The sequence below is a fragment of the Providencia sp. wls1914 genome (assembly GCF_009706645.1).
Classification (GTDB): domain Bacteria; phylum Pseudomonadota; class Gammaproteobacteria; order Enterobacterales; family Enterobacteriaceae; genus Providencia; species Providencia zhijiangensis.
In genome coordinates this window covers 922,744-1,038,086 of sequence record NZ_WLUN01000016.1, presented here as the reverse complement: position 1 = coordinate 1,038,086, position 115,343 = coordinate 922,744, and the positions used below count along the sequence as shown (strand labels likewise).

Annotated in this window: 75 protein-coding genes, 1 tRNA gene and 15 pseudogenes (2 of these 91 only partly in view); 54 read left to right on the top strand and 37 right to left on the bottom strand. The window is 40.7% G+C overall.

Features of this window, described 5'->3' with window-relative positions:
* The 3 genes from pflB to ycaO form a co-directional block, all read right to left on the bottom strand.
* Positions 1–1,711, bottom strand: the 5' portion of a protein-coding gene (pflB, locus tag GKR74_RS15600) for a formate C-acetyltransferase (protein ID WP_154604263.1). The gene continues 572 nt to the left of window position 1, outside the view; 1,711 of the gene's 2,283 nt are visible here — the first part of the coding sequence; it begins with the start codon at positions 1,709–1,711; its stop codon lies off the left edge, out of view.
* An 88-nt stretch (positions 1,712–1,799) separates the two neighbouring features.
* Positions 1,800–2,657 (bottom strand): formate transporter FocA, encoded by an 858-nt coding sequence (gene focA, locus GKR74_RS15595; RefSeq protein ID WP_154604262.1) that lies wholly within the window; start codon positions 2,655–2,657, stop codon positions 1,800–1,802.
* 374 nt (positions 2,658–3,031) lie between these two features.
* The gene (gene ycaO / locus GKR74_RS15590; protein WP_154604261.1) at positions 3,032–4,786 is read right to left on the bottom strand and encodes a 30S ribosomal protein S12 methylthiotransferase accessory factor YcaO; all 1,755 of its coding nucleotides are present in this window, start codon (positions 4,784–4,786) and stop codon (positions 3,032–3,034) included.
* A gap of 235 nt (positions 4,787–5,021) precedes the next feature.
* Here ycaO and ansB point away from each other — a divergent pair, with 235 nt between their 5' ends.
* A complete protein-coding gene (ansB, locus tag GKR74_RS15585) occupies positions 5,022–6,065 on the top strand; it encodes an L-asparaginase 2 (protein WP_154604260.1) in 1,044 nt (347 codons plus the stop codon).
* Positions 6,066–6,241: 176 nt separating this feature from the next.
* On the opposite strand, the gene GKR74_RS15580 is transcribed toward ansB, so the two are convergent.
* The 8 genes and pseudogenes from GKR74_RS15580 to GKR74_RS15545 form a co-directional block, all read right to left on the bottom strand.
* Positions 6,242–6,763, bottom strand: a complete 522-nt coding sequence (locus tag GKR74_RS15580) for a bactofilin family protein (RefSeq protein ID WP_230089171.1) — start codon at positions 6,761–6,763, stop codon at positions 6,242–6,244.
* A gap of 432 nt (positions 6,764–7,195) precedes the next feature.
* A complete protein-coding gene (fur, locus tag GKR74_RS15575) occupies positions 7,196–7,642 on the bottom strand; it encodes a ferric iron uptake transcriptional regulator (RefSeq protein WP_154604258.1) in 447 nt (148 codons plus the stop codon).
* A 229-nt stretch (positions 7,643–7,871) separates the two neighbouring features.
* Positions 7,872–8,399: a flavodoxin FldA gene (fldA, locus tag GKR74_RS15570; RefSeq protein WP_036951795.1), complete on the bottom strand. Its 528-nt coding sequence runs from the start codon at positions 8,397–8,399 to the stop codon at positions 7,872–7,874.
* 155 nt (positions 8,400–8,554) lie between these two features.
* A complete protein-coding gene (gene ybfE, locus GKR74_RS15565) occupies positions 8,555–8,848 on the bottom strand; it encodes a LexA regulated protein (protein ID WP_036951793.1) in 294 nt (97 codons plus the stop codon).
* Positions 8,849–9,021: 173 nt separating this feature from the next.
* Complete coding sequence (locus tag GKR74_RS15560) at positions 9,022–11,112, bottom strand: type I secretion system permease/ATPase (protein ID WP_154604257.1); 2,091 nt, start codon at positions 11,110–11,112, stop codon at positions 9,022–9,024.
* A gap of 3 nt (positions 11,113–11,115) precedes the next feature.
* Positions 11,116–12,444, bottom strand: a complete 1,329-nt coding sequence (locus tag GKR74_RS15555) for an HlyD family type I secretion periplasmic adaptor subunit (RefSeq protein WP_154604256.1) — start codon at positions 12,442–12,444, stop codon at positions 11,116–11,118.
* A 17-nt stretch (positions 12,445–12,461) separates the two neighbouring features.
* Complete coding sequence (locus GKR74_RS15550; protein ID WP_154604255.1) at positions 12,462–14,549, bottom strand: peptidase domain-containing ABC transporter; 2,088 nt, start codon at positions 14,547–14,549, stop codon at positions 12,462–12,464.
* A gap of 224 nt (positions 14,550–14,773) precedes the next feature.
* Positions 14,774–15,547, bottom strand: a pseudogene (locus tag GKR74_RS15545) (alpha/beta fold hydrolase); the annotation flags it as partial.
* A gap of 222 nt (positions 15,548–15,769) precedes the next feature.
* On the opposite strand from GKR74_RS15545, the gene seqA reads away from it, so the two are divergent.
* From seqA to kdsB, 13 genes and pseudogenes are all read left to right on the top strand, one after another.
* Positions 15,770–16,318, top strand: a complete 549-nt coding sequence (seqA, locus tag GKR74_RS15540; protein WP_154604253.1) for a replication initiation negative regulator SeqA — start codon at positions 15,770–15,772, stop codon at positions 16,316–16,318.
* A 112-nt stretch (positions 16,319–16,430) separates the two neighbouring features.
* Positions 16,431–18,065: a phosphoglucomutase (alpha-D-glucose-1,6-bisphosphate-dependent) gene (gene pgm / locus GKR74_RS15535; RefSeq protein WP_181478285.1), complete on the top strand. Its 1,635-nt coding sequence runs from the start codon at positions 16,431–16,433 to the stop codon at positions 18,063–18,065.
* Between the two features lie 292 nt (positions 18,066–18,357).
* Complete coding sequence (gene serC / locus GKR74_RS15530) at positions 18,358–19,446, top strand: 3-phosphoserine/phosphohydroxythreonine transaminase (protein WP_154604252.1); 1,089 nt, start codon at positions 18,358–18,360, stop codon at positions 19,444–19,446.
* A gap of 108 nt (positions 19,447–19,554) precedes the next feature.
* Complete coding sequence (aroA, locus tag GKR74_RS15525; protein ID WP_154604251.1) at positions 19,555–20,832, top strand: 3-phosphoshikimate 1-carboxyvinyltransferase; 1,278 nt, start codon at positions 19,555–19,557, stop codon at positions 20,830–20,832.
* A gap of 190 nt (positions 20,833–21,022) precedes the next feature.
* Positions 21,023–21,709: pseudogene (cmk, locus tag GKR74_RS15520) on the top strand ((d)CMP kinase).
* Between the two features lie 170 nt (positions 21,710–21,879).
* On the top strand, positions 21,880–23,553 hold the full coding sequence (gene rpsA / locus GKR74_RS15515) for a 30S ribosomal protein S1 (protein WP_006662163.1): 1,674 nt from the start codon (positions 21,880–21,882) through the stop codon (positions 23,551–23,553).
* Positions 23,554–23,607: 54 nt separating this feature from the next.
* Positions 23,608–23,895 (top strand): integration host factor subunit beta, encoded by a 288-nt coding sequence (gene ihfB, locus GKR74_RS15510; RefSeq protein ID WP_006657810.1) that lies wholly within the window; start codon positions 23,608–23,610, stop codon positions 23,893–23,895.
* A gap of 295 nt (positions 23,896–24,190) precedes the next feature.
* Positions 24,191–26,503 (top strand): DNA internalization-related competence protein ComEC/Rec2, encoded by a 2,313-nt coding sequence (locus GKR74_RS15505; protein WP_154604250.1) that lies wholly within the window; start codon positions 24,191–24,193, stop codon positions 26,501–26,503.
* Between the two features lie 35 nt (positions 26,504–26,538).
* Positions 26,539–28,305: pseudogene (msbA, locus tag GKR74_RS15500) on the top strand (lipid A ABC transporter ATP-binding protein/permease MsbA).
* Positions 28,280–29,275, top strand: a pseudogene (lpxK, locus tag GKR74_RS15495) (tetraacyldisaccharide 4'-kinase). The pseudogenes msbA and lpxK overlap by 26 nt, the downstream one beginning before the upstream one ends.
* 435 nt (positions 29,276–29,710) lie before the next feature.
* Positions 29,711–29,926, top strand: a complete 216-nt coding sequence (locus GKR74_RS15490) for a cold-shock protein (RefSeq protein ID WP_036951758.1) — start codon at positions 29,711–29,713, stop codon at positions 29,924–29,926.
* A 142-nt stretch (positions 29,927–30,068) separates the two neighbouring features.
* Positions 30,069–30,248 (top strand): Trm112 family protein, encoded by a 180-nt coding sequence (locus GKR74_RS15485; protein WP_036951756.1) that lies wholly within the window; start codon positions 30,069–30,071, stop codon positions 30,246–30,248.
* A 4-nt stretch (positions 30,249–30,252) separates the two neighbouring features.
* On the top strand, positions 30,253–30,999 hold the full coding sequence (gene kdsB / locus GKR74_RS15480; RefSeq protein ID WP_154604247.1) for a 3-deoxy-manno-octulosonate cytidylyltransferase: 747 nt from the start codon (positions 30,253–30,255) through the stop codon (positions 30,997–30,999).
* Positions 31,000–31,078: 79 nt separating this feature from the next.
* Here the strand turns inward: kdsB and elyC are convergent, their stop codons facing one another.
* Complete coding sequence (gene elyC / locus GKR74_RS15475) at positions 31,079–31,885, bottom strand: envelope biogenesis factor ElyC (RefSeq protein WP_154604246.1); 807 nt, start codon at positions 31,883–31,885, stop codon at positions 31,079–31,081.
* Positions 31,886–32,068: 183 nt separating this feature from the next.
* On the opposite strand from elyC, the pseudogene cmoM reads away from it, so the two are divergent.
* The 11 genes and pseudogenes from cmoM to GKR74_RS15420 form a co-directional block, all read left to right on the top strand.
* Positions 32,069–32,854: pseudogene (gene cmoM, locus GKR74_RS15470) on the top strand (tRNA uridine 5-oxyacetic acid(34) methyltransferase CmoM); the annotation flags it as partial.
* A pseudogene (gene mukF, locus GKR74_RS15465) lies at positions 32,854–34,197 on the top strand (chromosome partition protein MukF). The pseudogenes cmoM and mukF, both read left to right, overlap by 1 nt.
* Positions 34,160–34,885: pseudogene (gene mukE / locus GKR74_RS15460) on the top strand (chromosome partition protein MukE); the annotation flags it as partial. The pseudogenes mukF and mukE, both read left to right, overlap by 38 nt.
* Positions 34,885–39,315 (top strand): annotated as a pseudogene (mukB, locus tag GKR74_RS15455) (chromosome partition protein MukB); the annotation flags it as partial. The pseudogenes mukE and mukB, both read left to right, overlap by 1 nt.
* Positions 39,316–39,474: 159 nt before the next feature.
* Entirely contained in the window at positions 39,475–39,714 is a 240-nt protein-coding gene (locus GKR74_RS15450; RefSeq protein ID WP_154604243.1) for a hypothetical protein, read from the top strand.
* 492 nt (positions 39,715–40,206) lie between these two features.
* Positions 40,207–40,488: a hypothetical protein gene (locus tag GKR74_RS15445; RefSeq protein WP_154604242.1), complete on the top strand. Its 282-nt coding sequence runs from the start codon at positions 40,207–40,209 to the stop codon at positions 40,486–40,488.
* Between the two features lie 331 nt (positions 40,489–40,819).
* The gene (aphA, locus tag GKR74_RS15440; RefSeq protein ID WP_154604241.1) at positions 40,820–41,533 is read left to right on the top strand and encodes an acid phosphatase AphA; all 714 of its coding nucleotides are present in this window, start codon (positions 40,820–40,822) and stop codon (positions 41,531–41,533) included.
* Positions 41,534–41,899: 366 nt separating this feature from the next.
* Complete coding sequence (gene ldtD / locus GKR74_RS15435; protein WP_154604240.1) at positions 41,900–43,627, top strand: L,D-transpeptidase; 1,728 nt, start codon at positions 41,900–41,902, stop codon at positions 43,625–43,627.
* A 314-nt stretch (positions 43,628–43,941) separates the two neighbouring features.
* Complete coding sequence (locus GKR74_RS15430; RefSeq protein ID WP_154604239.1) at positions 43,942–44,490, top strand: YcbK family protein; 549 nt, start codon at positions 43,942–43,944, stop codon at positions 44,488–44,490.
* Positions 44,491–44,529: 39 nt separating this feature from the next.
* A pseudogene (locus GKR74_RS15425) lies at positions 44,530–45,225 on the top strand (MBL fold metallo-hydrolase).
* Between the two features lie 175 nt (positions 45,226–45,400).
* Complete coding sequence (locus GKR74_RS15420) at positions 45,401–55,624, top strand: anthrax toxin-like adenylyl cyclase domain-containing protein (protein WP_154604237.1); 10,224 nt, start codon at positions 45,401–45,403, stop codon at positions 55,622–55,624.
* Positions 55,625–55,691: 67 nt separating this feature from the next.
* Here the strand turns inward: GKR74_RS15420 and GKR74_RS15415 are convergent, their stop codons facing one another.
* The 4 genes from GKR74_RS15415 to pncB form a co-directional block, all read right to left on the bottom strand.
* Entirely contained in the window at positions 55,692–56,882 is a 1,191-nt protein-coding gene (locus tag GKR74_RS15415; RefSeq protein WP_154604236.1) for an amino acid aminotransferase, read from the bottom strand.
* Positions 56,883–57,207: 325 nt separating this feature from the next.
* Entirely contained in the window at positions 57,208–58,326 is a 1,119-nt protein-coding gene (locus tag GKR74_RS15410) for a porin (protein WP_304654038.1), read from the bottom strand.
* A 555-nt stretch (positions 58,327–58,881) separates the two neighbouring features.
* The gene (gene asnS / locus GKR74_RS15405; protein ID WP_036951723.1) at positions 58,882–60,282 is read right to left on the bottom strand and encodes an asparagine--tRNA ligase; all 1,401 of its coding nucleotides are present in this window, start codon (positions 60,280–60,282) and stop codon (positions 58,882–58,884) included.
* A gap of 234 nt (positions 60,283–60,516) precedes the next feature.
* Positions 60,517–61,731, bottom strand: coding sequence for a nicotinate phosphoribosyltransferase (pncB, locus tag GKR74_RS15400; RefSeq protein WP_154604235.1), 1,215 nt, complete (start codon positions 61,729–61,731; stop codon positions 60,517–60,519).
* A gap of 456 nt (positions 61,732–62,187) precedes the next feature.
* Between pncB and pepN the strand changes: the two genes are divergently transcribed.
* From pepN to GKR74_RS15385, 3 genes are all read left to right on the top strand, one after another.
* Positions 62,188–64,806: an aminopeptidase N gene (pepN, locus tag GKR74_RS15395; protein WP_154604234.1), complete on the top strand. Its 2,619-nt coding sequence runs from the start codon at positions 62,188–62,190 to the stop codon at positions 64,804–64,806.
* A gap of 305 nt (positions 64,807–65,111) precedes the next feature.
* Positions 65,112–66,122, top strand: a complete 1,011-nt coding sequence (pyrD, locus tag GKR74_RS15390; protein WP_154604233.1) for a quinone-dependent dihydroorotate dehydrogenase — start codon at positions 65,112–65,114, stop codon at positions 66,120–66,122.
* Between the two features lie 301 nt (positions 66,123–66,423).
* On the top strand, positions 66,424–66,969 hold the full coding sequence (locus tag GKR74_RS15385) for a cell division protein ZapC (RefSeq protein WP_154604232.1): 546 nt from the start codon (positions 66,424–66,426) through the stop codon (positions 66,967–66,969).
* 196 nt (positions 66,970–67,165) lie between these two features.
* Here the strand turns inward: GKR74_RS15385 and GKR74_RS15380 are convergent, their stop codons facing one another.
* Complete coding sequence (locus tag GKR74_RS15380; protein ID WP_154604231.1) at positions 67,166–68,287, bottom strand: YcbX family protein; 1,122 nt, start codon at positions 68,285–68,287, stop codon at positions 67,166–67,168.
* A 98-nt stretch (positions 68,288–68,385) separates the two neighbouring features.
* Here GKR74_RS15380 and rlmKL point away from each other — a divergent pair, with 98 nt between their 5' ends.
* The 6 genes and pseudogenes from rlmKL to rmf all read left to right on the top strand — a co-directional run bounded on the left by rlmKL (position 68,386) and on the right by rmf (position 76,404).
* Positions 68,386–70,494 carry a bifunctional 23S rRNA (guanine(2069)-N(7))-methyltransferase RlmK/23S rRNA (guanine(2445)-N(2))-methyltransferase RlmL gene (gene rlmKL / locus GKR74_RS15375; RefSeq protein ID WP_154604230.1) on the top strand — a complete coding sequence of 703 codons (2,109 nt, stop codon included), beginning with the start codon at positions 68,386–68,388 and terminating at the stop codon, positions 70,492–70,494.
* 12 nt (positions 70,495–70,506) lie between these two features.
* Positions 70,507–72,411: pseudogene (locus GKR74_RS15370) on the top strand (ABC transporter ATP-binding protein); the annotation flags it as partial.
* 37 nt (positions 72,412–72,448) lie between these two features.
* Positions 72,449–73,684: pseudogene (pqiA, locus tag GKR74_RS15365) on the top strand (membrane integrity-associated transporter subunit PqiA); the annotation flags it as partial.
* A gap of 35 nt (positions 73,685–73,719) precedes the next feature.
* Positions 73,720–75,369 (top strand): intermembrane transport protein PqiB, encoded by a 1,650-nt coding sequence (gene pqiB, locus GKR74_RS15360; RefSeq protein ID WP_336431353.1) that lies wholly within the window; start codon positions 73,720–73,722, stop codon positions 75,367–75,369.
* Positions 75,369–75,923 carry a membrane integrity-associated transporter subunit PqiC gene (gene pqiC / locus GKR74_RS15355; RefSeq protein WP_154604227.1) on the top strand — a complete coding sequence of 185 codons (555 nt, stop codon included), beginning with the start codon at positions 75,369–75,371 and terminating at the stop codon, positions 75,921–75,923. The genes pqiB and pqiC overlap by 1 nt, the downstream gene beginning before the upstream one ends.
* Before the next feature lie 310 nt (positions 75,924–76,233).
* Positions 76,234–76,404: a ribosome modulation factor gene (gene rmf / locus GKR74_RS15350; protein ID WP_036951696.1), complete on the top strand. Its 171-nt coding sequence runs from the start codon at positions 76,234–76,236 to the stop codon at positions 76,402–76,404.
* Between the two features lie 123 nt (positions 76,405–76,527).
* Here the strand turns inward: rmf and fabA are convergent, their stop codons facing one another.
* The 3 genes and pseudogenes from fabA to GKR74_RS15335 all read right to left on the bottom strand — a co-directional run bounded on the left by fabA (position 76,528) and on the right by GKR74_RS15335 (position 79,253).
* The gene (gene fabA / locus GKR74_RS15345) at positions 76,528–77,046 is read right to left on the bottom strand and encodes a bifunctional 3-hydroxydecanoyl-ACP dehydratase/trans-2-decenoyl-ACP isomerase (protein ID WP_036951692.1); all 519 of its coding nucleotides are present in this window, start codon (positions 77,044–77,046) and stop codon (positions 76,528–76,530) included.
* A 96-nt stretch (positions 77,047–77,142) separates the two neighbouring features.
* A complete protein-coding gene (locus GKR74_RS15340) occupies positions 77,143–78,879 on the bottom strand; it encodes a Lon protease family protein (protein ID WP_336431343.1) in 1,737 nt (578 codons plus the stop codon).
* A gap of 149 nt (positions 78,880–79,028) precedes the next feature.
* Positions 79,029–79,253, bottom strand: a pseudogene (locus GKR74_RS15335) (GhoT/OrtT family toxin).
* Between the two features lie 172 nt (positions 79,254–79,425).
* Between GKR74_RS15335 and matP the strand changes: the two are divergent.
* Positions 79,426–79,887 carry a macrodomain Ter protein MatP gene (gene matP, locus GKR74_RS15330; RefSeq protein WP_154604226.1) on the top strand — a complete coding sequence of 154 codons (462 nt, stop codon included), beginning with the start codon at positions 79,426–79,428 and terminating at the stop codon, positions 79,885–79,887.
* A 117-nt stretch (positions 79,888–80,004) separates the two neighbouring features.
* On the opposite strand, the gene ompA is transcribed toward matP, so the two are convergent.
* Both ompA and sulA read right to left on the bottom strand, forming a co-directional pair.
* Positions 80,005–81,066, bottom strand: a complete 1,062-nt coding sequence (gene ompA / locus GKR74_RS15325; RefSeq protein WP_154604225.1) for a porin OmpA — start codon at positions 81,064–81,066, stop codon at positions 80,005–80,007.
* Positions 81,067–81,421: 355 nt separating this feature from the next.
* Entirely contained in the window at positions 81,422–81,988 is a 567-nt protein-coding gene (gene sulA, locus GKR74_RS15320; RefSeq protein ID WP_154604224.1) for an SOS-induced cell division inhibitor SulA, read from the bottom strand.
* Between the two features lie 251 nt (positions 81,989–82,239).
* Between sulA and GKR74_RS15315 the strand changes: the two genes are divergently transcribed.
* Positions 82,240–82,842, top strand: a complete 603-nt coding sequence (locus tag GKR74_RS15315) for a TfoX/Sxy family DNA transformation protein (protein WP_181478311.1) — start codon at positions 82,240–82,242, stop codon at positions 82,840–82,842.
* 67 nt (positions 82,843–82,909) lie between these two features.
* Here GKR74_RS15315 and yccS read toward each other — a convergent pair whose 3' ends face one another.
* Positions 82,910–85,060 (bottom strand): YccS family putative transporter, encoded by a 2,151-nt coding sequence (gene yccS / locus GKR74_RS15310; protein WP_286272645.1) that lies wholly within the window; start codon positions 85,058–85,060, stop codon positions 82,910–82,912.
* 123 nt (positions 85,061–85,183) lie between these two features.
* Between yccS and helD the strand changes: the two genes are divergently transcribed.
* Positions 85,184–87,238 carry a DNA helicase IV gene (gene helD / locus GKR74_RS15305; RefSeq protein WP_154604223.1) on the top strand — a complete coding sequence of 685 codons (2,055 nt, stop codon included), beginning with the start codon at positions 85,184–85,186 and terminating at the stop codon, positions 87,236–87,238.
* A 103-nt stretch (positions 87,239–87,341) separates the two neighbouring features.
* Here helD and GKR74_RS15300 read toward each other — a convergent pair whose 3' ends face one another.
* Entirely contained in the window at positions 87,342–87,800 is a 459-nt protein-coding gene (locus GKR74_RS15300; RefSeq protein WP_132494534.1) for a methylglyoxal synthase, read from the bottom strand.
* A 130-nt stretch (positions 87,801–87,930) separates the two neighbouring features.
* On the opposite strand from GKR74_RS15300, the gene GKR74_RS15295 reads away from it, so the two are divergent.
* Complete coding sequence (locus GKR74_RS15295) at positions 87,931–88,344, top strand: CoA-binding protein (protein WP_154604222.1); 414 nt, start codon at positions 87,931–87,933, stop codon at positions 88,342–88,344.
* A 78-nt stretch (positions 88,345–88,422) separates the two neighbouring features.
* On the opposite strand, the pseudogene hspQ reads toward GKR74_RS15295, so the two are convergent.
* Positions 88,423–88,740, bottom strand: a pseudogene (hspQ, locus tag GKR74_RS15290) (heat shock protein HspQ); the annotation flags it as partial.
* Positions 88,741–88,957: 217 nt separating this feature from the next.
* On the opposite strand from hspQ, the gene GKR74_RS15285 reads away from it, so the two are divergent.
* Positions 88,958–89,236, top strand: a complete 279-nt coding sequence (locus GKR74_RS15285) for an acylphosphatase (RefSeq protein WP_230086713.1) — start codon at positions 88,958–88,960, stop codon at positions 89,234–89,236.
* A gap of 7 nt (positions 89,237–89,243) precedes the next feature.
* Here GKR74_RS15285 and GKR74_RS15280 read toward each other — a convergent pair whose 3' ends face one another.
* Positions 89,244–89,573 carry a TusE/DsrC/DsvC family sulfur relay protein gene (locus tag GKR74_RS15280; RefSeq protein WP_036951672.1) on the bottom strand — a complete coding sequence of 110 codons (330 nt, stop codon included), beginning with the start codon at positions 89,571–89,573 and terminating at the stop codon, positions 89,244–89,246.
* Positions 89,574–89,767: 194 nt separating this feature from the next.
* Between GKR74_RS15280 and GKR74_RS15275 the strand changes: the two genes are divergently transcribed.
* The 4 genes from GKR74_RS15275 (at position 89,768) to GKR74_RS15260 (ending at position 93,228) form a co-directional block, all read left to right on the top strand.
* Positions 89,768–89,855 (top strand) — tRNA-Ser (locus GKR74_RS15275).
* Positions 89,856–90,212: 357 nt separating this feature from the next.
* A complete protein-coding gene (locus GKR74_RS15270; RefSeq protein WP_154604220.1) occupies positions 90,213–90,758 on the top strand; it encodes a GNAT family N-acetyltransferase in 546 nt (181 codons plus the stop codon).
* Between the two features lie 58 nt (positions 90,759–90,816).
* Positions 90,817–91,281, top strand: coding sequence for a GNAT family N-acetyltransferase (locus tag GKR74_RS15265; RefSeq protein WP_154604219.1), 465 nt, complete (start codon positions 90,817–90,819; stop codon positions 91,279–91,281).
* A gap of 531 nt (positions 91,282–91,812) precedes the next feature.
* The gene (locus tag GKR74_RS15260; protein ID WP_036951608.1) at positions 91,813–93,228 is read left to right on the top strand and encodes an NAD(P)/FAD-dependent oxidoreductase; all 1,416 of its coding nucleotides are present in this window, start codon (positions 91,813–91,815) and stop codon (positions 93,226–93,228) included.
* Positions 93,229–93,358: 130 nt separating this feature from the next.
* On the opposite strand, the gene GKR74_RS15255 is transcribed toward GKR74_RS15260, so the two are convergent.
* Positions 93,359–93,856, bottom strand: a complete 498-nt coding sequence (locus GKR74_RS15255) for a hypothetical protein (protein WP_154604218.1) — start codon at positions 93,854–93,856, stop codon at positions 93,359–93,361.
* Positions 93,857–94,057: 201 nt separating this feature from the next.
* Between GKR74_RS15255 and GKR74_RS15250 the strand changes: the two genes are divergently transcribed.
* Both GKR74_RS15250 and can read left to right on the top strand, forming a co-directional pair.
* Positions 94,058–94,384 (top strand): hypothetical protein, encoded by a 327-nt coding sequence (locus GKR74_RS15250; RefSeq protein ID WP_154604217.1) that lies wholly within the window; start codon positions 94,058–94,060, stop codon positions 94,382–94,384.
* Between the two features lie 176 nt (positions 94,385–94,560).
* Positions 94,561–95,244 (top strand): carbonate dehydratase, encoded by a 684-nt coding sequence (gene can, locus GKR74_RS15245; RefSeq protein ID WP_154604216.1) that lies wholly within the window; start codon positions 94,561–94,563, stop codon positions 95,242–95,244.
* Positions 95,245–95,348: 104 nt separating this feature from the next.
* Here the strand turns inward: can and GKR74_RS15240 are convergent, their stop codons facing one another.
* Positions 95,349–96,611 carry a YadA-like family protein gene (locus GKR74_RS15240; protein WP_154604215.1) on the bottom strand — a complete coding sequence of 421 codons (1,263 nt, stop codon included), beginning with the start codon at positions 96,609–96,611 and terminating at the stop codon, positions 95,349–95,351.
* Between the two features lie 425 nt (positions 96,612–97,036).
* On the opposite strand from GKR74_RS15240, the gene GKR74_RS15235 reads away from it, so the two are divergent.
* The gene (locus GKR74_RS15235) at positions 97,037–97,465 is read left to right on the top strand and encodes a TOBE domain-containing protein (protein ID WP_154604214.1); all 429 of its coding nucleotides are present in this window, start codon (positions 97,037–97,039) and stop codon (positions 97,463–97,465) included.
* 41 nt (positions 97,466–97,506) lie between these two features.
* Here the strand turns inward: GKR74_RS15235 and GKR74_RS15230 are convergent, their stop codons facing one another.
* Positions 97,507–98,106: a TetR/AcrR family transcriptional regulator gene (locus tag GKR74_RS15230; protein ID WP_154604213.1), complete on the bottom strand. Its 600-nt coding sequence runs from the start codon at positions 98,104–98,106 to the stop codon at positions 97,507–97,509.
* Positions 98,107–98,108: 2 nt separating this feature from the next.
* On the bottom strand, positions 98,109–98,663 hold the full coding sequence (locus GKR74_RS15225) for a dihydrofolate reductase family protein (protein WP_336431342.1): 555 nt from the start codon (positions 98,661–98,663) through the stop codon (positions 98,109–98,111).
* Positions 98,664–98,934: 271 nt separating this feature from the next.
* On the opposite strand from GKR74_RS15225, the gene GKR74_RS15220 reads away from it, so the two are divergent.
* From GKR74_RS15220 to GKR74_RS15195, 6 genes are all read left to right on the top strand, one after another.
* A complete protein-coding gene (locus tag GKR74_RS15220; RefSeq protein WP_154604212.1) occupies positions 98,935–99,201 on the top strand; it encodes a DUF2798 domain-containing protein in 267 nt (88 codons plus the stop codon).
* A gap of 62 nt (positions 99,202–99,263) precedes the next feature.
* Entirely contained in the window at positions 99,264–99,587 is a 324-nt protein-coding gene (locus GKR74_RS15215; protein ID WP_154604211.1) for a YnfA family protein, read from the top strand.
* Between the two features lie 351 nt (positions 99,588–99,938).
* Positions 99,939–102,986 carry a formate dehydrogenase-N subunit alpha gene (gene fdnG / locus GKR74_RS15210; protein ID WP_154604210.1) on the top strand — a complete coding sequence of 1,016 codons (3,048 nt, stop codon included), beginning with the start codon at positions 99,939–99,941 and terminating at the stop codon, positions 102,984–102,986.
* A gap of 11 nt (positions 102,987–102,997) precedes the next feature.
* Positions 102,998–103,885 (top strand): formate dehydrogenase subunit beta, encoded by an 888-nt coding sequence (fdxH, locus tag GKR74_RS15205; protein ID WP_181478355.1) that lies wholly within the window; start codon positions 102,998–103,000, stop codon positions 103,883–103,885.
* Positions 103,878–104,534 carry a formate dehydrogenase-N subunit gamma gene (fdnI, locus tag GKR74_RS15200; RefSeq protein WP_154604209.1) on the top strand — a complete coding sequence of 219 codons (657 nt, stop codon included), beginning with the start codon at positions 103,878–103,880 and terminating at the stop codon, positions 104,532–104,534. The genes fdxH and fdnI overlap by 8 nt, the downstream gene beginning before the upstream one ends.
* A gap of 133 nt (positions 104,535–104,667) precedes the next feature.
* The gene (locus GKR74_RS15195; RefSeq protein ID WP_154604208.1) at positions 104,668–105,201 is read left to right on the top strand and encodes a GNAT family N-acetyltransferase; all 534 of its coding nucleotides are present in this window, start codon (positions 104,668–104,670) and stop codon (positions 105,199–105,201) included.
* 10 nt (positions 105,202–105,211) lie between these two features.
* Here the strand turns inward: GKR74_RS15195 and GKR74_RS15190 are convergent, their stop codons facing one another.
* Entirely contained in the window at positions 105,212–105,649 is a 438-nt protein-coding gene (locus GKR74_RS15190; protein WP_154604207.1) for a GNAT family N-acetyltransferase, read from the bottom strand.
* A gap of 237 nt (positions 105,650–105,886) precedes the next feature.
* Here GKR74_RS15190 and agp point away from each other — a divergent pair.
* Positions 105,887–107,137 (top strand): annotated as a pseudogene (gene agp, locus GKR74_RS15185) (bifunctional glucose-1-phosphatase/inositol phosphatase); the annotation flags it as partial.
* Between the two features lie 227 nt (positions 107,138–107,364).
* On the opposite strand, the gene GKR74_RS15180 reads toward agp, so the two are convergent.
* Both GKR74_RS15180 and GKR74_RS15175 read right to left on the bottom strand, forming a co-directional pair.
* The gene (locus tag GKR74_RS15180; protein ID WP_036951577.1) at positions 107,365–107,802 is read right to left on the bottom strand and encodes a universal stress protein; all 438 of its coding nucleotides are present in this window, start codon (positions 107,800–107,802) and stop codon (positions 107,365–107,367) included.
* Between the two features lie 211 nt (positions 107,803–108,013).
* Positions 108,014–108,616 carry a tetratricopeptide repeat protein gene (locus tag GKR74_RS15175; protein ID WP_154604205.1) on the bottom strand — a complete coding sequence of 201 codons (603 nt, stop codon included), beginning with the start codon at positions 108,614–108,616 and terminating at the stop codon, positions 108,014–108,016.
* Positions 108,617–109,348: 732 nt separating this feature from the next.
* Between GKR74_RS15175 and GKR74_RS15170 the strand changes: the two genes are divergently transcribed.
* Entirely contained in the window at positions 109,349–110,677 is a 1,329-nt protein-coding gene (locus GKR74_RS15170) for an amino acid permease (RefSeq protein ID WP_154604204.1), read from the top strand.
* 108 nt (positions 110,678–110,785) lie between these two features.
* On the opposite strand, the gene GKR74_RS15165 is transcribed toward GKR74_RS15170, so the two are convergent.
* The 4 genes and pseudogenes from GKR74_RS15165 to mdtG form a co-directional block, all read right to left on the bottom strand.
* Positions 110,786–111,193, bottom strand: a complete 408-nt coding sequence (locus GKR74_RS15165; protein WP_154604203.1) for an acyl-CoA thioesterase — start codon at positions 111,191–111,193, stop codon at positions 110,786–110,788.
* Positions 111,194–111,339: 146 nt separating this feature from the next.
* Positions 111,340–112,140 (bottom strand): annotated as a pseudogene (locus tag GKR74_RS15160) (PhzF family phenazine biosynthesis protein); the annotation flags it as partial.
* 145 nt (positions 112,141–112,285) lie between these two features.
* Positions 112,286–113,818, bottom strand: a complete 1,533-nt coding sequence (locus tag GKR74_RS15155) for a peptide MFS transporter (RefSeq protein ID WP_036951563.1) — start codon at positions 113,816–113,818, stop codon at positions 112,286–112,288.
* A 378-nt stretch (positions 113,819–114,196) separates the two neighbouring features.
* On the bottom strand, positions 114,197–115,343 hold the 3' portion of the coding sequence (gene mdtG / locus GKR74_RS15150) for a multidrug efflux MFS transporter MdtG (RefSeq protein ID WP_154604201.1). The gene runs 77 nt beyond the window's last position; 1,147 of the gene's 1,224 nt are visible here — the last part of the coding sequence; its start codon lies off the right edge, out of view; the stop codon is at positions 114,197–114,199.

Sequence of the window (115,343 nt, the reverse complement as noted above, 5' to 3'; positions counted from 1 at the left end):
CGTTGTTACCGAATTGTGGGTATTCACCTTCGATTTCGAAGTCGATAGCAATACCATCTTCGTCACGAATTGGTTTAACTTTGGCGTATTTGATTGCAGACAGTGAGTCAGCTGCAACAGACAGACCTGCAATACCACATGCCATTGTACGGTAAACATCACGGTCATGAAGTGCCATCAGTGCTGCTTCATAGCTGTATTTATCGTGCATGAAGTGGATGCAGTTCAGCGCAGTGACATACTGAGTTGCTAACCAATCCATGAAGTGGTCCATTTTGTCCATCACGGTATCGAAATCAAGAACTTCGTCCATGATTGGAGCATGTTTAGGACCGACTTGCATTTTCAGTTTTTCGTCCACACCACCGTTGATGGTGTACAGCATAGTTTTCGCTAAGTTTGCACGAGCACCGAAGAACTGCATTTGTTTACCAACAATCATTGGGCTCACGCAACATGCGATTGCGTAGTCATCATTGTTGAAGTCAGGGCGCATTAAGTCATCGTTTTCATATTGTACAGATGAAGTATCGATAGACACTTTTGCTGCGAACTTTTTGAAGTTCATTGGCAGTTTTTCTGACCACAGGATAGTCATGTTAGGCTCTGGAGATGGGCCCATGGTATACAGTGTGTTCAGGAAACGGAAGGTGTTTTTAGTCACCATAGTACGGCCATCAAGACCCATACCAGCCAGTGATTCTGTTGCCCAGATTGGGTCACCAGAGAACAGCTCATCGTATTCAGGAGTACGTAAGAAACGAACCATACGCAGTTTCATGACTAAGTGGTCAATCAGTTCTTGCGCTTGTTCTTCTGTGATTTTACCTGCTTCTAAGTCACGTTGGATGTACACGTCTAAGAACGTAGATACACGACCAAATGACATTGCTGCACCGTTTTGAGATTTAACAGCGGCTAAGTAACCGAAGTAAGTCCATTGAACTGCTTCTTGTGCGTTAGTTGCAGGACCAGAGATGTCGTAGCCATATTTAGCAGCCATCTCTTTGATTTGACCCAGTGCACGGTGCTGTTCAGCAATTTCTTCGCGCAGTTGGATAGTCATTTGCAGGTCTTCACCTTTCTCTAATCTTTCTTGCAGAGAGGTGAATTGGTTGAACTTGTCTTTCATCAGGAAATCAATACCGTACAGCGCAACGCGACGGTAGTCACCGATGATACGACCACGACCATAAGCATCTGGTAAACCAGTTAAGATACCTGATTTACGGCATTTTAAGATGTCTGGAGTATAAACATCGAAAACACCTTGGTTATGGGTTTTACGATAGTCAGTGAAGATTTTTTTCAGGCTAGGATCTAAAGTACGATCGTAAGCTTTACATGAACCTTCAACCATTTTGATACCACCGAACGGGATAAGACCACGTTTCAGAGGTGCGTCAGTTTGTAAACCAACGACAGTTTCTAAGTCTTTGCTAATGTAACCAGCATCATGGGAAGTGATTGTTGAAGCAACGTCTGTATCAAAATCAACTGGCGCGTGAGTGCGGTTTTCGATTTTGATCCCTTCCATGACTTTTTCCCACAGCTTATCAGTCGCTGGAGTAGAGCCTGCTAAGAAAGATTCATCACCTTCATACGGAGTATAGTTTTTCTGAATAAAGTCACGGACGTTGACGTTATTCTGCCAGTCACCTTGGCTAAAACCTTGCCATGCTAAAGCGAATTTTTCATTTAATTCGGACATGATACTTTTACCTTTTAACAATGGATCTTTGAGGGATCTTAATAAATCTTTGTGTACTTGTAATAACGATCGTATTAGCCAATTTCGATTAATGTTTTTCGCTATTACGTAGATGCATTAACCAGTAAATCAGGCCGACTAACACCGCGCCGCCAATAATATTTCCGATAGTTACTGGTATTAAATTTTCGGTAATAAAGTTTCCAACGGTTAAGTTAGAAAATTGTTCTGGTGCCATGTTGATATTTGACCAAAATTCAACAGGGGCAAATTCTTTAATCATGATAGCGAGAGGGATCATAAACATATTTGCAATACTATGCTCAAAGCCACTTGCGACAAACATTGCGATTGGTAGAACTAATACTACCAGTTTGTCAGTTAGGCTACGACCGGCATAGCTCATCCAAACTGCTAAACAAACCATTAAGTTAGCTAAAATACCTAAAAAGACGGCTTCAACAAAAGTATGGTGTAATTTGTAGTTAGCTGTTTGGAGAACGTTTAATCCCCATTGTCCATTCGCCGCAGCATATTGGCCTGCAAACCAAATAATAGCGACAAAAAACAGTGCGCCAATTAAGTTGCCAATATAAACGTTGAACCAATTGAGGAACATTTTTCCCCAAGTAATTTTGCCTGTTGCTTTAGATACGATGGTCAGAACAGTGGATGTAAATAAATCAGCACCGCATACAACAACTAACATGAGTCCAAGGGAGAAGCAGATACCGCCAATCAGTTTAGTAAAACCGTAAGGAGCACTTGCTGCACCTGTTGTTGCAGTAATATAGAAAACGAAAGCGATAGAGATAAAGATACCAGCAGTGAATGCTGACAAGTAGGTAATAGCTGGGTGTTTGTTCGTTTTATAAACACCTACATCATCAGCAACTTGCGCCATGACAGCAGGGGATAATAAATTAAAAGGGTTGTCAGCTTTCATACTAACACTCTCTTACAAAGTTGATTAATTATAGCACGCAATTATAGTAACAAACGGGTGTGACGATAAATTTGATGTGGATCATGAAGTGTTGAGAGAACGGGGTTAAAATAGCGCAAAAAACGTCAAAACTCAACATAACAGTTTGATTTTAATGTAAAAAATATTTTTTAAATTTTATAAAAAAATTTTATAAAACGACTCAAAACGGTCTCGATAAGTAAAATGTTACAGATGATTGTTAATGAATCTCGATAATTATTATGTGATTGAAATTAAATATTGCTTAAGTAAAGATAAAAGCCCAGAGGCTTTTATCTCAAATCACCTTAAACCCCCACCAAACCTATGGATTTAGTGGCGGGCTTTCTTAATTAAGCATTAGCACGCTTCGCTTTTTGCAGCTTTTCGTAAGCAGCTAAAAGCCCTTGATGAGCTGGTAATGCTTTGAGCTCTTCATCAATTGACCATAATCCGTAGAAGCTTGATTCGCCAGCAATTGCAGCCGACGCTGCATCTACTGCCTCTTGCCCATACATACGAACAAATGCTTGATAATACTGAGCAGGCTCTCTCTCTTCTTCTTGGGAAAGCAGCAGTAGAGTGTGCAAGCAGCGGTAGTAGTTAGCGCGTTCTGGCGTGAAGACAGAACTGTTGAAGTCTTGTGTCCATTCAACCCAAGCCAGTGCTTGTTCAAGATCGCCACCCGCTAAGGCTAACATTGATTTCAATTCGCCAATGCGCAGATTGCTCCAGCCGTTATCTTTACCAACAGCCAAACCTAACAGCTCGCGCACACGGGTAAAGTCATCTAATCCGTCGTCATCTAACTGTTCAATGAGAGCAAGATAATCTTCTTTTTCCCACTGACTATCAGGGAGGGACATAATGGTATCTCGCAGGTAAGCGCCCATCGCATTGTTGGCAATATGCAAATCTTCCACAGGATAGATATCTGACATACCTGGCACTAAGATACGGCAAGCATACACACCTAAATGGCTGTAATCTGCGATATAGACTTCTGCGTCAAGTTTGTTGAAGATTGCCATTAACGTTGCAAATTCTTCTGTCGTGGTGCCTTTAAAGCTCCAATCCGCAAATGGATAATCCGCATCGTCTTTAAACATATCCCAGCTGATTAAACCGCTCGAATCGATAAAGTGGGTTTCTAAGTTTGTGTGCTCACCGACTTCTTCATCGTCAAAAGTTGGGGCGTTAAACACGTCCAAATCTTTCAGTCCACGACCTTGCAGTAATTCAGTGACTGTACGCTCTAAGGCAACACCAAAATCAGGGTGCGCGCCGAAAGAAGCAAAACACGTTCCGTTCTGTGGGTTAAACAGCACAACACAGATAACTGGGAATTGACCACCCAAAGAGGCGTCGTAACAGAAGATAGGGAAGCCTTCGTTTTCCAGTGTTTCAATCGCGGCGACTACACCAGGATAGCGAGCCATCACATTGGCAGGGATCGTTGGTAAACTAATGCTTTCGGCAATAATTTTGTTTTTTACAAAGCGTTCGAATACTTCGGATAATCCTTGCACACGGGCTTCGTTTGCCGTGTTTCCGGCTGACATCCCATTAGACACATATAAGTTACCGACGATATTCATTGGAATATAGACGGTGCTGTTATCAGATTGACGTGTAAATGGCAGGGCACAAATACCGCGCTCTTCATTACCTGATTGCAGGTCAATCAGTTGGCTGCCTGCGAGTGCATTGTCGGGATCATAAAAAGCAATCAAACGCTCATCTAGCAAACCGGCTGGCAGGCTATCATCTTCAGTTAACGGGAACCATTTCTCATTAGGGTAATGAACGAAATCCCCTTCAGCGATGGATTTACCTAAATAGAAATCCGCGAAGAAATAGTTGGTGGATAAACGCTCAAAATATTCACCGAGAGCAGAGGCTAAAGCCGCTTTTTTACTTGCGCCTTTACCGTTGGTAAAGCACAGCGGGCACTCTTTGTCACGAATATGAACGGACCAAACATTTGGAACCGGATTCAGCCAAGAGGCTTCTTCGATATCGAATCCTAAATTTTTCAGTTTGGTTTGGAATGCATCAATGGAGTCTTCGAGTGCGGCATCTTTGCCGGGAATAAATGTTTGGCTCATTGTCAGTCACTTGTAAATGGCTTGTTTCAGATAGCGGCTATGATACGGACTTTTTGCCTAGGGCTCACGCTTTTTATGTTGAGCTCACGCTTTTTATTCAAGACAGAAAAATAGCGAAAAATTAAAATTTACTAAAATGACAAAGTCGATCACAAAACTCTCAGATTAAATCCACATAATAACGTGAGTTTATTTTTAATAATATGCTCGTTAATTTTAGTTAAAGGAAAATAGGATGAAAAACCGAAATAAAGCGCTGTTAGCCACACTGGTTTCACTGTTTGCCGCATCAGCGTTCGCACAACCGAATATTACGGTGTTGGCAACGGGCGGAACCATTGCGGGCGGTGGAGAATCAGCAACAGGTTCAAGCTACCAAGCAGGGAAAGTAGGAATTGACTCTTTACTTAATGCAGTACCAGAGACTAAAAAAATTGCTAACCTGAGTGGTGAGCAGTTGGTGAATATCGGTTCTCAAGATATGAATGACCAAGTTTGGTTAACTCTCGCCAAAAAAATCAATCAAGATTGTAATAAAACCGATGGTTTTGTGATCACTCATGGTACTGACACCATGGAGGAAACAGCCTTTTTCCTTGATTTAACCACGGCCTGTAAAAAGCCAATTGTGATGGTGGGGGCAATGCGTCCTTCCACGGCTTTGGGCGCTGATGGACCATTGAACTTATATAATGCCGTTGTATTAGCATCTGATAAATCTGCAGGAGAGCGTGGCGTGCTGATGGCTATGAATGACAAAGTGATCCAAGGTCGCAATGTTATGAAAATGAGCACAACAGAAGTTCAAGCCTTTGATGCCGTGAATGCGGGGGCAGAAGGTTATATTCATGATGGTAAAGTGACTTACTATAAAGCACCGGAGCCTCGTGGTGATAAACCTGTTTTTGATGTCAGTAAGTTAGATAAATTACCAGAAGTGGGTATTGTCTATAACTATGCGAATGCATCTTCAGCACCAGTGAAAGCACTGCGCGAAGAAGGCGTTAAAGGTATTGTGAGTGCCGGTGTTGGTAACGGGAATATGTATAAAACTATTTTTGATGCATTAGCTAATGCAGCGAAAGAGGATGTTGTCGTGGTACGTTCCAGCCGCGTACCGACAGGCTATACAACGCGAAATGCGGAAGTGAATGATAATGAATATGGGTTTGTAGCATCTGAAAGATTGAACCCACAAAAATCTCGTGTATTACTGCAATTAGCATTGACACAAACGAAAGACCCGAAAAAAATCCAAGAGATGTTTGAACAATATTAATATTTAATAATAGGCGACAGAAATGTCGCCTTTATTCTATTTTTATTACGTATAAAACGTGTTCTTTTGGTGATAAGCGAATTTATATAATCAAAATTACTTGACAATAAACACCTATAAATAAGGTAATAAAGTTATTATCGAGCAATTCAATATCATTTATTTAACAAATTTAATTACAGAGCACCCGCTTCAGATGTGTGTGGTTCTGAATTTTCTTGTTTGGTTTTTTCTTTAAATACCGCTACGTTTCCCGTCGATTTCGTTGCAGATTTAACCTCAGCATGACCAGAAAATATTCCGCCTTTTTTAATGGATAAACTGGAATAGCGGATGATGCCATAAATTTCACCATTGGTATCAATGCTAATAGTTTCGGTGATGCATTCACCTTCCACTTTGCCATTTACCCATAGCTCATTACTGGTTATATTGCCGGTAACATGTCCATTTTGCATGATTTTGACGGTGTTGTTTTTACCGGTAATATTGCCAATCACAGTACCATAAATATGCACTTGTTCATTGGAAGTAATATTGCCCTCAAACACGACATCTTTGGCAATAATGGTATTGGTTTTTTCTTCGCTAACGACTGCTGTAGATGTTTGCATTTTTTCCTCAGCAATTTGTTGAGTGATTTCTTCTTTATTGATAGTGGGAGTGGGCTCTGGTTTGTTTTGTTTTTTATTGAACATGTGACTAACCTTTTTGTAATTGAAGTATAGAACCAAACAAATGATTGAAGATATAAAGGCAACGGATGCCACAAAGGTATATCTAAAAAACCACGCTATCAAAGTAAGAAACCAGAAGAAAAAACTTATGTTCAAAAACAGATATGTTTTTTTCATCCTTTAATCTCTTACGCATAAATTTGATCATGAGTATAAATTAAAATAACACATGGCAAATTAAAGAATAGAGGATAATTTTAGTTTTATCTGAAGAAATAAAGCTATGTATTTTAAAAAAATAGTCGCTAATTTTCAGTTAAAGAGCAAAATAGGGGAATGTTAAGAATATATAAATAAAAATACCCACTAATAAACATTAAGTGGGTATCATCAATACGAAATCACTGATTAATTAAATCGCCTCATTTTTAATGAGACGATTTATGAATGTGATTATTTAGCTTCGTGGACGCTTTCATTTTCACGACAGTCACCTTCAGCACAGTGGCCATATAGATATAAACTGTGGTTAGACAGTTTAATGCCGTGGCGCTTGGCGATGTCATGCTGACGTTCTTCGATTGATTCGTCAGTAAATTCGATAACTTTGCCACAATCTAAACAAATTAAGTGGTCATGGTGATGCTGCTGAGTCAATTCAAATACGGATTTTCCACCTTCGAAATTGTGACGAGTCACAATACCTGCATCATCAAATTGGTTTAATACGCGGTAGACAGTGGCTAACCCGATTTCTTCACCAATATCAATCAGCTTTTTGTAGAGATCTTCCGCACTGACGTGATGGCACTCAGGCTCCTGAAGTACTTCCAAAATCTTCAATCTTGGAAGAGTGACTTTGAGTCCTGCATTTTTCAATGCTTTATTATTGTCTGTCATGCGGGCTTGTCCTGTATTTTAAATCATAAATTTAACAATAATGAGACGTTTTTAACAAAAATCCAGTTGTCTTCTAAACTGATTTACAATTATAGGCATGGAAAATAAAAATAGAAACCATGCATTGTCTCATTATTTTGATTCGTTCTTAAAAGCGAGTCCATTAGATGGAAGGAATAATCCATCATATCGAATGGCACCCGCTTTTAATTGACAATCTATGTCATTATTAGCCAAGGATTTCAGCCAGAGACATCTCTTCAGAGATCTGTTTAACCCAAGCGTCAACACGCTCTTCGGTCAGTTCTGGTTGACGATCTTCATCGATAGCAAGGCCGATAAAGTGATTATCGTCTGCCATACCTTTAGAGACTTCAAAGTGGTAGCCTTCAGTTGGCCAATGGCCCACGATCACTGCACCACGTGGCTCAATGATGTCACGGATAGTTCCCATCGCATCACAGAAATACTCTGCGTAGTCTTCTTGGTCTCCACAACCAAACAGTGCGACAAGCTTGCCGTCAAAATCAATTTCTTCTAATGTTGGGAAAAAGTCATCCCAATCACACTGAGCTTCACCGTAGTACCACGTAGGGATGCCAAGAAGTAGGATATCAAATGCTTCGATATCTTCTTTGCTGCATTTAGCAATATCGTGAACTTCTGCAACATCTTTGCCTAATCTTTCTTGGATCATTTTGGCAATATTTTCTGTGTTACCTGTGTCACTTCCGAAGAAAATGCCTATAACTGCCATAAAGTGATTAACCTCTTGTTTTTCTAGTAGAGAGTATAAATTACCGATTCTGCTAGAACTAAAATATAGAACGAAAATAGGTAAAATTTTGCGCCTTATTTTGGCGAAAAAAACAGTGTTAGTCTGTCAAATTTGTGTGATTTACCCAGATACGGCTAGCGATCAATTGTCTCACTAACCTGCTCAAGTTGAGCCATCAAAATTTCTTCAATTAGCTCACTTCGGCTTATGTTTTTCTCTTCAGCTAATTGGTTTAAGACCGCGACAGCGTCTTCATTTAATTTCAGCTCAACTCGACGTAGCCCTTTGACTTTGTCTCGTTTTAGCTGATTTCGCTTATTGATTCGTAATTGTTCATCCCGCGACAACGGGCTAGTTTTTGGTCGCCCAGGCCTGCGTTCTTCTGCGAACAAATCCAGTGTGGTGCGGTCAGTTTGTTCTTTTGCCATATCTACTATTGCTAACGGAAGGGGTGTGCCAGTAATTCAGCGGGCAATGATACCCTAGCTGAACCCCTAGTACCATAGGTGCATACCCCGCTAATTCATCTAATAGATTAAAAAAAAAGCACTTTTAAGAAAAAAGCATCACCCAAAGAGTAAGTGATGCTTTTTTATTCAGGTTAACGAGTCTGTTGTTGCCATAAATTGGCATAAAGACCATTCAGTTTTAGAAGGTTCTGATGAGTTTGCGCTTCGGCGACTTCACCATTTCGTATCACGTAAATTTTATCGGCGTTCATAATGGTATTGAGGCGATGGGCAATGCTAATCACCGTTCTGCCTTGTGTGATCAACGGCATATTTTTCATGATGGCGGATTCCGATTCGTAATCCAGCGCAGAGGTGGCCTCATCGAGAATTAAAATATCAGGTTCAGTAATTAAAGCTCGAGCAAGCGCAATACGTTGACGTTGACCGCCAGAGAGATTTAACCCTTTTTCAGATAAATGATAATTAAAGTTTTCAGGCAAAGACATAATAAACTCATAGGCTCCAGCCAATTTTGCAGCATGGACTAATTGTTCTTCACTCGCTTGTGGGTAACTTAATCGGATATTTTCTGCAATTGTTCCGACAAAAAGAGTACTTTCTTGAAGGACGACACTCATTCGGCGGCGTAACGCGACGGTATCTGTCACCGCTAGATCCATTCCATCCACAATAACTTGCCCATGTTGAGGGATATATAGCCGCTGTAACAATTTGGTGAGGGTACTTTTTCCTGATCCTGATGGCCCTGTGATACCAATAAATTCTCCGGCTTTGATGGATAAAGTCAGGTTACTTAGCACTTCAGGAGTTTCTGGTTGATAGCGAAAACGGATATTTTGAAACTCAATTTCCCCTTGAATGGTGCTTGAGCTAGCAATGCCTTGGCGTTCATTTTCTATAGGTTTATCAAGAATATCGCCAACGCGACGTAGAGAAATGATGGTATGTTGGAAGTCTTGCCAAATTTGAGCAAAGCGTAGAATAGGCTGAGTAACGTGGGCGCTTAACATATTGAAAGCGACAAGTTCTCCAGGAGTGATATTTCCTTCCAAGACTTCATTAACACCAAGCCAAAGTAGAACAGCGGTAGTGACTTTACTGACTAACGTCATTAACTGTGTTGCCACCACACTACGCATGGAAACTTTGAAGCCTTGACTCAATTGTTGACTGAGTAATTTTTGCCAGCGTTGGAAAAAGTATTTTTCAGTGGCTGTCGTTTTTACAGTTTCGATACCGGTTATTGATTCAGTTAAAAATGTGAGTCCGTTTTCATCAGCTTGGTAGGATTTTTCCGTCTGCTGGCGGATGATTGGACCTAAAATCATCCACAGAACGAAAAAGACTCCCATAGACCCTACCAGCGTCCATGTCATTAGGCTGCTATATGAAAATAAGACGGCGATAAAGAGGATCACAAAGATAAAGTCAATAAACAGCATCAGTGTTGAGCCAGTCAAAAACTGGCGAATATGAGCTAATTCACGGACTCGTGCAATGATTTTCCCTGTGGGCCTTAATTTAAAGTAATTAAGCGGCAGTGCCATTAAATGGCGATAAATTTTACCTGATAGCTCCGAGCCAATTTGTGTGCTGGTATGACTGAAAATTTTATCACGAATAAAACTGTAAACAGGTTCTGCAATAGCAATAGCTAGTATTCCCAAGGCAATAACATGTAAATTATGCAAGCTGCGCCCGACAAGTACTTTATCGATTAAGTTTTGAAATAGTAGGGGGCTTACGAGAGCAAAAAATTGCACAATTGCAGCAAGAATAAAGACGTTTTTGAGTTTTAAACGTTGGCGAATAATGGATGGAATAAACCAACTGATACCAAATGCTCTTTTTTGTTCTTTCTCCAACTGCTCTTTAATTAAAATGACGGAGTAATTGTATTCGGGGGATTCATTCCATGGTTCCTCATCGCCTTCTTTTGGTGAGAGCACGGTGAGCGGTGAGTTTTGGGTGATAATATGCCAGCGTTGATTAATCAACACCAAAGCAGGTAATGGGATATCCTGCATCTGTTGTCGAGTGAGAGAAATGAGCTCTGTTTCATAACCAATAATCTGTGCACATTGCCTGATTTCAAAATCTGTGGGGGAATCATTCTGCATACCAATGGCATGCATTAATTGTCCTTGAGTGACATTTTTTTGAAAATGATTAGCAATCCATATTAAGGCTTCCAAGCCATTGTTATTTTGCTGTTCCATCGATTACTTCTCTCTCATGGCTGTGGCAGTATATTCGTTAATTGGGCTTAATAGATAATCAATTAATCGCCGTTTATCTGTTTTTATTTCAGCAACAATAGACAAGCCTGGAGTCATTTCAATTTGCTCGCCTTCCACCAATAGCTGTTTGCTGCTTAAACCAATTTGCGCTAAATAAACGAGACCTAGATTGTCATCTTGCGTGCTATCACGGGAAATGGACAATACCTCACCTTCGATAGTCCCATAGCGGGTATAAGGAAAGGCGTCAATTTTGACATCCGCTTTTAAGCCTTCTTGGATAAAGCCAATATCTTTATTGAGTATTTTGACTTCAGCTAATTGCACATGGTTATTGGGTACAATAACCATCAATTGCTGTGCTGGTTGTAATACAGCGCCTAGGGTATAAACCGCAATTTGTTGCACGGTTCCATCCACTGGCGCGCGAATAACTTCAAGCTGATTTCTTTCTTGGTTTTTAATCAATTCCTGTTCAAGAGAAACAAATTTGAATTTAGCTTGCTGATATTTCTCATGCCATTCTTGGTGTTTTTGCGCATTAATCCTATCTTGCTTTTCGAGTAACGCATGATGTTGGCTATTTAATATAGAGAGTTCGGATTGTTTGGTGGTTTTTTCTTTTCTTGCGAGTAGTAATTCACGCTCCTGTTCTAAAAATTCTTTTTGACTGATTAACTGTTTTTGACTCAGGGCGGTATGCGCATCGAGCCGTTTTTTAATGTTATTCATCAAGATATTGATGTCTTTTAACTCTCGTTCTCTCGCTTGAAAGTTAACGCGATTAATTTGAATTTCATTGGTTATTTCGTTGAGTAAGGTTTCATACTCTTTTTTAATAGTTTGATAGCTGAGTTGTGCTTGAGTTTTCTCCGTAGCGGATAGTTTGCTGTAATAAGCAGAAATTTCAATGGATTGCTGGTTGAGTAGAGCATGGTGGATCATTTCTTCACTAGCGTGAAAGTTTTTTTGGTAGTGTTGACTAAGGATATCTTGGTCTACGCCTAATACTTTAACGCTGAGTAATGGATCCCCTTGCTTTACCTGTTGCCCATCTTCAACGTGAATTTGCTGTAAACGACTTAATTCAAAAGCTTGAATGGTTTGGGTTCGTCCTGAAACGATGAGTTTTCCTTGAGTGGTCGCTTGAACATCCAGTTTGCCAAAATAAGACCAAGCAATAGCGATAAAAATACCAACACTAATACTGATGGCTATGGTAAATGCCAAATAAGAAGGTGGCGTTTTTAAAATAGCCAAATGGGCAGGTAAAAAACTGTTATAGCGAGAGAGCGCTGATTTTTTTTTCATGGTTAACATCCGTGTCATTATTTAAGAGACTGCTGAAGCGTCCATAAATGTGTATAAAATTGATTGTTCTCGATTAATTGTTGATGGCTACCTTGCTCAACAATTTGCCCTTGCTGCATCACGATAATTCTTTGGTGGTTGCGGATCGTCGAAAGGCGGTGGGCAATCGTAATTACGGTACGTCCTTTAGCTATTTCTTGCATATTTTCTTGAATGATAGCTTGGGATTCATCATCCAAGGCGCTGGTGGCCTCATCGAAAATAATGATCTTTGGATCCGACAATAGTGTTCTGGCAATGGCGATGCGTTGGCGTTGGCCTCCAGAAAGAGAAGAGCCGCCTTCGGCTAAAATCGTGTCATAGCCCATCGGCAATTTAAGGATGAAATCGTGGGCTCCCGCCATTTTTGCAGCATTCACAACCTCATCCATTGAGGCATTAGGGCGAGTTTGAGCAATATTGTCGAAAACAGATTGATGAAATAAAAAATTCTCTTGCAAAACAATACCAATTTGCTGCCTTAGGGAAGCAAGGCTAAGCGCTGTAATTGGCATTCCATCAAGATAGATTCCCCCTTGTTCTGGGGTGTATAAACGCAAAATTAACCGAGCTAGAGTGCTTTTCCCTGAGCCCGATGTGCCTACAATACCAATAGTTTCTCCGGCTTTTATTGAAAGGTTAAAGTTATTGAGGACGGTCGGCATATTGGGTTGATAACGGAAGCTAATGTTATGTAATTGAATATCACCACTCAGCCGAGATTCGTTTTCTTTCTTGCTCTGTTCTTGCGGAAGATTAATGATTTGTGACAGCTTTTCTACTGCCACTTTGGTTCGAATATAATCTCCCCATAATTTGACCAGTTTGACGAGAGGCTGGTTTGCATGATTGACCATCATATGAAAGGCAATAAATTGCCCAATAGTCAATTGCAGAGCCAGAACTTCAGATGCGCCAACCCATAGAATGATGGCGCTCGTCACCTTTTCAATGACCATTACAATATGTTCAGAGCGTGAACTGATTTGCCCAGATACAAAATTGGTTTGGCTCATATCTGCCGTTTGTTTATCCCAACGACGGGTAAAGCTCGGTTCAATGGATAAGCTCTTGGCAGTTTCAATCCCATTAACGCTTTCTGTTAAGAATGAGGTATTCACCGCAATATTGGCAAACTGTTGCTGAGCCGCAGCTTCAATTTTCGGTGTTAGCCACCATGCGACCAATAAATAACAGGGAATAGAACAGAGGAAAAGTAAGGTGAGGGTGCCGGAAAGCAAGTTCATCACATAGATGAAGACGAACAAAAACAGAACATCGACACATAACGTGAAAAAGCTACTGGTCAAGAATTCTCGGATAGTTTCCAATTCTTTAACTCGGGTAACAATGGCACCAATTTGTCGATTTTTAAAAAATGAAATAGGTAGGTGCAATAAGTGATTAACTAACTTTAATCCTAACGTCATATCGATACGATTAACGGTATGATTATAAATATATTCCCGTAGCCCTTTTAATATAACCTCAATAATCGCAGCGACGATTAAACCGAAAATTAAAACATCCAAGGTGGATAAACTATTATGAATAAGCACTTTATCCATAATAACCTGCATCACAATGGGGGAGGCTAGCGCTAATATTTGTAAAATAAAAGAGAAAACCAATACCCAAGTGATGATTTTGCGGTACTTCATAAATTCCGCTTGGAACCATGAAATATCGAATTTCCCTTGCTTCACTTTGACGTGAAGCCAATCCCCATTCCAATTTTTTTGTAGCTCTTCATGGCTCCATATTTCAGGTGTAGGATGACCAAAACGCTGAATGAGCACTTGTTCTTGATTATGATTAGCCAGCAGAAAAGCGTGACCATCATTATCATAAAGAATGGCGGGTGACGGTAGTTTTGCAATGCCTTTATCGCGCTGATGCTTATTCTTGCATTTAATCTGATAATTATCTTTTATTGTTTTAATATAATTTTGAAATTGATTTATATTCTCTGTTTTCTGTTTGAAATCATCATAATCAATTTCGCCAGAAAGTTTTGCAATAACGCCAATAAAATATAATGTTGATTGTGTTTTGACACTTTCCATTGTGTATATTCATCATCCTGTATATTTAATAATGTCTGTGTATATATCGATTTGAAAAATATGATTATTTAATCGAGGTAGATAATACAGTCATCATAATTACAAGTGTATTGAAGTTCGTCTTATTATTTGAATATGAATATATTTAATGGATGTGTTTTATCCTGATATTGACGATTTGAATATTCAATATCAGGATTGCGGGAGTCAATGCGGTTAGATCAGTCAGGAATAGCTAAAAAGCGGTGAATCGCTCGTAATACATGCTCTGGTTTTTCTGCATGAACCCAATGTCCGGCATCGGCAACCACCCAAGCTTTGGCTTGAGGAAACTGTGTAGCAATGTCGTCGCGGTATTCGGCTTGCACATAGGGCGAATTTCCGCCGGGGATCAGTAACACGGGTTTATCCCATTTTGGCACAGTTTTCCAACCGATGATCTTTTCATAGTTAGCTTTGATTGCCGAAAGATTGAATTTCCACTCGCCTTGTTTAAAGGATTTTAGTAAGAATTGAATGACACCTTCTTCGGGAATGAATTCGCGCATAATGCCGCTAGCCTCTTGGCGGGTTTTAGCGTGCGCTTGAGTTGTTGCTTCTAGCGCAGCAATAATTTCGTCATGGCGGCGAACGTTGTAAGCGACAGGTGCGATATCGATGGCCACAATTTTTTCGATGAAATCAGGCGCTATCTCACTGGCAGCCATGGCAATTTTGCCCCCCATGGAGTGCCCAATAAGAATAGCACTGTGGTAACCAAGGGATTTTACGAGCGCAATCACATCTTCGGCCATCTGTTGGTATTCCATTTCGTCAGAACGAAATGAGTCACCATGGTTGCGTACATCGATTTGAATAGTATCGAAATAGTTTTGTAAGTCGCGACCTAAAACACCTAAATTATTCAGGTCACCAAAGAGTCCATGGATCAAAACGACGGGGGTGACGGTGATCGGATTTTCAGGTTTATGGATTGTATAATTGAGTAATTCGGTCATATTTGGACTACGATTGATGTTGTTTGTCAGATTGAAGACTTATCATGGCATGGTGATGCCAAAAAACCAAATCTGTATAATCAGAACAAGGTAACCTACTGAAATCCCATGAAACTTAACTCGTTGTTTGTTTTAAGTTATTGAAATTTTAATTGTTTTGTTTTTTTTAATTCTGGCTTATAATCTGGCGCGAATTTTAGTTTAAGAAAGTACTGGGAAAAAATGAAAACGATAGAAGTTGATGAAGAGCTTTACCGCTATATTGCAAGTCACACACAGCATATCGGTGAAAGTGCATCGGATATTTTACGCCGTATGCTAAATTTCAAATCCGCGCAGCAGCCAGTACCCGCAAAAGAAGTGAGTGTAGCACCGTTAGCGCCACAAGATGCGCCGGTGATGAATACCAAGGTGGTTGCTCAAAACCCTGTGAGAGTGATCAGAGAATTATTATTATCTGATGCTTATGCAGAAAAAAATAAGGCGATTGACCGCTTTATGCTAATTCTTTCAACGCTATACAGCTTAGATGCTAAAAGTTTTGAGAGCGCAACAGAATCGATGCATGGCCGCACCCGTGTTTATTTTGCTGGTGATGAGCAAACACTACTGGCTGCGGGCAAGCAATCAAAACCTCGCCATATACCGGGCACGCCGTATTGGGTGATCACTAACACCAACACTAATCGCAAGCGCAGTATGATTGATGCGATTATGCAAGAGATGAACTTCCCAGCGAATGTCATCGAAAAAGTCGGCAATACGATTTAACTTTGGTAAATACTATCTAATCTTAGTAATGCTATCTAACCTTGATAGTCATCTAAACATTGTGAAGTCACTGGTGTTTCACGCTAAGCATCGGTGCTTTGGGAGATAACAAGTGGCAATTCATGAACGAGCAGGGCAGCTTCCATTTCAAAGTGATTTGATTAACGTTGCTCAGTTAACGGCTCAATATTATACCCAGCAGCCAGATCCCGATGTGTCTTCTCAGGCCGTCAAGTTTGGGACTTCTGGGCATCGTGGTAGTTCGCTGCGTAAAAACTTTAATGAAAACCACATTCTGGCAATCGCTCAAGCGATAGCTGATCTGCGTAAGCAGCAAGGGGTATCAGGACCTTGTTATGTGGGTAAAGATACCCATGCGCTGTCAGAAGCAGCTTTTATATCGGTGATCGAAGTATTAGCAGCTAACCAAGTTCATGTAATTGTTCAAGAAGATAACGGTTTTACCCCAACTCCGGCTATCTCTCACGCGATTTTAAGCTATAACAAAGCGCATCAAGATGTTGCTGACGGCATCGTAATCACTCCATCTCATAATCCACCGGAAGATGGTGGAATTAAATATAATCCTGCTAACGGTGGTCCTGCGGATACAGATTTGACATCGGTTATTGAACAGAATGCTAATCAATTACTTGCAGCAGATCTTGATGGTGTGAAGTGCTTAGATTTTGCCGATGCAATGGCGAGTGGTTTTGTGACAGAGCAAGATCTGGTGATGCCATACGTTCGCGCACTCGGCGAAGTTGTGGATATGCAAGCTATCCAAAAATCAGGATTAAAAATCGGCGTCGACCCTCTGGGCGGTTCCGGTATTGAATACTGGAAAAAAATTGCAGAGTATTATCAGTTAGATATTGAAATTGTTAATGACCAGCTTGACCAAACATTCCGCTTTATGCCATTAGACCACGATGGTGTGATCCGTATGGACTGTTCATCCCGTTGGGCGATGGCTGGCTTGCTGGGAATGAAAGAAAAGTTTGATTTAGCATTTGCGAACGATCCGGATTATGACCGCCACGGCATTGTTACCCCAAGTGGATTAATGAATCCTAACCACTACCTTGCTGTTGCGATTGACTATCTATTTCAACATCGTCCTCAATGGGGCAAAGAAGTTGCTGTAGGTAAAACGTTAGTTTCCAGCGCCATGATTGACCGTGTTGTTAATGATATTGGCCGTGAACTCATTGAAGTGCCTGTTGGCTTTAAATGGTTTGTGGATGGCTTATTTAATGGCAGCCTTGGTTTTGGTGGCGAAGAGAGTGCTGGTGCTTCATTTTTAAAATTTGATGGTACGCCATGGTCGACAGATAAAGACGGCATTATTTTATGTCTGCTTGCTGCAGAAATTACAGCAGTAACAGGGGAAAACCCTCAGCAGCGTTATAATAAACTCGCTGAAAAATTTGGCGCACCAATCTACAGTCGTATCCAAGCGAAAGCAACCCACGAGCAGAAAGCTAAGTTAAGCAAGTTATCACCAGAAATGGTATCAGCAGATACATTAGCGGGTGATAAAATTACTCAGCGTTTAACGGCGGCTCCGGGCAATGGGGCATCAATTGGCGGGTTAAAAATCATGACTGACTATGGTTGGTTTGCCGCTCGCCCATCAGGCACTGAAGAAGCTTACAAAATTTACTGTGAAAGTTTCCGTGGTGAAGAACATCTTCACTTGATTGAGAAAGAAGCGATTGAAATCGTTAGTAAAGTGATTAGTTAGTTTTTGTCTTTAAAGCGGGTGGTTATTGCCCGCTTTTCATCATTAAATTCCCAACTGCAAAATAAAGCAGATTCGAGATTTTATCTCCTTTTTAGTACACATTACTTCATAAAATTGTGGTAGCGGATTCTGTGACGCTATTAACAAAATTGTTTTCTTTTTTTACCCTTCAAATTTGACCTTTTGTTTTTGCTATCGATACGTAATAACCGTTGCAGCTAGTGGCTCGGAATGATACAACTTTAGGTATCTGAGTGATGTTAACTAACAATATTGAAGGTAGGTAAGGTCAATGAGTCAGGTTTATAATTTCAGCGCAGGGCCGGCAATGTTACCCGTTGAAGTCATGCGCCGTGCAGAGCAAGAATTTTGTAACTGGAAAGGTTTAGGGGTTTCTGTGATGGAAGTGAGCCATCGCGGGAAAGATTTTATTGAAGTTGCGAAAGAAGCAGAACAAGATTTACGCGACTTATTAAATATTCCTGATAACTATAAAGTTTTATTCTGTCATGGTGGTGCTCGTGCTCATTTTGCCACACTGCCAATGAACCTGTTAGGTGATAAAACGACAGCAGACTACATTGTCAGTGGCTATTGGTCTGAATCAGCTGCTAAAGAAGCTCAAAAATATTGCACCCCGAACGTGATTGATGTCGTTCAAGAAAATAACGGCGTTGTTAGCATCAAACCAATGAATGAATGGCCATTAAGTAAAGATGCTGCCTATGTTCATTATTGCCCGAATGAAACCATTGGTGGCTTAGCTATCCATGAAGAGCCTGATTTCCCAGCGGACAAAATTATAGTTGCTGATTATTCATCTGCGATTTTATCTAAACCTATCGATGTAAGCCGCTATGGCGTGATTTATGCTGGCGCACAGAAAAATATTGGTCCAGCAGGCTTAACGCTGGTTATCATTCGTGAAGATCTGCTCGGCAAAGCTTCACCTCAAACGCCATCTGTTTTTGATTACACTGTACTTGCGCAATATGAGTCCATGTTCAATACTCCGCCAACTTTTGCTTGGTATTTAGCGGGTATGGTTTTCAAATGGTTAAAAGAGCAAGGCGGATTGCAGGAAATCGCAAAACGTAACTATGAAAAATCACAGTTGCTGTATAGCGCAATCGATGACAGTGAATTCTATATTAACCGCGTCGCGGTGGAGAATCGCTCTTGGATGAACGTACCATTCCAAATGCAAAACCCTGCATTGGATACAACATTTATCGAAGATGCTAAAAACCAAGGGTTATTATCACTAAAAGGCCATAAGGTTTCCGGCGGAATGCGCGCATCTATTTACAATGCGATGCCGCTGGCGGGTGTTCAGGCGTTAGTTGACTTTATGGCTGATTTTGAACGTCATCATGCCTAATTTATGATGTACTAGTTGTTAGGCCGATTTGCTCAGGAAGAGCGAGTCGGCTCATTCATTTAAATAACGATAAAAAAGTAGCAAATCACATCGGAGAAATCACTTTTCATGCAATCCCTGACATTACAACCAATTTCTTCAATTAATGGCACCATTAATCTGCCGGGGTCAAAAAGTGTCTCCAACCGCGCACTTCTCTTAGCCGCTATGGCAAAAGGCACTACGGTACTCACTAATTTATTAGACAGCGATGATATTCGCCATATGCTGAATGCATTAAGCCAGCTAGGTGTTAAATATCAATTATCTGAAGATAAAACTCGTTGCCAAGTTGAAGGGATAAATGGCTGTTTATCTCATCAAGGCGAACTTGAGATCTTTTTAGGTAATGCGGGCACCGCAATGCGCCCATTAACGGCCGCACTGTCATTATGCGCAAATAATATTGTATTAACGGGCGAACCGCGCATGAAAGAGCGCCCGATTGGTCATTTAGTGGATGCCTTAAGAGAAGGCGGCGCTAAGATTGACTATCTTGAACAAGAAAATTACCCACCGATGCGTTTAAATGGCGGCTTTGTTGGTGGGAATATCTCCGTAGATGGCTCTGTTTCTAGCCAATTCTTAACTGCATTATTAATGGCGGCGCCTTTAGCTTCTCAGGACACGGTGATTACGATTGCAGGCGAGCTGGTTTCCAAACCTTATATCGACATTACGCTGGTATTAATGAAAACCTTCGGTGTGAATGTTGAAAATCATCAATACCAAAAATTTGTGATCAAAGGTCAGCAACATTACGTATCTCCGGGTGAATACCTTGTCGAGGGGGATGCATCTTCCGCTTCCTATTTCCTAGCCGCCGCAGCGATTAAAGGTGGCGTCGTTCGAGTCACTGGGATTGGCCGCAATAGCTTACAGGGTGATACGAAATTCGCTAACGTTTTGGAAAAAATGGGTGCAATTATCCGCTGGGGGGATGATTACGTTGAATGTGAGCGTGGAACTCTGAACGGCATTGATATGGATATGAACGCTATTCCCGACGCAGCGATGACTATCGGAACGGTTGCTCTGTTTGCAAAAGGTGAGACTGTCATTCGTAATATCTATAACTGGCGAGTGAAAGAAACGGATCGCTTATTTGCGATGGCAACTGAGCTACGTAAAGTGGGTGCAGAAGTTGAAGAAGGGCACGACTTTATCCGTGTCGTGCCACCAGCCCAGCTAAAACATGCTGAAATTGAAACCTATAATGATCATCGTATCGCGATGTGCTTCTCGTTGGTGGCACTCTCCGATACCCCGGTAACGATTTTAGATCCGGGTTGTACAGCAAAAACTTTCCCAGATTATTTCCAACAACTCGCGCGATTAAGCCACTAACCGAATTGGATTGGTTGATTAACATCAATGTGTTATCAACCAATCTTTTCCTTTCATTTTCCTTATTTTCACCTATTTTTATTTGTAACAAACCCACCTGCGTATTTCACAATATCGATGAGTAGGTATAATATCCCCACAGATTTTAATTGCGGGTAGCTGAGGCTATTTGCAGGAAAGGAGATTTTTTATGGTGGCTATCGCCCCTGTAATCACCGTTGATGGACCAAGCGGAGCGGGTAAAGGTACTCTTTGCCAAGCATTAGCAAATGAATTTGGATGGCAATTATTAGACTCTGGTGCAATTTACCGCGTATTAGCGCTAGCGGCTCTGCATCACCACGTCGATATTCAATCTGAAGATGCTTTAGTGCCTTTAGCTGCAAATTTAGATGTGCGTTTTGTACCTGAAGAAAATCGTTTAAAAGTCATTCTCGAAGGTGAAGATGTGTCTAATGAAATTAGGCAAGAAACCGTCGGGAACACCGCATCTCAAACAGCCACGTTCCCGCGTGTGCGAGAAGCCCTGTTAAGACGCCAGCGCGCATTTAGAATGATGCCGGGTTTAATTGCCGATGGTCGTGATATGGGAACAGTAGTTTTTCCTGATGCACCAGTGAAAATTTTTCTGGATGCCTCCGCTGAGGAGCGAGCTCATCGCCGGATGAAGCAGTTGCAGGAGAAAGGGTTTGATGTTAACTTTGAGCGACTTTTGACCGAAATTCAAGAGCGCGATTATCGGGATCGTAACCGTCCGGTTGCTCCTCTTATTGCCGCTAAAGATGCGTTAGTGCTGGATTCCACAAGTATGTCTATTGAGGAAGTTATTGAAAAAGCACGTACCTATGCGAAAAAAATTCTACAATTATCGTGATAATAGGCTTTATTTTAGCTTATAATTAGATAATATACGCAATTACCTCCATGCTGGTTATTTTCTAGCATGGTTAAAACCTTGCGACAAGGAATGTTGTGGGGTATGTGAAACAACCCCATTTGGCGGGATGCTAGATGGACGTTAATATAAGACACTTGAAGATCATTAATATGACTGAATCTTTTGCTCAACTCTTTGAAGAATCCCTGCAGAATATTGAAACTCGTCCTGGTTCTATTGTACGCGGTACAGTAGTTGCTATCGATAAAGACGTAGTCCTGGTAGACGCAGGTCTTAAATCAGAATCTGCTATCCCAGTAGAACAGTTCAAAAATGCTCAGGGTGAGCTGGAAATCCAAGTTGGCGACGAAATCGATGTAGCTCTGGATGCAGTAGAAGATGGTTTCGGTGAAACTATTCTGTCTCGTGAGAAAGCTAAACGTCATGAAGCATGGCTGATGCTGGAAAAAGCTTACGAAGAAGCTGAAACTGTAACTGGTGTTATCAACGGTAAAGTTAAAGGTGGTTTCACTGTAGAACTGAACGGCATTCGTGCGTTCTTACCAGGTTCACTGGTAGATGTACGCCCAGTTCGTGATACTACTCACTTGGAAGGCAAAGAGCTTGAGTTCAAAGTAATCAAGCTGGATCAGAAACGCAACAACGTTGTTGTTTCTCGTCGTGCTGTAATTGAATCTGAAAGCAGCGCTGAGCGCGATCAACTGCTGGAAAATCTGCAAGAAGGCATGGAAGTTAAAGGTATCGTTAAGAACCTTACTGACTACGGTGCATTCGTTGATCTGGGCGGTGTTGACGGCCTGCTGCACATCACTGACATGGCTTGGAAACGTGTTAAACACCCAAGCGAAATCGTCAACGTTGGTGATGAAATCAATGTTAAAGTTCTGAAATTCGACCGTGAGCGCACTCGTGTTTCTCTGGGTCTGAAACAACTGGGCGAAGATCCTTGGGTCGCAATCGCTAAACGTTACCCAGAAGGTACTAAACTGACTGGTCGCGTTACTAACCTGACTGACTACGGTTGCTTCGTAGAAATCGAAGAAGGCGTTGAAGGTCTGGTTCACGTTTCAGAAATGGATTGGACTAACAAAAACATCCACCCATCTAAAGTTGTTAACGTTGGTGATGTTGTTGAAGTTATGGTTCTGGATATCGATGAAGAACGTCGTCGTATCTCCTTAGGCCTGAAACAGTGCAAATCTAACCCATGGCAGCAATTTGCTGAGACTCACAACAAAGGCGACCGTGTTGAAGGTAAGATCAAGTCAATCACTGACTTCGGTATCTTCATTGGTCTGGACGGCGGCATCGATGGCCTGGTTCACCTGTCTGACATCTCCTGGAACGTTGCAGGCGAAGAAGCAGTTCGTGACTACAAAAAAGGCGACGAAATCGCAGCTGTTGTTCTGCAAGTCGACGCAGAGCGTGAGCGTATCTCTCTGGGCGTTAAACAGTTAGCTGAAGATCCATTCAACAACTACCTGGCAGCAACCAAGAAAGGCGCAATCGTTACTGGTAAAGTAATCGCAGTTGATGCTAAAGGTGCAACTGTAGAGCTGACTCTGGGCGTTGAAGGTTACCTGCGTGCATCAGAAGCTTCACGTGACCGTGTTGAAGATGCAACTCTGGTTCTGAACGTTGGTGATGATGTTGAAGCTAAATACACTGGTGTTGACCGTAAAAACCGTGTAATCAACCTGTCTGTTCGCGCTAAAGACGAAGCTGATGAGAAAGACGCTGTCGCAGCTGTGAACAAGCAAGAAGATACTGCATTCGGCAACAATGCAATGGCTGAAGCTTTCAAAGCAGCTAAAGGCGAATAATTAAGTGGGGGTAACTTCGGTTACCCCTTTGTATCGGTAGTTTAGGGAGGTACTATGACCAAGTCTGAATTAATTGAAAGACTGGCTAGCCAGCAGTCTCATCTTTCAGCGAAAACCGTTGAGGAAGCTGTAAAGGAAATACTTGAGCATATGGCTGATACGTTAGCTGAAGGCGAGCGTATTGAAGTCCGTGGATTCGGCAGTTTTTCTCTTCACTACCGTGCTCCACGCGTTGGCCGTAACCCAAAAACAGGTGATAAAGTGGAACTGGAAGGTAAATACGTTCCCCACTTCAAACCAGGTAAAGAGTTACGCGATCGTGTAAATATTTACGGTCAATAATCGACTGTAAATCTTAATTATTACTCTAAAACAGCGCCTATATTGATATAGCGCTGTTTTTTTTATGTCTGTAATATCCCCATTCTGCTTTTCTTAAATTACCTTCTAATATCTTATTAAATACATCATTTAAAGCTATTTTTGCGAAGCGCTTCGCAGCTCAATTTTTTAACTCTTTTGCATTGCATATAGTTTTGGAATAACGCTTTAAATTTTCTAATTACAAGGTTATTGAATCACTCTGAATACCTTTAACTTATCTGCACAGAAATAATCGTAGGTAGGTTTAAGGTCGATGGGAAAATTTAGCCGCCACTATCAAGATAAACTCTCTTATACAGAAGTCGCTATTGCATTGATTATCGGTACGCTTCCGTTGCTTTTCTTGCCGAATCTTCCTAGTTCTAGTCACTACTTAGTGGCTGGTATTATTCTGTTAGTCACTCTGATGGTTATTTGGCGCAATAAGCGCATTCGATTCTTGGCATTAATGGGAATGAGCTGGCTTTGGGCTTGTTGGCATGGTGTTGAGGTGCAGAAAAAAATCGATTTTTTAAGTAGTTCTCATCGTCAATGGGATATTACGATTGTTAGCATTCCACTCAATCAGGACGATGTAAAAAAGAGAGTAAGGATAGACAGAGTCGATGGAGTACGAATTTTTCCTCCGCTCTATGCATCATGGAATTTAAAACAGAATAAGCATGAAAGAATATGCGCAGGGCAGAAGTGGAATGTCGTTGGCAAGCTAAATCCAGTTCATGCTTCTTTGAATGAGGGCGGATTTGATCTGCAAAGGCATTTCATTGCTCAACGAGTTGTCGGTACACTAAAAATCAAACAAGCAGTACAAGTAGGCCAGCAATGTTCTCTACGGCAAAAAATTATCGACCAGTTCGGCGAAACACTTTCGACACGACAAAATCATGGAATTATTTATGCACTAATGTTTGGGGAGAGAGGACGGCTTTCTACGGAACATACACAGTTATTGCAATCAACAGGATTGACACACTTGATCGCAATTTCTGGATTACACATTGGAATTGCCTATTTAATTGGTTATTTATGCGCTCGCTTATTGCAATTTTTCCTACCCGTTAAATGGATAGGGGAGAATTTACCATTATTTTCAGGTGTTATATTTGCCATTCTCTATGCTTGGTTATCGAATTTTGCGATCCCTGCAACTCGAGCTGTATTTGCATTGCTACTTTGGATTTATATTCGTAAGCAGCCATTTTTCTGTTTTCCGTGGCAATGGGCGTTATGGAGTATTTCTGGGATTTTATTGTTTGATCCGCTTGCTATCCTTTCCGATAGCTTTTGGTTATCTAGCTTTGCTGTATTAGCTATTCTGTATTGGTTTCGTGTTTTTCCCATTTCACCTACGTTGAGTTGCCATCCAATTATGGGAAAAATAATGCCTCTAATTCATCTGCAAATTGGTTTATTGATTTTACTAATACCTATTCAAGTATTGTTGTTTAACGGTGTTAATATTATGAGCTTATTTGCAAATTTATGGTTTGTGCCGCTTATTACTTGGGGAGTGGTGCCCGTTATTTTTAGCACGCTATTGTTACCTATAAGTGCTTGGCATAATGTTGCTTTCGGGTTAATTGATAGTATCCTCGAGCTTGGGCTAGGGCCATTGATATATTTAAGCGGCTTTTGGACTGAAATTAACACAATGCCTATTTATAGCGTGTTTTTTTGTTGGGCATTTGCTTTTATTATCTTATTTGGTTGGTATAAAAATTATCTTGGTTTATTAAGTTGTATTGGTATTTTATTTTTTTTCACTAAGAGCCAAAGCCAGCACGAAGAGCATGACTGGTGCTTAACCATGCTGGATATTGGGCATGGACTTGCCGTGGTTATGGTGCAAAATCAACAAGGGGTTTTATATGATACGGGAAACCTCTGGAATGGTGGAAGCAACGCTAAACGGCAAATTATTCCTTTCTTAAAGCATCATCAAGTCACACCTATCAACGCAATCTTAAGTCATAATCACCTTGACCATACTGGTGGTATATCTGATTTAATTGAAGCATATCCATGGTTAAGCCTACGTAGTAGCTTTGGCCAACCCAATCATCTTCCTTGTTATCAAGGACAACGCTGGCAATGGGGGATGTTAAGGTTCGAAGTATTGTGGCCAGAGAAATTAGCTGAGATATCGCATAATAATGATTCCTGCGTGATTCAGGTTAGTGATGGGTATCGGCAACTATTACTTACTGGGGATTTGGAAAAGCAAGGTGAAAAAAGATTAGCATTACAAAATGATGGGCAGCTTAAAGCGGATATTTTATTTGTTCCTCACCATGGAAGTAATACATCTTCAACACCTTTATTTATACGAAAAGTACAACCAACGTTCGCATTAGTTTCCTCTGCGAGATATAGCCCATGGAAAATTCCATCAGATAAAGTCTATTTGCGCTATGCTAAAAAGAATATTCAGTGGTTAAATACGGCGAAGGAAGGTCAGGTAACAATATGTTTTAATAAAGAAAAAATGGAAATCTTACGTTACAGGAAAGAAATTAATCCACGTTGGTATCATCTGTGGTTTGGTGTTAGCCAATTTCCCTTGTAGAATAGTGCGCTTACATTAAGTCTGGTAATAAAAGCATGAATGATCAAGACCTATCGACAAAGCAAACATTTAAGCGCCTATGGCCAACCATTGCGCCTTTTAAAATTGGATTAGTTGTTGCAGCAATTGCTCTTATCATCAACGCCGCAGGTGATGCGTTTATGATTTCTTTACTGAAACCATTATTAGATGACGGTTTTGGTAAAGCGGATAACAACACACTGAAGTGGTTACCACTGGCAATTTTGGGCTTGATGGTCGTGCGTGGATCTTCAAGTTTCGTCTCTACATACTGCGTTTCTTGGGTGTCAGGAAAAGTAGTGATGAGTATGCGCCGCAAATTATTTGGTCATATGATGGGAATGCCGGTGAGCTATTTTGACCAGCAATCCACAGGGACTTTATTATCGCGTATTACCTATGATTCAGAGCAGGTCGCATCTTCGGCTTCCGGTGCTCTCATTACCATTATTCGCGAAGGAACTTATATCATCGCGTTATTTGGTATTATGTTTTATAACAGCTGGCAGTTGTCGCTGATTTTGATTGCCATTGCACCTGTCGTCTCTATCACTATCCGCGTGGTTTCTAAGCGTTTTCGTAAAATTAGCAAAAACATGCAAACGGGTATGGGCCATGTGACGACTAGCGCCGAGCAAATGCTTAAAGGGCATAAAGAAGTCCTTATTTTTGGTGGGCAGAAAGTCGAAACTGAACGTTTTGATAAAGTCAGCAATAATATGCGCCGTCAAAATATGAAGATGGTTAGCGCCTCCGCTATTTCTGACCCTATTGTTCAGATGATTGCCTCTTTTGCATTAGCGTTTGTCTTGTACGCAGCAAGTTTCCCTGAGATCAAAGAACAATTATCACCAGGTACGATTGGTGTCGTTTTCTCATCCATGTTTGCGTTAATGCGCCCACTTAAGTCTCTAACTAACGTGAATGCGCAATTCCAGCGCGGAATGGCAGCATGCCAAACGTTATTTGCGATTTTAGATACTGAAAAAGAGAAAGATGAAGGAACGAAAGTTCTGACTCAAGTGAAAGGTGATATTGAGTTCGACTCAGTGACGTTTACTTATCAAACCAAAGAGCATCCCGCACTAGAGGATGTTTCTTTTACGCTGCCTGCTGGTAAATCAGTTGCTTTAGTGGGGCGTTCAGGTTCCGGTAAATCCACCATCGCTAACTTAATAACTCGCTTCTATGATATCGATAAAGGCAGTATCCGTATTGATGGTCATGATATTCGTGATTACACCTTAGAATCTTTACGAAGCCAAGTCGCTCTCGTATCTCAGCATGTTTATTTATTCAATGATACTGTTGCGAATAATATTGCCTATGCGACAGACGGGCGTTATAGCCGAGCGGAAATTGAAAAAGCTGCAGAAATGGCATACGCCATGGACTTTATCCAAAAGCTGGATAATGGGTTAGATACAATGATTGGTGAAAATGGTGTGATGCTTTCTGGTGGTCAACGCCAGCGTATTGCGATTGCTCGTGCATTATTGCGTGATGCGCCAATTTTGATTTTAGATGAAGCGACATCAGCATTAGATACGGAATCAGAGCGTGCAATTCAAGCCGCGTTAGACGAATTGCAGAAGAATAGGACTTCGCTTGTGATAGCTCACCGTTTATCCACTATTGAAAATGCGGATCAAATCTTGGTTGTACAAGATGGGCATATCATTGAACGTGGTGACCACACAACGCTACTAGCCCAAAATGGGGCATACGCGCAATTACATAGGATCCAATTTAAGAATGATTGAGCGAATTTGGTCCGGTAAATCATGGCTCTATATTTTGTTGCTTCCGTTATCCTTTTTGTATGGATTGATAACGTTAGTACGTCATATCGGCTATAAAGCTGGACTTCTTCGCTCATGGAAAGCCCCTGTGCCTGTTGTGGTTGTAGGGAATTTAACCGCAGGGGGAAATGGAAAAACCCCTGTGGTTATTTGGCTAGTTGAATCGCTCATGAAACAAGGTGTTCGTGTGGGTGTTGTATCTCGTGGATATGGCGGGCAGTCTGACCATTATCCGCTAGTGTTAGACCAGACGACAACCACGACAGTTGCAGGCGATGAGCCAGTTTTGATTTATCATCGTACTCATGCACCTGTTGCCGTGGCACCAAAACGTAGTGATGCAATTAAAGCATTACTCGATAATTTTCAATTAGATATTATTGTCACAGACGATGGTTTACAGCATTACGCATTGCAACGTGACTATGAAATTGTCGTCATTGATGGGCAGCGTCGTTTTGGTAATGGCTGGTGGTTACCTGCGGGGCCAATGCGTGAACGTGCAGGGCGATTAAAAACAGTCAATGCCTTGATTGTAAATGGTGGTGTTCCTAACTCAAATGAAACACTGATGTCCCTAGAGGGGGATATGGCCGTGAATCTAGCTACAGGCGAAAAAAACTTGGTTACCGAGCTTAACAATGTAGTTGCGATGGCGGGCATTGGTCATCCACCTCGTTTTTTCTCTTCTTTAGAAAGCAAAGGATTAACACTTGTTAATACCCATGCGTTTTCCGATCATCAAGCTTATAGCCAGCAGCAACTCGTTTCTTTAGCAGAAAAAAATCAAAATTTACTGATGACTGAAAAGGATGCTGTCAAATGTCATTCCTTCGCACAGACCAATTGGTGGTATCTTCCTGTGGAAGCGCAGTTTGATAAAATAGGCGAAAAACGAATCTTAAGTGAAATAAAATCACTTATCTGAAATAAAACAGCTTGCTTTTAGGATTGATTTCAGATAATAATACCTGCAATGTGATGCAGATCTACTTATTATGTACCAAGTTGCAATACATTAATAAGTGGATTATTTGCTAGCTTTAATTTTACGACCCGTTCTTGAGTTAGTCACTTATCCTCGCAATACACTACTTACTCTACTATTTCGTGTTGTCATCATAATGTCAAAATAGACTGTTAAGTTCACGGTAAATGTGTGGTGCCTGAAACCTACACTTGGGTCGTTATAAGATATGCATAAACATTTGATGCATAAATTGGTTAAGTTAATTACTCTTAATTATGTTAATAGATTGGCTTGAATAGATAGGTCAGAATGAACTGATCGAAATAAATAGTTCAGCAAAATAAATGGAATAACGTGTAGAGAGTAATGATACAAATATAAAAAATTGTTCTCGGAACAAGAAGGAGTTTCAATATGAATTTTCAATTACATATGGGCCAAGTTAAATGGTTTGACGCAAAAGAAGGTTACGGTTTTATTTCACCTCGTAATGGTGGCGATGATATCTTCGTAACAACCAAATCAATTGCGAATAAAAAAATCAAATCTTTATCTGAAGGTCAAAACGTCGAGTTCTCTGTTACTCGTAATTCAGATGGCATAACGGCAAGAGACGTTATCGCTTACTAATTGAATTCTTAACAGAAATATTTCTCCTGCACTATCCTCTCATTCTTCGCAGGAGATCTTAATAAGCAAGAATAGAGTTAACGGTGATACCTGCATGTGATATCCTGACGCCAAGTGAGTTTAAATCCATTTGGGAGAAAACATGGATCACCGTTTACTTGAAATTGTTGCTTGCCCATCCTGTCATGGCAAACTAAGTTACAACAAAGAAAACCTCGAATTAATCTGCAAGTTTGATCATCTCGCCTTTCCTGTTCGCGATGGCATCCCCGTTTTACTTGAGAACGAAGCGCGTAAAGTTGCTTTAGACGAAGGACTGTAATCCTATGTTTACCGTCATTATTCCTGCGCGTTACGCTTCAACACGATTACCGGGTAAGCCTTTAGCAGATATTCACGGTAAACCGATGGTTGTTCGAGTCATGGAGCAAGCGATTAAATCAGGTGCTAGCCGAGTCATTATTGCAACTGACCATCCAGATGTCGCTGCCGCGGTCATTGCAGCGGGAGGGGAAGCTTGTATGACTAACCCCGATCATCAATCTGGTACGGAACGTTTGGCTGAAGTGATTGACACTTACGGCTTTTCCGATGATGAAATTATTGTCAATGTGCAAGGTGATGAACCGCTGATTCCACCTGAAATCATTCGCCAAGTCGCTCATAATTTGCAAGGTAGTCAGGCAAATATGGGAACACTCGCCGTTCCCATTCATAGTGCACAAGAAGCCTTTAATCCGAATGCTGTGAAGGTGGTGATGGACAAAGACGGTTATGCGCTCTATTTTTCTCGAGCGACAATCCCGTGGGATAGAGACCAATTTGCAAAAAGCAAAGAGACCATTGGTGATACTTTCTTACGCCACATTGGTATCTACGCTTATCGCGCGGGCTTTATTCGTCGTTATATCGCTTGGGATGCCAGCCCATTAGAGAAAATCGAGATGCTAGAGCAGCTTCGCGTGCTTTGGTATGGTGAGAAAATTCATGTGGCGGTTGCTGAAAAAGCACCGGGTGCAGGGGTGGATACACCAGAAGATCTTGAATTGGTAAGACAAGCATTTCAGCCATAATTTCCGGTGTGAACAATGGTTTGATAAAACAATGGTCTGATAAAACAAGGGGAAACTGAATAAGTTTCCCCTTTGTATTTTACTCCGCCTGATTATCTTCAATTGTCTGGGTATTATCGGGCTTTAAGTGCCACCAAATTGAGCCAATGAGCTCATACCATGCTCGTTCGCTGTGGCTAAAATAGAAAGCGGAAGGAATATAGCGCTCCCAAGGATTCAAATCGCTGGTGATCACCAATTGATTAGCCGGAGCTGGATAAGGCTGCATCCCACGACTGGTAAACATTTTCAACGCGCGGGGTAAATGGTTCGCTGAAGTCACTAACAAGAACGGCTGCTTACCAATAATTTTTTCCACTTCATAGGCTTCTTCTTGCGTATCTTTCGGTTCGGTTAGCGGGATTGTATCTGTCGCTGGAACACCTAAAGATTGAGCAACCATAGATGCAACTTCAGCGCTACTGATTGGGCTACTGGCTTTACCGCCAGTAAAAATCAATTTGCTACCTGGATGTTGCAGATAAAGACGTACCCCTTCAGTGACTCGAGGCAAGCTGTTACTGAGCAAATTCGAGCTAGGACTCCAATCAGGGTTATAGGTAAATCCACCTCCTAAAACCACAATATACTTTATCTCTTTAGGTGGATTGGTGGTGATAAGCTCATAACGCTTATCATACGGGCCTTCAACGGGCGCGAGTAACCGATCTGAAATAGGTTGTAGCCCTAATAACGCGATGATAACAAGGCTTAATGTTACTAAGGATTTTCCACTTTTTTGCCAACGGGTAAACCACAATAAAATCAGTCCAATTCCCCCAATGATCAATAATAAGGGTAGCGGCATTAACAGTGAGCCAAGGTATTTTTTTAGCAGAAATAACATAGAAAACCTGTCATGAAGATAATGTAAGCGACTAGGGTCAAATGTAGCTGCATCAGCAATAAAATGCTATGCAAAATAAATCGGATACAAAATAAAGTACTATGCAAAAACAGCTAGATTATCTGTTATAATTCTTGGTTTTGATATGCTGTAAATAACTCATGATAGGTAACTGGAACGCAGATGGCAGACCGCAACTTTGATGATATTGTCGATAAATTTGCAAAAAATATTTATGGAACGACAAAAGGAAAAATTCGCGAAGCGGTAGTTTGGCAAGATCTTACCCAGTTACTGGAAACGCATTTTCAAGGCCAAACATTACGTATATTAGATGCGGGCGGCGGAGAAGGGCATTTTTCTCGTCAATTAGCCGCAATGGGTCATCAGGTTATTCTTTGCGATTTATCCGAAGAAATGTTAGAACGGGCATCGGTACTTGCTGATGAACAAGGAATTAGCGAGAATATCAGCTTTGTTCACTGCGCCGTTCAAGATATTGCTCAACACCTTGATGAACCAGTTGATTTTGTCTTGTTTCATGCGGTACTTGAATGGATTAGCGACCAAAAATATGCATTAGAGCAACTGGCAGAGATTATCAGACCGGAAGGCATATTTTCTGTCATGTTCTATAATGCAAATGGCTTGGTGATGCGTAATGCAATTTTAGGTAATTTTCATCTCGCAACTCCTCATATCCAGCGTCGTCGCAAACGTTCATTATCGCCACAGAACCCGCTTTTCCCTCAACAGGTTGATGAGTGGCTTATTGGTTGTGGTATGGATATTTTAGGCAAAAGTGGCGTCAGAGTGTTCCATGATTATTTGCAAAGTAGACAATTACAACAAAAAGACTTTCCAGCGTTATTGGCGCTTGAACAACAATATTGTCGTGAAGAACCCTATATCAGTATGGGGCGATATATTCATGTCATGGCACGCAAACAAACCCAAAAGGACGATTTATGAGTGATTTTTCCCAGACCGTCCCTGAACTCGTGTCTTGGGCACGAAAAAATGATTTTGCGATTTCCCTACCCGCAGAGCGCCTAGCATTTTTGCTGGCCGTCGCAGTACTTAACAGTGAGCGGGTTAACGGTGAAATGAGTGAAGGGGAGCTGGTGGATGCGTTTCGAGAAGTGTGCAAAGGCTTCGAACAAACCACCGAATCACTGGCAGTCAGAGCGAACAACGCCATCAATGACATGGTTCGCCAAAAAATATTTAACCGCTTTGCCAGCGACATTGTCGAAGGAAATGCGATTTATCGTCTAACGCCACTCGGCATTGGCATTAGTGATTACTATATTCGTCAACGCGAATTTTCGACATTAAGATTGTCGATGCAGTTATCGATTGTGGCGGGAGAGCTACAACGTGCAGCGGAATCAGCCGAAGAAGGTGGTGATGAATTTTATTGGCACCGTCATGTTTTTGCGCCATTAAAATATTCAGTCGCTGAAATTTTTGACAGTATTGACCTGTCACAGCGAATTATGGATGAGCAACAAAACAGCGTTAAAGATGATATTGCTGCACTGTTAAACCAAGACTGGCAGGCGGCAATTGCTAACTGTGAGCAGCTACTTTCTGAAACGTCCGGCACATTAAGAGAATTGCAAGATACTTTAGAAGCGGCTGGCGATAAGCTACAGGCAAACTTACTACGTATTCAAGAAGCTAACATGAATGCGCCGCAGTTCTCGGAAATGGTCGACCGACTAATCTTTGATTTGCAAAACAAGCTAGACCGTATTGTGAGCTGGGGGCAGCAGTCCATTGATTTATGGATTGGTTACGACCGACATGTTCACAAATTTATCCGTACAGCAATTGATATGGATAAAAACCGTATATTTTCTCAACGTTTACGTCAATCTGTACAGCAGTACCTCGATAGCCCTTGGGCACTCACCTATGCCAATGCGGATAGGCTTTTTGATATGCGTGATGAGGAGCTGGCACTTCATGATCAAGAGGTGATGGGGGAACTTCCACCTGATCTAGAATTTGAAGAGTTCAGTGAACTTAATGACCAATTAGCGGCGTTAATCGAAGCGCAACTTGCGTTCTATAAAACGGATAACAAACCGCTGGATGTCGGTCACGTATTACAGAGTTATCTGACGCAATACCCGCAGAAACGCCATTTTGACGTTGCGCGTATTATTATCGATCAGGCTGTAAAACTAGGTATCGCAGAGGCTGATCTGGCGGGATTACCGGCAGAATGGCGCGCTATTAATGATCACGGAGCCAAGGTACAGGCACATGTCATCGACAAATATTGAACAATTTATGCCAGTTAAACTGGCTCAAGCACTAGCTAACCCCATTTTTCCTGAGCTCGACAGCCAACTGCGTGCAGGTCGCCATATCAGTATTGATGACCTTGATAATCATGCATTTTTAATGGATTTTCAGGAACCGTTAGAGCAATTTTATGCTCGCTATAATGTTGAGTTGATCCGGGCACCAGAAGGCTTCTTCTATTTGCGTCCCCGTTCTAGCACCTTAATTCCTCGTTCTGTTTTGTCTGAATTGGACATGATGGTGGGTAAAATTCTGTGCTACCTCTATTTGAGTCCTGAGCGTCTAACCAACCAAGGGGTCTTTACCTCTCAAGAGCTGTTTGAAGAATTATTGTCGCTGGCCGACGAAAGCAAATTACTGAAATTTGTTAACCAACGCTCCACAGGTTCAGACCTCGATAAACAAAAATTACAGGAAAAACTAAGAACCTCCTTAAACCGTTTACGTCGTTTAGGTATGGTCTATTTCCTGCAAAATGACTCCAGCAAATTTATTATTAATGAGTCTGTATTCCGCTTTGGTGCGGATGTGCGTAGTGGTGATAATCCACAAGAAGCACAATTACGCATGATCCGTGATGGTGAAGCGGTCTCTCTTGAAGGGGAATTATCGCTAAGAGACAGCGATGAAGACGAAACGGATGAGAGTCAAGATCTGGCTGACAGTGAAGAGGATGAACAAGAATGATTGAACGCGGAAAATTTCGCTCACTGACGCTGGTGAACTGGAACGGCTTTTTTGCTCGTACTTTTGACCTTGATGAATTAGTCACCACCCTGTCTGGGGGAAATGGTGCGGGTAAATCCACCACCATGGCGGCCTTTATTACCGCAATGATCCCTGACTTAACATTACTGCATTTCCGTAATACTACAGAAGCCGGGGCTACTTCGGGGTCCCGTGATAAAGGTCTACACGGAAAGCTGCGTCCTGGTGTCTGTTATGCCGTGCTGGATGTTTTAAACTCTAAACATCAACGTGTTATGGTCGGTGTTCGCTTACAGCAAGTAGCAGGACGCGATAAAAAAGTCGATATCAAACCGTTTATGATCCAAGGCGTGCCATTAGCCACAGTACCAACGGAAGTATTAACGGAAGTGTTTGAAGGGCGCCAAGCTAAGGTTATTCCGTTGAATGACCTGAAAGAGCGCGTAGAAAAACAAGAAGGCATCCAATTTAAGCAATTTAACTCGATCACTGATTACCATTCAGTATTATTCGAATTGGGTGTGCTGCCAAAACGTTTACGTTCAGCAGGGGATCGTAGTAAATATTACCGTTTGATTGAAGCTTCCTTATATGGTGGTATTTCCAGTGCGATCACCCGCTCACTGCGTGACTATTTATTACCAGAAAACAGCGGCGTACGTAAAGCATTCCAAGATATGGAAGCGGCATTACGTGAAAACCGTTTAACACTGGAAGCCATCCGCGTTACACAATCTGACCGTGATTTATTCAAACATTTGATCAGCGAAGCCACAGATTATGTATCTGCGGACTATATGCGCCACTCAAATGAACGCCGAATTCACTTAGATGCAGCATTAGCCGCCCGTAACGAACTGTACAGTAATCGCAAACAACTGCGCGTTGAACAAGTTCGTAGTGTGGAAATGGCGCGTGAATTAAATGAACAAAACGAAGCGTCGACAGAAATCGAAGCGGACTACCAAGCGGCAAGTGACCATTTAAATCTGGTGCAAGCTGCATTACGTCATCAAGAAAAAATTGACCGCTACCAAGCCGATATTGAAGAGCTCACTTATCGCCTTGAAGAACAGAGCGAAGTCGTCGCGGAAGCCACAGAGAAACACGAAGAGCTTGATGCTCGTGCGCAAGCCGCTGAAATTGAGGTGGATGAGCTGAAAAACCAGCTGGCAGATTACCAGCAAGCGCTTGATGTACAGCAAACTCGTGCGATTCAATATCAACAAGCACTTCATGCCTTAAACCGTGCTCGCGAGCTCTGCCAACTGCCTGATCTTACCATTGAAAATGTCGATGAATGGCTGGAGACCTTTGAGGCCAAAGAGCAGCAAGCCACTGAAGCCTTACTCGCATTAGAGCAAAAAATGAGCGTGGCGGATGCAGCTCATAGCCAGTTTGAGCAAGCGTATCAGCTAGTTAAAACTATGTTAGGCGACGTAAGCCGTGGGGATGCGTATACACAAGCGCGTTCGTTACTGCGTGACTGGTCATCGCAACAACATTTAGCTGAGCGTGTTCAGCCACTGCGTATGCAATTATCTGAATTGCAACAGCGTTTAGATAGCCAGCGTAATGCCGAAAAATTACTGAGCGAATTCTGTAAACGTTATGGTCAAAGTGTTGAGCCCGATGAGCTTGACGCTTTGATGGCCGAGTTAGAAATTCTGCAAGAAGAGTTAAGTACTGGCGTTAATGAAAGCGGCGAAAAACGCATGCAAATGCGCCAAGAGTTGGAACAAATTCGTCAGCGTATCAGCCAGCTTTCCGCGAAAGCGCCTGCGTGGATTATGGCACAAGAAGCACTAACTCAGCTTAACGAACAATCGGGTGAAACTTTCGAAAATAGCACCGAAGTGACTGAGTTTATGCAGCAACTTCTGGAGCAAGAAAGGGAAATTACGGTTGAGCGTGATGAAGTTGCAGCGCAGCGCCGTGATCTCGACAAGCAAATCGAACGTTTAAGTCAACCAAGTGGTGCCGAAGATGGGCGCATGCTGGCACTGGCGGAGCGTTTTAATGGCGTGCTGTTATCTGAAATCTACGACGATATTACTATTGAAGATGCGGCGTATTTCTCGGCGCTTTATGGCCCAGCCCGTCACGGTATCGTGGTACAAGACTTGGCCGTGGTTCGCGAGCAGCTAGAAAATTTACAAGATTGCCCTGATGATGTGTATTTTATCGAGGGGGATCCATCCTCATTTGATGACAGTGTTTTTGATGCTCAAGAGTTTGAAAATGCAGTATTAGTCCGTTCATCAGAGCGTCAGTGGCGTTATTCTCGCTACCCAGAATTACCGTTATTTGGTCGAGCTGCCCGTGAAAGCCATTTAGAGTCACTGAGTGCTGAGCGTGATGAATTGACGGAGCGTTATGCGACCTTGTCATTTGACGTGCAAAAAATTCAGCGTGCTCATCAAGCATTTAGCCGCTTTATTGGTCAGCATATTTCAGTGGCATTTGAAGCGGATCCTGAAGCTGAAATTCGTACATTAAATCAAAAACGTACTGAATTAGAGCGTGGACTGAACCAATTTGAAGAGCAGACCCAGCAACAGCGCCAACAGTTCGCTCAAGGCAAAGAAAACTTACTGGCATTAAACCGTTTATTGCCGCAAGTGAATTTGTTGATGGATGAAACGCTGGTGGATCGCGTTGAAGAGATCCGCGAAGAACTTTCAGAAGCTGAAGAAGCGGCACATTTCATCAATAAACACGGTAATAATCTGGCGAAGTTAGAGCCGATTGTGACGGTATTACTCAGTGATCCTGAGCAACATGATCAGCTGCGTAAAGATTATGAATTGGCGAAACATACCCAGCAAAATGCGAAGCAACAAGCCTTTGCCTTGGTGGAAGTAGCTCAACGTCGTGCGCACTTTAGCTACAGTGATTCGACGGGGATGGTCAACGAAAATGCGGACTTGAATGAAAAACTGCGCCAGCGTTTAGAGCATGCGGAAGCCGATAGAACTCGTGCCCGTGAGCTATTACGCCAGCAACAAGCACAAAGCACGCAATATCATCAAGTTCTGGCATCGCTGCGCAGTTCATTCGACACCAAGCAAGAGATGTTGAAAGAACTTGAAGCAGAAATGCAGGAAATGGGTGTGAAAGCGGATCCTGATGCGCAAGAGCGTGCCAGCATTCGTCGTGATGAATTACATCAATCTGTTATGGCAAACCGTAGCCGCATTAACCAGTTAGAAAAACAACTGACGTTATGTGAAGCGGAAATGGATAACTTGCAAAAACGCCTGCGTAAGTTGGAAAAAGATTATTACCAAATCCGTGAGCAAGTTGTGATGGCGAAAGCAGGTTGGTGTGCGGTGATGCGCTTGGTAAAAGATAATGGCGTTGAGCGTCGTCTGCATCGTCGCGAATTGGCTTATACCGATGGTGATAGTCTACGTTCGATGTCGGATAAGGCGTTAGGAGCGTTGCGTTTAGCGGTAGCAGATAACGAACATCTTCGTGATGTACTACGTATGTCCGAAGATCCTAAACATCCTGAACGTAAAATTCAGTTCTTTATCGCAGTTTACCAACATCTGCGTGAGCGTATTCGCCAAGATATTATTCGTACCGATGATCCAATCGATGCGATTGAGCAGATGGAAATTGAGTTAGCGCGTCTGACTGAAGAGTTAACTGCCCGTGAGCAAAAACTGGCAATTAGCTCGAAGAGTGTGGCGAACATCATTCGTAAAACCATCCAGCGTGAGCAAAACCGTATTCGTATGCTGAACCAAGGCCTACAGGCGGTGGCATTTGGTCAGGTTAAAGGGGTTAGACTGAATGTGAATATTCGCGAAAGCCACGCCTTATTGTTGAGCGTGTTATCAGAAGAGAGCGAATTACACCAAGACTTGTTTACTAGCCAACGTTTAACCTTCTCTGAAGCGATGGCAAAACTGTATCAACGCCTGAACCCGCAGATGGACATGGGGCAGCGTTTGCCGCAAACCATTGGTGAAGAACTGTTAGATTACCGTAACTACTTAGAGTTAGAAGTTGAAGTTAACCGTGGCTCTGATGGTTGGTTAAAAGCGGAAAGCGGTGCGTTATCGACAGGTGAAGCGATCGGTACGGGGATGTCTATCTTAGTGATGGTTGTTCAGAGCTGGGAAGAAGAAGCCCGCCGACTGCGTGCGAAAGATATTATTCCATGTCGCTTGCTGTTCTTGGATGAAGCGGCGCGTTTGGATGCGAAGTCTATCGCCACGTTATTTGAGTTATGTGACCGATTGGAAATGCAGCTTATTATCGCTGCGCCGGAAAACATTAGCCCAGAGAAAGGAACCACCTATAAACTGGTGCGTAAAGTGACCGGCAATACGGAACACGTTCATGTTGTTGGGTTAAAAGGTTTTGGTCAGGATAATCCTGCTCCACAAGCCCTGCCCAATAACTGATTCTAGTTTCTAGTTAATAAAACCGACATGGGGAACTGTGTCGGTTTTTTTTTGGCTACGATAATGACTTTAATTTTTTCTTAATTATATAAATAAGTTAATTATTATAATTTCAATTAATACAGTATTAGACCCAAAGGTAAAAAAATGAAAGAAAAAAAGTTAGAATTATTTTTTTCAAGTCCTATGGAATATGAAAATTTGACATTAGAAGTGCAATTGGGATGGCAAAGGATCGCTGAAATAAATCAAGATAAAGGAACGGGAAATTTAGAAGTTGAATTGTTTGGTTCTGATTCATCAAATAATTTTATTACAAAGATACCATTAGATGACTTGATCTCTATTTTAGCTCAAGCGCGTGATACGCTTAAGAATAAAGGATAGTACTGAATTATTCTCATTTTGAAAGTTTTTATTTATAAATTCTTTATGTGAAGTAATTTGAGTTTCAATTGAATAGCCTAGTCCTTATAGGCTCTTTTTATACGCCTTGATTGCGCATCTGATTTAGATAAAGCAGCTAAAAATCCTAATCTTGGAAAAGATCTTTCGAATTCAGATAAAGTTGAATTAGGTGGTACTAGTTCGGGGGCGCCTAATGGCTGGGAGCCAGATAATAGTACCAATGAAGGAAAATTGAGTGTCTCTGATCGACGGTCGATCAATTCGCTAAGGGAGCAAATAAGATCACATGAAGAAAAACTAGTAGCTTACAGGCGAAATCCGGAAGCTTTTGATAATCAAGGATACCTTAAAAATGCACCTAATGATAAAATTAGACAACGGATTATTGATGGAAGAATTAGACATTTAGAACAAGAAATTAAAACGTTTCAAAAGAATATAAATCAGATTAATAATACGAAAGGGCAATAGATGGACATAAATCTCAATGTACTTGAAGATGCAATTCATTCGATTTTTGAAGAGATGAAAAAGAATGACATAGAGAGTGTCAAACTGGATTCGGATTTTTATTGGAATGTTCCTTCAGATGCTCTTTATGATGTTTATAATGAACCTAAGTTAGATGTAGGACAGTTGGAAGATGATTATGACGCTTTACTTAAAGCCAAGGAGAACGAAATTTTAGTGCGTTACAACTTAAAAAATATCGCCGCTATCCTTCGTTATTTAGCAGAAAAAGAACCTAACTAATTTAGTCCATATATTAGCGAGAGCCTAAATCCCAATAGGCTCTTTTTTATTATAGTTACTGAACATGGTGTGTAGCGATTTGATTGGTACCGCCTGTTGACTGTGGTGGTTAACAAGCACTTGGTGGTGAAACACCTCTACATGCCAGATAAGGAAAAGTGGACAGTATTACCTCATGCTCGATTCTTTGTTTTTATTATCTTCATTTCCCTTTAAATCATTAATAGATGACTGCAATGAGATTTGAATCTCATTTTTATGTAATGAAAACTTTTATCATTGCAGCCCGTGAGGAGTTAATCACGAAATAAAACTATTATAAGGATCGAACATGAAGAAAATCACACTAACGTTAAGTGCAATTGCATTAGCGCTGAGCTTTACGGCAACATCTCAAGCCAAAATTCCAATGCCAGAAACAGTCAGTACTGGAGTCACTGTTGCGGAATTAGCGGCACAACAACCAGTTCATTGGGTCTCTGTTGAACAAATTAAACAGAGTTTAGAAGGCAAAGCGCCAATGGCGGTCGGCTTTGATATCGATGATACCGTTTTATTCTCAAGCCCTGGTTTCTACCGTGGAAAACTTGAATTCTCCCCAAATGATTTTAGTTATCTGAAAAACCCTCAATTCTGGGAAAAAATGAATAATGAGTGGGACAAATTCAGTATGCCAAAACAAGTGGGCATCGATTTAGTTAAAATGCACTTAGAGCGTGGTGATAAAGTTTACTTTATTACAGGCCGTACACAGACTAAAACTGAAACTGTGACTCAATATGTGCAAGAAGGCTTAAGAATTCCTGCAGATAAAATGAATCCAGTCATTTTTGCTGGTGATGAACCCGGCAAAAATAATAAAGTAAGCTGGATGCGTGACCATAAATTAACTATCTATTATGGTGATGCAGATGCGGATATTGCTGCGGCTCATGAGTTGGATATTCGTGGGATTCGTATTCTCCGTGCATCAAATTCCTCTTACCAACCGTTGCCAAAAGCGGGTCGCTTTGGTGAGGAAGTGGTTATCAACTCAGAATATTAATATTCGATAACAAGTTAGTTAAAGGCGATTATTCGCCTTTAACTAACAAAATAGTGTTTATTTCTTGATGACGCATTCCAGCGATTTAATATAACTTATATTAAATTAACTCTATTGAAAGAATAAAAACGTCAATATTTGATATGTTATATCGTTTAGCTTTGGTGGAAAACGCAAACAATTCTATTTCTCATACTGTCTTATAAATAGCACTTATTTCGGATCACCTACCTCAATAACTTTTTTCATCAATAAAGACAAAATTAGTCAATTCCTATAACATTCTTCTCAGAGTTAAATATAATCAAATAGTGTCACTATAATAAAAAAATAATGTTATCCATGTAGTAACTTTAAGGTGGATGTATGGCAAAGAGAAGAGTGAAAGCTCTGCAGATCTCAGTATTATGTGGGCTGATGGCGATGCAATTCCCGGCATTTTCCACAGCAGAAAATACGCAGCAAAGCAGTATGGAAATTCAACAACCTCAATCAGTTGTCGCTGAAGAGGTGAGTAAAGTTACGACAAAAGAGAGCTTGGAAAAGCTTAACGCTTCTTTACCATCAGAAACTAAACTGGTGTTTGCGGAGCAGTTGGCGAAAATTTATGCCGACAGGCAAATGCAATTGTTATGGCAAGATGAAACGGCAATTAGCCAGTTTCAACAGCAATTAGCTGAGCTTGCTTTAGCAGGTTTCCAACCTCAATTTAGCGAATGGTTAGTTTCATTGGAAAATAGCCAGCTGAGCGAAATGGGGCGAGATGCTATTTTATCCGACGCTATGTTGGGTTATTTACAATATCTGTCTTCCGTTGAGTCGACGGGGCAATATTGGCTATACACCAGCCGCCCTTATAAAATTATCGCACCGACCGCGGCACAAATGAAACCATGGTTAGAGGCTGAATCTGAACATCGTTTGGGTGAGTGGGTGAAGGCTCAAGCACCGAAACACGCGATGTATCAACCGATGCGCAAAGAGATGCTAAAACAGCTCGCGTTACCAGAAGATACGTTAGAAATTACGGGTACGAAAGCATTAAAACCGGGTCAAGCCAGCGATGATGTCATTACGCTCCGTGAGATTTTAGTGCGTGATGGATTGTTGGAAGCTGCTGCGGTCGGTGAGGCCGTTGATGCATCAGCTCCGCCTGAAGAAATCAATAAAGTCACCGCTAATGCCCGTGTGTATAGCGATGACTTAGTGGACGCAGTGAAAAAATTTCAGCTTCAATATGGTTTAGAAGCCGATGGTGTGATTGGTAAAGGTACGCGCGTTTGGCTCAATATGCAGCCAAAGCAAAAAGCAGGGCTGATGGCACTGAATATTCAGCGTTTACGGATTGTTCCTGAAAGTAGCGGTACAGGAATCTTGGTGAATATCCCTGCGTATACATTGGATTTTTATCTGAATAACGACATCATTTTGGATTCGAAAGTGATTGTTGGGCGTGCAGATCGTAAAACGCCAATTATGAGCAGCGCACTGAATAATGTGGTGATTAACCCACCTTGGAGCGTGCCAACCAGTTTGGCGCGTAAGGATATTGCACCGAAAGGTAAAATGGATCCAAGCTACTTTAGCCGTAAAGGCTATACGGTTTATTCAGGGTGGGGGCAAGATGCCTATGAGATTGACCCTTATTCAATCGACTGGGAAAATATTACACCTGCGAATTTCCCTTATCGCATTCGCCAAGCGCCAGGCTCAAGTAACTCTTTAGGGCGTTATAAGTTTAATATGCCGAGTTCAGACGCGATTTATCTCCATGACACACCAAACCATAGCCTGTTTAATAAAAATGCTCGGGCCATTAGTTCTGGTTGTGTTCGTGTGAATAAAGCGAGCGAGTTAGCGACGATATTATTAGGTGATGCAGGTTGGGCACAGACTCGTATTGATGGGGCATTAAAAGAAGGCTCAACGCGTTATGTGAATATTCCTGACCGTATTCCTGTATATCTATACTATCAAACCGCGTGGGTTGATAAAGATCAGCAACCGCAATATCGGGCGGATATTTATCAATATGATGGCAGTATTGATAACGCTGAAAAATATCTCCCTGCAATCAAAGCGATTTTAAAATAGTGATTATTAATCGAGGAGCTTAGGCTCCTCGATACTATTTTTTGCATTAATTCCCAAATCTTCCTAATAATTCCGTTTTAGTTCATTTGTACATCGAATGAATTGTGCTTATATATAATCATCGGCAATGAGTTGGGGCCGTCTTAAGTCGGTGCGTATAAGTGATTTCACTCACCTTTTTGCATAAAAGTGATGAATTTTCCTTAATTTACGCAATTCTTTACATAATTATACATTAAAGCTAAATATCCTTTGCTAGACTGATGAAGTTGAAATGTATATTTACTGAATAATTAATACCTGAGTTATCACCTATGGATATGATTGATCAAAACCGCAGAAAGTGGTTGGGAATTGGTGCAGCCGCAATCGGTCTGGGACTATTACCTAATCATGTATTCGCTGCAATGAGTACGCCACGCCCAAGAATTTTACGTTTTCAGAATTTAAATACGGGTGAATTTTTAAAGACCGAATTTTTCGATGGTCGCCGTTATAATAAATCTGAATTAGCTCGCTTAAATCACCTTTTCCGTGATTATCGCTGCGATAAAGTGAAAACCATTGATCCTAAATTATTTGACCAAATTTATTTGCTGCAGATGATGATGGGAACCAATAAACCTGTTCAGCTGATTTCGGGTTACCGTTCATTAGAAACCAATAATGAATTACGTCGTAAAAGTTCCGGTGTAGCGAAACAGAGCTATCATACCCGCGGGCAAGCGATGGATTTCCATATTGAAGGTTTGCAGCTAAGTAACGTCCGTAAAGCGGCATTAAAAATGAGTGCTGGCGGTGTGGGCTATTATCCGAAAAGCAATTTCATTCATATCGATACAGGTCCAGTGAGAACATGGTAATCTGTGCATAGGTGACACAGATTATGGAGTGATTGTTCGATGAAATATACTATTATCCCAGTAACCCCGTTTATGCAAAACTGCCAGGTGATCTGGGATGAAACCTCAATGAATGCAGTGATTGTTGATCCCGGTGGTGAGGCTGAAAAGCTGATTGCCGCTATTGAAAGCCGCGGATTAACATTAACGAAAATCCTACTTACCCACGGTCATTCTGACCATATTGGCGCCTCAGCCCCCCTTGCAAAACATTTCGGTGTACCGATTTATGGTCCGCAGAAAGAAGATGCTTTCTGGATTGAAAATCTCGCTGAGCAAAATGCGATGTTTTATATCGGTGATTGCCCTGATTTCACACCAGATCATTGGTTAGAAGAGGGGGATAGCATCACGTGTGGAAATATTCAATTTGATGTGCTGCATTGCCCTGGTCATACACCCGGCCACATTGTTTTTGTGAACCATGCTGACAGACTTATTTCCATGGGAGATGTGTTGTTTAAAGGTGGTGTTGGGCGCAGTGATTTCCCTCGAGGCAACCATCAAGATCTTATCGCATCGATTAAAAACAAGTTGCTGCCTCTCGGTGACGATTACCACTTTATTCCGGGACACGGTCCGATGTCCACACTAGGCCATGAACGGATTTCTAACCCTTTCTTACAGGATGAATTACCAGTTTGGTGATTATTCCATAGAGGCTTATATTATTTTTTAATAAGGAAACCCCGATAAGGGGTTTTTTTATGTCTATAAAATAGCGTTAATATAAATTGATATTAAAGTCTGTCTTAATTCTATTTATTTCATCTGGTTAATTCTGATGTATTTGATATTTTTAATATGATTTCAATTTTAATAGAAATCATATTATTTAGTAGATAGTTTTTTTATTTCAATAAGGTTAATCATGAAAAAAAATCTCCTTTCGGTTAAATTTATTCAAAAAAATTTTATAGAACATATAAAAGATAATAGAGGTATATGGTCAAAATTCATTTCTAAAAGAAATGATTTAAAAGATTTAAATAAAATGACTACGGTAAATGGAATTAATTATGCTAATTCAGGGGGGTATTGTTATGGGTTTTCTTATGCTTTTCTTACTTATAGTACGATAGATGAAAGCGAACGATATTTTCATCAAATGAATGATTTGTTATCTGTTATCAATAGTGGTTATGAAGGTGAAAATCCGATAAGTAAGGTGAAAAATAAAGCCTTAAAGATGCACTCAATATTATTATTTAACGAATTAATGAGGGATGTCATCTTGACACAAGGTATTGAGATGAACTCAGGAATCGAGGGGGATTTATTGAGTAAAGAATTTTATTATCCTATCGAGAGAGAGTCGTTTTTAGATTACATGAGTAAATCGATAGGAAAAAATAAAATAGCGTATGGAGTTTTTTATCATAAAAATGAAGTCGCTAAAAAGTATATTAATTATATGTATGAGCTGCAAAAAATAAAAATTAATGATTTCTATAATGCACTTAATAAAGAACCTGTATTTTTTGAGAGCGGTAAAGGCGCAGAGCTATTGTCAGATCCTTGGTTTATGTCATTTTATAGAAAATTTCATAGTAAAAAAGATGTGGTAGTAAATGACTTTACACTTGATGATGCCAATTTTTTTAGAGAAATGGTGTCTAAGAGTATTCAGTGGGAGAACTATCATCAACAAGAACGATTCAATTCAAATAATGGGATAAAGCTTAATAGTTATCATCATAGTTACTTTGATAGATCTAAAGCTAGAACAGAAATAACCGTCACTAAATTCATAGATAAAATAAAAAATCATACTAAGATGAGTAGAGAACAACTATTATTTGAGTTCTCTAGCCCTAATCACACAATGGCAATATCCATTAAATATAATAAGAAAACTCGGTCATGGGATTATATGTTCTTCGATCCTAATATAGGGATAATAAAAAATTATAACCAGAAAAATTTTGGCGAATTTCTTCATCAATATGTTAGTGAAAGAGCAAGATTTTACTTATTTAAAAGTAAAGGTGATGATTTTTTGATTGAATTTAGCCAGTTTGATAATATGGAATCTATAAAAACCCCCTTAAAAGGAATTAACATTAATGACCTTCATATGACGGAAACTTTACTCCTCACTGAGAATGGGGAGACGATTTATTTGGATGAAAATAGAGAGAATAAATTAAAATATAAAAAACTATTTTTTGATATTGAATTTGTTAAGGTTAAACTAAATCTAAAAAATAAATCAAAATATATTTATACCGATATACTTGATGTGACAGAGTTAACTTCAATTATCAATACAAATTTGGATTCACTATCAGCATTATCGGGGGATATCGTGATTTCACAAAGTGGTAGTAAAGTTTACTCTGTCGGTGAAAATTTTGATGTAAATAGGTTAAACAGTATTTCACAAAAAGAAAATTATGTAGATTTAGTTAATAAAGACTATGACAGTGTTAATTTACATTTAAAGCCACTTGCAGATACGAAACCTTCGATTATTTCTGGTATTCCCGTATCTCATCAACACTTTATTAATCAAGTTGCGAATGACGAAAATATTATTATTGGTATTCGTCCTGTCGATCTTAAATCAACAAATTTAATTGAATCAGGAAATTACAGTAGCAAAGGTTTAGCTATCAAAGGAAAAAGTTCTGATTGGGGACCTCATTCAGGGTTTATTCCCATCTCTCAACAGTTTGCTAAGAAATCAGCGAGGGAGGATGTTGATAAATACAATCAATATATTCAAAAATCACTTAATAAGGGTGATGCAATTTCGGTTGTTCTTGAAATTTCCTCCGATCGAGTGAATGAGCTTTTACAGCATAATGCTATCTCTCTTTCCAGAGAAACCAGCGAATCTGGATACAGTAAAGTCGTCTCCTTACTTGATGGAGAGGAGGTTGTTTTTTATCTGAAAAAATCGGCTTTCGGTGATAAGGATACTTGGCGAGTTTATCATCAAGAAGAGGGGGAAATTAAACCATTCTATGTTGTTGGTGATCCGAAAACCGGAAAAGCGATGACGGCTGATTATGATCTTTTTAGTATTATTTTTCCAATATCAGAACTAGAGCATTATGCCAAAGTGACGGAAATGCCAAGCTGGGCAGAATGGAAAAACAGCGTTAATTATGATGAGCTAACGGTACATCAGAAAGCGTTATACGCAAATGAAGTGGAATATAATAAGCATGAGGGCCGAGATAATGGCATCACAAATAGCAAAATTAAAGAAATAAAAAATAAGCTAAATCGAAAGCTTGGTCGTACAGATGGAATGGAGTTAATTCATCATGGTGCAGATGATGCAAACCCTGCAAGTGTGATGCAAGATAACTTTCCTATTACTTTTTTCCTTCCTGAAAAATTAAAAGGTAGAAACGTATTAACAGGGACATCAGAATCTATTTCTACTTATTTTCAGATGAATGAGCAAGGCGCTATTATCATCAATAATGCAGAGCAACTATCTAATTTTCAACAACTGTTAATCAATCAAGGTTATCGAGTACCTTTAAATAAAAAATGGAGTGAAGGTGATAATGGGCAGTATTTTGATCCTAAAAGAAAAATATCAGAAAGTTTTATTGAGGGGCGCATTGAGATTGCGAGAAAGAAAAGCCTGAATGATAGTTTTGAGGATGGAGGCGTTCGAAAAAGTGACCGCAATTATGATAACGCAATGGAAAATATTCTCGGTAAACCCATCGCTCAACTAGATGAGGGATTCGATGATATCTATTTTGCTGAACTAAAACAGCATAGTGCGTCTTTATTGGCAGGGGAGTCATCTCTAGCCACTGACTCAATTGATACATGGTTAGACCCAATGTTGAAATATCGTCTTACTAGAGCTCAAGATGCTGAAACAACAAGAACCATAAAGCCAACAGAATACAGCTATAATGTGATTATTCAGCTTGAGGGGGATGATGCGTCAACAAATGCAGTAGCAAATGCATTTTCGAAACACCCAGATGACTCGATGGTTATTCAATTCAATTTGAAAACGAAACAATACAAGATTTTGCACGGTGATGTTTCCAAATTAGATTCTGGGAAAGTGAGATGGATAACGGTGGGTCATGGCGATTATTTTGGGAGTAACCAGCCAACATTATATGCCAAAGTGAATGCGAGGCAGTTTTCTGATTCGATTCATTACTTACAAAAGAAAGTGCTCAATAATACTAAGCCATCCAAACTGGTATTAATGGGGTGTAATTTAGGGCGTGGTGGAATTAATGAAAATTTCGCATTAAGCGCAGCCTCAGCATTATCTGAACATAATTTGAATATGCCAATTACCGCCTATAATCGACTACTTAAAAACATCTATTTAGGAAATAAGTTTGTTAAAGTTGATGGGGATAGTAATGATTCTGTCAGCACGAAAGGGTATAAATTTGTTTATCAATTTAATGTTGATACCCAGCAAGTCAGAATAAATAAGAACTCATCAACTTTATATTTCATCAATGAATTACGTCGTGGCGAAATTACATTATCACAATTGAATAATAATCTTGATCTTGACCCGCTAGGTGCATTTAGAGATGCGGATACACGACAGCTTGATTTTGATTTGATTAAGAAAGTGGCATATAACCCAAAGGCCTATGCGTTATTCGTCAGCGAATTGAAACAGTATCAAGGTGTTTTACCTGACAGCTTCCATCGTCATTTTTCTAAGCGACTCAATGAACTAGGGATGAAATCTATTCCAATATGGAAAATGGTGAATAGCGTCAATATACAGCAGGCGTCAGCAGCCCACACTACGCCGGATGATAATTCAATATCTGTTGTTATTCGTCTGGTGGGTACTCCTAAAGCGCGGCAAATGGCAGAACAAATCGCCGCAAATAATGCAAAAAATACCATTATTTTTCAGATGGATGTCGATAATAAAAAGTGGACTATTGAATATGGTGAGTCAGAGATACCTTCGTTAATTGAAAGCCAAAAGCCCGTAAAATGGACGGTTATAGGTGATGCTGAGGTTATTAGAAAGCCAACACAAAATTTATTAGCAGGGTTGGTTGCGGTAAAACAAAAATACCCAGTGATGTCACCGGAAAGTATTTTCTTCCATTCTATTGGTCCTCACATGCTCACAACAAGTGCTGAACACCATCAGTTTGCAGCAGATTTATCTGCTCATTTAAAGCAGCATGGCGTGAATGCTTCGGTCATAACCCAGTTTACCCGCGAAACCGTTGTCCCCACTAATAATCAGCCCTTTATCAATTCGGATAGCTCAATGCTTAGCCAAACGAACCATCAAAAGGTGCAATCTTTACTCGAGCGCATTGCGTTAAAAGAAATTGATGTGAATAGAATTCAACTCACTGAGCATCCTTATATGGCGGTGTATTTTGGGAACGAGGCTGGAGGGATAGATGCCAATAAAATTAAAATTGCGATTAATGATCCATTACTCAATGTGCAGATAAATCGTTATCTTTCCCATGAATTAACAGAGAACAAAGTGGATTTTGATGCGTTATTTTATTGGCCTACGGTCACGACATTGCAGAGGCAAGCCGCTGAACTAAGAATCATTTTGCAAGGTTTACGTCATGATCCAACCATGATTAATCATCTCAGCGAGCGCTCTCTTGTGCAATTGAAAGCGTTGTATCCATCAATATATGGACCTAATCGTAGTGAAATAATGGCATTAGTGACAAACACCAATGCCTACACACGGCTTAATGATGAACTATTAGCGCTCAGTAATCTTCAGGTTGATAACCTTGATAAGGGTGGTTTAAAGAATTTATCCCTCGAGCAGGTATTACAACTCTATCGAGATGGTCAACGGCAAAAACATCAACAATTCAGTAAGCTTATTAATCAAAGAAACCTTCATCCGGATGGGGGACAAATTAATCTAATTAATCATGGATGGATAAGATACGGGGATTATTCTTCTGCATTCGATCAAAAGATAGGACTTATTTTAGGCATAGAACACCAGATATTGGGTGTTGAGCACGCTCGAGATTTAGTTGAGCTACAAGCTGAGCTATTACAAAAACAGCATCAAGGAACGCTTTCTAACAAGGAAACGGAAGCATTACATCAGATTCAGAATTATATTGCTGAAGTCGGAGATCGTTACTCAAATAAAGGTATTTCATTAGCAGATCAATCTATTGTAGACACGCTATCAATAAGTAATAACTATTATCATAATGATAGTGATGGGCTGTTGTTTATCGAAGGGAAAAGTACCACGTTTACAATTAGCCAAGTCACAAAAAATGGTATGAAACAGTACAGCCTATTTGACCCTAATGGTTTACAGATCAGCGTGTCACTGAGCGACTCATACGCAGCGAGGAAAAATTTCTTTAAGTTGGTAGGCGATTATTTCAATGAAGATATTATGCTGGCTGACGGTAAGAAAATAACACGTGGGCAGCATGCAGGGTTTAATCAAGATGAGCGAGGCCACTTTAGAGCGGATATAGAGCATGTTGATATTGGTGACAGGAAACTGTTTGGTGATCTATCAGCTCAGAGAAATATCATAGCTCAGCATATTGATACAGCTTTATCATCAAATGGTTGGGTGACGTTCTATGGTGAAAAAATTGCATTAGCAAGGCTACAAAGCTTAGGAGTAACAGTTAATGGTGAACCGATTACTTTAGTACATACTAAACAAACTGGCTGGGAAGCTGATGCTCGGTTTAATGGTAACAAATTATCATTTGAATTGACGACTCTTGAGGGCAGTGAGTCAGACCATTCGTTATTAAAAATAGTTCATCGAGCCAAGCAGGAACATCATCCTCTCATTGATAATGAGATGGATTTTACGACGAGTGGTAGTTACAAAAAACAAATTAAAGTCATTGAGGGTGCACCTGATATTAATAATCCGCAGAGGCTACCTACGCTTATCGTTGATTTAAATAAAGCGGGGCAAAAATTATCCTTATTTCAGCATATCGGATCTCGTGCGGGTCAAGTAATGGGAGCTGCTGGAATGACTCAAGCGTTAATCAGTATCTCCAGCCTATTGAATAAACTCAACAACCCTGATTTAACGGCAGAAGAGTATGCTGAATTAGAAAAACAGCTTTATATCACCTGTGGCTCCGCATTTTTCAATTATGGCGATATGATTTTACAGCCTATTTTACTAAAAATAGCGGGCAATAATGGTGCTTCCTCATTAACTAGAAGTCGAATTGCTTCAGGGGTCGTGGTTGTATTCAACCTAGTTGGTATGGGGATTGATGCTTATCAAGCATATGATAACTTGTCCAAACTCGAGAGTGTGACCGATCCAAAGCAGCGCCAAGATTTGATTGTGAATGCCTCTTTCTCTATTGCGAGTTTTGTTATCAATGGGGTGACTGTTGTTGGTGTGCTGGTCTCTTCATCGACGATTCCTGTTGTTGGTTTGGTGGTTGGTGGGCTTTTAATTGTAGGCGGTTGGATTTATAACGGGCGCCGTGCGGTTGAAAATATTAAGGCAGAAATTGATATTAGTTGGGACCGAGAGTTGGAAGAGGGGATTCGAGGGGCATTTGGTTTAGACCCGACTCAGCGAACTCAGCAAGAAATCATTATTAAGCGATACATTGATTCATTTAAGCATGCTGACTGGGAGATGGATCTAAATCATTTTGAGCAATCATTACAGCCAGCAGGTTTTGATCATCATCTTAGTGTTATTGACAAGCCTACTTATGAAAAAATGGATCGTTATTATTTAGTGGATAATGAGGGTAATTATTTCGGAGGAAAACGAGGTTATATAAAAATCGATTTATTTACTAGGAAAGCACACTATACCAAACGAGGGGCTCCATCATATACATTACAAGATGCTAACTTATTATTGAATTCCTATGTATTAACTTATGATGGAATGGCAAGGCGTAAAATAGGGCGTGGACATATTCCTTTGTTTAAAAAGGAACTAAAAGAAACCTTTGAGTTAAAACGTACTGGTAGCGAATCTTCTGATGAGCGATATTCGTTCAATCCCAACTACTCAGATCCATTATTGGCACAATTTAAAAATAGACATCAAATTCAAGATTCAGACCTAATGTTGCCAATAGAAGCGCAATTAGGGACTTCTCATCCTGAACAATTAAGTTTTTTCTCTAAAAAAACTAAATTTGGGCCTTTAGGGCAATCGATCATTTCGGGTAATTATCAGCGCTACAGTGAACACTTAGTGGATGATAAACAAAAAATCAGCTGGTATTTGAATGATAGGGAAAGTCGCGGGAGTAGTTTTAATAGTGCCACAGGAAATGACCTTATTATTGGTTTCCAAAATCGTAAAAATGCATTTCTGATTTTATCAGGAGAAAAATATTTTGCGGGTGGTGATCGCGATGATTATTTTTATTTGAAGGATAACAGTCTTGTATCTTTGCGGTCTCGAGGAAATGAACCCACAAAGCTTTTAGATGGGCTACAAGGTAATGATACGTTAATTATTGATAACGTGCCGGATGAGTATCGTGCCAAGGTTAATTTAAATGAAAGCCGGGTGAGTTATCAACGAGAGGATCACCAAGATATTATTCATGTTGCTCACTTAAAAAGTATTGAGCATGTCGTGGTTCGTGGTAAGACGAATGATGAGATACACGGTGATGAAAACCATAATATTTTGGATGGTGGATTAGGTACAGATACTCTCTATGGTTATGACGGCGATGATAAACTCATTTTAACTCAAGGTTACGCCAATGGTGGGAATGGTAGCGACAGTTATCGAATTAGGCGTTTTGCCTGGTTTCAGCATATTGATGATTTAAATTATAAAAAACATCGCTTTAACTATGAAACAAAAGCCATTGATAAGCGGGATGAGGTAAGACCTAAGTATTTAAAAAATGAGAAACATTTTAACGCGGTGATCACAATTGATGAAACGACGGATTCATCCAGTATTGTGAGTTTAGATTATGCACTAAAAGAGATACATGATGTATATGTTGAAGGAAATCATTTATATATAAAGATCCAATTACCAGCAGAAACGATAGATGGGCATGTTTTCTCGAATATTCACAGTCAGGTGACGCTGGAATTAAAAAATGTTTACCGCTCAACATCAAAGGGCAGAGAGGCGCGACATAATTATCACTTACGCACACATGATGGGTTTATTCTAACGAGTGAATTGCCTCAATTATCCGTAGACACTTCATCTGTTTATCGCGACAAGCTATTCAATATCCATTATTTACAAGTTAATGACCAACTTCACCGTTCCGATAACAACACTCTTTTGATTGATGAGGTCAAAGGCGAATTAGTTATTGATGGAAAGCATACCTATGTTTCCTCTACATGGGGAACGTTATTACCCTTGGGTGCGGCAAAAAATTTAACTTATAGGGGTAATGAAAAAAATAACATTGTTTCTCATGTTAAGTCGGGTAGCCAAATAAAAGTGAGTCTGGGGCAAGATGCCTATCAAATTAGCCAATTAGACTACGAGCATGGGGATATTATTTTTGATTTCTCAGAAGTTAATCATCAATACACCGATCAGGATAAAGTTATTTTATTGTTGCCGGTTGTGAATGGCTATCAATTAAAAATGGAAGGCTCTCGGTTGGTATTAAAAGATAGATTTTTGCAGACACAACTGGCTATTCAATTTAAGCAGTTTAATGAAAAAACAAGCAATGCAGTTTTAATACAAGATAAACATGGTCATTTATTTACTGTTAATTTAAATGATGGGCAGGGAACCATTACACCATTAATAACGGTAGCTGAATCCACTGACGACAATGACAAAATTATTGTCCCTCATGATTATATTTCTGAACAAAGAGTGATAGACGGTCAGGATGGGGATGATGTGATTATTGACAATAGTGCAATGAGCCATGTCCTGCTGGGTGGTGATGGCGATGATACCCTCAGAGCAGAAAACGGGCACAATGTTCTCTATGGTGGTGCAGGCGTTGATTTCTTGACCGGAGGGACGGGACAAGACTTATTGCTATCGGATCACGGAACGGATGTCTTGATGGGGGGAGCGGGTGATGACCATTATCTTATTGATGGAAACAAAAGCGGCGTCACTTACATCGATGATACTCAGGGGAATAATCAACTATTTTTGCTTAATTTTGATGCTCATTTTCTCACTGAAACTGATGCTGATGGACATACTTATCATATTTATTTTTCGAGTCATGAACATTTTGTACAGATTAAGCAACCTAAAGAGGGCAGTGATGGCTCGGTGAAAGTTCATTTACTCGATGAACCTCCGGAAGCCTTTCAAGCTGCACTCAATAATGGATTTGAGTCATTGGCACAACATTTCGCTAATAAACTCACGACGGCACAAAAATTAGGCCTAGTAGAGGATTGGAAGCCAGCTAATGAGTTATATGTTTTACAGAAAAATATTCCTAAGCCTATTCAGCTAACATCACGTGTCGATATCTTGCATCTCACAAATGAGACTCCTAGAGGCCAATGGTTTATTGATGCGCTAGCGGATAATGATCTCATTAGTGATCAAAGTAAACAGGGCCGTATTGTCAAAGGTGGCGATGGAAATGACGTGCTGCTGATGGTAGGAGGGGAAAATGTTTTGTGGGGTGGTGAGGGTAATGACATTTTGCAAGGAGGAGAAGGGCAAGATGTTCTGATTTCAACTCGGGGCGACGATAGGCTTATGGGGGGAATGGGAAACGATCTTTATATTATTAATGGTAATACACAAGGCAGTGTGACAATTGAGGATTACCATGGGGTGAATCAGGTGGTGTTGATTAATTTCAAACAGACGCCGAAGTTTACTAAAGTATCCGATGATATTTCTAAAATGATTTTTGAATCAGAAAATGGACGTAAGGTTTCTATTCTATTCAAAGAAAATCCAATGAATGTTACCAGTATGTTGGATGTGAAACATATTGATAATCACGCGGCTTTTTCTGCTCAAGAGATGGATAACACCTTTGATCTTTTAGTTCAACGACTCGTTGAACAGCGTGTCGAGTATGAACACAATTTTGATTTAGCCGCTTCGCCGGCTCATAGGCAAAATCGTTGGGATGCTGTTTTACATACTCAGCAATTTTTAAATAATTTCTATTAGGTTCGAATATAAAAAAACACCCCGGATTGGGGTGTTTTTCAATGTATATAACTCTAAAAGTGAAATTTTACAGCACTTTTACGATAGCATCACACAGAGGAACCATGTTTTCCAGTGTTAAGCCAGCTACGTTGATACGTCCAGAACTCACTGCATAGATACCAAATTCGCTACGTAGACGCTCTACCTGCTCTTTAGTCAGTCCACTGAAGGAGAACATACCATTTTGGTTGATGATGAAGCTAAAGTCTTGTTTAGCGCCTTTCTCTTCCAATGTTTTAACCAGCAACTGACGCATGCGTTTGATACGCTCGCGCATTGAAGTCAGTTCTTGGATCCACTCAGCTTTTAATGTTTCATCAGACAGGATAGTGGTAACAACCGCCGCACCGTGTGCTGGTGGGTTAGAGTAGTTCGCACGGATAACGGCTTTTGCTTGGCTAAATGCGCGCTCAGCGTTATCGCTATCTTTTGCGATGATGGTGCATGCACCCACACGCTCATTGTACAGACCGAAGTTTTTCGAGAATGAGCTTGCCACAATCATTTCTGGGTTATTTTTGGTAAAAATGCGTAAGCCTTCCGCATCTTCATCTAAACCTTTCGCAAAACCTTGGTAAGCGAAGTCGAATACAGGTAATAACCCTTTTTCAGCACACAGAGCAGCCAGTTGAGTCCATTGCTCTGGCGTTGGGTCAATACCAGTTGGGTTATGGCAGCAGCCATGAAGAACAATCACATCACCAGCAACCGCAGATGACAGGCTGTTCAGCATGCCAGTAAAGTCCATACCGTGGTTAGCTGCATCGTAGTAATTGTAAGTCAGCACTTCTAAGCCAGCTGCTTCGAAAATATTCTTATGGTTAGGCCACGTTGGGTTGCTGATCCAAACACGCTTTGCGTTAGTTTGTTTAGCAATGAAATCGGCTGCGATACGCAGGGCTCCTGTGCCACCTGGCGCTTGCGCCGTACGAGCACGTTGTGAGCTGATGATTTCATGGTTAGCACCAAACAGCAGCGCTTGAGTGACACGACCAAACTCCGGCATTCCGCTAATCGCGAGGTAGTTTTTGGTATTCTCGTTTTCTAGCAGGAATTTCTCTGCTTTTTTGACGGTGTCTAGAACAGGGGTTTTACCTGATTCGTCTTTGTAGACACCGATACCGAGGTTAATTTTGTTATCGCGAGGATCAGCACGGAAACTATCAGCAAGACCGAGGATAGGGTCAGCTGGGGCAGAAATGATTTTCTCAAACATATTGTCGATTCCAAAACTCTGTGGTTTAGCTGAAAAGAGGTATAACGGAAAATGTCGAGCCATCAGAGTAACTTGGAAGAGGGTTTTTGCCAATTGTTTTACTAAAAATTGGTGTGATCTTGTGAGCTAGATAGCCATTACATCAAATTTAACCAAAAATTGAGTATAGACCAGTGAGTTAATCTAATTAGTGGGATTATTAACAAATAAGACGGTTAGCAGGTTCGATGATGGGGGAATAAAATGCGAGCAATAAAAAAGCAGCGCCGGAGCGCTGCTTTCAAAAACATGATTTACTGTTTTCAGATTATCAGTTAACTGATAATTAGAATTGGTAAACTAAGCCCAGACCAACTACGTTGTCAGTGCTGATACCAGCTTTCTTAGTAAATTCATCTTCATCTAACAGGTTGATTTTGTAATCAACAACTGCAGACATGTTTTTGTTGAAGTAGTAGTAAGAACCTACAGAGATGTATTTAACTAAATCGTGGTTATCTGCACCATACATGTTCAGGTTTTTACCTTTGGATTGGTTATAACCTAAAGATGGCTTCAGACCGAAGTCGAACAGGTATTGAGCCACTAATTCAACGTTTTGAGTTTTGTTAGCGATGGTATCAGTGCTGCCATAGCGAGTAGTGTTCAGTGTTTCACCGTACATTGCTGCTAAGTAAACATTGTTAGCGTCGAATTTACCACCAACGTTCCATGCTTGAGCACGTTCGCCAGTTGCACCACTTGTAGTAGTGTTTTGGTTTGGTGTGCGGGAAGAGTTAGAGTAACCACCACCCAGAGTCACGCCCCAACCTAAGTCATACGCAGTAGAGAAACCGTAACCGTCGCCGTTATTTTCGTAAACGTTTTTAGTTCCTGATTTGTTTTGGTCGCCGTTTTTACCTTGGTATTGCAGCGCGAAGCTCAGACCATCAACATAACCGAACATGTTATTGTTACGGTAAGTTGCTAAGTTACGGTTACGTGAAGTCATGAACGTGTCAGCTTGAGCCATGGTGTCGCCGCCCCATAATGGGAAAACGTCGGTCCATGCGTTCGTGTCATAGATAACACCGTAGTTACGGCCGTAGTCGAAAGAACCGAAATCTTTGAATTTCAGACCAGCGTAAGCTAAACGGTTTTTGTTTTCTGGGTTTGCTTCACCTTTGTTGGTCTTAGTTTCCCACTCGAAACGACCAAAACCAGTCAGCTGATCAGTGATTTGAGTATCACCTTTGATACCTAAACGAACGCGTGAATCGTCACCGTCTTGGCTTTTAGCGTTGCTACCTTCGCTAACACGAGCATCAGCAAAGTAGTGACGAACGTCAACTTTACCGTACAGGTCTAATTTGTTGCCGTCTTTGTTGTAGATTTCAGCTGCGTTTGCTGCACCAGCAGCTAACAGAGCTGGGATAACCATTGCAAGAATATTGCGTTTCATCATTATTATTACCCTCATTGGTGTTATTCGGACACCTGCCACTGCCAAAAATAATCCATAAATTTCTTTTGAACTATTTATGAGAGATTAGTGTCGTCTTTAGTCGGCGTCCAGTGTTCCATTGGTAGATAAATTTATCTACCCCCAAAATGCTACAAAAACGAAGATTCTGAAACAAATGGTAACAAGGTGTTTCTAAATGTAAAAAATAGAGTAAAAAATAACCACTCATCCTACCAGTTTAAAAAATTTTACAAAAAAGAGGGAACTTTTTTGAAAGACAAATTGAACTTTTTTCGAGCGATATCATTCATTGATGAGGGAAAAGTGTACTGACAAATAAGAATGGCAACACGCTTAAAGCAGATTATTCTTAGTCGGAATAGGAATCGTTAATAAAAAAGCAAAAAATAGGGCAATAACAGGAAAACTGTGACAGTGCTCTCAAAATATTCAGTCAGGGCTAATAGTTAGTAATAAACAGTAGAGATAAAAATATCGGGCCACTTAGTGACCCGATATGAAAAACCATTTAAGCCATATGATGGGCAATTGGCATTAGAATGCCGCGTTTCTTGGGGTACGTGGGAATGGGATCACTTCACGTACGTTGCTGACGCCAGTGACGTAAGCAATTAAACGCTCAAAACCAAGACCGAAACCGGAGTGTGGCACGGTGCCGTAACGGCGCAGATCACGATACCACCAGTAATCTTCTTTATTCATGCCCATTTCTTCTAAACGTGCATCCAGTCTATCTAAACGTTCTTCACGCTGAGAACCACCGATGATTTCGCCAATACCAGGGGCTAAGACGTCCATCGCGGCAACGGTTTTACCGTCTTCATTAAGGCGCATATAGAAAGCTTTAATATCTTTCGGGTAGTTTTTAACCACCACTGGCGCTTTAAAGTGTTGCTCAGCTAAGTAACGCTCATGCTCAGAAGACATATCGACCCCCCAGTAAACTGGGTTTTCGAATTTCTGACCGCAGGTTTCGAGGATTTTGATTGCATCTGTATAGTCAACTTGTGCAAAATCAGAATTCACAAAACGTTCCAGACGGTTAATCACGTCTTTATCAACACGCTCAGCAAAGAATTCAAGGTCATCACGACGCTCTGTTAATGCTGCTTTGAATGCATATTTCAGCATTTTTTCAGCCAGACCGGCGATGTCATCTAAGTTAGCAAATGCCACTTCAGGCTCTAACATCCAGAATTCAGCTAAGTGGCGGCTGGTGTTGGAGTTTTCAGCACGGAAAGTTGGGCCAAAGGTGTAGATTTTGCTTAATGCAGTGGCATAAGCTTCACCGTTCAACTGACCAGAAACTGTTAAGAAGGCTTCGCGACCGAAAAAATCTTCGCTGAAATCCACTTCGCCTTTGTCATTACGCGGCAAGTTGTTGTAGTCCAGTGTAGAAACACGGAACATTTCACCCGCACCTTCAGTATCTGATGCTGTGATGAGTGGGGTAGATACCCAAAAGAAACCTTGCTCATCAAAGAAACGATGCAGAGCTTGTGCTAATGTGTGGCGAACACGTGCAACAGCACCGATTAAGTTAGTGCGTGGGCGCAAGTGAGCGGCTTCACGTAAAAACTCAACGCTGTGGCGTTTGGCTGCCATTGGGTAAGTGTCAGGATCTTCAACCCAACCAACGACTTTCACGGACGTTGCTTGCAATTCAAAAGATTGACCTTGACCTTGAGATTCGGTCACGACACCGGTGACTTCCACAGAGCAGCCTGTGGTTAAATGCAGGACTTCGTCATTATAATTAGATAAATTATTATTGATGATAGCCTGTAATGGGTTAAAGCATGAACCGTCATAAACGGCGAGGAAAGAAAAACCAGCTTTTGAATCTCTCCTTGTACGTACCCAGCCTTGAACGGTGACTTCAGAGCCCACCGCCACACGGCCTTGCAGTACATCGACTACAGGCGCAACGATCATAAAAATTACTCTCTTTTAAATAATATTAACGATATGAGATGACGGGTATGCGTTATTGGGGTTGACTGCTTAAGGGTTTACGAAGAAACACTATATAAGAAGAAAACTCACGATAAGAAAAAGCGATAACCCGACATCTTTTCCGAAATCCCATATTTCAGGGGTAATCTGCTATGTTACTTGCCATTTGGCAGGAAACAAGTAAAAAATCGCTATCGGGTTATTAATTTGTTTTTAGCAGGCTTTTTCCATTTTAGGAAGGTCAAAGGCTTTGCGTAGCTGATTCACAAATTCATCATCTTCACAGATGGTTTTTCCGGGGCTATCGGATAATTTAGCAACGGGTTTGCCATTACATTCTACCAGCTTGATCACAATATTCATCGGAACCACATTCGGAATGTTGCAAGTGAGCCTTGTGCCAATGCCAAACACTAAATTGATCCGTTTATGGAAATAGTGGTATAGCTCTAAGGCTTTTTGCAGGTCTAAATTATCGGAGAACACCAATGTTTTACTCAGTGGGTCAATACCCAATTTCTGATAATGGGCAATGGCTTTTTCACCCCATTCAATAGGATCCCCAGAATCGTGGCGTAAGCCTTGGTAACGATTAGCAAACTCGCGGTCAAAATCACGTAAGAAAGCATCCATCGTAATACAGTCGGTGAGGGCGATACCTAGATGATTTGGGTATTCATCTAGCCAGCTTTGTAGGGCTTCACGTTGGCTATTGGCGAGTTCAGGGCTTATCTGTTGATGAGCTTGGAACCACTCATGTGCTTGAGTACCGACAGGCATTAAGCCCAATTCGCGAGCCAATTTGTAGTTACTGGTTCCCACTAAATAAGGGAATTCTTGCTTGAGCATGCCCACAATAGCCGCTTGCACTTCATAGGAAAAACGGCGGCGAGTACCGAAATCCATCAATTTAAAACCGGATAGATTCAATTGGCGTTCGCTGGCTTCTTGATAAAACAGTCCCAGTAACTTGTGCAGTTGGTTAACGGCATCATCAGCGGTAATGGTAGGGTGTCTGTCACGTTGAACAATTTCACTCACTAACGCTAACAGTGGCACTTCCCACATAATCACTTCGCGCCATGGACCACTGATGCGCATGGCCAGTTGGCCATTATCAGCGATGCTGACAACAACTTGCTTAGGATTAAAGCGGAATGTTTTCAGCCACGAAAGGTAATCTTCGGTGAAAAAGGGCAGAGTACGTAGGTACTGATATTCATCATCCGAAAGAGAAAGCTGTGCCATCAATTGGATCTGTTGTTCAATCTCATTGGCATAGGCACCTAAAATATCACTGCTACGGCAACGAAATTCAGCGACAACGGGAACTTGGTTGTAGCGGTGAAAAACGGCTTGCTGCATATGAAGCTTATAAGCATCGGTATCCAGCAGTGATGTAATAATCGGTGTTACGTCTAAATTCATGCGCGCAGAGTTCCTCGCGGAGCTGACTAATTGCTAAATCGTTAAAGTTGAAAAAGTATACCCGCTTTAACAAAAGATAGAAGTTTTATTCTATCTGTATGTTGTTGGAAGATAATTCAACTTTAATCCACCCAATTAACTGTTGAGTTAAACGCGTTCAACGTGGTCATTATTCTAAACGAATCTTCATTTACTGTTCGATAACATACTCAGAACAATAATCACCGAATGATACTAACATGTAAATTTAGATTTAATAGATCTATAGCACCAACAGGCAAACCGCTCGCCCACAAAGTTGGATACTACTCTCATAAATTTGATGGGGAATAATAGAAAAACATCGCAATTTGTGATGAAAATGTTTCTCAAGTCGATTCACATTAGTTCATCTTATAGTATTGTATACAGTAGAAAGAGACTATGACACGGATATAACGAATAAAAAGGTTACCTATGACTCAGTTAAGACAAGCGAAATATCGTCAAGATTATCAAGCACCTGATTATACAATTACAGAAATATCCCTTGATTTTGACCTTGATCCCGCCAAAACCAAAGTGACCGCTATCAGTAAGGTAAAACGCCTTAATCCGCAATCTTCTACCTTAGAATTATTTGGTGAAGATTTAACTCTTATTAGCCTTGAAGTCGATGGTAAAGCGTGGACAAACTATAAAGAAGAATCCGGCAAGCTTATCATTGAATCGCTACCAGATGCGTTTACACTGAGTATTGTTAATGAGATTAGCCCTGAGAAAAACAGTGCATTAGAAGGTTTATATGTTTCTGGCGAAGCTTTGTGTACTCAGTGCGAGGCTGAAGGTTTCCGCCACATTACTTATTACCAAGATCGCCCTGATGTTTTAGCGCGTTACACCACCAAAATTACAGCAGACAAATCCCGCTATCCTTATTTACTTTCTAACGGTAACCGCATCGCGGAAGGTGAACTGGAAGATGGCCGCCATTGGGTAAAATGGGAAGACCCATTCCCGAAACCAAGTTACTTATTTGCATTGGTCGCAGGGGACTTTGATGTTTTACGTGATGAGTTTGTGACTCGTACTGGTCGTAAAGTTGCCTTAGAGCTGTTTGTTGATAAAGGCAACCTAGACCGTGCGCCATGGGCCATGAAATCCCTGCAAAATGCAATGAAATGGGATGAAGAGCGTTTCGGTTTAGAATATGACCTTGATATCTATATGATTGTTGCTGTTGATTTCTTCAACATGGGCGCAATGGAAAATAAAGGCCTGAACGTATTTAACTCGAAGTACGTTTTAGCAAAAAGCGAAACCGCCACCGATAAAGATTATCTGAATATTGAATCTGTGATTGGTCACGAATATTTCCATAACTGGACAGGCAACCGAATTACTTGCCGTGACTGGTTCCAATTAAGTTTAAAAGAAGGGTTGACCGTATTCCGTGATCAGGAATTTAGCTCTGATTTAGGCTCACGTTCAGTTAACCGTATTAATAATGTCAAAGTGATGCGTGCGGCGCAGTTTGCAGAAGATGCAAGCCCGATGGCTCACCCGATCCGACCTGAAAAAGTGATCGAAATGAACAACTTTTATACACTAACAGTGTATGAAAAAGGATCTGAAGTCATCCGCATGATCCACACTTTGCTTGGAGAAGAGATGTTCCAAGCTGGGATCCAGCTGTATGTTCATCGCCATGATGGCAGCGCAGCAACGTGTGATGATTTCGTACAGGCGATGGAAGATGCATCGAATGTGGATTTATCCCTATTCCGTCGCTGGTATAGCCAATCAGGAACGCCAGTGCTGACCGTTCGTGATGAATACTCGCCAGAGAAGCAACAATATACGCTGCATGTTAGCCAAATGACGCCACCAACTGCCGACCAAGCAGAAAAACAGCCTCTGCATATTCCATTGGATATCGAACTGTATGGTGAAGATGGTGCGGTGATCCCGCTTAAACGTGATGGAAGTTTGGTGAACTCAGTCTTAAATGTCACTCAAGCGTCACAAAGTTTTGTATTTGACCATGTGACTTCTCGCCCGGTGCCTTCTTTATTACGTGAATTTTCTGCGCCAGTAAAACTGGATTATCCATATACGGATGCACAACTGGCATTTTTAATGCAGCATGCGAGCAATGAATTTTCTCGCTGGGATGCAGCGCAGCAACTAATTAATAACTATGCCAAAATTAACGTAGAAAAACTGCATAAAGGGGAAGCGCTAGTTTTGCCTGAGCATGTTGTGGATGCATTCCGCGCTGTATTGCTCAGTGACAATATTGACCCTGCATTAGCGGCTTTAATTTTGACTCTGCCTTCAGAAAATGAAATTGCGGAGCTGTTTGCCGTTATTGATCCAGTGGCAATCCATAACGCGATTGATTTTATCCACTCAACGCTAGCGAATGAAATGCACGATGAGTTCTTAACGGTCTATCGCTCGATTAATATTGATGGATATCGTGTTGATCACGGAGATATTGCGCTGCGTTCACTGCGTAATACTTGCTTGCAATATTTAGCGGCAGCGGACGACCGTGAGTTGGCGAATAAGCTGGTAGAAGCGCAATACCGCAGTGCGGATAATATGACGGACTCACTCGCGGCATTAACCGCTGCAAACGAAGCGGGCTTGCCATGTCATGCAACGCTTATGGCAGATTTTGATGATCGCTGGCACCATGATGGCTTGGTGATGGACAAATGGTTTACGCTGCAAGGTACCAATCCAGCTAAAAACACACTGGCAAAAGTCCGTGAATTATTAAATCATCGATCATTTAGCATGACTAACCCGAACCGTGTCCGTGCACTAGTGGGTTCATTTACGGCGGGTAATCCAGTGAACTTCCACGCGGAAGATAGCAGCGGTTATCAATTCCTGTATGAGATCTTAGTGGATCTGAATACCCGTAACCCGCAAGTGGCATCGCGATTAATTGAGCCATTAATCCGTTTTAAACGTTATGATGCGAAGCGCCAAGGTTTAATGCGCGAGGTTCTAGAAAAACTGAAAGGGTTAGAAAATCTCTCTGGGGATCTGTTTGAGAAGATAACCAAAGCGCTAGAAAGTTAATTCTTAGGATAGTAGGCCGTTAATTCTTAGAATAAATGCATGTAAGCCCTTAGATTTTCGAGTCTAAGGGCTTTTTTATGGTAGAAGATCAAAACAATTAGCACTTTTAGTGATATTTTCATGGATTATTACCCCACAGTTGGGGTAGCATATGTGCCGTTTTATCAAGCCAATCTCACTTGTATACTCACAAACCCTATTTGGTAAAACAGGTTTGGGGGTATTTTTGCACGCGCTGAGTTTGAGTGTGTCGTGTAGAGAAATGCATATTCAATCGTACTTAGACAGAAAGTAGGTTAATAGCTATGTTATATCACCTTGCCCGAAAGGCACTGTTTCAGCTCGACCCTGAAAAGGCCCATGAATTAACGTTTCGTCAGCTTCAGCGTTTAAACCACTCTCCTCTCCAATTCCTTCTTCGTCAATCCATTGCAACCAAACCCGTTACCTGTATGGGACTCTCCTTTAAAAATCCATTAGGCTTAGCCGCAGGACTCGACAAAAATGGCGAGTGCATTGATGCGTTTGGTGCAATGGGATTTGGTTTTGTCGAAATTGGAACCGTTACACCACGTCCTCAAGATGGAAATGACAAACCAAGATTATTCAGAGTTGTTGAAGCGGAAGGGATTATTAACCGCATGGGTTTCAACAATAAAGGGGTTGATAACCTGGTTGAGAACGTTAAAAAATCAACTTACGGCGGGATTATCGGGATTAATATTGGTAAAAATAAAGATACGCCCGTTGAGCATGGTAAAGACGATTATTTAATTTGTATGGATAAAGTGTATGCCCACGCAGGGTATATCGCGATTAATATTTCATCACCAAACACCCCTGGATTACGCACATTACAATATGGGGAAGCGCTGGATGATTTATTAAGTGGTATTAAAGAGAAGCAATTAGCACTGCAATCACTCCATCAGAAATATGTTCCTGTTGCGGTTAAAATTGCACCGGATTTAACTGAAGAAGAAATTGTGCAAGTTGCTGACAGTTTAGTGAGACATAATATTGATGGCGTTATTGCGACGAACACCACATTGGATCGCTCTTTAGTTCAAGGTTTAAATTACTGTAATGAAGCGGGTGGTTTAAGTGGTCGTCCGGTACAATTAAAAAGCACCCAAGTCATTAAACTTATTTCCCGTGAATTAAATGGAAAGTTACCAATTATTGGTGTTGGCGGTATTGATTCATTAACTGCAGCCAGAGAAAAAATGGAAGCAGGGGCATCATTAGTCCAAATTTATTCTGGTTTTATTTACCACGGACCAAAGTTAATAAAGGATATTGTTAATCACATCTAAAAAAATGGTGATTAATTATACAAGGGGGTTTATTTATTCCCCCTTTTATCCTATATTAAGATTGAACATAAATTATATCCATTAAATGACAAGTTATACGTGTAGTTGTGCGACATATAGTTCACGCTCATCTGATTAATTCGTTATTAAAAAGTCGACATTGATGTTTGCTTATATTGATCAGTCTGTCGTGTATCTTTTTCTTTTAAGCTTTAGGATATAACAGAGATATGTTTAAAGGGATCTTAATAAAGGATCCAAACAAAGCTTATTTGCTTATAACATCGCTAAAGGATCGTTTATGAATATTAAACCTGATGATCATTGGCGTTGGTATTTTGATCGTGACCATGACAGAGTGATGTTAGATCTCGCCAACGGCATGATATTTCGGTCTTGTTTTCCAGCTAAAATGTTGACTGTTTCTGCACAAAATGAAATGCCTTTTAGTATTGAAGATGCAGCAGAGTTTTATTTATTTGATGAGCAAGCCAAGAGATTAAATATTAGTTATGAAGAGAGAGCGGAATTAGTCTTAAATAGCCTAGTTGCTTACCGCTTTTTAAAGCCCCAAATGCCAAAAAGTTGGTATTTTTCCAGTTTCCATTTTATGAGTGCACCAGAACGCGGTCAGTTAATTCAAGTGTGCTTAGAAAATAGCAATGTTTATTCAACATTTATTATTGCAGAAGCGGGTCATTCAGCAAGCTTGTGTTTATTAGCAGAAGCATCATTAGAATTACCGGATCGTACTTTGCGATTCTGTGATCCAATTAAGATCATGAATGATCGGATGATGCATTATCAGTCGAAAACCAAGCGCCTATTATATGGAAATGCCATGTAATTGATCACTGATGATCATATTCGTATTTTGATTGCTTTTATACGGAATAAAGTTTTCCATGCAAAATAAATAAAATGAAAAAATAGGCATGATAAAATTTATACGATAAATGTAGCTGAAGAATATGGGAAGAATTTATCTTTAATTAAGAGCCTCAACTAAAAAATTATTTTCTTAGTTGAGGCTTTATTTCTATTTAATCGGCTTGATTAAATGCAAGTTTGAGCGCAGTTTTTGGAATACAGCTACAAGCCAAAATATCCCCATTATCTTTGATAGCGCTTTGTTTTAGTGGAGTGACTTCCCCTTCAAGCAGTGAAATTCGGCAACGTCCACAAATTCCTGCACGGCATGAATAAGGGATTGAAAGCCCGTGAGATTCAAGCTGTTCAAGGATCACATGCTCTGTGTTTCCGATATATTCTATCTCTTCAAAAACCAAATTCACGGCAGTTGGAGTCGGTTTTGTGGTCTGGATAACAGGGGCTTCTCTATCGCGTAATGGATATTGTTTTGGCTGTTTAGTTTCTAATACGGTGAGAGTATCTCCTACGCGGATGATCCCCGTATTTTCAATTAATGCATTTTGCCCAAAGTCCACATCACCAGTGTCATCCATACGGAAAGTTTGCAGCGTAGCGAGCGGTTCTGCGTGTGGGTGTTTGATCCCTTTCTCTGGACTGACGGTGGTCAAAATACAGCGGCTACAAGGTTTATCTAAAGTGAAGATCACATCACCAATTTGAATGCGTTTCCAGCTATCTTCTTCGAACGGCTTAGCACCGGTAATAATTAAGTTACCGCGAAATTGTTCGAGTTTTACGCTGGCTGGGCAGCGGCGTTGTAGCTCTTGTACGGAGGCTTCATTGATAAGTAAAAATGGGTAGCCATCGGCGAAAGATAAGGGAATGTCTTGGTGCTTTTTGACTCGACGAGATAATTCAGGACTTAGCCATCTCAGTTGGACTGGCTCGTCAAAAAAGCTGCTTAACCAACTATTTATCTCATCGGGTGCAATAAGTGCATGAAAATGATTGCCCCAAACTTCTGTAGGACTCTGTTTCTCATTAAAGTCCTGATACAATACGGTGGCGCTTTCACCATTAGGTGCTTTTAGATAAAGCCCATTATTGAGCATAGCCGGGGTAAATAATAACATCTGCGGATATTTACGCGCAGTGATAAACTTACCTTCTAATGTGGTGACCATAAAGTTACGATCAAACGTCAATCCGCTGATATCAGCGTAACCATGAGATAGACGAATGCCCCTCATTGACTTGACTGGGTGTGTATACAGGCGCGAAAGCGTAATCATTTTTTAATCCTATAATTGTTGTGCAGCAACTTTATGACAAGTGCATGAGATTAGCTATAATGCGCAACAATTTTTCATCGAAATCGGTAATAAATACTATGAATTTTCTGTTTGCCAGCACAGCTCGAGGCCTGGAAGAACTACTGAAAACTGAATTGGAAGCGCTAGGCGCTAGCCAGTGCAAAGTGGCACAAGGGGGCGTCTATTTTCAGGCTGATGACCGTGTGATGTATCAAAGTCTGCTGTGGAGTCGACTGGCATCCCGTATTTTATTACCGCTGAATGATTTTGATGTCTATAGTGACCTTGATTTATATCTGGGTGTCCAAGCGATTGATTGGTCTGAAATCTTCGATGTGAATGACACATTTGTAGTGCATTTCACGGGAACCAACGAAGAGATCCGTAATAGCCAATACGGTGCATTAAAAGTGAAAGATGCCATCGTCGACAGCTTTGTGCGTAAGTTAGACCAACGCCCGAATGTTGCTCGCCAAGAAGCCGATATTCGCATTAACGTTTACCTAAATAAAGAACGCGCAAGCGTGGCACTGGACTTGAGTGGTGATTCACTGCACATTCGTGGCTATCGCGATTTAGCGGGTCAAGCACCACTAAAAGAGACATTAGCGGCAGCAATTATTGGCCGTTCGGGCTGGCAGAAAAATACCCCGATGGTCGACCCTATGTGTGGTTCAGGGACTCTATTAATTGAAGCGGCAATGATTGCAGCGGATAGAGCGCCGGGCTTGTATCGCCAGCATTGGGGATTCAATGCATGGTTGAAACATAACCCTGAATTATGGCGTGAAGTTGTTACTGAAGCTCAGGTACGTTTCCGTCAAGGCTTGAAAGATACCACTTCCCGCTTCTATGGTTTTGATATTGATAAGCGTGTGCTGGATATGGCGCGTGCCAATGCTCGTCGTGCAGGATTGCAAGATTTAATCACTTTCAATCATGGTGATGCTGCGGCGCTGGAAAACCCAGTCAAAACGGATATCAAGGGAACCATTATCAGTAACCCGCCATACGGCGAACGTCTAGAAAGTGAACCGGCATTAATCGCATTACATAGCCAATTTGGTCGTATTGTTAAAGCACGTTTCCCAGGCTGGCGTTTATCGATTTTCAGCGCATCTCCTGAATTATTAAGTTGCTTACAATTACGTTCTGAACGTGAATTTAAAGCGAAAAATGGTCCATTAGATTGCGTACAGAAAAACTATCAGTTAGCGGAAACGCCATCAGAAACCATTGCGGAGATTTCCCCAGATTTTGCTAACCGTTTACGTAAAAATCAGAAGAAATTGGCGAAATGGGCGAAGCAGCAAGGTGTCGATTGCTACCGTCTGTATGATGCGGATTTACCTGAATACAATGTGGCCGTGGATATTTATGGCGACAAAGTGGTTATTCAAGAATATGCACCGCCAAAAACCGTTGATGAGCGAAAAGCGCGTCAGCGCTTGTTCGATGTGATCACCGCGACAATGAATGTCCTTGAGTTAACGTCGAATCAATTAGTACTGAAAACCCGTCAGCGTCAAAAGGGTAAACAACAGTACGAAAAATTAGCGCAGAAAGATGATTTCTTCTTAGTGAATGAATATAACGCTAAATTGTTAGTTAACTTAACTGACTATCTGGATACTGGGTTATTCCTCGACCACCGTATTGCTCGCCGCATGTTAGGTGAAATGAGCCGTGGTAAGGACTTCCTAAACCTCTTTTGTTACACCGGTACTGCCACCGTCCATGCAGGGCTTGGTGGTGCGAAGAGCACAACCTCTGTAGATATGTCTCGTACCTATTTAGAGTGGGCAGAGAAAAACTTGCAAGCCAACCAGCTTACAGGTCGTCAGCACCGTCTAATGCAAGCGGATTGTTTGAATTGGTTAGCCAATACCGATGAGCAATTTGACTTGATTTTCATCGATCCACCGACGTTCTCAAACTCGAAACGCATGGATGGAACCTTTGACGTTCAACGTGACCATGTGCAATTAATCACCCATTTGAAACGCATGCTGCGTCGTGGTGGAACCGTGATGTTCTCCAACAACAAGCGCGGATTCAAAATGGATCTCGAAGCACTGACTGAACTTGGTTTAAAAGCACAAGAAATCACCGCTAAGACACTGTCAGAAGACTTCGCACGTAACCGTCAAATTCACAACTGCTGGTTAATTAGCCACGCAGAGTAAGGAACAGAATTAATGGCTTTAATTAATTTATCGGGCGCATACCTCGCGTTTAGTGATGCGCCGCTGTTAGACAATACTGAAATTCATATTGAAGATAATGAACGTGTCTGTTTAGTGGGTCGCAACGGGGCAGGGAAATCGACCTTGATGCGTGTCTTGACGAAAGAGCAGCCACTGGATGATGGTTCATTAACTTATGAACAAGATTTGATTGTTGCTCGCTTACAGCAAGATCCGCCGCGTAATGTAGAAGGCACTATTTTTGACTTTGTGGCAGAAGGTGTTGCTGAACAAGCACAATATTTAAAAGATTATCACCACGTTGCTAAGCTGGTGGAATCTGATCCAAGCGAGAAAAACTTAAATAAGCTGGCAGATCTTCAAGAAGTTCTGGATAACTTAAATCTCTGGTTATTAGACTCGCGTATTAACGATGTCCTGAAGAAACTGGGCTTACCAGCAGATGCAGAGTTATCTTCATTATCTGGTGGTTGGTTACGTAAAGCGGCATTAGGACGTGCTTTGGTCAGCAATCCTCGCGTGCTGTTCTTAGATGAGCCGACGAACCACTTGGATATTGAAACCATTTTATGGTTAGAAACCTTTTTGAAAGATTTTCAAGGTAGCATCGTCTTTATTTCCCATGACCGTTCTTTCATTCGTAATATGGCGACCCGTATTATCGATTTAGACCGCGGTCAGCTCGCATCTTGGCCGGGTAATTATGATGATTATCTGATCAATAAAGAAGAAGCGCTGCGTGTTGAAGAGATGCAAAATGCGGAGTTTGATCGCAAATTAGCACAGGAAGAAGCCTGGATCCGACAAGGGATCAAAGCGCGCCGTACCCGTAATGAAGGGCGTGTTCGTGCGCTGAAAGCATTACGAGTAGAACGCTCAGAGCGTCGTGAAGTAATGGGTACTGCTCGTATGCAAGTGGGCGAAGCCGCGCGTTCCGGCAAAATTGTATTTGAGTTAGAAAACGTTAATTATCAAGTTGATAATAAAGTTTTAGTGAAGGATTTCTCTGCGCAAGTGATGCGTGGCGATAAAATTGCATTGGTGGGACCTAACGGTTGTGGTAAAACCACACTGTTACGTTTAATGCTCGGTGATTTGCAAGCAGATAGTGGACGCGTTCACTGTGGGACTAAACTTGAAGTTGCATATTTCGACCAGCACCGCGCTGCACTTGACCCAGACAAAACCGTGATGGATAACCTTGCAGAAGGTAAGCAAGAGGTCATGGTTAATGGTAAACCTCGTCATGTACTGGGTTACCTGCAAGACTTCATGTTCCCGCCAAAACGTGCGATGACGCCTGTAAGAGCGTTATCCGGTGGTGAGCGTAACCGCTTATTATTAGCGCGTTTGTTCTTAAAACCAAGTAACTTACTGATCCTCGATGAACCAACCAACGACCTCGATGTTGAAACATTGGAGTTACTGGAAGAGCTGGTGGATGGGTATCAAGGTACCGTTTTACTAGTTAGCCATGATAGGGAATTTGTGGATAACAGCGTAACAGAATGCTGGATTTTCGAAGGTAACGGCGAAATTAACCGCTTTGTAGGTGGCTATAAAGATGCTCAGCAGCAAAGAGCACAAACCGTACGTCTGAAATCGGAGCAAACCAGTAAAGTAGCTGCGTCAGAAAAAGAGGCTAAGCCAAAAGAAGCCCCTAAACGTGCAAATAAACTTAGCTATAATTTATTGCGTGAATTAGAGCAATTACCGGCGAAATTAGAGCAACTTGAAGGGGAAATTGAAACTCTTCAAGCACAAATTGGCGATGCAGATTTCTTTAATCAGCCACATGATGTGACTGAGCAAGCATTGACTGCACTTGCCGTTAAAGAACAAGAGTTAGAACAGGCGTTTGATCGTTGGCAGGAGCTAGAGCTGTTGAAAAACGGTTGATATGACGGCTTGAATCAAAAGGAGAGAAAACACCTTGTGTTCTCATGAGCCCCATGAACATGTGCTCTGTCCACAGTGCGACATGATGGTTGCTGTTCCTGAATTGGAACAAGGTAGTAAAGCCACATGTCCGCGTTGTGAAACAACACTCATATCCAAATGGCGTTATCCTTACAGGCAACCCGCAGCATATGCATTTAGTGCATTGATTATGCTGGTGATTGCCTGTCTTTTCCCATTTGTAAAAATGAGTGCAGCAGGCATTGAAAATGAAATCTCCATGTTTCAAATCATCGAGATTATTATGGGGACGCGTTACAGCGGCTTAGCGCTGTTTTTTCTCCTCTTTTCTTTGATTATCCCCGCGTTTTGCATGGTGACTATCATCTTGTTAGGACTGCGGGTTCACCTTCCCAAATCAATAAAAGTGCTTATAACCCGAATTCTCTTTCAGATGAAATCGTGGTGTATGGCGGAGATTTTTTTGGCGGGGGTATTAGTTAGTTTTGTTAAGTTAATTGCTTATGGTGATATTGGCATTGGGATGAGTTTTCTCCCTTATTGTGCATTTTGTATGATGCAAGTGCGAGCGTTTCAGTGCCTAGATCGACATTGGTTATGGAACCGAATTGAAGAGGCGCCCAAACTCAATAAGTCGCTGATTGTTGGGCAAACAGGGATTAGCCAAGATGTGCGTTTATGTTTAGTTTGTACGGCAATTTTGCCAGCAGACCAACATGAATGTCCGCGTTGCCATGCCCATGGTAGCGTACGTAAAAAGCAAAGTTTGCAGTGGACTTTGGCATTATTGTTAACTTCTATTTTGCTTTATATTCCCGCAAACGTTCTGCCAGTGATGACAACAAATGCGATAGGCAGTGAGCTACCGTCAACAATTATGGATGGGGTTATTCTTCTCTGGGAAGATGGTTCATTCCCTGTCGCTATGATTATTTTTATTGCCAGTATTATGGTGCCTTCCTTAAAAATGATTGGTATAGCGTGGCTATGCCTCGACTCTAAAGGGTTTGGTAACCGTGATCCTCATCGAATGCATTTTATTTATGAGCTGGTGGAGTATGTTGGTCGCTGGTCAATGATCGACGTGTTTGTGATTACCATTTTGACTGCACTGGTTCAAATGGGGCAACTGATGAGCATCGTACCGGCGCAAGGGGTGATATTCTTCGGTGTAGTGGTGATTTTAACGATGTTTGCCGCAATGACATTTGATCCTCGCTTAACATGGGATCGTTGTGAAAAGAGAGATGCAGTTAAGACTGTTGAACAAGAAGGAGCCGCAGGGTGACAGATCAAGAAACACCACAGGCCAATGCTAAAGTGAGTAAGTTAAAGAGCTGGTCACCGGTTTGGGTGATCCCGATTGTGACTCTACTCATCGGTGCTTGGATCATGTTTTACCATTTCAGCCATCAAGGTCCAGAAGTGACGCTAATCACTTACAGTGCGGAAGGGGTTGAAGCAGGTAAAACCAAAATTAAAAGTCGTAGCGTGGATATTGGGGTGGTTGAAAGCGTCACCCTCGATGCTAATTTTAGCCGCGTGATTATTAAAGCGCGCTTGAATCCTGAAATGGAAGGCTTACTACGCTCGGATTCTGCCTTTTGGATAGTGAAACCCACGATTGGCCGTGATGGGGTAACAGGGCTAGGTACTCTGTTATCCGGGGCTTATATTGAATTACAACCGGGCGTGGCTAAAAAAGAACACTTTGAATTCACGCTATTAGATACTCCACCTTTAGCCTCGCCAGATGCCAAAGGTAAACGCATTATTTTAACCAGTGACAAAGCTGGGCAGTTAAATGCTGGCGACCCTGTATTATTCCGTGGTTATCGTGTTGGCTCCGTTGAAACCAGTAATTTTGATATGGATAAACGCGATATGCGTTATCAGCTATTTATTAACGCGCCATATGACAAGCTGATCAGCACAAATGTGCGTTTCTGGAAAGATAGCGGTATTGCATTTGATATGTCCTCCCAAGGCGTCCACGTTTCCATGGGGTCAGTGGCGACATTATTGACTGGCGGTGTGAGTTTTGATGTCCCTGATGGCTGGGTACCAGGTGAAGGTGTAAAAGAGAATGCAGAATTTGAACTCTTTGATAATCCTACCAGCATTCAAGATTCTCTATATACCAAATATCAAGATTTTGTGCTGTTCTTCTCTGACTCTGTGCGCGGTTTACAGCCGGGGGCACCAGTCGAATTCCGCGGCATTCGCTTAGGTACAGTGGCACAAGTGCCATTCTATACAGCGGGTCTGGATCAATCACTGGATAATAACTTCCGCATTCCTGTTCTTATTCATATCGAACCAGAGCGTTTTTCTAAGGATGTCGGTAAAGACTTTAACTTGAAAAATGAACTGAATCTGGCGATGAAAAATGGGTTAAGAGCCTCGTTAAAATCCGGTAATTTATTAACGGGTGCACTGTATATCGACCTCGACTTTATTCCAGATGTACCAGAGTATAAAGGCCCTTATGTGATTGCAGGCTATAAAATTATTCCAACACACAGTGGTGGTTTAGCGCAGATCCAACAGAAAGTGATCGCCGTGCTGGATAAAATCAACAATATGCCAATTGAGCCTATGTTAAAGCAAACAACTCAAACATTGGCTGAAGGTCAAAAACTGGTTCAAGAAGCGAATGTGATGTTCGCGCAGTTGAATAAGTTGTTGTCGAGCAAAGAGTTCCAAAACTTGCCGACTGATATGCAAAAATCACTGCAAGAGATGAACAAAACCATGCAAGGCTTCCAACCGGGCTCACCAGCTTATAATAAGATGGTTGATGATATGCAGCGTTTAGATCAAGTACTGCGTGAAGTACAACCACTACTGCGTACGCTGAATAATAAGAGCAATGCACTCGTATTTGAAGCTGAGCCAAGTAAGGACGTTGTGCCTAAAGGAGTGAAAAAATAATGAGATATCTATTAGCCATAGGCGTTTTTTTACTGGCGGCTTGTAGTAGCAGCCCAGAGAAAATGTACTATCAATTACCTATGAAGGCCCCTGAAGTTCAATCTGTGGCCGTGATGGATAAAGGCCAAATCTGGCTGCAGCGTATTACGCTGGCGGATGTGCTGACATCAAACGGGATCACTTATCAAACGTCCGATGTGGCTTATTCAAACGCAAGTGCGCATTTATGGGCTAGTCCGTTAGAGCAGCAATTGGGGCAATCAATGGTGCGTGAGCTATCTTCTGCGTTGCCAGATAGATTTATCTCTTTACAACCTTTGCAGAACTCACCTGAAACGTTAGATATCACTCTAACGGCATTTAACGGTCGTTATGATGGGAAAGTGTTAGTGCAGGGATTTTGGACATTGATGCGTGGCAACAAAGTTGTACGCCGCAACTTTGATATCCAATTAGAACAGCAAGAAGATGGTTATCCTGAATTAGTCAGAACATTAGCGAGTGGTTGGCAAAAAGTGGCGGCAGATATTGCCCAAGAGATAAGCAAACCATAATTTGATAATGATTTTGTTGTGAAATGAATGCACTACCGTAAAACGTAGTGCATTTTTTTGTTATTTTACAATTCAAAAAGAGGATATTAAAAAACTTAATTAACTGATAAATAATGAATTTATTTTTAATCATTTGAATATCAGTAGGTTGTGATTATCTCGAAATGTAGGTCACATTTATCATAATTATGACAATAATATGAAATTCTTTACTTGCATTTCTTATGGACGGGCGTTATTTGTATAGTGTATCTATTAACAAAAATAGATGCTGTTTTCTTTTCCATTTAAATGATGAGGGAAGTAAGGCATGAAAAGACAGAAGCGAGACCGTTTAGAAAGAGCGTTATCCAGAGGTTATCAAGCAGGTTTAACTGGACGTTCCAAAGAGTTATGTCCTTATCAGGCTGTAGATGCCCGTTCGCATTGGCTAGGTGGTTGGCGAAAAGCGATGGAGGACAGAGCGGCAGTAGCCGTTTAATTGGTCATTCACGAGGATAATTAGATTAACTTGCGGAAATTATTCAACGCATAATTTAATATAATCCCCAAAAAATTAGAAACCTCCGCATTTGCGGAGGTTTGCATTTAAGGCAAGCCGCGATTAGAACGCGCTTGTATCCTTAAATAAGCCGACTTTCAGGTCTGTTGCAGCATAAATCAGTTTGCCGTCTACCAGTACTTCACCATCCGCTAATCCCATAATTAACTTACGGTTAATCACGCGCTTAAAATTAATACGGTAAGTGACTTTTTTTGCGGTCGGTAATACTTGTCCAGTGAATTTCACTTCACCAACACCTAACGCACGACCTTTACCTTCGCCGCCTAACCAGCCGAGGTAAAAACCAACCAGTTGCCACATAGCATCAAGGCCTAAGCAACCAGGCATAACAGGGTCATTCGTGAAGTGGCAACCAAAGAACCATAAATCTGGATTGATATCCAGTTCAGCTTCAACGTAGCCTTTATCAAATGTACCGCCATCTTCGGTCATTTTGATGATGCGATCCATCATCAACATATTACCTGATGGCAATGGAGGACCATTTTCCCCAAATAATTCGCCTCTTCCAGAAGCCTCTAAATCTTCTTTCGTATAGGATTCGCGTTTATCAACCATGATCTTCAGATAGCCTTTATTATGTGTAGGTCAACAGAATAGCTTACACTTGTACGCTGAACAACTCCGATCAGCAAATATTTACTCAATCTTTACTTAGCCCATCCACTTTAAAAACCAAGGTAATCTAGACTTATCCGGTGAATTTGCTTGGTTTATGCGTTCTTGAATTAAAGCTAACAAGTGTACGTTATCACCTTCTACTTGTTGTTCAAAGTAAGGTTGTTTCGTTAGGATAGAAATTGCTTGAGCAACGTGTTCGACAGGCCAAATATGGAATTTCTCTTCTTTGACTGCCTCGATAACTTCTTGTTTCAAGCATAGATGGCGCACATTAGACATTGGGATGATGACACCTTGATTACCTGTGAGCTCACGCTTATCGCAGATATCAAAAAATCCTTCAATCTTTTCGTTAACGCCGCCAATAGGTTGAACATAGCCAAATTGGTCAACAGCGCCAGTGACGGCAATTTGTTGGTCGATAGGCTGCAATGATAATGCGCTAATTAAGGCACACAGTTCAGCTAATGATGCGCTATCACCATCAACTTCACCATAAGACTGTTCAAATACAATAGAGGCAGAGAAGGGCTGCGGCTGCTCTAATTTTAATTCATAGTTAAGGTATGCTTGCATAATCATCATGCCTTTTGCATGAATATTGCCACCTAATTCTGCCTTGCGCTCGACGTCAGTAAACTCACCATCGCCCAGATGTGCTACGCAGGTGATCCGTGATGGTTCACCAATTGCGTCAGGGTAGCCAGGATACTGTAAGACGGATAACCCGTTAATTTGCCCGACAACTTCCCCTTCAGTTTTAATCAAAACTTGCTCTTGCAGAATGTCGTCTTGATTACGCTCAACAAGGAAGGAATGGCGCCATAAACGATTTTCTTCGGCTTGAGAGAATGATTCTGCCGTTAAATGCCCTTCGTTAGCGTATTGAGCTGCATTGGTTAATTTGCGAGTTAACCAATTAATATCAAGAGGTAAATTATATTTATCTTCGCAACAACGTGTCGCTTGCAAAATAAACTCAGGCCAGCCGTCAGCTGCAATTTCAGGTAGCTGATTACTGTTCACTATGAATTTAATGAAATTCATCCATAAGCTTAATTGTTCTTCGTCTTCGAAAAACATGAGAGGCTCATATTCTGCATATATTGAACAATCAAACAGCTCAGGAGCTGCAAATTCAAATTCTTCTAATATGAGTCTATCACCGACAACAATCACTTTAAGTTCAAGCGGCTGAGGCTCAATTTCAATTGGTAGTGTTTGATTTTCACTATGTGGCAGCCACTCTAATTGACGGCGAGTCACCATATTTTTTAGACGTGTCCACATTAATGGCTGAGTGACCAATGCAGTTGCAGAAATAATGAGGACTCCACCGTTAATTTGGTGTAGTAAACCTGGGACTAAATTTTGATTTGGCGTGATATAGCCAAACAGCTGTTCGGGTTCAATCCAGTGGCGGTAAGCAATTTTTTCATGTGAGGAAAAACGACCGGTAACATCGTTTTGCCACTGATATCGTTGCTTATCTTCAGATAATTGATAATCACCATTGATAGATTGGGTTTTATCCAATAGCGGGGTGATAGTGTCAGTAAATAGTTTGAGATACTCTTCACTTTCGTCAGACTTGATGAACATAAAGCGCGTTTGAGCATATTCACGAATGAAATGCTGCATCCCATCGAATAATCTTGGTTGAATATCAGCCAGTGTTGATGGAGTCAACGACGCTGAAGAGACAAATTTTGTCTGAAAAGACGATAAGTTAGGAGTTAGGCCTTGCCATGTTAATTCTTGACTGATCACTATAATTATCTGCTATTAGTATGGTTATCAATAAATGCCTGCCAATCAGCAGGTCGCATGTGCCTGAGTTTATTTCTGTACCGTCTGTTTTATATACAATTTCAGGCTAATTTATTACCTTAAAATATCTTCGGCTTAAGAGTGTTATATTAGCCTCTGAGCGCTAATCTTGCAGCAATATTTGTCGAAATATCGAGTCAGAATAAAGAAAACATGAGGGCAACGGGTAAACTCAGTGGCCATGTAAAGCCAATCAGAAGCGCGCTCAATAATCTCATGCAAAAACTAGGATCTTTGGTTACTAGCAGGGCGAATAACGCTGAACATACTCCTCCAATCCCATAGATAAGAAGTATGTGTTCAAAAGTGGACATGCGATTTTAGTGGTTTGTTAACGTGTGGATGCGAATTGTACACTATTTTTTTATTTACTGTTATTTTCTTTGTGTTAATCAATAGATAATCGATTAAATAAAATCCACCTTGAGCATTTTTCCTATATTATTGCTAATATAATGATAGGTACGATTTTCTTCGGGAAAAAATATGAAATATCAGCAACTTGAAAATCTTGAATGTGGCTGGAAATGGGAATATCTAGTCAATAAAGCGAGAAGTGGGGAGCCTATTACCCGATATATAGAAAGAAGTGCGGAGCAAGAGGCAATTGAGCAGCTGTTAAAGCTGGAAAATACGCCAGTGGATGTATTGAAGTGGATTGCAGATCATATGTCCCCTCAATTGGATAACCGTATGAAACAGAGTATTCGTGCGCGTCGCAAACGACACTTTAATGCTGAGCATCCACATACTCGGAAAAAGTCGATCGATTTAAATTATTCGGTTTGGCAACGACTATCTAATTTGGCAGTAAAACGGAATAAAACTTTATCAGAGACAATTATTCAGCTAATTGAAGATGCGGAACATAAAGATAAGTATGAGAGCCAAATGAGCTTATTGAAGCATGATCTTCAAGCGATCTTAGGTAAGTCGGAGAAAGAGTAACGATCTTTAGTTGACCAAATAGAAGATTGTGACGATCTTTCTTTCTGAGGATGAAAAAAAGCCCCAATAAATTGGGGCTTTTTATGTTCAGTTCGAAATTCAAACTAGGGCTATAAATTAAGCGCCTGGTTGAGTTACAACTTCAGTTGTACCTTGGATTTCGATTTCAACGCGACGGTCTGGCGCTAAACACTCGATCAGAGCTGCACGGCCTTTAACTGCGTCACATTTGTTACCAGTTACTGGATCTTCTTTACCACGACCTTCAGCAGCGATTGCGCTTGCTGGAACGCCTTTAGATACTAAGTAGTCTACTACTGACTGAGCACGTTTTTGTGACAGTGGCAGGTTGTAGTTTTGTGAACCGATACGGTCTGTGAAACCAACTACCAGCACGCGACCTTGAGTTGGGTCGATATTGCTCAGTTCGTTGTACAGTTCGTTCAGTGCTTGCTGACCTTCTGGTTTCAGAGTTGCTTTGTTGAAGTTAAACAGAACGTCTGAACGCAGAGTGAAGCGTTTGTTTTCAACAACTGGAGCTGCTGGCTCAGCAACTACTGCTGGAGCAACAACTGGAGCTGCTTCTTGACCGAAACGGTATGCAAGACCAACGCTCAGCATGCCGTTGTCTGGGCTAACACCGATGTTGTCTTTGTCACCCATGCGGCTAACCCACTGGTAGTCTAAACGAGTAGCTAATTCTGGAGTGATAGCATACTCAAGACCCAGTGCGTAAACTGGAGAAACGCCAGTGTCAGTTTCTTTACCAAGAGCGTTAACTTTAGCTTCTGTACGGTAAACCATACCACCCAGACGAGTATAAACGTCTAAGTCTTCCATGATTGGATAGCTCAGTTTAGTAGTCAGAGAAACACCCATTGAAGAAACGCTACCTGCGTTGTCACCTTTGTACTTCATTTTACCAAACCAGTCGTAGCCCATTTCGAAGCCCATGTACTGGTTGTATTGGTAACCTGCGTACAGACCCGCACCTAATTGGTCACGAGTTTTTTTGCCAGTACCAACGGTCTCATCGTTGCTATCAGTAAATTTAGCGTGCTCGTAGTGAGACCAACCTAATTTACCACCAGTGTACCAAGTGTTATCTTTTGGAGCTGCTTGTGCAACAGTTGCAAACGCTGCCACTGCCACTGCTACCGCGATAGCTGTCTTTTTCATTTTTACGCCTCGTTATCATCCAATATTGGCTTGGCTTCGTGAGCCTTATTATTTGCCATTGGTTCAATTTAATTGCTAGGTTCAGCTGACATTATCCACAAAAATTTACGAAAAGTAAAAAAATAATGTCATAAGCTTAACAGGCTAAAGTCTACAACGAACTCCAAAAGATACAAGTATGGTAAGCAATAAAGGTTAAAAAAAGTCTTTTTTTGCCGTTGAAATCAGAGAGATAAATATATTACTCATTTTGTTGTTAATAAAGGTATCCAATTGATTTTAAAGTATTTAAGTGTTTTTTATTTATAATTATCTTTATGAATGTAAAATTTCGTAAGAAAAATCTTATTGTTGTTTAGTGAATGTTATTGGAGTGAATCTTTAAAAGGTTTTGATGTCTAATATCCGCTGAGCTTGTATTATATGTTTTTTCTGGCCTCATAATGAATCCCATCGAATGACCTGCTTCTGCTGCATTTTGTAAAAGAACAAAATCTTGCTCGTTTATTTCTGGCAACCATCCTAATACGACACTGTAATTACCACTTCTTAATGCTTTTTCCATGGCATCAATGGTCGTAATTGAATTAACTTGATTAAGTTGCATGATTTTATTAACGGGTAAACCGGCTTGTTCTAACCAGTGTTTACTCAGTTTTTTATCTGGGCTCAACCATAATAGCCAACGTGATTGAATACCGAATTGGCGCAACATGGGTAGCAAGATGTAATCCATAATTGGATGTTGCTCGTTATAAACTAACTCGCTCACCATACCTTGCTGCATTAAGCCATTTGCAAAACTCATTGTTGAGTTTGCATCGCTTAAATTGCCATGCGTAAGACGGTCATGCGTGAAGCTATCATTAGTAAAATGATTAAGAGAATGTTCCGCTGCGTTGTTCCAAGAATAGATACTCATAATTCACCTCGCTACAATATTACATGGAGACAAGTGCTGTATGAACATACAGTAACTGTATATTTATACAATATCAAGGCTATTTTTACAAAGCGCTTCGCAACTTTGTGGTTTTTATGCGAGTTATACTTGGCATTTTTAACTGAAACTTTAAAATCAATTAAGCATAATTATATGTAAAAACAGTTGTTTTTTTATTGCTTGAGCTTCAAGGACGATTGTATTTTTTTTATTCATAAGGAGATGGAAAAGTGTCATTACAAAATGAAAGAAGTTCCCTTTTACAGCAAATTTTGGGTCAGTTTGGTGCACTGAAAAAGAAAAACCACTTTGGTGGATATTGCTTGTGTATTGATAATGCACTTGTGGGACTGGTACTGGATGGGCAATTTTATGTTCGTGGATGCCTATTTTCTCGTAGTTATTTTGAATCAGTTGGGTTTGAGCGGTTGGTATACAGTAAAAGAGGCATCCCGTTAGAGATGCGCTACTACCAACTTCCGGAAGAGGCTTGGTGTGACCCATTAATATTGAGTCACATCATTGAATTAGCGTACCGTTCAGCCATGGAAGAAACTCAACAAAGAGAGTCGGCGGCGGTACGCATCAAGGACTTGCCAAATATGAATATGGCAATGGAGAGGGCACTTGGGAAGATTGGGATTTTCCATGCAGAAGATCTCATTATGATAGGTGCTAAAGCGTGCTTCTTGAAATTAAAACAGCATGGGAAGCTGATACCAAGTGTAAAACAGTTGATTGGATTGGCTGCGGCTATTGAGGGTTGCCATAGTGAAGTATTACCTTCTCGAACTCGGCAGGAGCTCATTAACTGGTTTAACAGTATGAATTAATTTTTTATTCTTTCAAATCAGCGGGCATGGCCATTTATAGGTTTTAATGCCCGCTCATCAGTTTATTTTATGACAAGCTAATTTGTTTAATCATTGATTTTATTTCAGGAATTAATTCAATCAGCAATTTAGTCTGTTCCATGATCAGTACGGTTTTCTCATCGTCATCGCTGGAGGCATGGTCAATGCGGTTCAGTAGGCTCACCCTTAGGCGCTCTGATTTTTCGTCAATCATTGCGGGATCTAAAGATGTGATTTGAATAGACGATTCGATATAGCAGATTGCATCATTTAATAAGGCAAGATTAGCTTCGTTTTGCATCTGCTCTCTATGGGCGCCGAGCGCTGAAATATAGCTCAGTAATGTATGGTTTAAACATAGTAAGCGGAACGCTTGTTCCTGCGTGATTTGGTATGACTTAGGATCCGATGCCATATTTGAAACAATTGAAGCGAATTCTGCGTCATTATTGTGGGCGTCACGCCTCGCAACACGGTACTCCAGGCTATTATCTTTACCTTGATAATATTGCTGTAAAATAGCATCCAAATAACGGCAGTTGCTATCCATCGTTTTCTGTACCACTTGCGGTAATTGTCGAAACTTCCAGTCAGGCCAAATAAAACTGACCGCCAGTAATGCGATAAAACAGCCAATGAGAGTGTCGATAATTCGAGGTAGTGCAACTTCGAAGCCTTCACCGAGTAAATTGAAGCAAAATAGCACCAGCAATGTAATAAACAGCGTTGCTTGGGCATATTGGCTGCTACGGAACATGAAGAACAGGAGCCCGGTGATCACGATCAGCGTGAGTTGTCCCTCAATGGATGGCACGATATTGAGTAAAGGTAAGCCGATGGCGATCCCTAACAAAGTGCCTGTAATACGCAATGCTAGGCGGCGCTTAGTCGCATTATAGTTGGGTTGGCAAACAAATAAGCTCGTGAGTAATATCCAATAACCGCGTTCCAAATCAAACAGTTGAATAATCAAATACCCAGTACAAAGCAAGGCTGACATTCTCACTGCATGGCGAAACAGCGAGGATTTTGGGGTTAAATGATGTTTGAATCGAGCAAATACATCGCGAATACCAGAGACGGATTCATCAGATAACTGTTCAATTTGCTTATTATTCTGCTGCCAAGAGGCTTGACCGAGGCTCAAGCCTTTGAGTTGCACATCAATCCCTTTGAGATTTTTTAGCAAGTTTCGTAATGCTTTGATTTCATGTAATTCAGGAGATTGTTGCTGGAGTAGCTGCAAGGAGTTTTCAATATACGTAAATGTGCGCTCAAAGCGCGGATTATGTTGATATTGTTTGCGCCATAAGACGGATTGAGCGACCTGCTGGCAGGCTCTGGCTTGCATGGTTAATAAGCGTTGAAAGCGAAATAAAATATCACAATGACGTAAACGACGGCTAAGCTGTTGATATTGAATATGTGATGAACTAGCTCGTTCATGAATGTCTTGAGCGACAAAGTAATATTGTAATGTATTACGCGTGCCCCGTTGGCCTCTGTCGCCTTTCAATCGGCTGAGTAGCGAAATTTTTGCCTGATTCATCGTACTGACTAACGTACTGTTCACTAAGGCTAAATCATAGACTGACTGCTGATAGTCATCTTCGAGGTCAGGGTCAAATAAGTTTGCCTTTGCATCAAGATAAGCTGAAAGCTGCTGATAACATTGCGTAATGGCATCTTGTAGTGGGCGAACAGGGAAAAGGATATGCCCGATGAGAGTGAGAATGTTGTACCAAATGGCACCAGTTAATAAGAGCGCAGGTTGGATGTACCAAGTATCAAAAATAGGTACGCCAAGCATGGTGTATATTGCAATTAGCAGAGCACCGAAAGCGATAGTGGCATAACGTTGCCCTAATGCGCCAAGTAAGATAAAACCGCAGGTTGAGAATGCTAACCCAAAAAAGAATAAAACAGGGTAAGGAAAAAGTAATTCAATAGAGACTGAGGCAATTAAAAAACAGAATAAAGTGATAATTAAATTTTTTATTCTGCCAGTCAATCTATCATCTAAGTCAGTGAGTGCGGCAGCGACAACGCCTAGAGTTAAAGGGATCGTGACTTTAGGCTCTAAGCCTAAAAGCCATGGAACCAAGGTTGTGCCTGTCAGCGCAATTAAGATTCGGATATAATATAAAATATGGCTGTTATAGAGCACACGACGATAACTGGTTAGCAGCGTTAGCACAAAGTACCTCAGTGGTAAGACAAATCCTTATCTATATAGAATAACGTGTTTACGTAGAATAAAAAACTATTAGCAATTATGCTTTGATTATTTTCACGAATGATTCACACAGGTGCAGAACGTATGGAACTGAAATCGACACAGATTGGACAGCGCCTGGCTCAGCATCCCTATAATCGGGTTCGCTTACTTAATGCAGGCATCGAAGTTAGTGGTGAAAACCATCAATACCTTATTCCCTTCAATGAGCTAGTCGATATTCGCTGTAAGCGTGGGATCGTCTGGGGAGAATTGGAATTTGAAATTTTAGATGAACAAGTCGTTCGTTTACACGGTACAGAGTGGAAACAAACTCAGCGTTTCTACCATTTTTTGAATGAAAAATGGCAGCAATGGAGCGTTGAAATGAGCGAGGTCAGTGCTCAAGTATTGACGTCTTTAACTCAGTCGATTTTACAACAAACTCAGCAAGATGCATGGTTAAGTTTACGTAGCTTGCAATCGATAAAAGAAAGGATCACTCAGCAGTTTTCATCACTTCCTTTACCCCTCGTTCGAATGCCTTTATTTGAAAACTGTGCCGCATATTACCAATTTTGCAGGCAGTGGCTAACGAATAGTGAACAATGTCGCAAACAAAATAACCAGAATTGGTGTCAGTCAGTTCTAACGCGCTACGATGATTTTTTCCAACATATTGAATCCTCTCCATTAAATTATTCTCAATCATTATCCGTCATTAATGGTGAAGATAATGTTTTAGTTTTAGCGGGAGCGGGTAGCGGGAAAACATCGGTGCTGGTTGCAAGGGCAGGATGGCTTCTATTAAGAGAGCTGGCTAAACCTGAGCAAATCTTATTATTGGCGTTTGGACGTAAAGCTGCGGAAGAGATGAATGAGCGGATTCAATCTCGTTTACAACAAAAAGAGATTGAGGCGAAGACATTTCACGCACTTGCATTGCAGATTATCCGCGAAGGTAGCAATAAGTCACCAATAATTAGTGCGCTAGAATCGGATACCGAAAAGCGCCAATCTCTCTTGTTGAATGAATGGCGAGAGCAGTGCTCCAGTAAAAAAGCCCAAGCGAAAGGTTGGCGAGAGTGGCTGTCAGAAGAATTGCAATGGGATATTCCTGACGGTGAATTTTGGAATGATGAAAAAATTAGTCGCAAAGTAGTCGTTCGACTAGAGCGCTGGTTGAGTTTGATCCGCTCTCATGGCGGTAGCCAAAAAGAGATGATTGACAATACACGGGAAGAAATTCGTGCGCTATTCCAAAAACGAATTCGTTTAATGGCTCCGCTATTGAAAGCTTGGAAGAGTGCTCTCAAAGATGAAGGCGCGATTGATTTCTCCGGCCTCATCCATCAAGCGGTCAACATTATTGAAAAAGGGCGTTTTATTAGCCCGTGGAAACATATTTTAGTTGATGAATTCCAAGATATTTCACCACTGAGAGCCAAATTATTACATGCATTACGCCAACAAAATAAGCAAACCTGTTTATTTGCAGTCGGTGATGATTGGCAGGCAATTTATCGCTTTAGTGGCGCTGAATTGGATTTGACTACGTCATTTAAAACGCATTTTGGTGAAGGGGATTTATGCGCATTAGATACAACATACCGGTTTAATGAGCGTATTGGTGATATTGCGAATCGCTTTGTATTACAGAACCCAAGTCAGTTAGATAAGCCATTAAATAGCCTGATAAAAGGTAATAAAAAATCTGTCGTTTTATTGTATGAAGATGCGCTAGAGCGTTTGCTGGATAAAATGAGCGGTTATGTTTTAGATGATGAAAATATCTTAATTTTGGCTCGTTACCACTATTTAAAGCCGGAAATTCTAAAGAAAGCGGAAACACGCTGGCCAAAATTGAAAATTCAATTTATGACCATGCATGCATCGAAGGGCCAACAGGCGGATCATGTCATTATTTGTGGTTTAAATGGTGGCAAAGAGGGATTCCCAGCGCCTGCTCGGGAGTCGATTATTGAAGACGCTTTATTGCCACAACCTGAACATTTTGAACATGCGGAAGAACGACGACTATTTTATGTGGCGTTGACGAGAGCGAAGCAGCAAGCATGGTTATTGTATAACCCTGATAATCCGTCTGAATTTGTTGAAGAGCTAAAGCAAATGGGTGTACCTAGGCAGAAAAAGCCTTAAAACTCGCGTATTAAAATTCAATTCATTAAAAATGAAAACTGCGCCATTGAGTATATCGATGGCGCAGTTTTTTATTCATTTACGGCTATTTTTCGGCGTACTATTAATTAGTGCGTTTATTTAAATAGCTTTGATAATCAGGGATCACAATATCAATTTCCCCATCAAAGAAAGGGGAGGTAATCAGAAAATCAGCGGTGGCAGGGTTGGTGGCCACAGGGATATTCCAAACAGTGGCTAATCGCAGAAGCGCCTTGACATCAGGATCGTGAGGAACGGCATTTAACGGATCCCAAAAGAAAATGAGTAGGTCGATTTTCTGCTCTGCAATCATGGCGCCAATTTGTTGGTCACCACCCATTGGGCCGCTCAACATACCGGTAACAGGTAAACCCGTTTCTTTATTAACCAAGCTCCCAGTGGTACCTGTTGCAAACAGTTTGTGTGAGCTTAATTTCGTTTTATTTTTGGTTACCCAACCGAGTAAGGATGATTTACAGTGGTCATGGGCAACTAAAGCAATATTTTTTGAAGCTGCGATTTTTCGGGTGGTAGATTCCATGAGGTTCCCTTAAACAAGATTGGCATCACAAATAGATAGCTGTCACGCATCTTAAAAATTGAGTGAACAAAGATGTACAACATATATCATAATGCATATGAATAGTTTACTGATTTTGGGAGATATTTTGATGAGAGATCAAGAAATTGCTGAAATTCTAACGAGCGTTAAGACAATTGCATTAGTTGGCGCGAGTGACCGTACAGACCGCCCAAGCTATGAAGTCATGGAATACCTCTTACATCAAGGGTATCAGGTTATTCCGGTGAGTCCGAAGCTCGCGGGACAATCATTATTAGGGCAGCGAGTTTATGCCCAACTGAGCGAAATCCCTAACCCTGTTGATATGGTTGATGTTTTTAGAAATGCTGATGCTGCAGTCGGTGTTGCTCATGAGGCCGTCGCTATTAAAGCTAAAGTTTTATGGCTGCAAAAAGGGGTTACTAGTGAAGAGGCGAAAAAAATTGCCGTGAATGCGGGGTTACAGTGCGTGATGGATAAATGCCCTAAACAAGAAATTCCAGCGTTAGGTTTGGAAAAATAAGTATCGCGTGTTCATCGACGGTAATGTAAAAAAATAAAGCAGCTGGTGGGCTGCTTTACTGGATTGCGTTCATGATCAGTTACGTAGACGCGGAGCTTGTAGTTGGGATCTTATCGATTCTGCTAACTCATCCATAGAAGGTTGTTCCGGATGGTCATCAGTCATCTCATAAGTAATCTGTGCTTCTGCTAAATAAGTATGAACCGCTTCCCCATTATCATCTTCCATGACGACATGATACCAAGGCAGATCGCGTAATGTACTGTTGGATGCAATGTCATCATCATGTGGTTGGTCGAGCGAGTATTCAGGGTCAACATCAACAACTACCCCAAGGTAGCCGAGAAGTTTGTGTCTGACTTGTTGCCCGATTCCATATTTACTGGTGATCATCATAGCGACCTCCTTAAAAGCCTTGCTTGTGCTGTAAACTACATGTGGGCAGTGCTGTGCGTTTTCAAGCCAATGTGTGGACAATTACTCATAACGCAATACACTGTCTTTAAGTAATAACGAAAAGCAGTGCCTCAATAATCAGATTATCTGCTGAATGAATAAAAAACAACTGCGCCAGAGGGTTTTAATTGATTAAGTAATGACATCGGAGGCTTATATGGCAGCAACAGGTCGTTATTTCTATATTTATGGACGAGTCCAAGGTGTTGGGTTTCGGTACCAAACCTATCATTGGGCGAATCAAAATGGGATCAAAGGTTTTGTTTATAACCGGGATGATGGCAGTGTGAAACTGGCTATTTATGGTTCCGAGCAGGATATTGAATTTGTCGATGACTGGCTGAAAGCGGGCGGGCCTCCAGGGGCTAAAATCGACCACTACTTTAGTGAAAATTGGCATACGGAACCAATAGCGGATTTTTCCGTCCGCTATTAATGTGTTCTTAAATGCATTTCACCGGTTTAGGAAGACCTGCAAGTTTTGTCGCTTGCTTCGCAGGACCTTGAGGAAACAGTCGATATAAATAACGGCTGTTGCCTTTTTCTTCCCCAAACTGCTGAGAAACCGCTTTAACTAACATTCTGATCGCTGGCGATGTATTAAATTCTAAATAGAATGCACGAACGAAACGGATAATTTCGAGATGCTCATCAGTGAGTTCAATTTCTTCTTGCGCAGCGAGTAGCGGAATAAGATCTTCGCTCCATTGTTGGCTATCAAGTAGGTAGCCTTGCGAGTCTGTTTCAATTTCTTGATTATTAAAAACCAACATACTTAATTTCTATCCAAACAAAAGTAGACCGCAAATTTAGCAAAAAACCAGCAATAACCCAAGTAAACCCTGTTGGAATAGGAAAAAATGTTGATAATTTCATCCATTGAATCAATGTGCGTCTATTTTTAAAGCGAACGAACAAATTAGGGGTTTACATTGAAAGCGCAGATGATTATAGTGCTCGTCATTGCGGAGGGGTGGCCGAGCGGCTGAAGGCAGCGGTCTTGAAAACCGCCGATGGGAAACCATCCGAGAGTTCGAATCTCTCCTCCTCCGCCATCTCCACTTACAATCAATTCTCCTGAAGTCTTTCAATTCCAAATAAATCCCAAAGTTTATCAAGCACTCTAGCAAAATTTCATTCTACCGACGTTTACTGATACTTTTCTAAATCGCTACGATTTCGCAATGCAATACTGGCGGTTTATGGAACTAACCAATAAAGCAATTAAGTGCGCCAAGCTAAAAGACATTGTCCATTCCCTATTAACTAAGTCCTCTATACTTAAACTAACACCAAATTATCTGGGAAATTCAAACCAATCCGCTGGATTTTAGTTACAAGCAAACTCAATTAAGACATAGTTAAATCTAATTATATTCTGTGTAACGGTATCTCTAATTTGAGGCCTCAATATGATAATTAATTGCTATGATAAAAAAATAAATGAAAATAAAATCGATGAGCTTGTTAATGTACTTTATAAGTGCGTCCTTGGAGGTGCGAGTGTTGGATATACTGATGCAGAAGCTCAAATTAATGAAATGAGAAACTATTGGATTGGCGTCAATCATTCGTTATCAACAAATAGTTTTAAGCTGATCTCAGCAGAGCTAGACGATCAAATCATTGGGGTTGTTGGTCTTGAATTATGTGCTAAACCAAATGGTAAACATCGAGGAGAAATCTGTAAGTTATTGGTGTTACCTGAATATAGGCGTAAAGGGCTTGCAAGAAAATTGATGCAAGAGGCTGAGCAAGTTGCATGGAGTTCAGGATTGAGGCTTTTAACATTGGATACAAATACTAAAGGGATAACGGTTAGCTTATATAATTCCCTTGGATGGCAGATAAGTGGTGAAATTCCAGAATTCGCTCAATCGGTTGATGGTATTCTTGAATCCACGACGATTATGTTTAAGCGTAAACCCGAAAATGGAATTAACATACACCATCCCTAGTGATGTAGAATGATGCCTTATTTTTAAATGTTATTCAAATTTTAACTATATGATTTATATGAAAATAAAAATAAAGCCCTACCAACCTCAGAATGCAGAAAAACTGCATGAAATATTTTATACCTCGGTTCATCATATTGCCGCTGCGTATTATACAGAAGAACAGCTTGAAGCTTGGGCGCCAGATTCATATGAGCTTGAGCAGTGGCAAAATAAAATGGATTCATTAAAGCCGTTTATTGCCTATCTTGATGAAGAGATTGTTGGATATGCAGATCTTCAGGATGATGGGTATATTGACCATTTTTTTGTTGCTAAACCTCGCTATGGAATTGGCTCTGCACTTATGAATAAAATTCTTGAAGTGGCTAATACCAAAAGCATCAATAAGCTATGGTCACATGTCAGCCTGTCAGCTGAAGAATTTTTTAAAAATCATCAATTTGAAATAATTGAACGTCGAGAAGTTATTGTAAAGGGAGTGCTACTTCATAACGCAATGATGGTTCGATTGACATTATAGCTAAATGGCTCTAAGTATTGATTGATACCTTGATATGAAAAGTCGACCTCTAACGTTTTTGTTCCGTAATCATAATTCACGAAATCCAACATCTATTCTGTAATATCAATATATAGCTTACCCATACGCTACTCATAAAACCTGTATTTCTTACTAAGATAGTGAGTGATTTAGATGTAATCACATAATGTTAGCCTTTAAGTGAGATTATTTCATAGCTATAAGCATTAGTTGCTAATGAATAATAATCTAAAAATGATGGATTTTTATGTATTTCCCTTTGAAATCAAAGGGCTATTGATTTCGCCGGGAAATGCAATTAAATCAATTGTTTTCAATGGGATAATAAGGTGTTTAAAAATTAACAAATGAAGTTTTTATTTATTTTGAACTGAGTAATTAGACAAAAAAATGGCAATACACACAAAATAAACATGATTTACTAATAGTTTACGAATGATTAACAAATAATATAAAATGGCGAAATTGTTAGGTAAGTAATATTGATCGTGTATAAGGAATAGTGTCGAAATGGCAATAACCAGAAGAAAATTTATTATTGGTGGTTCTGTAGTCGCTGTCGCAGCGGGAGCCGGTATTTTAACTCCGATGTTGACTCGTGAAGGGCGATTTGTTCCGGGTAAACCACGTGTTGGTTTTGTTGAAGGAACGCCTGGCGCATTGCCACAGCAATCTGATGTTGTTGTTATTGGGGCTGGTATCTTAGGTGTAATGACGGCGATTAACCTTGCTGAACGTGGCTTATCTGTCGTGATTGTAGAAAAAGGGAACATTGCGGGAGAGCAATCATCTCGATTCTATGGTCAAGCAATTACATACAAAATGACCGATGAAACCTTCTTATTACACCATTTAGGCAAACACCGCTGGCGTGATATGAATGCGAAAGTGGGTGTTGATACTACTTATCGTACTCAAGGCCGTGTAGAAGTTCCTCTGGATGAAGAAGATCTGGTTCACGTTCGCCAGTGGATGGATGAGCGCCATAAAAACGTTGGCTCTGATATTCCGTTCAAAACACGCATGATCGAAGGAAGCGAGTTAAATCAGCGTCTTCGTGGTGCGAAGTCTGATTGGAAGATTGCAGGTTTCGAAGAAGATTCTGGTAGTTTCGATGCAGAAGTTACCGCATTCGTTATGGCAGAGTATGCGAAGAAAATTGGTATTAAGATCTATACCAACTGTGCAGCACGTGGCTTAGAAACTCAAGCGGGTGTGATCTCTGATGTTGTGACTGAGAAAGGCGCAATCAAAACTTCTCAAGTTGTTGTTGCGGGCGGCGTTTGGTCTCGTCTGTTCATGCAAAACCTGGGTGTAGATGTTCCAACATTACCAGCTTATCAATCACAACAATTGATTAGCGCGGCACCAAATGCACCGGGTGGAAACGTTGCTCTGCCGGGCAATATCTACTTCCGTGAACAAGCCGATGGAACCTATGCAACTTCTCCACGCGTGATCGTGGCTCCTGTTGTTAAAGAATCCTTCACTTATGGCTATAAATATCTGCCATTGTTAGCATTGCCTGACTTCCCTGTTCATATTTCATTAAACGAACAGCTGATTAATTCGTTTACTCAAGAAACCAGCTGGAAATTAGATGAAGTTTCTCCATTCGAGAAAAACCGTGATATGACGGCATTACCAGACTTACCAGAACTGAATTCATCTCTGGAAAAACTGAAAACTGAGTTCCCTGCATTTAAAGACTCTAAATTAATTGACCAGTGGAGTGGGGCGATGGCTATCGCACCAGATGAAAACCCAATTATTTCTGAAGTTAAGGAATATCCAGGTCTGGTTATCAACACGGCAACTGGTTGGGGTATGACTGAAAGCCCTGTTTCCTCTGAAATGACCGCAGATATCTTGTTAGGTAAAGAGCCAATCATTAACCCGAAAGCATTTAGCCTGTATCGTTTCTAAGTTAATACAGCCTTAAAAATATTCAAGCCCTCAATATGAGGGCTTTTTTGTATCGGCAGAAAGTTAAAATTAGATCAAAACAGTTCTTTTATCATTTCTCAACGATATTAGGTTTGACTGAAAAGCAACCTTACTCTAAATCACCAAAATGCTGGGTAAACTGCGTTTCATATTGACCAATAAATTGCTCTAGTTTTGCTGGGGTATCTCTGATATTGGCTTCGGTGATCCCTGCTTTTGCCATTGCCGCTTTTAACTTGGCTTCAGTGCCATCATTGATATCAATATTCGCAATAACAAGGAAAATGGTTTTTAAATCATCACAACCGCTTTTTGTTTCACACACTTTCGCGATTTTTTGCTCATTAGACATATAGATAGAATAGCTAAAGGCATCTTTGGTACACACAACATCATTTCTCTCTTCTGAGGTCATATCTTTAGTTATGGCACTGAAAACGCTATTAGTGACCTCAGTGTAGTTTGCAAAAGAGGTACTATTTTTAGGGGTTGGTAAACCGCTTTTTGTTAAACTTTGATCCGTCACAGGCAAACAGCTTGAATTAGCCATTGCACCAGAAACAACCGTACCGCTTAAAATAAGGGATAAAAGTAATTTTTTAAACATAACAAACCTTTCGTTTTTGAAATGATAAATTAACGTACAATTTAAGTGTCATGGAGGATATAGGATTAACGGTAATCTTTAGGTTTTATTTAGACTTTGTAATTGATATCTAATTATTTTACGGAGTTAAGATTTTTAGGTGTTTATAAAGGTTGTTTAAGCATACCATTGGCACGATATTTTTATGGCAGAAATGAAACTATGTTAGCAAAATACATATTAGGCACCATGAAAAAGCAGGCCGCATGTGAAGTTATTTTTGATCAGCGCCAGCAAGATACCCAGTCGGAAGTTATGCAAGTTATCCGGCAGTGGCGTTTCCATGATGGTGTTATTCTTCAATGTACTGAAGAAATTGAGCTTTCCATTCCAGACAATGATAGCCAATGTCCTGAGCGCTGGATTATTTGGCAGGTTATTGATCCTGCGGAGCATCCTGTTTTACCTATCAGAAAAGAGTTTTTTAACGCATGCCAGCAAGCATTTTGGCTAAAAATGCAAATGGCGGAAGAATCAAGCGAAAAATAAGCAAATTAATGACGAATGTAATGTAGAGGCTATCATTGGTTATGAAGTGTTTTTTGCATATTAACCGATTGAGAGTAATCTTCTGGTAAATTTAGAGACATTAATTAAATTAACTGCGTTTTTATAAACACGTTTTAAATATCATATATAGCAAGATTTGTAAGTGAGCGTGCCACATGGCGATGGATAAAATTAAAGAACTATTTGTGAATAACAGGGAATGGGCAACGTCGATTAAAGAACAAGACCCCGGCTTTTTTCGACAATTATCAAAAGACCAACAACCTAAATTTTTATGGATTGGTTGCTCAGATAGCCGAGTACCTTCTGAAAAATTAATTAAAGTTGGCCCCGGTGATCTGTTTGTTCATCGAAATATAGCGAATCTCGTGGTTCACACAGATCTCAATTGTTTATCTGCTATCCAATATGCTATTGATGTGCTTAAAGTGGAGCATATTATTGTCTGTGGACATTATGGCTGTGGTGGTGTTGAGGCTGCGATTAACAATAAGGAATTAGGTTTAATTGATAATTGGCTGCTGCATATTCGAGATATTTGGTTTAAACATAGCCGAATGTTAGGTGAACTTAAACCAACAGAACGTATTAATCGTTTATGTGAATTGAACGTGATTGAGCAAGTTTATAATCTGGGCCACTCCACCGTATTACAATCTGCTTGGAAAAGAGGGCAGGATATTATGGTTCACGGTTGGATCTACGGTATTAATGATGGTTATTTGGTGGATTTGGATATTACGGCAGATAGCAGAGCAAAACTGGAGCTTTGTTATCGTGAAGCGATAGCGGCTTTAACCACAAAGGCACCGTTTACGACAGGCTGCTCCGCGGACTAATATAATAGCTATAAATTAATTTTACGAAAAAGCCCCATTGATAACTGCATGCCAGTGGGGCTTTTTTTAGTGTATATGAGGGTATTTTTGATTGAGAAATAAGATTAAAAACCGACTGCAATACCTGCACCATAAACCGCACTGTCTTCATTATTCCAACTAATGGAGCTACGAATATTCACATTATCATTAACATGATATTGGCCACCGAAGGCGACTGCGTTGCCATTACGATAATTTCCTAAACCCATTCCCATACTAAAGTTGGTGTTGTTGGTATACGGGATATTAGCCATTGCAGAAACAGACGCGATACCTGCGTTAGCTCGGTCGGCATTTTTATCCATTTTGTTATCCAGTGAGTTGAGTCTGCCATTCATATTTTGTTCTAACATATCAACACGTTGATTTGTATAGTTTCTGCTATCACTGATTGCTTTTGATTGAGCACTTTTAATCGAGGTATTTAATTGTTCAGCTTTTTGATTTGTATAATGGTGGCTTTCTGTTATCGCGCTAGATTGCGACTCTTTAATATTATTATTCAACTGCTGAGTTTTCTGGTCAGTGTATTGATTGCTTTCAGTCACTGCGTTGGATTGTGACTCTTTAATATTATTATTCAGCTGCTGCGCTTTTTGGTCAGTGTATTGGTTGCTTTCAGTCACCGCGTTGGATTGTGACTCTTTAATATTATTATTCAGCTGCTGAGTTTTCTGGTCAGTGTATTGGTTGCTTTCGGTAACCGCGTTGGATTGAGACTCTTTAATACTGTTATTCAGTTGCTGAGTTTTTTGGTCAGTGTATTGATTGCTTTCAGTAACCGCGTTGGATTGAGACTCTTTAATGTTGTTATTCAGTTGCTGAGTTTTCTTGTCAGTGTATTGATTGCTTTCAGTCACCGCGTTGGATTGAGACTCTTTAATGTTGTTATTCAGTTGCTGAGTTTTCTGGTCAGTATATTGATTACTTTCGGTGACAGCATTAGCTTGGGCATCTTGAATATTGGAGTCTAAATTTTTCACTTGTTCATCAGTATAATTGATACCAACGGTAATAGCTTGAGTTGTGGAAGTTAAAATTCGAGTATTTAACTCAGTCACTTTTTTATTTGTATAACTTTGGCTGTTTTTTTCAGAAGCCTCTATTGCGGTATTTAATTCTGCCGCCTTAGTATCGGTATATTGCGTCCCAATTTGAATGGCTTCCATCTCTGCTTTATTAATTTGATTTTGAATATCAGAGGGTTGTAGGCTAGTTAGTGCTCTACTTGAAAATGAGTCATTTTTTAATTCACCAGCGACAGCATTAAAGGTTAATAAAATTGACATAATAGAGAATAAATAGCTTTTTTGAATTTTTCTCATTTTGAAATTCTCTTAAATAAAATAGTTAATTTTTCTGTGTGTAATTATATGAGATGAATTAAAGGTTTCCTGCTGATTAAATTATAGTGAATTCACTTATTACACAAACTAAATAAATTGTTGTTGCCTTTTAATTTTTTTCATTCAGTTTTAAATAAAAGTAAGACTATTCCCATGAAAATAAAAATTAAGATATGCTGATGATGTATTTATTAAAAAATAAGAATTCAATATTTAACAATTGAAATGTAAATTTAACAATTGAGTCTTTTTTTCATGAGAACAATAGAGTTTATGGCTTCAAAGCTTAAATGTGATTCGCCACTCATTTGTAAGGATCAAAAATTTTGACTGTTTGTAAACAATATTTAAAAGGCTTACTATCGCTTCAATATTCACTCGTCTTCCATTAAATGAGGTTTTCTATGTCAATTTCAGCACGTAATCAGCTTGCAGGAACGGTCGAATCAGTTTTGGCTGGTGCCGTTAATGATGAAGTAGTTTTAAGCTTAGGTAATGGTGAAACAATTTCTGCAGTGATCACGAAAAATAGCACCCAGCTGCTAGGCTTGGCAAAAGGCAAGCAGGCTGTTGCCATTATTAAAGCGCCATGGGTTGTCTTAGTTTCGGATGATCACGAGTATCTCTTTTCGGCTCGTAACCAGTTCACTGGGCGTATTGATGCAATTGAAACGGGCAGTGTGAATGCGGTTGTCCATTTGACGACTGGGGCAGGTACTAAATTATCTGCAGTGGTAACAAATAACAGTGTTGCTGAGATGAAATTGGCGGCAGGCAGTAAAGTCACGGCTATCGTGAAAGCGTCTAGTGTGATTTTAGCAACCAAAAAGTAAGTTAATGCGATGAAGAGAAAGAGGGAGCCGCTCTTTCTCTTTTAATTTTTTATTCTTACCAGTAAATTATCGATAGCTTGATGGTAATAAATCAGCTCATTTTCCTTTCTATTTTCTTCAGTATTAGTTTTCCTTTTTGCTACTGCTAGTGCAGAACCATGAGTAAAATCAACCAAAATATGTACCCAAAGTGTGGCTTGCTCTAGAGAGTATTTTAATTCCATCGCAAGCTTGATAAGGGTATTGGTTATTCGCAGTGCCTCTTCAGGAAAAGCATTTGGGTGATTAAATATTGATAACGTTAATTCAGGATAACGCACAATACGTTCTCGATATTCAGTTAATAGGTACTTTATTTGTTCGATGGGTGTTCCCGATAAACAAGGTATTACCTTAGCGTAAACCTGGTTGGCAATCGCTTTGACTAAACACTCTTTGTCTTCAAAATAGTAATAAATTGTCATAGGGTTAATGCCCATTTCTTTGGCGAGCGCTCGCATACTGAGTGCTGAAAATCCATGGGAATCAATAAATATTATTGCCGCACTGACAATCGCCTCTGCTGATATTTTTGGTTGTTTCTTATTTGGGCGTCCTACCGACCTCACTGTTTGTGTTTTTGCTATCAATGCTTTATCCATTATTATTGACCTTCATTCGAGGACGGTTTTATTTCATAGTGGGATTGGATAAATCCAGAATCAAAGATTTTAGTTTGTGTATGGTATAAGTGAATATCGTTAGGAATTTTACCAAACAATGGGCGACCAGAGCCTAATAAAATGGGGACTCGAGTGATGATAAGATCATGGATCAATCCTTCAGAAATAAAAGATTGAACCACTTTTCCGCCATCAATATAGGCGTGATGATATCCCTCTGCTTTTAGCATCTGCATGACTTCTTTAGGGGATAGGTCAACGAAGCGTACTTTTCCTATTAATTCTTCAGGGATAGCTTCTTGAGCGAGTATTTTTGATAGTACAATGACCGGACGATTATAAAACCAAGGTTGAATATGTTTTATTGTCTCGTAGGTGCCTCTACCCATAATTATCACATCAATATTAGCAATAAATGCATCATAACCGTGATCTTCACCAGTTGAATCTAATTCAAGTAACCAGCTGATATCGCCGTTTTCACGGGCTATAAAGCCATCAAGGCTGGTTGCAATAAAAACATGTCCAGTAGTCACCACTGCATTCTCTCTCTGATTTATTATACGATGTATAATAAATGGATAGGTAGAATTTGCAATAGTGAAGTGCTTAATTTCTTATCAGGATAATCTGCATAAAATTGAGTAAATAGGATGTTAAAAGGTGTATTGACAAAATATCATTAAAGATTAGAATGATTCTCAATTGGTCTCTATGACTCGTAAGCGTTTACGTTAATCAACGCATATAACTTTGTTGCACCAACAGTTATATGCTGTTGTGTATCCGCTGATTAATGGAGACTGTATGTCCTTTCAAGATCGTAACTATATTTTAGGTATTCCTAAACTTCCTATGCGCGCCCTGTTTTTTCTGGTGCCTTTCTTTTTATCTTTGGTGATGAGCGGTATTGTTTCGCTAATAAGTACTCTTCGTGCACTGGGATTCACCTCCGAAATTTATGCGCCTTGGATTAGTTCATGGGCTATTTCATGGATGATTGCATTCCCAACCGTATTATTTGTTTTGCCTATTGCAAGACGTGTATCACTGCTATTTGTTAAGCAAGCTTAAACAATATGCCGCCTATTATTAGGTGGCATAAATAGTAATTTTTTTGAGAAGAAAACATTTTTATGTCATTAAAAATTATTGGATTATTTTTTTTAACTGCGCTAGCAGAAATTTTAGGATGCTACTTCCCTTATTTATGGATGAAAAAACAGGGGAGTATTTGGCTGTTAGTGCCCACAGTACTCAGCTTAATGCTGTTTGTTTGGTTGTTAACGTTACACCCTGAAGCCAGCGGACGTATTTATGCGACCTATGGAGGCATTTATATTGTGACGGCATTGATCTGGCTAAAAGTCGTTGATGGTGTTTCCCTTGCCGCTACAGATTGGATTGGTGCGCTGGTGGTTTTACTTGGTGCGGGTATTATTATTAGTGGTTGGAAATAATAATTATCCATATATTAAGTTAATTTTAAATATCTATCTTAATATATGGATTGGTTATTTATTTTAATGTAGGTATAAACCACAATATAGAAAATATTTTCTAATCTAATTAAAATTCATTTGCATTATCTTTATTTAACTTAATTTGTTACTTAATTCAAATATTCTATCTAATTGATCCAAATCAATTTAACAATAATTACTCATTAAGTGGTATTTTTAATGGCTAATTAACTACCTAAATGACATTAATTAACCTTTATTTTCACTTTCATTGATTTTAGGCAATATCTAATTACAAGTGACTGATATTCTCTCCCGCGAATATACAAAAATAAAAAGAGGTTAATAATGAACGTCAGTCGCAGAAAGTTTTTTAAAATCTGCGCCGGCGGGATGGCAGGTACAACTGTAGCTGCGTTAGGTTTTATGCCAGGAATGGCAATGGCTAATGTACGTGAAAATAAATTATTGCGTTCGAAAGAAACGCGTAATACTTGTACCTATTGTTCCGTGGGTTGTGGATTGCTGATTTATAGTATGGGTGATGGGGCAATGAATGCTCGCTCTGCCATCTTCCACGTCGAGGGTGATGCGGATCATCCAGTGAATCGCGGTGCTCTGTGTCCGAAAGGGGCGGGGTTACTGGATTACATTCGTAGTGACAGTCGTTTACGTTATCCTGAATATCGTGCACCAGGTTCGAATAAGTGGGAACGCATTAGTTGGGACGATGCCTTTACGCGTATTGCCCGCTTAATGAAAGATGACCGTGATGCCAACTTTATTGAAAAAAATGAACAAGGCGCCACTGTCAATCGCTGGTTATCGACAGGGATGCTTTGCGCATCTGCGGCTAGCAATGAAACGGGGATGTTAACCCAAAAATTCGCACGATCGCTCGGTATGTTAGCGGTCGACAACCAAGCGCGTGTCTGACACGGACCAACGGTAGCAAGTCTTGCTCCAACATTTGGTCGCGGTGCGATGACCAACCACTGGGTTGATATTAAAAACGCCAATGTGATTATGGTGATGGGCGGTAACGCCGCTGAAGCTCACCCTGTCGGATTCCGTTGGGCGATTGAAGCGAAAAACAATAATGATGCAACTCTGATTGTGGTAGATCCGCGTTTCACGCGTACCGCATCGGTGGCCGATCATTACGTGCCAATTCGTTCAGGAACGGATATTACCTTCCTTTCTGGTGTTCTACTTTATCTAATCGAAAATAATAAGATAAACGCGGAATACGTTCAGAACTATACCAACGCATCTTTGATTGTCAGAGATGATTTTGACTTTAACGATGGCTTATTCAGTGGCTATGACGCTGAAAAAGGTCGTTATGACAAAACCAGTTGGAACTATAAGTTTGATGAAAATGGTCATGCATTACGTGATGACACGCTGCAAGATCCGCGCTGTGTTTGGAATCTGCTAAGAAAACACGTTTCCCGCTATACCCCTGAAATGGTTGAACGGATCTGTGGTACATCGCAAGCAGATTTCTTAAAAGTGTGTGAAATTCTAGCAACCACGAGCGCCGCAGATAAAGCGGGGACATTCCTGTATGCATTAGGTTGGACTCAGCATACAGTGGGCGCACAAAACATTCGTACCATGGCGATGATCCAGTTGCTTTTAGGCAACATGGGGATTTGTGGTGGTGGGGTGAATGCGCTGCGTGGACACTCAAACATTCAAGGTTTAACGGATTTAGGTCTGCTGTCGACGAGCCTGCCGGGCTATTTAACACTGCCATCAGAAAAACAGTTAGATGTTGATAGTTATTTAGCCGCTAATACGCCAAAAGCCACATTACCTAATCAGGTTAACTACTGGAGCAATTATCCGAAATTCTTCGTCAGTTTGATGAAGTCATTCTACGGTGATGCCGCTCAACCAGAGAACCAATGGGGCTTTGATTGGCTACCTAAATGGGATCAAGCTTATGATGTCATGAAGTATTTCGACATGATGAGCAAAGATAAAGTCACCGGTTACATCTGCCAAGGCTTTAACCCAGTTGCCTCGTTCCCAGATAAAAACAAAGTGGTTAGCTGCTTAAGTAAGCTGAAATATTTAATCGTGGTTGACCCATTAACCACCGAAACAGCGAACTTCTGGCAGAATCACGGCGAAATGAATGACGTTGATCCTGCTTCCATTCAAACGGAAGTTTTCCGTCTACCTTCAACCTGTTTTGCGGAAGAAGATGGCTCCATTGCTAACTCCGGTCGCTGGCTACAGTGGCACTGGAAAGCGGCGGACGCCCCGGGTGAAGCACGTAACGATGGTCAGATCTTAACGGGTATTTTGCATAAAATCCGTGAAATGTATGAACAAGAAGGTGGTAAAGGTCGCGAGCCATTGCTGCAAATGCGTTGGGATTATAAACGTCAATTCCATCCTGAATCGGAAGAAGTGGCGAAAGAGAACAACGGGGTTGCACTGGTCGACTTATATGATGCTGATGGCAACTTACAAGCGAAAAAAGGCGAGCTTCTGAATTCATTCGCGTTGTTACGCGCTGATGGTTCAACGGCGTCTTCTTGCTGGATCTACACCGGTAGCTGGACTGAGAAAGGCAACCAGATGGCGAATCGCGATAACAGCGACCCATCGGGCATTGGTAATACATTAGGTTGGGCATGGGCATGGCCATTAAACCGCCGCGTTATCTATAACCGCGCCTCTTGTGATACCAAAGGTAAGCCATGGAATAAAGATCTGGTTCTGATTGAGTGGAACGGTAAGAAGTGGGTCGGAAACGATGTGCCTGACTTTAACGCGTCAGCTCCAGAAGTTGGTACTGGGCCATTTATTATGCAACCAGAAGGTTTAGGTCGTCTGTTTGCCATTGATAAGATGGCTGAAGGTCCATTCCCTGAGCACTACGAGCCATTTGAAACGCCATTGGGAACTAACCCTCTGCATCCAAATGTGGTCTCTAACCCTGCTGCGCGAATTTTTGAAGATGACAAGAAACGTCTTGGCGATCATAAAGAATTCCCGTATGTCGGAACCACTTATCGCTTAACGGAGCATTTCCACACTTGGACGAAGCATGCGCGCTTAAACGCCATTGCTCAGCCAGAGCAGTTTGTGGAAATCAGTGAAACCTTAGCCAAAGCCAAAGGCATCGCCTTAGGTGATAAGGTTAAAGTCAGCAGTAAACGTGGCTTTATTAAAGCGATTGCCGTGGTAACACCACGTCTGCAAACCCTGATGGTTGACGGTAAACCGATTGAAACAGTGGGTCTACCTATTCACTGGGGCTTTGAAGGTGCAACGCAAAAAGGCTTTATTACTAACACGTTAACGCCATCTGTAGGGGACGCTAACTCTCAGACTCCTGAGTATAAAGCGTTTTTAGTTAACATTGAGAAGGCGTAAGGGAGGGAACTATGTCCATGCAATCTCAAGACATTATTAAACGTTCCGCGACCAATAGCATTACGCCTCCACCACAGGCGCGTGACGATAAATTTGAAGTCTGCAAACTGATTGACGTGTCATCCTGCATCGGCTGTAAAGCCTGTCAGGTGGCATGTTCGGAATGGAATGATATCCGTGATGAAGTTGGGCACTGCGTTGGGGTTTACGATAACCCAACCGATTTAAGTGCTAAATCTTGGACGGTGATGCGTTTTAGCGAAGTCAGTGAACAAGGTAAATTGGAATGGCTTATCCGTAAGGATGGCTGTATGCACTGTGCCGATCCTGGCTGCTTGAAGTCATGCCCATCTGCGGGTGCGATTATTCAATATGCTAACGGTATTGTGGATTTCCAATCGGAACACTGTATTGGTTGTGGTTACTGTATCGCGGGTTGCCCGTTCAACATTCCACGATTAAATCCAAAAGATAATCGTGTGTACAAATGTACATTATGTGTTGACCGTGTCGCTGTAGGACAAGAACCGGCTTGTGTGAAAACCTGCCCAACAGGTGCGATTCGTTTTGGTACTAAAAACGAAATGCTGGAATACGGCGCTGAGCGTGTTGAAAAACTGCAAAAACGTGGTTATGCCCAAGCTGGCATTTATGATCCGGAAGGTGTTGGGGGAACCCATGTGGTGTACGTGCTACATCATGCGGATAAACCTGAGCTTTATCACGGATTACCAAAAGACCCACAGATTGATACACCAATTAATCTATGGCAAAGCATCCTGAAACCATTATCGGTAGCGGGCTTTATCGCCACATTTGCAGGGCTGATTTTCCACTATGTGGGTATTGGTCCAAACAAAGAAGTGGATGATGAAGAGGAGAAAGATGACCATGAGTAAAAAGAGCAAAATGATCGTTCGGACTAAATTTATTGACCGAGCGTGCCACTGGACAGTGGTTATCAGCTTCTTCTTAGTCGCATTGTCGGGTATTGCACTGTTTTTCCCAACCTTGAAGTGGTTGACTGAAACCTTCGGTACGCCACAGATGGGACGAATTTTGCATCCTTTCTTCGGTGTACTTATTTTCGTCGTGCTGATGTTTATGTTTGTGCGCTTTGTAAAACACAATATTCCAGATAGAAAAGATGTTCCTTGGCTACTGAATATTGTTCAAGTTCTCAAAGGTAACGAACATAAAGTGGCTGATGTGGGCAAATACAACGCCGGTCAAAAAATGATGTTCTGGAGTATCATGAGTATGATTTTTGTACTTTTGATCACCGGGATTATCATGTGGCGTCCTTATTTCGCGCATTTATTCCCAATCTGGATGGTGCGTTGGAGTATTTTGGTTCACGCATTAGCGGCGATTATTTTGATCCATGCAATTTTAATCCACATGTATATGGCATTCTGGGTTAAAGGATCTATCAACGGCATGATTGAAGGTAAAGTTAGCCGTCGCTGGGCGAAGAAACATCACCCACGTTGGTATCGTGATGTTGAAGCGAAAGAAGCCAAAGCGGAAGCTGAAAAAAGCCAGTAATTTGGCTGTCAATTAAGTAATATAAGCCACTGTTGTTGACGTTACCGAAAAGGTTACACAATGACAGTGGCTTTTTTATGTTTAAAAAAAGTCTTATTTTAGATTGATTATCTTGAGTGATTTCGGAGGGGAAATGGTTGAACTGGTAAGAATTTCTGCAAATGATAAACATGATAATGAATTAATTAATGCGCTATACGATATTTCCTTCCCTAATCACGAACAACGTTCTTATGCAGGGCGAGCGGCATTACTTCCGCTAGAACAATACTATTTATATAAAATTACTGATAATAATCAGTTTGTTGGGTTTATCGGTGGGTGGGTTATTGATGCCTTTTTCTATATTGAGCATTTTGCTATTGACCAACATATTCGTGGGTCAGGTTACGGTCAAAAATCGTTGACCGCACTGTGCCAGTTGTACCCACAGATAGTGTTAGAGATAGACCCATTAGTTGATGAAGTTGCGAAAAAACGCCTTCATTTCTATGAAAAAAATGGTTTTGTCAGAAATGACTATGTCCATCATCACCCATGCTATAACACCCAGTATTCGCCTCATAAGCTGGAAATTTTAAGCTTAAATACGCCTTTCACACAGAGTCAGTATGACGTATTTAACCATTTTCTGGTGAATACAGTGATGAATAGCCAGTATCTATAACAATCTGTCGCTATTTAGCTAATCGCATATGCAGTAAAGGAAATGGATTTCCTTCCCCATCAAGTTCGGAACGCGCATATTGAACAAATCCCATGTGTTGATAAAAACCAACCGCTTGCGGATTTTGCTCATTCACATCGACTTCATTAACACCTAAGTGTTCAATGGCGTAATTCAGTAGTTGTTTACCGATGCCAGTCCCTCTTGCAAGCGGTGAAATAAACAACATTTCTAGACGATTTTCACCTGTACCTAAAAAGCCCGCTATTTTGCCATTAGGATCAAAAGTCACAAAAACAGACAAATTAGGTAAGTATTGTTCCCTAATGGGTGTTTTTAGCATTTCAATGTTCTTTTCTGGCAGAAAATCATGAGTTGCTCTTACTGAGGCTTCCCAAAGATGAAGGATCTCATCGTAATGTTCGACAGTGGCGGGCTGAATATTCATTGTATTTTATCCTTATAGAGAAAATTCATCTTAAATTGTGGGTAGCGAATGTCAATATTTGATGGTTATTTTAGTTAAGGGACATTTTTGGGATATTAATCGCAGAAAAAAAAGATAACTGCTTCATTATTAGAGGATATGTTCCCGAAATTCATATAAGCACTATACTTTATTTTATTGCAGTGTTTATTGCTTGATTATGTTAATCAATTTAAAAACCATGGTAGGAGTATGCTGATGAAATATAAAATGCTAACAGTGTGTTTATCGGCGGCGTTATTCGCACCAATAGCCCCCGCACTTGCAAGTACAGATAATTCACAAAATATGGAATTAGACCAAGTTTTAGTTCTAAGTCGTCATAATTTACGTACTCCTATTGTTAATACAGGGATCCTGACTGAAATAACGGATAAAAAGTGGCCCGCATGGGATGCTGAAAGTGGCTATTTAACGACAAAGGGCGGGGCGCTCGAAGTGTATATGGGGCACTATTTTAGAGAGTGGCTCGATAGCAATAAATTATTTGTGAATGAATTATGTCCAACCAGCAGCGATGATATCTATATTTACACGAATAGCCTACAGCGAACTATTGCAACTGCGCAGTTCTTTACTGCAGGGGCATTCCCAGGTTGTAAAGTGAATATCCATCATAAACCGGAAATTGGTACGATGGATCCTGTGTTTAATCCTATCATTACGAATAGCTCTCCTGAATTTAAAAAACAAGCACTTGAAGCGATGGAGTCCCACCTTAAAGGGTTAAACCTGAAGCCAGGTTACGATGAGCTTGACAATGTTCTCAATATAAAAGATTCGAAGAAGTGCGCGACGGACAAACTGTGTAATTTAGCCACGCCAAAAAATAGCTTTATCATTGAAGCCGATAAAGAGCCGGGTGTGAGTGGGCCTTTGAAGATGGCTAACTCTGCCGTCGATGCAATTGACCTGCAATATTATGAAGGCTTCCCTGAGAAAGATGTGGCATGGGGAATGGTCAATAGCGATGAAAAATGGCAAAAGCTGAATACCTTAAAAAATGGTTATCAAGAAACGTTATTTACACCGAAAATTATCGCAAAAAATGTGGCACATCCAATTTTGAGTTATATGGATAAAGGTTTTGTTTCTGTCAATAAAGGCGAAACCGCTAAATTTATTTTCTTAGTGGGACATGATTCAAATATTGCTTCAGTGCTGTCTGCGATGGATTTCAAACCATACCAATTACCTCAACAATATGAGCACACACCGATTGGCGGTAAATTAGTATTCCAACGCTGGACAGATAAAAAAGAGAAAAAGGACTATGTGAAGATTGAGTATGTGTATCAAACCGCAGATCAGTTGCGAGACAATGCTTACCTCTCTTTAGCAACTCCGCCAAAACACGTTACCCTTGAATTGAAAAATTGCCCGATTGATAAAAATGGGTATTGTTCATGGGAAGATTTTGAAAATGTGATGAAAGCGGCGTTGAAACAGTGATATCCAACTGCCAATAATGCCTGAATGAGGCATAAAAAACCCTGCTCTGAGGAGCAGGGTGTGAAATAGTCACGAAAATGTTTATGAGCCTCTAATTTACCTTAAATGTCGAATAAATGGGCTTATAAATTGTATGGAATTGCCCTTTAGTGTAACAAACTTTAACCCTAACCATTCGACGAGTTAAAATAGAGCTTTCTGCGGTTATTAACCCTTCGTATGGATTAGCGAACCACTAATACGCTCGTTTTCGCATAACGTACAACAGAAGCCGCATTGGAGCCTAATAAGTAGGTAGACATACTTGGGCGACGTGAGCCCAGTAAAATCACATCTGCTTTAATATCTTCAGCTGTTGCCAAAATTTCATCTTTAACTGAGCCTACAACCGCTTTTACTTGCACTTTATCTGCAGGGATAGAGAACAGTTTAACTTTCTCTTGCAGCTCTTTCAGAATGATATCAGCTTGTTTTTGATCATCCGGGAAGTCTCCTGGCAAAATAGTGCCGCCATAGCGTAAGTAATTGGAAATGGGTGCAGTCACAGCTAAAAAATGAACAGTAGAATTGTTTAGTTTCTGCATTGCATTAACATGCGGAACTAACATTTTGGTGAGGTCGTCTTCGGTAACATCAATAGGAACTAAAATTGTATTGTACATAATATCTCCTTTTTTCTTTTATATTATAAGTTTAGAACATTTTAATCATTTTTCATATTGATTGTTAATAAATTAATATTAACTGAATTGGATTAAAAATGATGTGAGCGGGAGTACGCAATTGACGGGAATAAAAAATAGATAATAGAAATAATGACAATAGAAAAACGGCAATACATGAGGGGAGTATCACCGCTTTTCAAAGAAAATATTATTTTTTAGGCGCTTTAGGTTTTGTGGTTTCTTTTTCTGGGCAGGCGGGTTTTAATCCACCTTTACAAGCTTTATCAATATATTCAGCACCGAGTTTTTCATTAAACTCAGTTCCTTCACCATTTTGTAGCATTTTTCCTAATTGATATTCAGCGGGTGGGAACTTTTTATCTGCTGCTTTTTGGAACCACTCAAAAGCCACGAGATAATTTTGTTTTACGCCGGCACCTTGGTAATAGAATTGGCCCATATAGTTTATGGCTTCAGGATTTCCCTTATTCGCCGATTTCTCAATCCAACCATAAGCTGTTTCAAAATCAGATTGAACGCCATTACCATTAAGATACATATCACCTAGAAATAGTTGAGCATCCGCATTGCCTTTATTGGCGGCCATCGTAAGCCATTTCTTGGCTTTCGGATAATCTTGCTTAATTTCGTTACCGACATAGTAACCAATGCCTAGCATAACCTGAGCTTTAACATCCCCTTTTTGTGCTTGTTGTTCAATTTGCTTAATGACTTCGGGAGGAACAGGGGCAGCGAAAGTTAAATTCGTTGAAAATATAAATAAAGAAATAAAGGTCAATAATCGTAACATAAGGCTTTCCGTATCTTAAGTTGGCTATGAATATCCTTATTTCAAGATAAACTCGAAACGGTGTTAACAGTTATTAACTACAGGATATAACTATCAACGCATCAAATACTCTACTTCTATAATTTATAAATATCAACGCTCCATCGAAAATACAGAGTAAACGAGCTTTTTACTCTTCAGGGGTGAATATTCAAAATGTTTTTCTTCATTAATAAGCCTGCAGCGATTCTCTTTCACTCGATAAATGGGTAAAAATTAAATGTTACTCTCAATAGCGAACTAGTTATTTATATCGAAAATTAACAAGAGAAATACAAAATACGGAGTTATTGCAAAGAATAGTAGTGGTTATCATGGTGTCTTGTGATGTTTAGCACGAAATAAAAGGATAATTGTTGAAATTGTTAATAATCACTAATGGGTTATTAAAAGACTAACACCTTTAAAAACAAAGAGTTATAATTACTGCGTCCAAAAACAATTAATAGGGATTATTTCCGTCGATAGATAGAGATATTTACGTCGGATTGCTCTTTTTAGAGAAAAAAATTCTCTTTATCGGGGGTTTTATAGGTTAATAAAGAGATAATTTTTCTCTCACATATCCTCTATGATGGAATCATTATAATAGCCTGCAAATAATTAAGGTTATTGAAAGAAATAACCACTTAAGTCGCATCTAAAACAAAAAAAATTCTCTTTTAAGAGTTCAACAATATTAAGTGAGTAATTATGGCTACGATCCCTACAATAGATAATGTCGATGATGGAAAAGCTTCTACGGCTGCTTCTCGTGCAGGCATGACACAAGAACAATGGCGTGCTGCCACTAAGTTTGATGGCACAGATGTTGGTTGGGTGATTATGAGTATCGGGATGGCGATTGGTGCGGGGATTGTTTTTCTCCCCGTACAAGTTGGCTTGATGGGCTTATGGGTATTCTTGCTCTCATCCGTTGTCGGTTATCCTGCAATGTATTTGTTTCAGCGTCTGTTTATTAATACGCTGGCGGAATCACCAGAATGTAAAGATTATCCAAGTGTGATCAGCGGATATCTAGGTAAGAACTGGGGTATGCTGCTTGGCGCACTCTATTTTATTATGCTGGTAATTTGGATGTTTGTTTATTCAACGGCAATCACCAATGACAGTGCGTCCTATTTCCAAACTTTCGGTGTAACGGATGGGTTATTATCTGAAAGCCCTTGGTATGGTTTGGTTCTGATTTGTATTTTAGTCGCCATTTCTTCTCGCGGTGAAAAACTGCTCTTTAAGCTTTCAAGCTTTATGGTTCTGACTAAATTATTTGTGGTTGCCGCATTGGGCATTTCCATGGTCGGGATGTGGCACTTATATAATGTGGGTTCATTGCCACCAATTGGACGTTTGTTTAAAGAGGCAATCATCACATTACCTTTCACATTAACATCGATTCTATTTATTCAAACATTAAGCCCAATGGTGATTTCATTTCGTAGCCAAAACGTGAACCGCGAAGTGGCACGTTATAAAGCCCTGCGTGCAATGAATATTGCGTTTATTGTTTTATTCTGTACCGTCTTTTTCTACGCAGTATCATTCACATTAGCTATGGGTCACGATGAAGCGGTGAAAGCTTACGAGCAGAATATTTCTGCGCTGGCTATCGCAGCGAAATTCTTCCCGGGTGGTTGGGTGACTGTCGTCAGCGTCATGTTAAATATTTTTGCCGTCATGACCGCGTTCTTTGGGGTTTATTTAGGTTTCCGTGAAGCCACTCAAGGCATTGTGATGAACATATTACAACGCATGATGCCAGTTGAGCGTATTAATGAAAATTGGGTGAAGAACGGCATTATGATTTTTGCTGTGCTATTAGCATGGGGAGCGATTATCCTGAACGCACCAGTGCTGAGCTTCACATCCATCTGTAGCCCAATTTTCGGGATGGTGGGTTGTTTAATTCCAGCGTATTTAGTCTATAAAGTCCCAATGCTGCATAAATATAAAGGTATCTCTTTATATCTGATTATTTTTACCGGAATTTTACTGTGTATCTCCCCATTCTTAGCATTCGCTTAATGTCGAGAATATGAATAATGTGCGCTCTATCTTAATGATCGGGCGCACATTTTTTATTTACCAATGTGAATGGTGGTAAATAGAGAGCGGTGATTACTGTTCAAACATTTACCGCTCAAACAATGGGGTTGGTTTGCCATTTTCATCAATAGCCACGAAATTAAACTGCCCGTGGATCACTTCTTCTCGTCCCTCAGCGTACATATCTTCTAAAAAGATAGAGACATTAACGGTAAGGCTAGTGCGACCAACTCGGATCACTTCCCCGACTAATTCAACGATGGTGCCTGATGGGATAGGGTGGGTAAAATTGATTTTTTCTGTGGAGACGGTCACCAATCTTTTGCGGCAAAAACGGGTCGCGGTAATGAAGGAAACTTCGTCCATCCATGCTAATGCAGTACCACCGAACAGGGTGCTATGGTGGTTAGTGGTGGTTGGGAATACCACTTTAGAAACATGGGTAACAGATTGTTCAATTTTTTGTTTGATTACATCATCAACATCGGAACGCATATTTAAGCCTTACTTTCTTTGAGTTCTTACTATTTAAAAACTTGAACCAGTAAAAATAATTACTTACCGGAACATTAATGTACATATCATTAATGTTGCCGATAAGTGTAATCCTGATCACAAATAAATACAGTGATTAATCAAAAGTGAATCGTTCCGGCTAAAAAGAGTGTTGCTTTTCCGGTCATTTTGACGCGATTTTGTTCAATTAAGCAGTGTATTTTTCCACCTCGAGCCGAAATCTGGTGACCTAATACTGGGTTTTTCTGTAATCGTTTAGCCCAAAGTGGGGCAATCGCACAGTGAGAGGTGCCAGTGACGGGATCTTCATTAACACCTTTGGCTGGTGCAAAATAGCGAGATACAAAGTCACACTGTTCGTCGTGGGCTAGGCTATCGGTGCTTTTCGCGGTAATGGTTAATCCCTGCAAAGGTAATTGCGCAAGACGCAACATATCAGGATGGCAATTCTGCACTTGCTCTGGCGAATCAACAAAACAGATATAACGGTCTTTGGCTAAATACAGTTCGGAAATAGGGGTACCGAGGATCTCGCTTAATTGTGGATACTGGCTTATATCGGCAGGTTCACAATCTAAAATAGGGAAATCTAATGTGAAGCCATCTTGATTTTTATGAACCGTCAGTTCTCCAGATAAGGACTGAAATACAATAGGGTTTGCCGGGTGCTGCTTAAACTTGTTTAGAATATACGAAGCGGCAAGGGTCGCATGACCACACAATTTAACTTCCATTACGGGTGTAAACCAGCGGATATGTTCACCGACCAGAAAGGCTGTTTCAGATAAGTTAATTTCGGCGGCGATAGCGATAAGCTTGTCATCAGGAAGCCACTCATCAAGTAAAACGATAGCGGCTGGGTTACCATGAAATAGGGTATCAGTGAACGCATCGACATAATAAACCGGAACAGACTGTGTGCTCATCGTAAAAGATCCTTGAACGGAAATAATTCATTATGATTAGAAAAGTGAGGGAAGAGTAGCACGAGATTTGCGGTATTGAGGAGAGGTTGGCGCAATAATTGTTGAGATTATTACGCCAACAACGACTATCTAATAACGAATAATATTATTTCGCTTTTGCTTCGTTTTTATCTGCGTTTTGCAGCATTTTTCTGACTGGAATAATCAGAGCAGCTAGCACAACAGCACAAATAACCAGTGCGATAGAAACATGGGAGAACAGGTCTGGCATTGAATCCAATTGGTCTTTACGGATATTACCACCCATGATACCTGCGGCTAAGTTACCCAGCGCACTTGCACAGAACCATAATCCCATCACCTGACCGCGCATTTTTTGTGGTGCGAGTAATGTCATGGTTGCTAAGCCAATTGGGCTTAAGCACAGTTCACCTAAAGTTAGTAATAAAATACTGCCGACTAACCAGAATGGTGAAACGCCAGTTTGTGTTGCCAGAACGTGGTTAGCTGCAACCATCATGACCGCAAAGCCACCCGCGGCGAAGAGGATACCAATAACGAACTTCGTCATGCTGCTTGGGTTCAGATTACGCTTAGCCAAAGAAGGCCAGAACCAGCTGAAAATAGGCGCTAACAGAATGATGAATAAGGCATTGATTGACTGGAACCAAATCGTTGGGATTTCGAAGTTACCCCATTGGCGATCGGTATAGTCACGCGCAAAGATGTTAAATGATGTTGGCTTTTGTTCAAATGCAGACCAGAAGAACGCCGCAGCAATTAACAGAATTAAACATGCCAGTAAGCGAGAGCGTTCACTGCTGTTCAAACCTGCACAGAAGAACATGAAAATAAAGTAGATGCCCACACACGTAGAGATAATGTAAGCCGAGCTTTTTGCGATGACTGAAGGGTTGAATGGAATAGTGCCATTATTGATTAACACCACCAGTACAGCCAGTGCAGCCATGGCAACCGCAACCCATTTACCGACGTTTTTACGTTGAACGGTAGGGTGATTCCATGTGGAATCTAAGCCGACTTCTTTGTCATAACGACGCATTTGTGGGATCGCGTAGAAACGGAAGATAAGCAGGGCAACTAACATACCCAAACCACCTAAACCGAAGCCTAAATGCCAGCCGTATTTTTCATGTAATGGGCCGATAATTAATGGGGCAATAAATGAGCCCATATTGATACCCATATAGAACAGAGAGAAACCACCATCACGACGTGTATCTTCTTTCTTATACAGGGTTCCAACCATTACAGTGATACAGGTTTTAAATAAACCGGTACCTAATACGATCAATAGCAGTCCCACGAAGAAGAAGGTATTGGTAAATAACGCAGACAGCGCTATTGATAAGTGACCCAATGCAATGATTAAAGAACCATACCAAACGGCACGACGCTGACCTAACCAGTTATCCGCGAGCCAGCCACCCGGTAATGATGTGATATAAACACCACCCGCGAAGATACCCACAATAGCAGACGCTTGTTCAATCGGTAGCCCCATGCCACCTTGCAACAAAGTTGCACTCATAAAGAGGATTAAAAGAGGACGAACACCATAGAAAGAAAAACGTTCCCACATTTCGGTGAGGAAAAGCGAACTCAACGGGTAAGGATGCCCGAAAAAAGTTTTAGTTTTAGTCGCAGAATGACTCATCTGTGAACTCCAATACGTTGTGACTTAAGAGGTTGTGCCGAATTGTGAATGTGGAGCAAAAGTTCCATCACTGTTTTTTATTGATATGTTAATGCTGTGTTGCAAACATATTTTCGGCATACATTATTATAAAATTGCTAATAAGCAGAATGAATTTATCGTAAGAAAGTCAGTTTTAAGATGAAAATTCGATGTAACTCTCATTCTTACGATAAGGGGGCACAGAATAACGGATTTTTATTGACAATAAAAGAATGTTTTTTGAATCGATTAAGTTGATTAAAAACAGTATGTTACAAAATATTTTTTGCGCTTATAAACTTTTCGTGGAAAAGATAATAAAAAGTTATGTTTTGGCGTAAAAGGGACACATTAACATTACTCTTTAGAGGGAGATGCTCTTAGACCATCAGATTGCTTCCTAATGATAAGCCAAGAGTAAATGAGGTTGACCAGCACTAATACGGCAGTGAAGAAGAACACAGCTCTAAACCCGTAAGTTGCTGCAACAAAGGAACCCATTAAAGGCCCCGTGACATTACCCACATCCCGTAACGCTTGGTTGTAGCTAAATATGCGTCCAGTGATTTGGTGAGAAATATTATAAATAATTAAAGTTTGTACGGCGGGTAACAGCGCAGCGTTAAGGGCGCCGAGTAAGAAGCGCAAGGCGCCTAATTCCCAATAACTGCTAACGAGCCCCATCGGAAATAGAACAAAAATTGAGGCGGCAAGTACCGCTAATAAAACACGGTCAGGTCCAATGCGGTCGCTCAGTTTACCGAGCATAGGGGCACTAATCAGTGCGGCAACGCCGGGAATGGATGCAATAATCCCACTGATAAAAGCAAGATTATCAATCGAGTCTGAAAGCTCCCGAGCATACAAGGTGATCACCGGGTTAATCGAACCAATTGATGCTTGGATGATCATGGTGGTGAAAAATAGGCTGATCACTAAGTTTTTATTACGTAAAGAGGCAAAAACTTGTTTTCCAGATAGGGCATCTTTGCGTGAAATGGGGGTAAAACGCTCACGGACGTAGAAAAGTGTGACAAAAAAGCAGATAAACAACACGCTAGCGGTAATAAAGAAAACTGGGCGCAATCCATATTGGTCGGCCAGTAATCCACCAATCAGTGGGCCAATCAATGCACCGCTCACCGCGCCAGTTGCCAAGACACCCATCGCCCAACCGCTTTTATTCACGGGGACTTGGGTGGCAATCAGCGCATTGGCATTCGGAACAAATCCGCCAAGTAAGCCTAAAAGTGCCCGTAAAGCCAAAAGCTGCCAAATATTCTGCGCAAAGCCAATCAGCACCATGACAATCGCCATACCAAGGGCAGAGCGCAGCAACATTAGTTTACGACCGTGGCGGTCAGAAAGGCGTCCCCAAAAAGGGGCGGCAATAGCGGAAAAGAGAAACGTAATACTGAAAACGGCACCTGTCCATAAATTCAAAGAGCCATGGTCAGTAATACCAAGTTCTTCGATATAAAGAGGAAGAAAAGGCATGATCAAG

Excerpts from the sequence above, each read along its gene's own strand:
- GKR74_RS15280 (WP_036951672.1), bottom strand. The coding sequence starts at position 89,573 with ATGTTGGTTTTTAATAATCAAGAAATTGAAACAGACTCGCAAGGCTAC.
- GKR74_RS15220 (WP_154604212.1), top strand. The coding sequence starts at position 98,935 with ATGTCCTTTCAAGATCGTAACTATATTTTAGGTATTCCTAAACTTCCT.
- fldA (WP_036951795.1), bottom strand. The coding sequence starts at position 8,399 with ATGGCAGTTATAGGCATTTTCTTCGGAAGTGACACAGGTAACACAGAA.
- ldtD (WP_154604240.1), top strand. The coding sequence starts at position 41,900 with ATGGCAAAGAGAAGAGTGAAAGCTCTGCAGATCTCAGTATTATGTGGG.
- GKR74_RS15555 (WP_154604256.1), bottom strand. The coding sequence starts at position 12,444 with ATGAAAAAAAAATCAGCGCTCTCTCGCTATAACAGTTTTTTACCTGCC.
- GKR74_RS15380 (WP_154604231.1), bottom strand. The coding sequence starts at position 68,287 with ATGATTACGCTTTCGCGCCTGTATACACACCCAGTCAAGTCAATGAGG.
- fdnI (WP_154604209.1), top strand. The coding sequence starts at position 103,878 with ATGAGTAAAAAGAGCAAAATGATCGTTCGGACTAAATTTATTGACCGA.
- pyrD (WP_154604233.1), top strand. The coding sequence starts at position 65,112 with ATGTTATATCACCTTGCCCGAAAGGCACTGTTTCAGCTCGACCCTGAA.
- GKR74_RS15230 (WP_154604213.1), bottom strand. The coding sequence starts at position 98,106 with ATGGATAAAGCATTGATAGCAAAAACACAAACAGTGAGGTCGGTAGGA.
- pncB (WP_154604235.1), bottom strand. The coding sequence starts at position 61,731 with ATGAATTTAGACGTAACACCGATTATTACATCACTGCTGGATACCGAT.
- rlmKL (WP_154604230.1), top strand. The coding sequence starts at position 68,386 with ATGAATTTTCTGTTTGCCAGCACAGCTCGAGGCCTGGAAGAACTACTG.
- GKR74_RS15285 (WP_230086713.1), top strand. The coding sequence starts at position 88,958 with ATGGCAGCAACAGGTCGTTATTTCTATATTTATGGACGAGTCCAAGGT.
- GKR74_RS15385 (WP_154604232.1), top strand. The coding sequence starts at position 66,424 with ATGAATATTAAACCTGATGATCATTGGCGTTGGTATTTTGATCGTGAC.
- matP (WP_154604226.1), top strand. The coding sequence starts at position 79,426 with ATGAAATATCAGCAACTTGAAAATCTTGAATGTGGCTGGAAATGGGAA.
- GKR74_RS15410 (WP_304654038.1), bottom strand. The coding sequence starts at position 58,326 with ATGATGAAACGCAATATTCTTGCAATGGTTATCCCAGCTCTGTTAGCT.
- GKR74_RS15195 (WP_154604208.1), top strand. The coding sequence starts at position 104,668 with ATGGTTGAACTGGTAAGAATTTCTGCAAATGATAAACATGATAATGAA.
- GKR74_RS15190 (WP_154604207.1), bottom strand. The coding sequence starts at position 105,649 with ATGAATATTCAGCCCGCCACTGTCGAACATTACGATGAGATCCTTCAT.
- GKR74_RS15170 (WP_154604204.1), top strand. The coding sequence starts at position 109,349 with ATGGCTACGATCCCTACAATAGATAATGTCGATGATGGAAAAGCTTCT.
- ihfB (WP_006657810.1), top strand. The coding sequence starts at position 23,608 with ATGACCAAGTCTGAATTAATTGAAAGACTGGCTAGCCAGCAGTCTCAT.
- GKR74_RS15450 (WP_154604243.1), top strand. The coding sequence starts at position 39,475 with ATGAAAGAAAAAAAGTTAGAATTATTTTTTTCAAGTCCTATGGAATAT.
- GKR74_RS15560 (WP_154604257.1), bottom strand. The coding sequence starts at position 11,112 with ATGGAACAGCAAAATAACAATGGCTTGGAAGCCTTAATATGGATTGCT.
- GKR74_RS15420 (WP_154604237.1), top strand. The coding sequence starts at position 45,401 with ATGAAAAAAAATCTCCTTTCGGTTAAATTTATTCAAAAAAATTTTATA.
- GKR74_RS15485 (WP_036951756.1), top strand. The coding sequence starts at position 30,069 with ATGGATCACCGTTTACTTGAAATTGTTGCTTGCCCATCCTGTCATGGC.
- GKR74_RS15175 (WP_154604205.1), bottom strand. The coding sequence starts at position 108,616 with ATGTTACGATTATTGACCTTTATTTCTTTATTTATATTTTCAACGAAT.
- aroA (WP_154604251.1), top strand. The coding sequence starts at position 19,555 with ATGCAATCCCTGACATTACAACCAATTTCTTCAATTAATGGCACCATT.
- focA (WP_154604262.1), bottom strand. The coding sequence starts at position 2,657 with ATGAAAGCTGACAACCCTTTTAATTTATTATCCCCTGCTGTCATGGCG.
- GKR74_RS15430 (WP_154604239.1), top strand. The coding sequence starts at position 43,942 with ATGGATATGATTGATCAAAACCGCAGAAAGTGGTTGGGAATTGGTGCA.
- pepN (WP_154604234.1), top strand. The coding sequence starts at position 62,188 with ATGACTCAGTTAAGACAAGCGAAATATCGTCAAGATTATCAAGCACCT.
- aphA (WP_154604241.1), top strand. The coding sequence starts at position 40,820 with ATGAAGAAAATCACACTAACGTTAAGTGCAATTGCATTAGCGCTGAGC.
- GKR74_RS15550 (WP_154604255.1), bottom strand. The coding sequence starts at position 14,549 with ATGGAAAGTGTCAAAACACAATCAACATTATATTTTATTGGCGTTATT.
- GKR74_RS15240 (WP_154604215.1), bottom strand. The coding sequence starts at position 96,611 with ATGAGAAAAATTCAAAAAAGCTATTTATTCTCTATTATGTCAATTTTA.
- GKR74_RS15270 (WP_154604220.1), top strand. The coding sequence starts at position 90,213 with ATGATAATTAATTGCTATGATAAAAAAATAAATGAAAATAAAATCGAT.
- ycaO (WP_154604261.1), bottom strand. The coding sequence starts at position 4,786 with ATGAGCCAAACATTTATTCCCGGCAAAGATGCCGCACTCGAAGACTCC.
- rpsA (WP_006662163.1), top strand. The coding sequence starts at position 21,880 with ATGACTGAATCTTTTGCTCAACTCTTTGAAGAATCCCTGCAGAATATT.
- GKR74_RS15235 (WP_154604214.1), top strand. The coding sequence starts at position 97,037 with ATGTCAATTTCAGCACGTAATCAGCTTGCAGGAACGGTCGAATCAGTT.
- ansB (WP_154604260.1), top strand. The coding sequence starts at position 5,022 with ATGAAAAACCGAAATAAAGCGCTGTTAGCCACACTGGTTTCACTGTTT.
- sulA (WP_154604224.1), bottom strand. The coding sequence starts at position 81,988 with ATGAGTATCTATTCTTGGAACAACGCAGCGGAACATTCTCTTAATCAT.
- GKR74_RS15155 (WP_036951563.1), bottom strand. The coding sequence starts at position 113,818 with ATGAGTCATTCTGCGACTAAAACTAAAACTTTTTTCGGGCATCCTTAC.
- GKR74_RS15505 (WP_154604250.1), top strand. The coding sequence starts at position 24,191 with ATGGGAAAATTTAGCCGCCACTATCAAGATAAACTCTCTTATACAGAA.
- helD (WP_154604223.1), top strand. The coding sequence starts at position 85,184 with ATGGAACTGAAATCGACACAGATTGGACAGCGCCTGGCTCAGCATCCC.
- GKR74_RS15180 (WP_036951577.1), bottom strand. The coding sequence starts at position 107,802 with ATGTACAATACAATTTTAGTTCCTATTGATGTTACCGAAGACGACCTC.
- serC (WP_154604252.1), top strand. The coding sequence starts at position 18,358 with ATGAGTCAGGTTTATAATTTCAGCGCAGGGCCGGCAATGTTACCCGTT.
- fdxH (WP_181478355.1), top strand. The coding sequence starts at position 102,998 with ATGTCCATGCAATCTCAAGACATTATTAAACGTTCCGCGACCAATAGC.
- GKR74_RS15300 (WP_132494534.1), bottom strand. The coding sequence starts at position 87,800 with ATGGAATCTACCACCCGAAAAATCGCAGCTTCAAAAAATATTGCTTTA.
- ompA (WP_154604225.1), bottom strand. The coding sequence starts at position 81,066 with ATGAAAAAGACAGCTATCGCGGTAGCAGTGGCAGTGGCAGCGTTTGCA.
- asnS (WP_036951723.1), bottom strand. The coding sequence starts at position 60,282 with ATGATCGTTGCGCCTGTAGTCGATGTACTGCAAGGCCGTGTGGCGGTG.
- GKR74_RS15490 (WP_036951758.1), top strand. The coding sequence starts at position 29,711 with ATGAATTTTCAATTACATATGGGCCAAGTTAAATGGTTTGACGCAAAA.
- GKR74_RS15260 (WP_036951608.1), top strand. The coding sequence starts at position 91,813 with ATGGCAATAACCAGAAGAAAATTTATTATTGGTGGTTCTGTAGTCGCT.
- GKR74_RS15165 (WP_154604203.1), bottom strand. The coding sequence starts at position 111,193 with ATGCGTTCCGATGTTGATGATGTAATCAAACAAAAAATTGAACAATCT.
- fabA (WP_036951692.1), bottom strand. The coding sequence starts at position 77,046 with ATGGTTGATAAACGCGAATCCTATACGAAAGAAGATTTAGAGGCTTCT.
- elyC (WP_154604246.1), bottom strand. The coding sequence starts at position 31,885 with ATGTTATTTCTGCTAAAAAAATACCTTGGCTCACTGTTAATGCCGCTA.
- fur (WP_154604258.1), bottom strand. The coding sequence starts at position 7,642 with ATGACAGACAATAATAAAGCATTGAAAAATGCAGGACTCAAAGTCACT.
- kdsB (WP_154604247.1), top strand. The coding sequence starts at position 30,253 with ATGTTTACCGTCATTATTCCTGCGCGTTACGCTTCAACACGATTACCG.
- GKR74_RS15295 (WP_154604222.1), top strand. The coding sequence starts at position 87,931 with ATGAGAGATCAAGAAATTGCTGAAATTCTAACGAGCGTTAAGACAATT.
- GKR74_RS15265 (WP_154604219.1), top strand. The coding sequence starts at position 90,817 with ATGAAAATAAAAATAAAGCCCTACCAACCTCAGAATGCAGAAAAACTG.
- ybfE (WP_036951793.1), bottom strand. The coding sequence starts at position 8,848 with ATGGCAAAAGAACAAACTGACCGCACCACACTGGATTTGTTCGCAGAA.
- GKR74_RS15580 (WP_230089171.1), bottom strand. The coding sequence starts at position 6,763 with ATGTTCAATAAAAAACAAAACAAACCAGAGCCCACTCCCACTATCAAT.
- can (WP_154604216.1), top strand. The coding sequence starts at position 94,561 with ATGGCGATGGATAAAATTAAAGAACTATTTGTGAATAACAGGGAATGG.
- GKR74_RS15255 (WP_154604218.1), bottom strand. The coding sequence starts at position 93,856 with ATGTTTAAAAAATTACTTTTATCCCTTATTTTAAGCGGTACGGTTGTT.
- pqiC (WP_154604227.1), top strand. The coding sequence starts at position 75,369 with ATGAGATATCTATTAGCCATAGGCGTTTTTTTACTGGCGGCTTGTAGT.
- GKR74_RS15215 (WP_154604211.1), top strand. The coding sequence starts at position 99,264 with ATGTCATTAAAAATTATTGGATTATTTTTTTTAACTGCGCTAGCAGAA.
- rmf (WP_036951696.1), top strand. The coding sequence starts at position 76,234 with ATGAAAAGACAGAAGCGAGACCGTTTAGAAAGAGCGTTATCCAGAGGT.
- GKR74_RS15445 (WP_154604242.1), top strand. The coding sequence starts at position 40,207 with ATGGACATAAATCTCAATGTACTTGAAGATGCAATTCATTCGATTTTT.
- seqA (WP_154604253.1), top strand. The coding sequence starts at position 15,770 with ATGAAAACGATAGAAGTTGATGAAGAGCTTTACCGCTATATTGCAAGT.
- GKR74_RS15250 (WP_154604217.1), top strand. The coding sequence starts at position 94,058 with ATGTTAGCAAAATACATATTAGGCACCATGAAAAAGCAGGCCGCATGT.
- GKR74_RS15415 (WP_154604236.1), bottom strand. The coding sequence starts at position 56,882 with ATGTTTGAGAAAATCATTTCTGCCCCAGCTGACCCTATCCTCGGTCTT.